This is a genomic window from Pseudomonas sp. 30_B (genome assembly GCF_017491605.1).
In the GTDB taxonomy this organism is placed as follows: domain Bacteria; phylum Pseudomonadota; class Gammaproteobacteria; order Pseudomonadales; family Pseudomonadaceae; genus Pseudomonas.
This window is the reverse complement of sequence record NZ_JAFGYY010000010.1, coordinates 111,815-223,082: the sequence shown is the minus strand read 5'-3', so window position 1 is coordinate 223,082 and position 111,268 is coordinate 111,815. Positions and strand designations below refer to the sequence as shown.

Sequence of the window (111,268 nt, the reverse complement as noted above, 5' to 3'; positions counted from 1 at the left end):
AATGGCGGCTTCAAGCTGACCTCCATCAGCGCCTACCGTTACTGGCACTTCACCCCGGCCAACGACGAGCAGCTCAACGTCTCGGCGATCAACAACACCGGGGTGGAAGTCCACGACCGCCAGTTCTCCCAGGAAATCCGCCTGGCTTCGCCCACCGGCGGTGCCTTCGACTACGTGCTCGGCGCCTACGCGTTCAACCAGAACCTGGGCAACAAGACCTTCACCGACTACGGCCCGCTGGCCGACCGCTACCTGCTGGGCACCAACCTCAACGCGCTGAACAACACCTACACCAAGGCCAACGGCAAGATCGAGACCGACAGCTTCGCGCTGTTCTCCCAGGGCACCTGGCACCTCACCGACAAGCTGGACTTCACCGCCGGCCTGCGCGGCACCTACGAGGAAAAGGCCGCCAAGGTCGAGCGCTTCGCCCCCGAGGGCGGCGCGCCGGTGACGGGCATCGGCGCGGTGGTGCGGCGCAACCAGCTGGGCGCCTACGACTCGGGCGACCTCGGCCTGTACAGCTTCGCGCCCTCGGCGCTGCTGAGCCTGAGCTACCAGTTCAGCGACGAGCTGCTGGGCTACGCCTCGCTGTCCCATGGCGAGAAGTCCGGCGGGGTGAACCTGGCCGTGGCCAGCGCGCCCACCGCCGGCGCGGACTCCCTGCTGGTCGGCCCGGAGCGCGCCAACGATGCCGAGCTGGGGATCAAGTCGACCCTGTTCGACAATCGTCTGCAGCTCAACACCAACATCTTCTGGACCGGTATCCATGGCTACCAGGCGACCACCCTGTACCAGCCGCCGGGTTCGTCCCAGCTGGTCTCGGTGCTCTCCAACGCCGGCAGCGTGCGTTCGCGCGGCCTGGAGTTCGAAGCCACGGCGCTGCCGCTGCGCGGCCTGACGATCAACTTCAACGGCTCCTACAACGACGTCACCTACCTGTCGTTCAAGGATGCCCCGTGCCCGGCGGAGGTCTCCACCAAGCCCGGCGCGCCGGCCACCTGCGACCTCACCGGGGAAAACGTGGTGGGCGCCTCGAAGTGGATCGCCAACCTCAACGGCGAATACGCCTGGAACCTCGACGACGGCATCCGCCCCTACGTGACCGGCAGCTATGCCTACCGCTCCGAGGCCGAGGGCACGCTGGACAACTCCGACCTCTCGAAGATCGACGGCTACGGCCTGGCGAACTTCTCCGTCGGCCTGCGCAAGGACGTCGGCGACGGCCAGCTGGACGCCTCGGTCTGGCTGAAGAACGCCTTCGACAAGGACTACTACCTGGCCGCCTTCGCCAGCATCAACGGCTCCTACACCGCCTCGGTGGGGCAGCCGCGCACCCTCGGCGCCTCGGTCCGTTACGACTTCTGATCCCACTCCCGCGCCGCCCGCGGCGCGGTTCATTGCCACAGTAAGAGGACTTCGACATGAGCAACGCAGCACAAGTCATTCCGCAACAGGGCATCGAACTCGACATCCATCCGGTGGCCGGCCGCATCGGCGCCGAAATCCGTGGCGTGACCCTCTCCGGCAATCTCGACGCCGCCACCGTCGAGGCGATCCAGGCCGCCCTGGTGAAGCACAAGGTGATCTTCTTCCGGGGCCAGACCCAGCTCGACGACGCCGGCCACGAAGCCTTCGCCCAACTGCTCGGCGAGCCGGTGGCGCACCCCACGGTGCCGGTGCACGAGGGCACCCATTACCTGCTGGAGCTGGACGGCGCCCAGAGCCGCCGGGCCAATTCCTGGCACACCGACGTGACCTTCGTCGACGCCTATCCCAAGGCTTCGATCCTGCGCAACCTGGAAGCGCCCGAGGCCGGCGGCGACACCGTCTGGGCCAACACCGCCACCGCCTACGACGACCTGACGCCGGAGCTGAAAGCGCTGGCCGATTCGCTCTGGGCGGTGCACAGCAACGAATACGACTACGCCGGCATCCGCCCCCACGCCGATCCGGTGCGCCTGGAGGAGTACCGCAAGGTGTTCACCTCCACCCTCTACGAGACCGAGCACCCGGTGGTGCGCGTACACCCGGTCAGCGGCGAGAAGACCCTGCTGCTCGGGCACTTCGTCAAGCGCCTGAAGGGGCTGACGCAGCATGACTCGGCGCACCTCTTCGCGGTGTTGCAAAGCCATGTCACCCGCCTGGAGAACACCGTGCGCTGGCGCTGGCAGCCGGGCGACGTGGCCATCTGGGACAACCGCGCGACCCAGCACTACGCCGTGGACGACTACGGCACCCAGCCGCGCATCGTGCGCCGCGTGACCCTGGCCGGCGACGTGCCGGTGGGTGTCGACGGGCAGCGCAGCCGGACGATCAAGAAGGTCTGACCTTTTCCCCAGAGCCCCTCACCTCCGCCCTCTCCCAGTAGATCGGTGCGACGGGATAACCCGCTGCATCGGACTGCCCCCTCTCCCTCAGGAGCGGGGCGCGTAGCCAGGGCGGGGGTGAGGGAAGCCGCCAACTCAGGATTCTCGACATGACCCAATCCACCGCCCTCAAGCAAACCACCCCCGAACCCTTCGCCATCGTCCCCCTCGACGCCCCGCTGGGCGCCGAAGTACGTGGCCTGGACGCCCGCGAGCCGCTGACCCCGGAGCAGGTCCTGGCGATCAAGCAGGCCCACCGTGACCACCACATCCTGATCTTCAAGCACCAGGACCTGGACGATGAGCAGTACCTGCGTTTCGCCACCCTGTTCGGCGCCGTATTCCAGCCGCCGGCGGATGTGCCGGTGCTGTCCTCCGGCGCCGACGGCAAGGCGCCGGACATCGTCAAGGTGGCCAATACCGGCGACGGCGAGCTGGGCAACTTCGCCCTGCCGGCCCACGTTGATCACCAGTGGACGCCGGTGCCGTCCTCCGGCTCCTTCCTCTACGCGCTGGAGGTGCCGAAGACCGGCGGCGAAACCCTGTTCACCAATCTGGCCCGCGCCTACGAAACGCTCGATGAAGCGACCCGCGCCGAGATCGATCCGCTGCGGCTGATCAACTACAACCCGTTCATCCGCCTGAAGAACGGCGGCTACAACGGCGGTTTCGTGCGCTACCGCACGCCGGACATCGAGCCGATCCAGGGCACCGAGCACCCGCTGGTGCGCACCCATCCGGAAAGCGGCAAGCGCGTGCTGTTCCTCTCCGTGCACACCGAGGTGGAAATCCCCGGCCACGATCCGCAGCTGGGCGCGGCGCTGATCGAGCGACTGCGCGAGCACCTGCAGCGGCCGGAGCTGAGCTACACGCACAAGTGGGAAGTGGGCGATATCGTCTGGTGGGATAACCAGGCCACGCTGCATGCGCGCAACGCGTTCCCGGCCAGTGAGCGTCGGCGGCTCAAGCGTATAAGCCTGGGTGGCAGCCGCCCGTTCTAAGAGAGCAATGAGGCGCGGGGGAACGGCCGGCGCCCCATCCGCCAGCCGTTCCGCCGCGCCTCACCATCTACCGCTTACAGGGTGCCGAGCAGCTTGCGCGCGGCCTGGGTGTGGTCGGCGATCAGGCGCTTGAGGTCGAGGCCTTCGACTTCGCCGTCGACGACCCGCCAGGTGCCGCCGATCATGATCCGGTCGGCCTTGTCGGCGCCGCACAGCAGCAGCGCGGAGAGCGGATCGTGGCTGCCGGAGAAGCGCAGTTCGTCGAGTTTGAACAGCGCCAGGTCGGCCTGCTTGCCCACGGCCAGTTCACCGATGTCGCTGCGGCCGATGAGCTTGGCCGAGCCCCTGGTCGCCCAGCCCAGCGCGCGTTCCGGGGTGATCTTCTCGGCACCGTAGCGCAGGCGCTGGATGTACAGGGCCTGGCGGGCTTCGAGGATCATGTTCGAGGCATCGTTGGAGGCCGAGCCGTCCACGCCGATGCCCACTGGTGCGCCGGCTTCCTCCAGGGCCACGGTCGGGCAGATGCCCGAGGCCAGGCGCATGTTCGAACTGGGGCAATGGCAGACGCCGGTGCCGGCTTCGCCCAGGCGACGGATTTCCTCGTCGTTGAAGTGGATGCCGTGGGCCAGCCAGGTGCGCGGGCCGAGCCAGCCGACGCTGTCCAGGTAATCCACGGTGCGCTGGCCGAAGCGCTGCAGGCAGAAGTCTTCCTCGTCCAGGGTTTCGGCCAGGTGGGTGTGCAGGCGCACGTCCTCGCGCTCGGCCAGTTCGGCGCTGGCGCGCATGATCTCCGGGGTGACCGAGAAGGGCGAGCAGGGCGCCAGGGCGATCTGCACCTGGGCGCCTTCGCCGCGCTGGTGATAGTCGCGGATCAGGCGCTGGCTGTCGTCGAGGATGGCTTCGGCGCTCTGCACGGTCTGCTGCGGCGGCAGGCCGCCGTCGGCTTCGCCCAGGCTCATGGAGCCACGGGTGAGCATGGCGCGCATGCCCAGCTCGTTGACCACGCCGGCCTGCACGTCGATGGCCTGCTCAAGGCCGTCGGGGAACAGGTAGTGGTGGTCGGCGGCGGTGGTGCAGCCGGAGAGCAGCAGTTCGGCCAGGGCGACCTTGGTCGCCACCGCCAGTTGGTCGGGGGTCAGGCGTGCCCACACCGGGTAGAGGGTCTTCAGCCAGGGGAACAGCGGCTGGTTCACCACCGGCGCCCAGGCGCGGGTCAGGGTCTGGTAGAAGTGGTGGTGGGTGTTGATCAGGCCGGGCGTCAGCACGTGCTGGCTGGCATCGAAGGTCTGTTCGCAGGGAGTGGAAGGCTGCTGGCCGGCAGCGACCAGTTCGACGATGCGGCCGTCCTGCACGACGATGCCGCCACGGGCGTCCTGATCGTTGGCAGTGAAGACGGCGAGGGGGTTGCGCAGCCAGAGGCGGGTGGAAGGCATGAGTGATTCCTCGTTGGGCGGAGCTGCCGCGTGAGGCGAGCCGGCTCCTGTGGTTAGGAAGCCAGCTCAGTGTTCACCCTGTCTGCTGATCCAGGTTCGTTGACCCACAGGTCAGACGTGGGCGCATGGTAACCCCGCCGGGGCGGTTCGTCACCAGTCGATCGTCGTCCCCTGGTAGTCCAGGTAGAACTGGCCGCCACGGCCGGCGTGGCTTTCGACCTGGTCGGCGAGGCCCTTCACGCTGGTCGGTACGTCCAGTGGCGCGGCTTCGCCGCCCATGTCGGTGCGCACCCAGCCTGGGTGCAGGTTGAGCACGGTGATGCCGGTTTCGCCCAGTTCGGCGACGAAGCTGCGGGTCAGCGAATTGAGCGCCGCCTTGCTCGCCCGGTACAGCGCCATGCCGCCGGATTCGTTGCCGGTGACGCTGCCCAGCTCCGAGGTCATGAAGGCCAATACGCCTTGCTCGCCATCCAGGCGCGGCAGCAGGCGCTCGGCCAGGCGCAGTGGCGCCACGGCGTTGACCATGAACAGCTGGCCGACCTCGGCCAGCGTGGCGTCGATGGCGGACTGGTGCGCCGGGCCGTAGATGCCGGCGTTGATGAACACGAGGTCGTAGTGCGCGCCGGCCAGGGTTTCGGCGAGGCGGTCCTGGGAGTGGATGTCGTCCAGCAGCAGCGATTCGATGCGCAGCGGCAGGCCGGCCAGATCGCCGGGGTGGGCGGCGTCGCGCACGGTGGCGGTGACGTCCCAGCCGCGCTCCAGCAGCTCACGCACCAGCCCCAGGCCGAGGCCGCGCGAGGCGCCGATGATCAGGGCGGATTTTGCAGTGTTCATGGCGCTCTCCGGTGGCGTTGGCGGGCCTCCAGCATAGTCTCAGTTCTCCGCGCGCAGGCGGTCGAGGCGCAGGCGGTCGCGCTCGTCGGTGAGCCGCCAGGCCGACAGCCAGACCGCGCCGAGTGCGGTAGCGAAACCGGCAGCGGCCAGCAGGAACATCAGCAGGATCTGGTAGCGCGCGGCGTCCAGCGGGTCCATGCCCGCGAGTATCTGCCCGGTCATGATGCCCGGCAGGGTGATGATGCCGGCGGCGGCCATCTGGTTCAGCGTGGGGATCAGCCCGTTGTAGAGCGCCCGCCGCATCACGCCGCCGAGGGCGGTGTAGCGGTCGGCCCCCAGCGCCAGGCGCGCCTCGATGGCGGCGCGCTCGCGGGTGACGCTGGCGAACACCTGGTTCAGCGCCAGGCTGCCGGCGTTCATCGCCGTGCCGAGGATGATGCCCACCAGGGGGATGGCGTGGCGCGCGTCGTACCAGGGCTGCGGGCGCAGGCTGCTGGAGAGGGCGAACAGGGCGATGCCGAGGGTGGCGACGCCCACCGTGCCGCCACCGATGCCCAGGTGCCAGAAACCGGCGAGGCGGCGCCGCTGCCGCGAGCCGACCTCGAAGGTGGCGGCACCGAGCATGCCCGCCACCACCAGAGCCGTCAGCCAGGGCGAGGACAGGGCGAACACCTGACGCAGGAACAACCCCACCAGCACCAACTGCACCACCAGGCGCACGGCGGAGACCAGTAGCGTGCGCTGCAGGCCCAGGCGCAACGCCCAGGACAGCACGGCGGCGGCAACGATCAGCAGGGCCGCGAGGGCCAGTTCCGGCAGGTTCAGCTGGATCGGTGTCATGCCGTCACCTCATGCAGGCCCTGCTGGTCGAGCAGAAGTCGCACATCCGCCAGGCGCCGCGCCTGCTCGCCGTCGTGGCTGACCAGCAGCAGGCCCATGCCATTGGCCAGCAGACGTCCGAGCAACTGTTCGACGCCGTCTCGGCTGGCCGGGTCGAGCGCCGCCGTGGGCTCGTCGAGCAGTAGGAAGCGCGGCTTCTGCACCACCGCGCGAAGCAACGCCAGGCGCTGGCGCTCACCGGTGGACAGTTGCATCACCTGGGCCTGTAACAGCGTCGGGTCGAGCTTCACCTGCGGCAGCAACGGACGCACGGCGTCGAGGTCGGCGAAGTGCGCGGCGACGTTGTCCTCCCACCAGCCGGACTCGGCCGCCAGGTACGTCACCAGACGCCGCCAGGTGCTGGCCGGCAGGCTCTCGCGGCTGACCCCGGCGAGGCTGACCCGGCCCTGGTTCGGGTCCAGATCGGCGAGCATGCGCAGCAGCAGACTCTTGCCGATGCCCGACGGCCCGCTCAGTACCGTGCAGCGGCCGGGCGCGAGGTCGAGATCGAAGGGGCCGCCGTGCGCGCCGCGCAGTTCGCGTGCCTGCAGCGGGCCGAGGGGAATTTGCGGAAGGTTCATGGAGGGCCTTCGCCGGGGAAGATGAAGGCGAGCATAACAAGGGCGCCTGACGGTTTCTCCGGAAGCTGATTCTACAGAAAACAGCCGAACCCTCTGCCGAGCTGGAGCTCGAAACGACAAGGCCCGGCATTGCGCCGGGCCTCGTGGATAAAACGCCCCGGAGAGTGTGCGCCGGGGCCGGGCAAGCAGCCCAATCAGTCGGTGGTGATCTTCGAGTGCTTCTGGGTGTCCTTCATGGTCGCGTAGACCAGCAGCGAGCAGGCGATGCACGCTGTGACGTACCAGTAGAAGCCGCTCTCCATGCCGATGCTCTTGAACCACAGCGCCACGTACTCGGCGGTGCCGCCGAAGATGGACACGGTCAGCGCGTAGGGCAGGCCTACGCCCAGGGCGCGGATCTCGGTGGGGAACAGCTCGGCCTTCACCACGGCGTTGATCGAGGTATAGCCGCTGACGATGACCAGCGCGGCCATGATCAGGAAGAACGCGCCCCACCAGGTGTCGATGCTGTGCAGGGTGCTGAGGATCGGGTAGGTGAAGACGGTGCCCAGCACGCCGAAGGCGATCAGGATCGGGCGACGGCCGATCTTGTCCGACAGCGCGCCGACGATGGGCTGCAGCAGCATGAACAGGAACAGGGTGGCCGCCGAGATCATGGTCGAGTCGGTCTTGCTCATCCCCACCGTGTTCACCAGGTACTTCTGCATGTAGGTGGTGTAGGTGTAGAAGGCCAGGGTGCCGCCCATGGTCAGGCCGACCACGGTGAGCACTTCCTTCGGATGGCGCAGCAGGGCGCGGATCAGGCTCTCCTTGGGCTCTTCCTTCTTCCTGGTGAAGGACTCGGTCTCTTCCATGCCGCGACGCAGGAACATGGCCACCACCGCGCACAGCGCGCCGATGAAGAAGGGCACGCGCCAGCCCCAGCTTTCCAGCTGCTCGGTGGTCAGGGTCTGCTGCAGCACGATCAGCACCGCCAGGGCGATGAGCTGGCCGGAGATCAGGGTCACGTACTGGAAGCTGGAGAAGAAGCCGCGCTGCTCCTTGTTGGCCATCTCGCTCAGGTAGGTGGCGGAGGTGCCGTATTCGCCGCCGACCGACAGGCCCTGCAGCAGGCGCGCGAGCACCAGCAGGATGGGCGCGCCGACGCCGATGGTTTCATAGCTGGGGGTGAGGGCGATGATCAGCGAGCCGAAGCACATCAGCAGGACCGAGGCCAGCAGCGCCGCCTTGCGGCCCTTGCGGTCGGCGTAGATACCCATCAGCCAGCCGCCGATCGGGCGCATCAGGAAGCCCACGGCGAAGATCGCGGCGGTGTTCAGCAGCTGGGCGGTCATGTCGCCCTGGGGGAAGAAGGCCTTGGCGAAGTACAGCGAGAAGGCGGCGTAGACATACCAGTCGTACCACTCGACCAGGTTGCCCACCGAGCCGCTGAAGATCGACTTGATGCGCTGGGAAGTCGTACGGGGTGCGGCAGAAGCGGAGACGGCGCTTGCGCTATCCATGGGTATTCCTCTTGTCGTTGTTGTCGTCAGGCATGCGGACTACGGAACGGCACGCCGGCGCGCCGCGAGGGCGGCGCAGTGCCGAGGGCGATAGCAGGCAGCGTGCCAAGGCGGGAAAGCCGCGCGGCAGAAGGGTTTCGGCGATTCATGGAGGGGTGCGGGCAGGCGAATGAGCGCCGATGAGCAGGGGTGGTGAGCGGAAATCCGCCGATTGCTGGGCAGCCTGTAGGATCGAGGGGGACGCCCAGTCCTTGCTCGCGAACAGAGTTCCCCGGTCACATCAGTGCTGGGCGGTTCGCGAGCAAGCTCGCTCCTACACCAGGGGCGGTGGTGCGGGTTGCGGCCAATCGCGGACGGAGTCCGCTCCTACGCGGGGACGGGCGTTGGGTAGGAGCGGACTCCGTCCGCGATCGACATCCGCCGGCACAGATTACCTCTGGCGGAACAAATCCCCCGGCGTAAACCCGAACAACCCCTTGAACGAGGCGATATACGCCGAGGTCGAGTCATACCCGCAATCCAGCGCCGCCGTCGTCACGCTGTCGCCGGCCTCCAGCGAACCGAGGGACGCCAGCAGGCGCTGGCGCTGGCGCCAGAGGCGGAAGGTCATCCCGGTCTCGCGCTGGAACAGCCGCGACAGGGTCTTCTCCGAGGTGCCGATGCGTTGCGCCCAGTCGCCCAGGGTCTGGTTGTCCGTGGGGTGGTCGATCAGCGTCTGGCACAGCTGCAGCAGCCGGCCTTCCTGCGGCATCGGCAGGGAGAAGGCGACTTCCGGCAGGGTGCGCAGCTGGTCCAGCAGCACCTCCACCAGCCGCGATTCGGGGCTGTCGCCCTGGGGATAATCCACCGGCAGCTCGCAGAAGCTCTTGATCAGCTCGCGGGCCAGCGGCGTCACCTCCAGCACCCGGCAGCGGTCCGGCGCCCAGGCGCAGGCGTCGTCGCGGATGTACAGGCTGCGCATCTCGGCCTGGGTCGAGGTGACCACCTCATGCTCGAGATAGGCCGGAATCCAGATCGCCCGCTGCGGCGGGGCGAAGAAGCTGCCCTCGGCGGTGTGCACCCCGAGTACCCCGGTGATGGCGTAGGACAACTGCACCCAGGCGTGGTGGTGGCGGCTGGTCCAGGAGCCGGCGCGCAGGCGCTCGGCGCGGGCGTAGACCGGCCGCGGCAGGCGTTCGAGCACCGGGATCAGGCGTTGCAGTTCGGGAGCTTGTCCTTTCATCGGTATATCTTGAGGGTATGTCGCTAGCTGACGAAGTCTGGCAGGGCTACCCTGCCGTCTCAAGCCGTATCCGGAGGACACCGATGCTCAGCTTTTCCGCCCAGGAGTACCCCTATCCCTCGCAGCGCTCGCTGGTCTTCGGCCGCCGCGGGATGGTCGCCACCTCGCAGCCGCTGGCCGCGCAGGTCGGGCTGGATATGCTCAGGCGCGGCGGCAACGCCATCGATGCGGCCATCGCCACGGCGGCGGCGCTGACCGTGGTCGAGCCCACCGGTTGCGGCATCGGCGGTGACGCCTTCGCCCTGGTCTGGGTGAAGGACCGGCTCTACGGCCTGGACGCCAGCGGCCAGGCGCCGCAGAAACTCTCCATCGAGGCGGTGCAGGGCGCCGGCCATGCGAAGATGCCGCTATACGGCTGGACTCCGGTGACTGTGCCGGGCTGCCCGGCGGCCTGGGCCGAGCTGTCGCGGCGCTTCGGCCGCCTGCCGTTCGCCGAGCTGCTGGCGCCGGCCATCGAACTGGCGCGCGACGGCTTCCCGGTATCGCCGGTGATCGCCGGCCTCTGGCAGAGCGGCCTGGACAAGTTCCGCGCGGCGCTGCCGCAGCATCCCGAGCTGCAACCCTGGTTCGACGAATTCCTCCTCGACGGCCGCGCGCCGTTCGCCGGCGAAATCTTCGCCAACCCGGCCCAGGCCGACACCCTGCAGGCCCTCGCCGAAAGCCAGTGCGAAAGCTTCTACCGCGGCGAGCTGGCGCGCACCATCGCCGCCCACGCCGAGCGCAGCGGCGGCTACCTGCGCGCCGATGACCTGGCCGGCTACCGGCCGCAGTGGGTCGAGCCGATCTCGCTGAACTACCGGGGCTACGACGTCTGGGAGATCCCGCCCGCCGGCCAGGGTCTGGTGGCGCTGATGGCGCTGAACATCCTCAAGGGCTTCGACTTTGGCGACCGTGACAGCCCGGAAACTTGGCACCGCCAGCTGGAGGCGATGAAGCTCGCCTACGCCGATGGCCGCGCCTACATCGGCCAGCCGGACTGCATGCGCGTCAGCGTGGCCGACCTGCTCAGCGACGACTACGCCGCCAGGCGCCGCGAGTTGATCGGTGCGCGGGCGCTGGAGCCGCACCCGGGCAAGCCCAGGTCCGGCGGCACCGTGTACCTGGCCTGCGCCGACGGCGAGGGCAACATGGTCTCGTTCATCCAGAGCAACTACCACGGCTTCGGCTCCGGCGTGGTGGTGCCCGGCACCGGCATCGCGTTGCAGAACCGTGGCGCCGAGTTCAGCCTCGACGCCCGCCACGTCAACGCCCTGCAACCGGGCAAGAAGACCTTCCACACCATCATCCCCGGCTTCCTCAGCAGGGACGGCGTGCCGCTCGGACCGTTCGGCGTGATGGGTGCCTACATGCAGCCGCAGGGGCACGTGCAGATGGTGATGAACCTGGTGGATTTCGGCCTGAACCCCCAGGCCGCCCTCGATGCGCCGCGCTGGCAATGGCTGGGGGACAAGCGCGTGGGCATCGAATATCACGCGCCGCGTAGCCTGGCGGCGGTGCTGACACGTCGCGGCCATCACATCGAAGTGGCCCACGACCTGACCACCTACGGCCGTGGTCAGATCGTCCTGCGCGACCCGGTGAGCGGCGTTCTCTGCGGTGGCACCGAGCCCCGCACCGACGCGCATATCGCGGTCTGGTAGCACAACCGCCCGGCGGTCCGGTGCAATCTGCAGGTGTGGGGCGCGGCTGCCTCTGGCATCATTCGCGCCCGAAAAAACGCGTGACGCTTCCCACGGGGGATTGTGTAGATTTCCCACAGAAGATTTGTATACACAATTCGAAATGATTCGATTCAACACAGAATTGTCATGTATCCAATTTTCCCCCGGGAACCGTAAAAGCCTCAGCCGAATGGCGTGATGCTGCCCTGAATTCGGTAAAAGTTGTCTGGCGGGTCAGAAAATCTGCCCATCCAGAGCCGGTCGGCGACTGTCCTCCACCGGGCCGGGGTCACGCAAAACGTACGGATCGTTCTTCGATCCGGAAGAAAAATGGAACACCTGGTCAGGTTTGGCTCCAATCTTGCTTTTCCAGGCCAGACCTGACTTTCCGGACAGGTTCCGCTGACAACTAAAAACGTAATTCGACTGCACTGATTTAGGAGCAACGCATGACTCGCACTCTCGCATCCCTGCTGTTCGCCAGCGGGCTGCTGGCGGCCGGCCAGGCCATGGCTGGCGGTGAAGACCTGACTCCGGCTCCGGCCTCCAACGACGGCCCGCTGATCTGGCACAACGAAAGCCTGTCCTACCTGTGGGGCAAGAACTACAAGGTCGATCCGCCGATCCAGCAGACCTTCACCCTCGAGAGCGCGAGCGCCTGGACCTGGGGCGACATCTGGTTCTTCGTCGACCAGATCAACTACAACGGCAAGGAAAGCCCGGTAAACGGCAAGAACAGCTACTACGGCGAGTTCAGCCCGCGTCTGTCCTTCGGCAAGATCACCGGCACCGACCTGTCCTTCGGCCCGGTCAAGGACGTGCTGCTGGCCAGCACCTACGAGTTCGGCGAAGGCGACGTCGAGTCCTACCTGCTCGGCCCGGGCTTCGACCTGGCCCTGCCCGGCTTCGACTACTTCCAGCTGAACTTCTACTACCGCAAGCCCGATGGCGACCGCGTGCCGTCCGGCGCCTGGCAGATCACCCCGGCCTGGGCCATCACCTTCCCGGTGGGCAACTCCGACATCCTGTTCGACGGCTTCATGGACTGGGTCGTGAACAACAAGGACGCCAGCTCCGGCCACCCGAACCAGTCGGACTACCACGCCAACCTGCACTTCAACCCGCAGATCAAGTACGACCTGGGCAAGGCCATGGGCTACGAGGCCAAGCACCTGTACGTGGGTATCGAGTACGACTACTGGTCCGACAAGTACGGCATCAAGGATTCCCAGTACTTCACCACCGACCAGAACACCATGAGCGCACTGGTCAAGTACCACTTCTGACGGCTCGCCGGACCCCGCCAGGCGGCGGGGTCCGCGTTCCCTCGTGGCGCATTGCCACTCATTTTCTCCGGCGAGCGCTTGAATCGCCCGCCCCGCCTGGGTTATCCATGCTGCGCCCCCCGTAGACGTGGACCCGCCACATGACTCTCCAAGTGCCCGCCCATACTGCCCAGAACGGTGAAAAGCCCGCTGGCCGCATTCGCCAGAAGAACGAAGTCGCGATCCTCGCCGCCGCCGAGGAGGAGTTCGCCCGTCACGGCTTCAAGGGCACCAGCATGAACACCATCGCCCAGCGCGTCGGCCTGCCCAAGGCCAACCTGCACTACTACTTCAGCAACAAGCTGGGGCTGTACGTGGCGGTGCTGAGCAACATCCTCGACCTGTGGGACAGCACCTTCAACCACCTCACCGTGGACGACGACCCGGCCGTCGCACTGGCCGCCTACATCCGCGCCAAGATGGAGTTCTCCCGCCGCTACCCGCAGGCCTCGCGGGTGTTCGCCATGGAGATCATCAGCGGCGGCGAATGCCTGACCGAGCACTTCAGCCAGGACTACCGCACCTGGTTCGCCGGCCGCGCCGCGGTGTTCCAGGCCTGGATCGACGCCGGCAAGATGGACCCGGTCGACCCGGTGAACCTGATCTTCCTGATCTGGAGCAGCACCCAGCACTACGCCGACTTCGCCACCCAGATCGCCTTCGTCACCGGCCGCAAGCGCATGTCCAAGCAGGACTTCGGCAACGCGAGCGACAACCTCATTCGCATCATCCTCAAGGGCTGCGGGCTGACGCCGCCGGCGACTGCATGAGTTTCACCCTCGCCGCCCCCGCCCAGTACGAGGAAGACATCCGCAAGAGTCGCTTCCATTGCGTCGCCGCGCCGATTGCCAGCGAGGCCGAGGCGCAGGCCTTCCTCGCCGCGCACCGCGACGCCAGCGCCGGGCACAACTGCTGGGCGTGGAAGCTGGGCAACCAGTACCGCTTCAGCGACGACGGCGAACCCGGCGGCACCGCCGGCCGGCCGATGCTGGTGGCCATCGAGGGGCAGGACATGGACCGCGTGGTGGTCCTGGTCAGCCGCTGGTTCGGCGGCATCAAGCTCGGTACCGGCGGCCTCGCCCGCGCCTACGGCGGCTGCGCGGCCAAATGCCTGCAGGACGCGCCGCGCGTGGAGCTGGTGCCCAGCAGCCGGCTGGCGTTCGAGTGCGGGTTCGCCGAGCACGCGCTGTTCAAGGCGCGGCTGCTGAGCCTGGGCGCCGCCATCGAGGACGAGGTCTTTGGCGCCAATGGCGTACGCCTGACGCTGAGCCTGCCCACGGCCCAGGTCACCGTGCTGCAACGGCTGCTCAGTGACCTCAGCCGTGGGCGTATCCAGGCCGAGTCCCTGGACGCCTGACGCTTCTCCCCAATCGCCGTGGAACCGCCTGTGGATAACCTGTGGTCCGACGTCGCTCGCCCCGATGAATCGTAGTGTTGCGCCTTCTGGTTGATTTTTGATCAAAAGCACCGTCGAGCGCTGCGCATTATTTGAACAAGCTGTGGAAAAGCTGTTGGCAATTTTCGCGGGCTTTTTCTGATCGGACGACCCTCGAATTATTCAGTGAGCTTATGCAGCGCCCGCAGCGCTTGGCCCCGGGCCTTTCGAGCGAATGTTCAGCGGCGGTGGAGAACCCGGTGTAAAAGCTCTGAACAATCTGTGGGTAGTCTGTGAGCGATTCGGGCCCGATCATTGCTGATCCGAGGCGATGATCGATCACCAGGGTGCACCGACAAGCGGGTTGTGCGAAACGAGAAGCCTCGCCAGCCTGTGGGTAACTTTGGGGAAAAAGGCGCCGGCGCAAAGGCCGGCGCCTCGGGCTTACAGGCGGAATTGCGCCATCTGCCGCGCCAGGTCGTCGGCCAGGGCGCGCAGTTCGCGGCACTGCTCGCTGCCGTGCTGCACTTCGCGGCGGGTGGCGTGGGCGAGGTCGGCGATGCCCTGCACGTTGCGGTTGATCTCCTCGGTCACCGCCGACTGCTCCTCGGTGGCGGTGGCGACCTGGTGGTTGATGTCGCTGATGCGCTCCACCTGGTCGGCGATGGCGCCCAGCGAGGCGCCGGCCTGTTCGCTGGCGGCCAGGCTCTGGCCGGTGGCCTGCTGGCCGGAGTGCATCGAGCGCACGGCCGTGTCGGCGCCGTTCTTCAGGCGCTGGATGATGGCGAGGATTTCGTCGGTGGAGCCCTGGGTGCGGCTGGCCAGGGTACGCACCTCGTCCGCCACCACGGCGAAACCGCGGCCCAGCTCGCCGGCCCGCGCCGCCTCGATGGCGGCGTTGAGAGCGAGCAGGTTGGTCTGCTCGGAGACGCCACGGATCACCGCCAGCACCTGGTCGATGCTCGCCACCTGGTCGGCCAGCTGGCCCACCGCGCTGGCGGCCTCGCCGATCTCCCCGGACATGCGCTGGCCGAGCTGCAACGAACCGTCGACCACCCGGCGCGCCTCGCCGGCCTCGTCCCGCGCCTGCTGCGAGGCGCTGGCCGCCTGCTCGGCGTTGCGCGCGATCTCCTGCACGGTGCTGCCCATCTCGTTCACCGCCGTGGCGACCATGTCGGTCATCTCCTGCTGGCGGCCGGCGTGCTCGGCGGTGTTCTCCACCACCCGCGCCACTTCGCCGACCGTCTGCAACAGCCGCTGGCTGGTGGCGAGCACGGCGCCGATCAGCGCGCGCTGGCCTTCGAGGAAGCGGTTGAAGCCGCGCGCCAGGTCGCCCAGTTCGTCGGCGCGGCTGTCGTCCAGGCGGCGAGTCAGGTCGCCGCCACCACCGCCGATTTCCAGCAGGGCGCCGGTGACCTGGCGGATCGGCCGGGCCAGGCTGCGCGCCATCAGCACCACCAGCGCCAGGCAAAGCAGCGCGACGATGGCGCCGGCCAGGCCGGAGAAGGCCAGCGCCTCGCGGGCGTCGGCGTAGATTTCCGCCTCGGGCACTTCGGTTACCAGGGTCCAGCCCAGGTCATGCAGTGGCAGGCTGGCGGCGAGGAAGTCTTCGCCGTCGCGCTCGAAGCGGGCGCTCTGGAAATCCTGCCGGCCCAGCAGCGCGGTCGCCGCCTGGGCACCAACCAGGTCACCCAGGGTGCGGCCCTTGGGCAACGACGCATCGGGATGGATCTGCACCTGCCCGTCGTTCTTCACCAGGTACACGCGCCCCGACTTGCCGAAACGGAAGTCGCGGATCAGCGCCGACAGCTCGCGCATCTCCAGGCCCAGCCCGGCGATGCCCAGCAGCTTGCCGTCACGCTCCACGCGCTGGTCGATGAACAGCGCGAGCTGGCCGGTGCCGCCGTCGACGTCGATGTTCCACATGCGCGGCTTGCCGCTGTCGATGAACTGGAAGTACCAGCTGTCCTTCGGTTCGCTGCGGCTCAGGGTGCGTTCCTTGCCCTTGTCGCTGTAGTAGGCGCCGCTGGCGTTGGACGCGATCAGCGCCGCGAAGGCCTTCTGCGAGGTGCGGATGCCGCCCAGGTAGCGGGTGAATTCGGCAACCCGTTCCGGGCTTTCGCCACCGGCCAGCCAGTCCTGCACGAGGGTGTTCTCGGCAATGCCGGAGGCGGCGGTGATGGGGCCGGTGAGACGTCGCTCGAAGTCGTTGGCGATCGCCTGGATGCTCGCCGGCAAGGCCTGTTCGAGCAGGTAGCGCTCGCTCAGGCGATTGACCAGCACGGCATACAGGCCGAGGACGATGAGCAGGCTGATCAGCAGGGCAGCGCCCATGCTGAGGATGAGTTGGGTCTGGATACTTCGCAGGCGCATATTCTTGTTTTCCTCCGAACGCACGGCGAACTGCACGTGACTGGTCACGGGCAAAGAGACGGGTCAGGAGGTTATCGGCGGGTGCGCGAAAAACTGTCGTCCAATCAGTCAGCTTTTCGTCGGGTCGACGCACAGCGCGGTCCAGGCGACGCCTTCGCGCGTCTGGCGCGGCGGCGCGTCCTGGTGATAGCGGGCGATGACTTGCGCTGCGATGGAGATGGCGACCTCCAGCGGCCGCTTGCCGGGCACTTCGGCCAGGCCGATGGGGCAGTGCAGCTGGGCGATCACCTCCGGCGCATAGCCGTGCTGCTCCAGGCGCATCCGGAAGCGCTGGGCTTTGGTGCGCGAGCCGATCATGCCGAGGAAACCGGCGTCGCCGCGCTTGAGCACGGCTTCGGCGAGGGCGTAGTCGAGCGGGTGGTTGTGGGTCATGACCAGGAAGTAGCTGCTGGGTGTCGCTTCGCTCACCGCATCCTCGGGGTCGTCGAGCAGCCGTATGTGCACGCCTTCAGGCACCGTCTGCGGAAACTCCGCCGCGCGGCTGTCGACCCACTCCAGGCGCAGCGGCAACCCCGCCAGGAGCGGCGCCAGGGCGCGGCCCACATGGCCGGCGCCGAACAGGATCACCTGCGGCCCGCGCGCGGCGAAACACTCGAACAGCAGGCTGGCGCGCCCGCCGCAGCACTGGCCCAGGCGCGGGCCGAGGGGGAAGTGTTCCAGCGCCTGGGCATCCTTGCCGGCCAGCAGGAGCTTGCGCGCGTGCTCGATGGCGGCGAATTCCAGGTGACCGCCGCCGATGGTGTCCACCGTGGTCTCGGCGGTGACCAGCATCTTGCTGCCGGACTCGCGTGGGGTGGAGCCCTGCACGCCGATCACGGTGACCAGCACGTAGGGCTCGGCACTGTCGCGCAGGCGGGCGATGGCGTCCATCCAGGTTCGGGTCATGCTCGGGTCTCCTTGCGCATCGCCTCACAGGCCCAGAGTACCCGTTCCGGCGTCGCCGGCGTATCGAGATCGGGGCTCACCCGGTAATCCGCCAGGCTGGCGACGGCATCGCGCAGCGCCGACCACACCGAGATCGCCAGCATGAACGGCGGTTCGCCCACGGCCTTGGACAGGTACACGCTGTCCTCCTCGTTGGGACGGTCGAACAGCGCCACGCGGAAGTCCTCGGGCATGTCGCTCACGGCCGGGATCTTGTAGGTCGCGGGTCCTACCGTGAGCAGCCGACCCTTGTCGTCCCAGTGCAGTTCCTCGGTGGTCAGCCAGCCCATGCCCTGGACGAAGCCGCCCTCGATCTGACCGATATCGATGGCCGGGTTCACGCTGCGGCCGACGTCGTGGAGGATGTCCACCCGCCGCACACGGTATTCGCCGGTCAGCGTGTCCACTTCCACCTCGGATACCGCCGCGCCATAGGCGAAGTAGAAGAACGGATGACCCTGGCCCTTTTCGCGGTCGTAGAAGATCTTCGGCGTGCGGTAGAAACCGGTGGCGGAGAGCTGGATGCGCGCGAAGTAGGCGGCCTGGATGACCTCGGCGAAGCCCAGGTGCCGGCCGCCGACCGTCACGCCGCCGTGTTCGAAGCGCACATCCTGCGGCTTCACGCCGTCGCGCTCAGCGAGGAATTCGATCAGCCGTTTCTTCAGCGTGCGCGCCGCGTCGCGGGCGGCCATGCCGTTCAGGTCGGTGCCGCTGGAGGCGGCGGTGGGCGAGGTGTTGGGCACCTTGTCGGTGCGCGTGGCGGTGATATGCACCTGCTCCAGCGGTACCTGGAATTCCTCGGCGACGATCTGCGCGACCTTGGTGTTGAGCCCCTGGCCCATCTCGGTGCCGCCGTGGTTCAGCTGGATGCTGCCGTCGGTGTACAGGTGGATCAGCGCGCCGGCCTGGTTCAGGTGCTGCGCGGTGAAGGAGATGCCGAACTTCACCGGGGTCAGCGCCAGGCCCTTCTTCAGCACCGGGCTCCGCGCGTTGAATGCATGGATCGCCGAACGGCGCGCCGCGTAGTCGCTGCTCCGCTCCAGCCGCGCGATCAGCTCGCCCAGCAGGTTGTGCTCGACCTTCTGGTGGTAGGGCGTTAGCTCGCGTCCCATTCCTCCGTAGAGGTTGAGTTTGCGCACCTCCAGCGGGTCCTTGCCCACGGCGCGGGCGATGTCGTCCATGGCGCGCTCGATGATCATCATCCCCTGCGGCCCGCCGAAGCCGCGGAAGGCGGTGTGCGAGACGATGTTGGTGAAGCTGCGGTAGCCGGAAATGGCCACGTCGGGGATGAAGTAGGCGTTGTCGGCGTGGAACATCGCGCGGTCGACGATGGCGTCGGAGAGGTCCGGCGAATGGCCGCAGTCGCCCACCACCTCCAGCTGCGCGGCGAGCAGCCGGCCTTCGTCGTCGAAGCCGATGCGGTAGCGGTTGTGGAAGGGGTGGCGCTTGCCGGTCAGGCGCATGTCGTCGGCGCGCGGCAGGCGCAGCTTCACCGCGCGGCCGGTCTTGCGCGCGAGCAAGGCGGCGAGGCAGGCGAAGGGCGCGGCCTGGGTTTCCTTGCCGCCGAAGCCGCCGCCCATGCGCCGCACTTCCACCGTGACCTTCGCCAGCGGGATCGCCAGCACCTCGGCCACCAGTTTCTGCACTTCGCTGGGGTGCTGGCTGGAGGTGTGCACCAGCATGCCGCCGTCGTCGGTGGGCAGGGCCAGCGAGGCCTGGCCTTCGAGGTAGAAGTGCTCCTGGCCGCCGACGAACTGGCGAGCTTCCAGCACATGGGGCGCACCGGCCAGCGCGGCCTCGGCATCGCCCCGGCGCATGTGGTGCGGCGGGCGTACGGAGCGCTCTTCGGCCTTGGCCTGGAGCGGGTCGAGCAGTGCGTTTTCCTCGGTGTATTCGACCTTTGCCAGGCGCACCGCGCGGCGCGCCTGGATCAGGCTTTCGGCGGCCACGGCGAACAGCGCCTGGCCGTGGTATTTCACGCGGTCGCCAGCCAGCAGCGGGTCGCCGGGGAACACCGGGCCGATGTCGGTGTGGCCGGGCACGTCGTCCAGGGTCAGCACCGCCACCACGCCGGGGGCGGCACGCACGGCGTCGAGGTCGAGGGAGCGTACGGCGCCGCAGGCGATGCTGGTCAGGCCGACGGCGGCGTGCAGCAGCTCGCGCGGCTCCTTGAGGTCGTCCACATAGCGCGCCGCGCCGCTGACGTGCAGCGCTGCGCTGTCGTGTTCGCGGGCCTGTCCCGCGCTGTGTACGGCGGCGGTTACACCGTTGCTGGCCAGCGGCGGCAGACTACGCATGGCGCACCTCCGCAGGGCTTTGGGTCCATTCCAGTAGTGCGCGCTGCAGGAGGTTCTGCGCCACCTTCAGGCGATAGGCGGCGCTGGCGCGCAGGTCGTCGATGGGCTGGAAATCCTGCGGGATTGCAGCCTGCGCGGCGTCAACCGCCGCGGCGTCGAAGGGTCTGCCGCGCAGCGCCGCTTCGGTCCAGGCGCCGCGCAACGGCGTGGCGGCCATGCCGCCGCAGGCCAGGCGCGCATCGGTGACCATGCCGGTGTCGTCGAGGTCCAGGCGCAGGGCCATGCACACGGCGGAAATGTCGTCGTCGCGGCGCTTGGAAATCTTGTCGACGCGGAAACGCTGGTGGGCCTTCAGGCGCGGAATCAGCACCGATTCGATGTACTCGCCGGGTTGCAGGATGGTACTGCGGTAGCCGGTGAAGAAGCGGTCGATGGGAACCTCGCGCACGGCTCCCGCCTTGCGCAGGTGCAGCCGCGCATCCAGTGCGAGCAACACCGGCGGCATGTCGCCGATGGGCGAGGCGTTGGCGATGTTGCCGCCGAGGGTGCCGCGCTGGCGGATCTGCAGGGAGCCCAGGCGCTCCAGCAGGGCGGCTACGCCGGGGAAGTCCTCCAGCGCTTCGAGGCAGTCGGCGTAGGGGCGGGCGGCGCCGATCAGCAGGTGGTCGGGGTGGATTTCCAGGCGCTGGAGCTCGGCCGCGCGGTCGAGGTGGATCAGCGCCGGGAAGGCTTTCAGATTCTGCGTGGCTTCCAGCGCCAGGTCGGTGCCGCCGGCGATGAGCCGGGCCTGCGGATGGCATTGCAGCAGGTCGTCCAGCTCATCCAGCGAGGTCGGCAGCCAGGCCTGCTGTTCGCCGTCTTGCAGCGTGCCTTCCGTGGGCAATTCGCGGATGCGGGCGAGGGTCAGGGCGGTGTCCCGGGAAAAACGGTCGGCGCAGGGCTGTGCGGCGATCTGCGTGGCGGCATCGAGAATCGGCCGGTAGCCGGTGCAGCGGCACAGGTTGCCGGACAGGGCGGTCAGCGCCGACTCGCGGTCGTGGGGCGGCGGCGAGTGCCGCCAGGCGAACAGCGACATGACGATCCCCGGCGTGCAGAAGCCGCATTGCGAGCCGTGGCAGTCCACCATCGCCTGCTGCACCGGGTGCAGCGCGCCGGGCTCGCCGAGGTGTTCTACGGTCAGCACCTGGCGCCCGTGCACCGCGCCGAGCAGGGTGATGCAGGCGTTCACCGCGCGGTAGCGCAGCGACTCGCCGTCGGGCTCGACCAGCACCACCGTGCAGGCGCCGCAATCGCCGGAGGCGCAGCCCTCCTTGGTGCCGGTGCGGGCCAGGTGGCTGCGCAGGTAGTCGAGCAGGCTGGTTTCCGGCGCTGCGCCGTCGGCCCGGATCAGCTCGTCGCCCAGCAGGAACTGGATCATGCGGAGTCCTCGTCGTCAGGCGCTGGCGCCCTCAAGGCAAGCATAGGCTCGCAGGGCTTTTTGACCAGACAGCCAGGAATAGCGAGGGCGCAGGACGTAGGACGCGGAAGCGGGTTTCGATAGGAGACTTCTTCCTTTTATATGTCCGCTGATAGAGACGCTCAATCTACATGATGCCCTAAATCAATGGGCCTTTCCTGTCATCAGGCGATAATCTTGCCCCTGTCGAATTTCAACCGATCGACCACTCGATTAAACGACAACTCTCTACGAGGAATTGCCTAATGAACCTGATCAACACCCAAGTTCAACCGTTCAAGGTCAACGCTTTCCACAATGGCAAGTTCATCGAAGTCACCGAACAATCCCTGAAGGGTCACTGGTCGGTTCTGATCTTCATGCCGGCAGCCTTCACCTTCAACTGCCCGACCGAGATCGAAGACGCCGCCAACAACTACGCCGAGTTCCAGAAGGCCGGTACCGAGGTCTACATCGTGACCACCGATACCCACTTCTCCCACAAGGTGTGGCACGAAACTTCCCCGGCCGTCGGCAAAGCCAAGTTCCCGCTGATCGGCGACCCGACCCACCAGCTGACCAACGCTTTCGGCGTGCACATCCCGGAAGAAGGCCTGGCCCTGCGCGGCACCTTCGTGATCAACCCGGAAGGCGTGATCAAGACCGTCGAAATCCACTCCAACGAGATCGCTCGTGACGTCGGCGAAACCCTGCGCAAGCTGAAAGCTGCCCAGTACACCGCCGCTCACCCGGGCGAAGTCTGCCCGGCCAAGTGGAAAGAAGGCGAGAAGACCCTGGCTCCGTCCCTGGACCTGGTCGGCAAGATCTAAGAACGGCCGGGAAGCGGTTGCGCGGCGGCTCCCGCCGCGCAACTTCCGGGCGCTTGCTCACGACGCTTCCCACTCCGTTTTACGCAGTACCCCGAGGATGCCTACCGGCATCCTCCCTGCCAAAGCCAAAAGCGTGCGCAGGGTGGGCTAAAAAGCCTGCCGGGGAACCCCTTTGCTCAAATTCCGAGGATTTGAATCATGTTGGACGCCACGCTTAAAACCCAGTTGAAGGCCTACCTGGAAAAGGTCCAGCAGCCGTTCGAGATCGTCGCGTCCCTCGATGACAGCGACAAATCCCGCGAGATGAGCGAGCTGCTGCATGAAATCGTCGGCCTGACCGACAAGATCACCCTGCGTGAAGATGGCCGCGACGAGCGCGTGCCGTCCTTCTCGCTGAACCGCCCGGGGGCGAACATCGGCCTGGCATTCGCCGGCATCCCCATGGGCCACGAATTCACCTCCCTGGTGCTGGCGCTGCTGCAGGTCGGCGGCCACCCGTCCAAGCTCGACGCCGACGTGATCGAGCAGATCAAGGGCATCCAGGGTTCGTTCGAGTTCGAAACCTACTTCTCGCTGTCCTGCCAGAACTGCCCGGACGTGGTCCAGGCGCTGAACCTGATGGCCGTGCTCAACCCGAACATCCGCCACGTCGCCATCGATGGCGCGCTGTTCCAGGAAGAAGTCGAGCGCCGCCAGGTGATGGCTGTCCCGAGCATCTACCTCAACGGCGAAGTGTTCGGCCAGGGCCGCATGGGCGTGGAAGAAATCCTCGCCAAGATCGACACCGGCGCCGCTGCCCGCGAAGCCGAGAAGCTGTCGGCGAAAGAAGAGTTCGACGTACTGGTGGTCGGCGGTGGCCCGGCTGGCGCCGCAGCGGCGATCTACGCCGCGCGTAAAGGCATCCGTACCGGTGTGGCGGCTGAGCGCTTCGGCGGCCAGGTGCTGGACACCATGGCCATCGAGAACTTCATCTCGGTCACCGAGACCGAAGGCCCGAAACTGGCTCGCCAGCTGGAAGAGCACGTCAAGCACTACGACGTCGACATCATGAACCTGCAGCGCGCCAGCGCGCTGATTCCGGCGAAGACCGCCGGCGGCCTGCACGAAGTGCAGTTCGAGGGCGGCGGCAGCCTGAAGGCCAAGTCCGTGATTCTGGCCACCGGCGCCCGCTGGCGCGAAATGGGCGTGCCGGGCGAGAAGGAATACAAGGCCAAGGGCGTGTGCTTCTGCCCGCACTGCGACGGTCCGCTGTTCAAGGGCAAGCGCGTGGCGGTGATCGGCGGCGGTAACTCCGGCGTCGAGGCGGCCATCGACCTGGCCGGTATCGTCAGCCACGTGACCCTGCTGGAGTTCGACAGCAAGCTGCGCGCCGATGCCGTGCTGCAACGCAAGCTGTTCAGCCTGCCGAACGTGGAAGTCATCACCAGCGCACTGACCAGCGAAGTGAAAGGCGATGGCCAGAAGGTCACCGGCCTGGTCTACAAGGACCGCAACTCGGAAGAGTTCAAGTCCATCGACCTGGAAGGCATCTTCGTGCAGATCGGCCTGCTGCCCAACAGCGAATGGCTCAAGGGCACCCTGGAGCTGACCCCGCGTGGCGAGATCATCGTCGACGCGCGCGGCGAGACTTCGCTGCCGGGTATCTTCGCCGCCGGCGATGTGACCACGGTGCCGTACAAGCAGATCGTGATCGCGGTGGGTGAAGGGGCGAAAGCGTCGCTGTCGGCCTTCGATCACCTGATCCGTAGTTCTGCGCCGGCCTGATAGGTTCGCGCTAATAAAGACGCCCGGCTCACGAGAGTGAGCCGGGCGTCTTCTTTTGGGCGGCGTTTATCGGTCGAAAATGGTGCTCGGGTTAACCCTCACCCCCGCCCTCTCCCAGAGGGAGCTGCGTGTGCCGGCTGATGCTGTGGTTTTATCCTGCGCCGGACCAGTCCCCTCTCCCTCTGGGAGAGGGTTAGGGTGAGGGGCTTCTGACCTTGTAGGAGCGGGCCATGCCCGCGATCGCGCGCATGGCGCGCTCCTACGGGGTGCACCGATCGATCAGAGAATCGGCGACACCAGCCGCGCCACCCGCATGCCCAGTTGCTGCAAGCGGTGCAGCCGCTTGCGGTCGTCCAGGGTCATCTCCACCGATTGTTCGAAGTCCGCCTCCAGCATGCGCTCCACCTCCTGGGCGAAGCCTTCGTCGACCGTCACCACCATGATCTCGAAGTTCAGCCGGAACGAGCGGTTGTCCAGGTTGGCGCTGCCCACCGCCGCCGTGTCGCGGTCGATCAGCAGCACCTTCTGGTGCAGGAAGCCGGGCTGGTAGCGGAAGATGCGCAGGCCGGCGCGCACGGCGTCCAGCGCGTACAGGCTGGAGGCGGCGTACACCGTCTTGTGGTCGGGCCGCGAGGGCAGCAGGATGCGCACGTCCACCCCGCGCAGGACCGCCAGGCGCAGCGCCGCGGCCACCGCCTCGTCGGGGACGAAATACGGTGTGGTGATCCAGATGCGTTCCATCGCCGCGTTGATCGCCTCGACGAAGAACAACGAACAGGTCTCCTGCGGGTCCGCCGGGCCGCTGGGCACCACCTGGCAGAGCATCCCCGAGTCTTCGTAGGCCTTGGGCAGGATCAGCGTCGGCAGCGTGTGGTTGGCCCAGTACCAGTCCTCGGCGAAGCACTCCTGCAGGCAGGCCACTGCCGGGCCGCGCAGTTCGATGTGGGTGTCGCGCCAGGGCGACAGCGGTGGCTTCTCCCCGAGGTATTCGACGCCGACGTTGTGCCCGCCGACGAAGCCGCGCACGCCGTCGACCACCACGATCTTGCGGTGGTTGCGGAAGTTCACCTGGAAGCGGTTGATCATCCCGCTGCCAGTGCTGAACGCATGCACCTGCACGCCGCCATTGCGCAGCTTCTCGACGTAGCGGCCGGGCAGGGCGTGGCTGCCGATGCCGTCGTAGAGCAGGAACACGTCCACGCCGTTGGCCGCGCGCTCCAGCAGCAGTTGCGCCAGGCGTTGGCCGAGGGCGTCGTCGCGGATGATGAAGAATTGCACCAGCACGACCTTTTTCGCCGCGGAGATGGCTTCGAACATCGCATCGAACGACGCCTTGCCGTTCACCAACAGGCGCACATGGTTGTTCGCCAGGGTTGGCATGCGCGCCAGCCCGACCATCGCCTTGAGCCCCTTGTAGCCGTCGTACTGGCGCGCCGCCAATGCCTCCTCGACCCAGGGCCGCCAGTCCAGCTCGGCGGCGGCCACGTGCATCTCCTCGTTGGCCTGGCGCCGGGCGCCGATGTAGGCGTCGAAGCGGCTGCGGCCGAATACCAGGTAGGGAAGCAGGGTCAGCAACGGCATGAACACCAGCGAGGTGGCCCAGGCGATGGCGCCCTGGGCGGTGCGCACGGTGAGTACGGCGTGTACTGCGGCGACGATGCCCAGGAACTGGATCAGCACCAGCAGGTGGGCGATGTAGGGGGAATACTGCATGGGCGCGCGATCGAATCCTTGTGGTCGGCGTGTGTGCTGAGCTTAGTCGGTGCCCGGAGGCTGCGGCCAGTGCGGCAGCGGGCCGCGCCAGCGTTCCCAGGCCTTGCCCAGGCGCAGCACCTCGACGTCGGCGAAGCGCGGGCCGACGATCTGCAAGCCTATGGGCATGCCCTCGGCGGTGAAACCGCAATTGATCGAAAGCGCCGGCTGCTCGGTCATGTTCCACGGCACGGTGAAGCCGATGTGCTCGAAGGGGTGTGCCGGGTCATTGGTGGGCGAGGCGAACTCGGCGGGGAAGGCGGCCACCTGGTTGGTCGGCGACAGCAGGAAGTCGATGTCCTGGAACTGCTCGGCGGCGCGCCGGCGCATCTCGAAGGTGCGGTTGAAGCCGCGCACGGCCTCGGCGCCGGAGACTGCCGCGCCGCCTTCAGCCCATTGGTAGATGTAGGGCAGCACCTTGGCCTGGCGTTCGGGCGGGAGGTTCTCCAGCTCGGCCCAGAGGCGCGCACGCCAGAATCGATCCAGGCCTTCCAGGAGTTCGCGGTCGAGGATGGGCCGTACTTCGATGATCTCCGCGCCGGCTTCGGCGAAGCGCCGGGCAGCGGCTTCGATGGCGGCACGCACCTCGGGTTCGGGTTGCAGGCCGCAGCCGGGGTCGAGCTGCAGGCCGATGCGCAGGCCGCGCACGTCGGCGGGCTGGATGTGCCAGTCGAGGTCGGCCGGCGGCAGGGCGGTGGCGTCGCGCCAGTCAGGGCGGGACAGGTGCTGCATCATCAGCGCCGCGTCGTCCAGGGTTCGGGTCATCGGCCCGGCGCAGCGCCCGGTGTAGTAAGGGTCGATGGGAATGCGCCCGAGGCTCGGCTTGAAGCCGACCAGCCCGCACCAGCCGGCGGGCAGACGCACCGAGCCGCCGATGTCGGTGCCGATGTGCAGCGGCCCATAGCCCGCGGCAGCTGCCGAGGCGGCGCCGGCGCTGGAGCCGCCCGGACTCATGCGCAGGTCCCAGGGGTTGCGCGCGAGCTTGTGGAAGCTGGAAAGCCCGGAGGAGAGCATGCCGTAGTCCGGCACCGTGGTCTTGCCCAGCAGGATGGCGCCGGCCTCGAACAGGCGCGCTGCGGGCGGCGCGTCGGCGCTGGCCGGTTGCAGCAGGGTCGCGGCGCTGCCCAGGGGAATCGGGTCGCCGCGGGTGGCGATCAGTTCCTTGATGGTCACCGGCACGCCGTCCAGTTCGCCGCAAGGGGCGCAGCGTATCCAGCGCGCCTCCGAGCGCCGCGCCTGTTCCAGCGCGCGCTGCGGGTCGAAGGCGTAGAGCGCGCAGAGCTGCGGCTCCCAGCGTTCGATGTGGGCGATCAGGTGCTTGAGGTACTCGACCGGCGAAAGCTGGTGCGAACGGTACAGGGCAAGCAGTTCGACGGCGGACAGGTCGTGCAACGGTGGCATGGCGGTCTCCGGCGGGGGCGTTGTTTCACCCTAGCCGAATCCGCGCCAGGAGGGGATAGGTACGGTGGTCACACCACACCGGAGCCGGAATCAGGCGCGCCGGCGCGACTGCTGGTCGATCAGGTACTGCAGGCGGTACAGGTGGCGGTAGCCGGCCTCCCAGGCAGCGTGCCCGGATTTCACGTTGATGTGCCCCGCCGATGGCAGGATCACCGTCTCGGCGCCCCAGGCGCGGCCCAGGATCAGCGCGCGCTGCGGACTGCAGGCGGCGTCGTTGTCCGAACCCACCAGCACGGCCGGGAAGGGCAGCGCTTCACGGGCGATGGGCGCGAAGTTGCGCAGGGCCTCGTGGCAGGTTTCCCGCTCCACGTCGGCCGGCGCCACCAGCAGGGCGCCGGAGACTTGCGCCAGCACGCGGCGGTCGGCGCGGGCAGCCCAGGCGGCTACGGTGACGCAGCCCAGGCTGTGGGCGATGAGCACCACGCGGCCCGGCTCGCGGCGAATCTCGCGGTCCAGTTCGGCGACCCAGTCGGCGCGCTGCGGATTGATCCAGTCGCACTGCTGCACCCGCGTGGCGTTGGGCAGGGCGCGTTGCCAGTGGCTTTGCCAATGGGCGTCCTCGGACCCGTGCCAGCCGGGCACGATCAGGTAGCGGATGCGTTCGTTGCGCATGGAGCGGCCCTCTCGAATCGTCATGAGAAGACATTCTAGGGAGGGTTTTAATATCCGTTAAGGAATAAGAAATTCTTTACTTATGCAATATCACGACTAAGCGAATCGCTATAAGCGCTTATTCCTGCGCCCGGCGCAGCGGGCAGCAGCGCGCCAGGATGCCTTCCAGGTTGAGGTCGGGCATGGCGTAGTCGCGCAGCGCCTTGGCGGTCTGCTCGACGTAGTCGCGGGTGGTGCCGAAGTGGCCCTGGGCGCTGTCGAGCACGTGCCGGAAGATGCTGTCGGGCAGGGAGCCGGCATAAGTGGGCAGGTGGCGTTCGAGGACGAAGCCCAGGGCGCGCACGCGGGTGCCGTCATCCAGGCGGCAGCTCAGCCATTCCGGGCGGTAGGAGGCATAGGGCATCTCCCGTTCCCAGAGCGCGTAGAGGTTGGCCTCGAGGTTTTCTTCCGGCAGGCGGAAGGCGAAGCCGGAGCAGGAGCCGCCCCGGTCGAGACCGAGCACCAGGCCCGGTGCTTCCGGCGTGCCGCGGTGGGTGAGGGACCACAGGTAGAGGCCGCGATGGTAGCCGTGCACCCGCGCGCGGCGGGCTTCGGCCACCGGGAACTCCGGCCGCCAGATCAGCGAGCCGTAGGCGAACAGCCAGACGGGACCGGCGCCGTGTTCGCCCATGGTGATGTCGAGCGAGGCGCGCAATTGCTGTGGTGTGAAGCGTTCCGGCACCCCCAGTGTCGGTGGGTAGAACGGGCCATCCAGGGCGGGAGACGATGTCATGCGGTACCCCTCAGGTCTCCAGACTGTCATCAACTTAGTTTATGCGCGCGAGGTGCGGAAGACCCTGATGTGCAAAGGGATATCGCCGGAGCGGGGATGACGACGAACGGTGGGGGATAGCGGTTGGTGGGGCAACCGTAGGAGCGGACTCCGTCCGCGATAGATTGCCGGCTGCTCCGAGCTGGCCTGTTGCACATCGCGGACGGAGTCCGCTCCTACGCGATCAACGGCTACCGGCGCGAAGCGCGGATAAAAAAAGGCCGCTCACCCCTGCCTGAGTATTGGGTGAGCGACCTTGAAGCCTGTGGCGTTGTGGAGGTCCCGTTTTACGCCCGCTCTATTTCAAGGGTTTTACAACCTCCTCAACGCGCGGTGATCACTGCCAGCTTGGTAATCCCGGCCTTCTCGATGGAGGCCATGGCCTTGGCCACCTGGCCGTAGTTCACGCCCTCGTCTGCCTGCAGCTGCACGCGTACTTCGGCATCTTTCGCCTTGGCCGCCGCCAGGTTGCTCTGCAACAGGTCCGGCTGGATCTCGTCCTTGTTGATAAACCACTTGCCGGCGCCGTCGATGCTCACCACCAGCGGGTCCTTCTGCTCCGGCGGCGCGACCGCCTCGGTCTTGGGCAGGTTGATCGGGATGGCGTTGGTCAGCAGCGGCGCGGTGACGATGAACACCACCAGCAGCACCAGCATCACGTCCACCAGCGGGGTGACGTTGATCTCGGAGAGAACCTCGTCGCTGTCCTGGGTCGAGAAGGCCATGTCAGCTCGCCTCCTTCACGCTGGCGCCGGCAGCCGGTTTGCGCACGGCGGTGGGCAGGGTGACGACGCGGAAGGCGCTCTTCTGCGCGAGGCTGTAGAAGTCGTGGGCGAAGTCGTCGAGGTCGGCCGCGGTGAGCTTCAGGCGGCGCAGGAAGTAGTTGTAGACCAGCACCGCCGGCACGGCGACGGCGATACCCACGCCGGTGGCGATCAGCGCGCTGCCGATGGGGCCGGCGACGGTTTCCAGGCTCGCGGAACCTGCGGCGCTGATGCCCTTGAGCGCTTCCATGATGCCCCACACGGTGCCGAACAGGCCGATGAAGGGCGAGGTGGAGCCGATCGAGGCGAGCACCGCCAGACCGGATTCCAGGGAGCGACGCTCGCGCTGGATCTGCTGGCGCAGGGCGCGTTCGAGACGGTCCTGATGGTTGATCGACTGGGCCAGGTCCGGCTGGCCATTGTCCTGGACCTGGATCGCGGCGAAACCGGCCTGGGCCACGCGGGCGCCGGCGCCGGGCTTGCCGGCGGCCTGGTCACCGGCCGATTCGAGGCTGGTGGCGCTCCAGAACTGCTTCTGGAAGCGCTTGTCCTGGGACTTCTGGCGGGTGAACTGGACGCCTTTCACCAGGGCCAGGGCCCAGGTGACGACGGAGAAGCCGACCAGCAGCCAGATGACTGCGCCTTCGACGGATTCCAGGGGGTTCAAGGGCAGACTCATGGTTTTCTCCTTCCGCAGCTCTTGTGCGGCTTATCGATGCGGTTCGAATCAGTGCAATTTGAAGTCGATGGGCACGCTGACCCAGCCGTCCTGGGCCACGTCGCCGCGCTTGGCAGGGACGAAGCTCCAGCGTTTCACCGCGCGCACCGCGGCATCGTCCAGAGCGTCGCGACCGCTGCTCTTCTGCACCTGGATCTCGCTCGGGCTACCGCTGGCGAGAACGTGCACACGCAGCAGTACGGTGCCTTCCCAACCACGGCGCTGGGCTAGGGGCGGGTATTCCGGCGCCGGGTTCTTCAGGTAACCGGCGCTGGCCGAGGGTGGCGTCAGCGGGGCCGGAGCCGGTGCCGCCGGGGCGGGCGGAGCCGGCGGCGGGGTTTCGGCCTTGGGCGGCGCGGGCTGCTCGACCGGCTTGGGTACGGGCTTGGGCTTGGCCACCGGTTTCGGCTTGGGTTTGGGGATCGGCTTGGGCGGCGGCGGTTTTACCGCGTTCTCGTCCACCACCGGAGGCGGCGGCTCCTGCACGACCGGTTCGGGAATCGGCTCGGGTGGCGGCGGCTCCACGACCGGTGGCGTCGGCGCGGTGAATTCGATGGTCATCGGCGGCACCTGCGGCGGTACCTCCGGCAGCTTCGGCGTGGGCTGCTGGCTCAGCCAGTAGACCACCGCGCCGTGCAGGGTCAGGGCGAACAGGCCGAGCAGCACCGCTTCGCGGCGGCTCAGTGCGCGGCTTTTCGCCGGTACATGGCGGCTCAGCTCCAGCGCGTGGCGCAGCGGGCGGCCGAGATCGACCAGGTCGCCGCCGGGCACGTGGCGCAGGAGGGCATCCGGCGCGAGGGCATGCTGGGGTTGAGCCATGAACGATCTCCTTGCTGGTCTGCGCGGCTCTGCGTCGCGCTTGAAACGGACCTGCATGATTGATGGAGCGTCTTAGCTCTTGAAGTGATTATTTTTGTTATTTAAATAACTTTTAGGACTAAATGATTCTGCCTGATCGCTGCAGACCGCGTGGCGCGTGGTGTTGCGCGAGGTCGGGAAAAACCGATGCTTTTACAGCATGAAAAATATGCGGGGAAGGTTGGTGCCAAACGTCCCAGAACTGCGGGATAGAGCCTATCTGTAGGAGCGAGCTTGCTCGCGAACCCGCCCAGCTCCGGCGCGACCGGCGAAACTCTGTTCGCGAGCAAGGACTAGGCGTCCCCCTCGGTCCTACGAAAGGCGAAAAGCCAGAAACGAAAAAGCCCGGTCATTCGACCGGGCTTTTCAGGAACCTCAGCTTCGCGGCGATCAGAACGCCGGAACCACGGCACCCTTGTACTTCTCGAGGATGAACTGCTTCACCTCCGGGCTGTGCAGGGCGGCGGCCAGCTTCTGCATGGCGGCGCTGTCCTTGTTGTCCGGACGGGCAACCAGGATGTTCACGTAGGGCGAATCGGAACCTTCGATGGCCAGCGCGTCCTTGGTGGGGTTCAGCTTGGCTTCCAGGGCGTAGTTGGTGTTGATCAGGGCGAGGTCGACCTGGGTCAGCACGCGCGGCAGGGTGGCCGCTTCCAGCTCACGCACCTTGATGTTCTTCGGGTTCTCGACGATGTCCTTCGGGGTGGCGGTGATCGAGGTGTTGTCCTTCAGCTTGATCACACCGACCTTGTCCAGCAGCAGCAGGGCGCGGCCGCCGTTGGTGGCGTCGTTGGGGATCACCACGGTGGCGCCGGCGGGCAGTTCTTCCAGCTTCTTGAACTTGGTGGAGTAAGCGCCCAGCGGCTCGATGTGCACGCCGGTGACGGCGGTCAGGCTGGTGCCCTTGGACTTGTTGAACTCGTTCAGGTACGGCTGGTGCTGGAAGAAGTTGGCGTCGAGACGCTTCTCGGCGACCTGGGTGTTGGGCTGCACGTAGTCAGTGAATTCCTTGACCTTCAGCTCCACGCCTTCTTTGGCCAGCATGGGTTTGACGAAGTTGAGGATCTCGGCGTGCGGCACCGGGGTGGCGGCGACGGTCAGGGTGTCGGCGGCCTGGGCCAGCGGGGCGGAGAGGGCTGCGGCGGCAGTGAAAGCGGCGAGCAGTTTTTTCATTGTTGGCTCCTGGAAAAAGCCCGCGTCCGGCGGGCCGTGCGGTTACTTGCGGGAGAAGTGGACCACCAGCTTGTCGCCGACGGTCTGCAGGATCTGTACGAGCACCAGCAGCATCACCACGGTGACCACCATGACGTCGGTCTGGAAGCGCTGGTAGCCGAAGCGGATGGCCAGGTCGCCCAGGCCGCCGGCACCGACCACGCCGGCCATCGCGGTGTAGGACACCAGGGTGATGGCGGTGACGGTGATGGCGGCGATGATGCCCGGACGGGCCTCGGGCAGCAGGGCATTCCAGATGATCTGGCGGGTGCTGGCACCCATCGCCTGGGTGGCTTCGATGATGCCCTTGTCCACCTCGCGCAGCGCGGTTTCCACCAGCCTCGCGAAGAACGGCGTGGCGCCCACCACCAGCGGCGGAATGGCCCCGGCGACGCCCAGCGAGGTGCCGGTGATCAGCACGGTGAAGGGGATCATCACGATCAGCAGAATGATGAACGGCAGCGAGCGCAGCACGTTCACCACGAAGGACAGCAGGGCGTAGACCGCGCGGTTCTCGAACATCTGCTTGGGCCCGGTGAGGAACAGCAGCACGCCCAGCGGCAGGCCCAGGACGATGGTGAACAGCAGCGAACCGCCGAGCATCCAGAAGGTGTCGATGCTGGCCTGGAGAATCTCGGACCAGTCGATATTGGCAAAGAACTCATTCATGCGCGCAGCACCTCGACGTGGACTTCGGCGGCGTTCAGCTGCGCCATGGCGGCCTCGATGTCACCGCCCACCAGGGACAGGGTGAGCTGGCCGTAGGGCTGGTCCTTGATGCGGTCGATACGCCCCGCGAGGATGCTGTAGTCGACGCCGGTCTGGCGCGCGACGGTGCCCAGCAGCGGCGCGTAGGTCGCCTCGCCACGGAAGGTCAGGCGCAGGATGCGGCCCGGCACGTGGGCGAAGTCGTCGTGCTGCTCGTCCTCGTCCACGCGCTCGGCCTCGAAGACGAAGCGGCGGGTGGTGTCGTGCTGCGGATGCAGGAACACGTCGGCGACGTCGCCCTGCTCGACGATGCGGCCGGCGTCCATCACCGCCACCTGGTCGCAGACGCGGCGGATCACATCCATCTCGTGGGTGATCAGGACGATGGTCAGCTTCAGCTCGCGGTTGATTTCCGCCAGCAGCTGCAGAACCTGGCCGGTGGTCTGCGGGTCGAGGGCGCTGGTGGCCTCGTCGCAGAGCAGGATGGTCGGCCGGCAGGCGAGCGCGCGGGCGATGCCGACGCGCTGCTTCTGGCCGCCGGAAAGCTGCGCCGGATACTTGCGGGCGTGGTCCTTGAGGCCGACGCGCTCCAGCAGCTCGTCTACCCGTGCGCTGATCTCGGCGGCGCTGTAGGTGCCGGCGAGCTTCATCGGCATGGCGATGTTGTCGGCGACGGTCTTGGAGGCCAGCAGGTTGAAGTGCTGGAAGATCATCCCGACGCGCTGGCGGAAGCGGCGCAGGCCGTCGGCGTCCAGGGCGGTGATGTCTTCGCCGTCGATGACGATGCGCCCGCCGCTGGGCTCTTCCAGGCGGTTGATCAGGCGCAGCAGGGTGCTTTTACCGGCGCCGGAATGGCCGATCAGGCCGAAGACCTGGCCGCCCTCGATGGTCAGGCGGGTGGGCTGCAGGGCCGGGATATCGCGTCCGGCGACGCGATAGGTCTTGTGGACGTCGTGGAATTCGATCACGTAGCAAACCTTGTGGGTACGGCGTGTGGGAACCTGTTTACGGCGTGCTGCGCGTCGGCATTACTGCGTTGAAAACAGGCGAGAAATGCTCATTTACGCGTCAGTAGACTCCGCTTTCTCGCCTGTTTTCGCCTTGTACTGCTCTAGCTCGCAAGCCCTAAACAGGTTCGGGACCTACTAAGTTGTCGAGGGATAAACGACAAACGTAGGCGGTCAGCCAAAACCGCGCATTTTAACCTGCTTTTTTATGGCTGATTAATCTTTGTTCAGATAAGGGCAGAACAAAAGAGAATAAAGGGCGCCACGAATGGGCGCCCGAGGGGTTACGGCGCGCAGTTCGGCTGGGTGGCCGGAGCAACCGGAACCGCGGGCTTCTGCAGGCCGCTGACGTCGGCGGCGACGCCGGGGGCGCGCGGCATCAGCGAGCGGGCGCGGGTCAGGTTCGCGCTGGCGCCGTTGACGTCGCCGTTCTGCAGTGCCTTGCGGCTGCGCTCCAGGTAGGCGTCGGCCAGGCGCTGGCGGCGTTCGGTGAGCTGGGTCGCGGTTTCCTGTTCGGAGCCGAGCGCAAGCTGCGCGGATTCCAGGCGGCCGGCGGCCAGTTCGGTTTCGAAGCCACTGCTGCTGGTCGGGTTGCTCGCGGTGCTCTGGCAGGCCGCGAGGGCCAGCGCCAGGGTCATCAGCGCGAACAGGCGGATGACGAACGACTTCATGCGTCAGGGTCTCTTTTGATCAAAAAATCGCCAAATTCTACACCGTCCGGCGCGGCAGGACAAAACTCAGCAGGAACAGGGCCGCCGCGCTGACCACGATGGAGGGGCCGGCGGGGGTGTCCTTGAACCAGGACAGCGACAGCCCCGCGCACACCGCTATCAATCCGATCAGACTCGCGCCGAAGGCCATTTGTTCAGGGCTGCGGGCATGCCGTTGGGCGGCGGCGGCGGGGATGATCAGCAGGGAGGTGATCAGCAGCACGCCGACGATCTTCATGGCCACGGCGATGACGATGGCGATCAGCAGCATCAGCGCCAGGCGGATGGCGGTGACCGGCAGGCCCTCGACCCGCGCCAGTTCCTCGTGCACGGTGATCGCCAGCAGCGGTCGCCACAGCCAGCAGATCAGCCCCAGCACCAGGGCGCTGCCGGCGATTATCCACAGGAGGTCGGTGTGGCTAACGGCGAGCAGGTCGCCGAACAGGTAGGCCATCAGGTCGACGCGCACTTCCTTCATGAAGCTCAGGGTCACCAGGCCCAGGGACAGCGTGCTGTGAGCGAGGATGCCGAGCAGGGTGTCGGCGGCCAGCGGCTGGCGTTGCTGCAGGGTCACCAGCAGCACGGCGAGCAGCACGCAGCCGACGGTCACCGCCAGGGTCGGGCTGACGTCCAGCAGGAAGCCGAGGGCCACACCGAGCAGCGCGGCGTGGGACAGGGTGTCGCCGAAATAGGCCATGCGCCGCCAGACGACGAACGAACCCAGGGGCCCGGCGACCAGCGCCAGGGCCAGCCCGGCGAGGAGGGCGTTGAGCAGGAAATCAGCCATGGTTGCAGTCGGGGCCGTGCTGGTGGACCGGCGTGAAGCGCGTGCCGGCGGGGAAGGCGGGTTTCACCACCTCGCCGTGCAGGTCGTGGGAATGGTCGTGGTGGTGGTGATAGACCGCGAGGCTGCGGGCGTCCTGGCCGAACAGCTCGACGAAGGCCGGGTCGCCGCTGACCTGTTCCGGGTGCCCGGAGCAGCAGACGTGGCGGTTCAGGCAGACCACCTTGTCGGTGGCGCTCATCACCAGGTGCAGGTCATGGGAGACCATCAGCACGCCGCAGCCGAGGCGGTCGCGCAGGCGGCCGATCAGGCGGTACAGCTCGGCTTGCCCGGCAACGTCGACGCCCTGCACGGGTTCGTCGAGCACCAGCAGTTCCGGCTTGCGCAGCAGGGCGCGGGCCAGCAGCACGCGTTGCAGCTCGCCGCCGGAAACACTCTGCAGCGGCTTGTCGATCACGTGGGCGGCACCGACTTCCTTCAGCGCCTCCAGCGCCTGGGAGCGTTGCACGCCGGGCACCAGGCGCAGGAAGCGCAGCACGGTGAGCGGCAGGGTCGGGTCGACGTGGAGCTTCTGCGGCATGTAGCCGATGGACAGTTTCGGCTGGCGCCAGACGCTGCCGGTGTCGGGCTTGAGCAGGCCGAGCACGCTGCGCACCAGGGTCGTCTTGCCGGCGCCGTTGGGGCCGATCAGGGTGACGATCTCGCGCGGGGCGATGGTCAGGTCGACGTTCTGCAGCACCGGCTGGCCGGCGTAGCTGACGCCGACGCCTTGCAGGCGGATCAGGGCGTCGCTCATCAGGCCTCCCGCTTGCCGGGGGCGCAGGCGCCGCAGAGGCCGACCACTTCGACGGTCTGGGTTTCCACCGCGAAACCGACGCCCTTGGCGCCGGCGACGATGGCTTCGCTGATGGCCGGCTGTTCCAGCTCGATGGCGGTCTTGCAGGCGCGGCAGATCAGGAACTGGCCTTCATGGGCGTGTTCGGGGTGGGCGCAGCCAATGAAGGCGTTGAGCGAGGCGATGCGGTGCACCAGGCCGTTTTCCAGGAGGAAGTCCAGCGCGCGGTAGACCGTCGGCGGCGCCGCCTTGCGGCCGTCTTCCTCGCTCAGCACGGCGAGGATGTCGTAGGCGCCCAGCGGCTTGTGGCTGGCCCAGACCAGCTCCAGCACGCGCCGGCGCAGCTCGGTCAGGCGCACGCCCTGGCGCGCGCACAGCGCATCGGCGTCGGCCAGGGCGCTGGCCACGCAATTGGCGTGGTCATGCGGGCGGCAGGCGAGGGGAGTCTTGGGGGCGATCTTGTACATGCGGCGGCGACGCTCGTGTGTAGAGACGTTATTATATTACTCTTTCATCATCCCCCTGTGTGAGTGCCGCCGTGTCCTTCCGTCCCGCCGCTCTGCTGATCACCTGCTGCGCCCTGCTGCTCAGCCTCCCCGCCCGCGCCGAGGTCAGCGTGCTGACCAGCATCAAGCCGCTGCAGCTGATCGCCGCCGCCATCCAGGACGGCGAAGGCACCCCGGATGTGCTGCTGCCGCCGGGTGCCTCGCCGCACAGCTACTCGCTGCGCCCATCCGATATTCGCCGGGTGCGCGACGCGCAGCTGTTCTACTGGGTCGGGCCGGACCTGGAAAACTTCCTGCCCAAGGTGCTGGAAAGCCGCAAGGGCCCAAGCGTGGCCGTGCAGGACCAGGCCGGCATGCACCTGCGCAAGTTCGCCGACTTCAGCGGGTCCAACCATCCGGACCACGATGATGACGATACGGGCCACGACCACGATCACCGCCCCGGCATGATCGACGCCCACCTCTGGCTGCTGCCGGCCAACGCCCAGGTGATCGCCGCGCGCATGGCCGAGGACCTGGCCATCGCCGATCCGGCCAACGCCAGCCGCTACCAGGCCAACCTGAAGGCCTTCGATGAGCGCATGGAGCAGCTCGATGCGCGCCTGAAGCAGCGTATCGATCCGCTCAAGGGCAAGCCGTTCTTCGTCTTCCACGAGGCGTTCGACTATTTCGAGGAAGCCTACGGGTTGCGCCACACCGGGGTATTCGCCGTGTCCGCTGATGTGCAGCCGGGCGCCCGCCACGTGGCGTCCATGCGTGCGCAACTGCAGAAGGCCGGACCTTCCTGCATCTTCAGCGAACCGCCGATCCGCCCGCGCCTGGCCGACACCCTGAGCCAGGGGCTGCCAGTGCGCCTGGCCGAGCTGGATGACCTGGGAGTGGGCGTGAAGGTGGATGCCCAGGGCTACGAGAACCTGCTGGGCAACCTGGCGGGTGAGTTTGCGGGGTGCCTGGAGAAGCTCTGATCGAGCTCATCCGCCCCGAGTCCGGGCCCATGGGTGTTCAAGCAAATGCGCCGATGCTTGGACGTAGGGCGTATAACGTTCGATGTTATACGCCGTTTGACCCTGCTATCGGGGCGCTCCGGGCTTGACCTTGACGCTGGCGATGAGCCGAGGTGTATCGGCGTACAACCGCGAACGGTTGTACGCCCTACGGTTCGAATACCCCAGTTTTCCCCGCGCCTGATCGTCGCACCCGGCCCTCAGCGAAAATCCTCTCCTCCTGTCTCCAAACCTGCCGACCGTCTGGAACTCCGGCCCCATCGCAGCGTCTGCCGTCCAACCGACTATGTTGTCTTGTTGGGAGCTTGCGGCACTACATATTGATGCCTGTCAGTTTTCGGCTCCCACATATTGGGTTTACTCGCGCTCCGTTGTGCCTGCCACCCAACTGCCAGGAGGTTATTTCCCGGATGGCCAAGACCGATGCGCGCCCCCGTGGCGCAGACCAAGGAGTCCTCGCCCTGCAACCCGCTTCGCAGGATATCTGGGACAGCAAATACCGCCTGAAGCACAAGGACGGCAAACCCATCGACGCCAGCGTCGACGAGACCTGGCAGCGGGTCGCCCGCGCCCTGGCCGGGGTCGAGGCCAACAAGGCGCTGCGCGAGCACTGGTACGAACGCTTCCTCTGGGCCCTGCGCAATGGTGCGATCCCGGCCGGGCGGATCATTTCCAACGCCGGCGCCCAGGGGCACAAGCCGGCCACCTCGACCATCAACTGCACCGTCTCGGGGATCATCCGCGACTCCATGGACGACATCCTGCAGAAGGTCCACGAGGCCGGGCTGACGCTGAAGGCCGGCTGTGGCATCGGCTACGAATTCAGCACCCTGCGCCCGCGCGGCGCCTATGTTTCCGGGGCCGGCGCGCACACCAGCGGGCCGCTGTCCTTCATGGATATCTACGACAAGATGTGCTTCACCGTCAGCTCCGCCGGGGGGCGGCGTGGCGCGCAGATGGGCACCTTCGACGTCAGCCACCCGGACGTCCGCGAGTTCATCCGCGCCAAGCGCGAGGACGGCCGCCTGCGCCAGTTCAACCTCAGCCTGCTGATCACCGATGGCTTCATGGCTGCGGTGGAGGCCGATGAGGAGTGGCCGCTGGTGTTCCCGGTGCACCAGAAGGAACGCGACGAAGTCGACCTGGAAGACGCCGAGCAGGTGGTCTGGCGCGACTGGCCGGTGCACGAGGAATACCTGGTGCGCGACGACGGCCAGGTGGCCTGCCGGGTCTACGGCCGGGTCAGGGCGCGGCACCTGTGGGACATGATCATGGTCTCCACCTACGACTATGCCGAGCCGGGCTTCATCCTCATCGACCGGGTCAACGAGCTGAACAACAACTGGTGGTGCGAGGCCATCCGCGCCACCAACCCCTGCGGCGAGCAGCCACTGCCTCCGTATGGTTCCTGCCTGCTGGGCTCGGTGAACCTCACCTGCTTCGTGAATGAGCCCTTTGGCGAGAACGCGCGCTTCGACTGGGAGCGCTTCCGCGAAGTCGTCCGCGTCTTCACCCGCATGCTCGACAACGTGGTGGAAATCAACGGCCTGCCGCTGGCGCAGCAGCGCGCGGAAATCCTCGGCAAGCGTCGTCATGGCATGGGCTTCCTCGGCCTGGGCTCGGCGCTGACCCTGCTCAAGCTGCGCTACGGCAGCCCGGAAGCCTGCGTGTTCACCGAGGAAGTGGCGCGGGAAATGGCCCTGGTGGGCTGGGAAGTGGCCCTGGAACTGTCCCGCGAGAAAGGCCCGGCGCCGGCCCTGGCGCAGGACTACGAAGTGACCGCCGAGATGCTGCGCAAGCGGCCGGAGATGGCCGACGATGGCTACAAGGTCGGCGACAAGGTAGCCGGCCGGGTACTCCACGCCAGGTACTCGCGCTACATGCAGCGGGTCGCCGAGTACGCGCCGCAGCTGGTGAACGAGTTGGCCGAGCAGGGCGCGCGCTTCACTCACCACAGCTCCATCGCGCCCACCGGAACCATCAGCCTGAGCCTGGCCAACAACGCCTCCAACGGCATCGAGCCGAGCTTCGCCCACCACTATTCGCGCAACCTGATCCGCGCCGGACGCAAGACCAAGGAGAAGATCTCGGTCTACAGCTACGAGCTGCTGGCCTACCGCGCCCAGGTGGACAGCCACGCGGTGCCGGACGCCGAGGAGGAGAAGCATCGCCTGCCGGACTACTTCATCACCGCCGACGACATCAGTCCGCAGCAGCATGTGGACATCCAGGCGGCGGCGCAGAAGTGGATCGACTCGTCGATCTCCAAGACCGCCAACGTCCCCACCGACTACCCGTTCGAGCAGTTCAAGGACATCTACCTCTACGCCTGGCGCCAGGGCCTGAAGGGCTGCACCACCTTCCGCTTCAACCCGGCGGCCTTCCAGGGCGTGCTGGTGAAGGAGGCGGACCTGGAGAAGACGGTGTACCGCTTCGAGCTGGAAGACGGCAGCGTGGTGGAGTTCAGGGGCAACGAGGAAGTGGAGTACGACGGCGAGATTCACACGGCCGCCAACCTCTTCGACGCCCTGAAAGAAGGCTATTACGGCAAGTACTGATACCCCTGGAGAGACGTGATGAGTGTCAAGATCAACCAGAAGATCAAAGGCTTCCAGGTGGTGGACGTGGCCGAGGAAAAGGCTCGCGCCGAGGCCGCCCAGGCGGCCGCCGTGGTGAAGATGGACGAGACCCTGCAGCGGCCGGAAATGCTGGTGGGCGCCACCTACAAGATCAAGTCGCCGCTGTTCGAGCACGCGTTGTACGTGACCATCAACGACGTGGTGCTCAACCCGGACACCCCCTATGAGCAGCGCCGGCCCTTCGAGATCTTCATCAACTCGAAGAACATGGACCACTTCCAGTGGATCGTCGCGCTCACCCGGATCATGTCGGCGGTGTTCCGCAAGGGCGGCGATTGCACCTTCCTGGTGGAGGAGATGAAGGCCGTGTTCGACCCGCGCGGCGGCTACCTCAAGCGCGGCGGCGTCTACATGCCTTCCATCGTCGCCGAGATCGGCGCCGTGGTGGAGCGCCACCTGGTCGCCATCGGCCTGATGGAGGGGCCGCAGCTGGACGAGGAGCAGCGCCTGTACCTGGCCGAGAAACGTGCGGCCTATGAAGCGGCGCAGGGCACCAACAAGGCCGAGCCTGGCGAAGGCTTCCCCGCTGGCGCGCAGCTATGCGGCAAGTGCAACACCATGGCGGTGGTGCAGATGGATGGGTGCGCCACCTGTCTCAACTGCGGGCATTCGAAGTGTGGGTGAGCGGGGTGAGCCGGAGTCTTTGCGACGCATGCGTCGCCCGGCGAACGACCGGCCATGGATGGCCGGGCCGGGGTTGAACTTGAGCAGAGGAGTCACGGCAGGGATGCCTGCTCCGGGTTGGATCTTCGCTCCCGCATGCGTCGCGTGGGTAAATTCTCGGTTAGCGGAGAATACGTCTAAAGATTTCAGCCCAAGATTGGGGCTGCTGGCTCTACTGCAAGGAGCAACTGCTCATGGGTCCCAAAACGACAGAGCTGCTGAATATTCTCGATGAGCTTGTCGCCTTACTCCATGCGGCTGGTGAGATGCACTGGGCTCATTGGCTGGAGAGAGATGCTTGTCGTCTGCGAGAGCGAGATTTCTACGGCGTAGAGCATTTTCTAAATGCATTCGGTGGCATGGGAAGTATCAACGACCTAATCATTCATCCGGAGAACGGGCATCGGATTTCTGCTGACGAAATCCGAAACGTTAACGAGCGATTGGATACGCTGTTGAACCGGGGCGCTACGTTGGGCAAAGAGATCGTTCGTTGTCACGAGGCTGGCTGATTCAAGCCTCCGTGCGTAGGGCATATGCCCAGGAGATCCAAACTGGATCCTGGAATTAGCGTGGGGCGCGGAATGTCGGCGTACAACCGCGAACGGTTGTACGCCCTACGGTGTGCAGAGCTCTCGTAGGAGCGGATTTATCCGCGATCCGGTCGGCAGGCCGGTGCCATGGCTATCGCGGACGGAGTCCGCTCCTACGAAGATCTGCCGCTTACAGCGCAAACGGCAAATGAATCTCCACCTTCTGCCGCTTCGCCAGGCGCCGCTCGAACTCGCTCGGGTCATGGATCAGCACATCCTGGCCGGCAAAGGCTTCGGCTGCGATCAGCCGCGACAGCCAGAAACGCACGCAGGCCACCCGCAGCATCTCCGGCCACAGCTCGGCTTCCAGCGCGGTGAACGGCCGCTTGGCCGCATAGGCCGCCAGCAGCGCGCGGGCGCGCGGGCCGTCGAGGGCGCCGTCTTCGGTGGAGCACCAGTCGTTCACGGTGATCGCCAGGTCATAGAGCATCCAGCCCGAGCAGGCGTTGTAGAAGTCGATCAGCCCGGCCAGGTGCGGGCCGTCGAACAGCACATTGTCGCGGAACAGGTCGGCGTGCAGGTTGGCGCGCGGCAGCGCCGGCTGCTCGGCGAGCAGGCGGGCGATTTCTTCCAGGGCGTCGGCCAGCAGCGTGGCGGCAGTGCCGGAAAGGTGCGACTGGAAGGCCTGGCCTTCATGCAGCATCCAGCTCAGGCCGCGATCGCTCGGACGCTCGATGATGCGTCCGCGGGTTGCCAGGTGCAGGCGGGCCAGCAGGTTGCCGACTTCCTGGCAATGGTGGTTGTTCGGTGTGCGTTCATGCCGGCCCGGCAGGCGCGGCTGCAGCAGCGCCGGCTTGCCTTCGAGCTGGCGCAGCGCCTCGCCATCCTTCGTGCGCAGCGCATAGGGCACCGGCAGGTCGGCGTCGTGCAGCACGTCGAGCAGCTCGATGAAGAACGGCATTTCCTGCACCGGACCGCGTTCGACCAGGGTCAGGACGAACTCGCCCTGCTCCATGCTGACGAAGAAGTTGCTGTTTTCCGAACCCTCGGCAATGCCACGGAAATCATGCAGGCGGCCGAGGCCATAGGGGGCGAGGAACTCTTCAAGAACGGGACGTTCCAGAGGTGTGAATACCGACATGCTCAATCCTCTGGAGCGTCGTGGGTGAATGGGTTTACCAGCTGAAGATCTGCCACTGCGGGATCAGCTTGTCCGGTTGGTCCGAGCGGATGAAGTTGCCGTCGCTGCCGTCCTGGCGCACCAGGAAGTACGGCTTGCCGTGCTTGGGGGTGACCTTGATGGCGTAGAGGAAACCGTTCACACGGTATTCCTGGATGGTCTTGTCGCCCTCCTGGCGGATGGTTACATCCGGTTCCGGCGAGGGTGCATCGTCCGCCGCCATGACGGAAGTCGCGCCAAGACCCAGCACAGCGGCGAGCAACAGGCGGTTCAACGTACGCATGATAACCTTGTCCCTTTGTCGAATTGGCTACGGACAGTTTAGCCCGAGCCCTTCTGAAAAGGTTGATTCCCCTCATGAGCCAAGCACCCCTCGTCCTCGTGGACGGCTCTTCCTACCTGTATCGCGCCTTCCATGCCCTGCCGCCGCTGACCACCTCCACCGGCATGCCGACCGGCGCGGTGAAGGGCGTGCTGAACATGCTCAAGAGTCTGCGCAAGCAGTACCCCGACAGCCCCTTCGCGGTGGTGTTCGACGCCAAGGGCCCGACCTTCCGCGACGCGCTCTTCGCCGAGTACAAGGCCAATCGCCCGTCGATGCCGGACGAGCTGCGCGTGCAGGTCGAGCCGCTGCACGCCAGTGTGCGGGCGCTGGGCCTGCCGCTGTTGTGCGTGGAAGGCGTGGAGGCGGACGACGTGATCGGCACCCTGGCCCGGCGCAGCGCCGCGGCGGGGCGGGCGGTGGTGATCTCCACCGGTGACAAGGACATGGCGCAGTTGGTCGATGGGCACATTACGTTGGTCAACACCATGACCGGAAGCGTGCTCGACCCCGATGGCGTAAAAGAGAAATTCGGTGTCGGTCCTGAGCTGATCATCGATTACCTCGCACTGATGGGCGACAAGGTGGACAACATTCCGGGCGTGCCCGGCGTGGGCGAGAAAACCGCGCTGGGCCTGCTGGTCGGCGTCGGTGGCGGCCTGGATGTGCTCTACGCCAGCCTGGACAAGGTGCCCGAGCTGCCGATCCGCGGCGCCAAGAGCCTGCCGGCCAAGCTGGAAGAGCATCGCGAGATGGCGTTCCTCTCCTACGAGCTGGCGACCATCAAGACCGACGTCGAACTGGACGTCGAAGTCGATGCGCTGCATCCGGGCGAGCCGCAGCGCGAGGCGCTGATCGGCCTGTACCGCGAGCTGGAATTCAAGAACTGGCTGGACGACCTGCTGCGCGAGGCCAAGGACGAGGGCGGCGGCGACGCCGAGGCCGTGTCGATCCAGGCCACCGCCCAGTACGACACCGTGCTGGAGCAGGCCGAGTTCGACGCCTGGCTGAAGAAGCTGGAAGCCGCCGACCTGATCGCCTTCGACACCGAGACCACCAGCATCGACCCGCAGCAGGCGCAGGTGGTGGGCGTGTCCTTCGCGGTCAAGGAAGGCGAGGCCGCCTACGTGCCGCTGGCCCACAGTTATATGGGCGTGCCGGCGCAGCTGGACCGCGACGCCGTGCTCCGCGCGCTCAAGCCGCTGCTGGAAGACCCGAAGAAGCGCAAGGTCGGCCAGCACGCCAAGTACGACATGAACGTCCTGGCCAACGCCTCGACGCCCATCGCCGTGCAGGGCATCGCCTACGACACCATGCTCGAATCCTACGTGCTGGACTCCACCGCGACCCGCCACGACATGGACAGCCTGGCGCTCAAGTACCTGGGCCACAGCACCATCCGCTTCGAGGACATCGCCGGCAAGGGCGCCAAGCAGCTGACCTTCGACCAGATCGCCATCGAGCAGGCCGGCCCCTACGCGGCCGAGGATGCCGACGTGACCCTGCGCCTGCACCAGACCCTGTGGGCCAGGCTGCAGGCCATCCCGTCGCTGGAGAAGGTCCTGACCGAGATCGAGATGCCGCTGGTGCCGGTGCTGGCGCGCATCGAGCGCAACGGCGCGCTGGTCGACGCCAACCTGCTGGGCAGGCAGAGCGTCGAACTGGGCGAGAAGATGGTCGAGCTGGAACGCAAGGCCTATGACCTGGCCGGGCAGGAGTTCAACCTCGGCTCGCCCAAGCAGCTGGGCGCCATCCTTTATGAAAAGCTCGGCCTGCCGGTGCTGGCCAAGACCGCCACCGGCCAGCCGTCCACCGCCGAGAATGTCCTCGCCGACCTAGCCGAGCAGGACTACGAGCTGCCCAAGGTGATCATGCAGTACCGCTCCCTGAGCAAGCTCAAGAGCACCTACACCGACAAGCTGCCGGAGCAGATCAACCCGCGTACCGGACGTATCCACACCAGCTACCATCAGGCGGTGGCGGCGACCGGCCGGCTGTCCTCCAGCGACCCGAACCTGCAGAACATCCCGATCCGCACCGCCGAGGGCCGGCGTATCCGCCAGGCCTTCGTCGCGCCCAAGGGCTACAATCTGCTGGCGGCGGACTACTCGCAGATCGAACTGCGCATCATGGCCCACCTGGCCAAGGACGAAGGCCTGCTGGACGCCTTCCGCCACGACCGCGACGTGCACCGCGCCACCGCCGCCGAAGTCTTCGGCGTGCCGCTGGATGAGGTCACCTCCGACCAGCGCCGCAGCGCCAAGGCGATCAACTTCGGCCTGATCTACGGCATGAGCGCCTTCGGCCTGGCCAAGCAGATCGGCGTCGAGCGCAAGGAGGCCCAGGCCTACATCGACCGCTATTTCGCCCGCTATCCCGGCGTGCTCGCCTACATGGAGCGCACCCGCGCCCAGGCCGCCGAGCAGGGCTTCGTCGAGACGCTGTTCGGCCGCCGCCTGTACCTGCCGGAAATCGCCTCGAAGAACGCCGCCATGCGCAAGGCCGCCGAACGCACCGCGATCAACGCGCCCATGCAGGGAACCGCCGCGGACATCATGAAACGCGCCATGGTGGCTGTGGATAACTGGCTGCAGGACAGCGGGATCGACGCCCGCGTGATTCTCCAGGTGCACGACGAACTGGTGCTGGAGGTGCGCGAGGACCTGGTACAGCAGGTCAGCGACACCATCCGCCCGCTGATGAGCGGCGCGGCGGAGCTGGACGTGCCGCTGGTGGTCGAGGCCGGCGTGGGGGCGAACTGGGACGAGGCACACTGACGAACGGTCGAGAGGCCCGGGTGGCGGGCCTCTCACTCGGCCGATGAGCGGTAGTTCAGGGGCTTGCGGAAAATATTTTCGTGGCCTGCTGAACTTTCCCGCAAAGGCCCCAGTCAGAACACGTGAATGGCTGGTGAAGCCCTTCGATGCTCCTTTGCAGTGTTTAGTGTTGGCAGATTACTGGACCCCGCCCTAGCGGTCCGGACTTAAACCCCGAACTTCCCCCTCCCCATACGAAGCTCGGGGTTTTTTTTGCCTGCGATTTGCCCTCAGGCTTCCTCGCCGGCCTCCTCTTCCTCGTCATCCAGCAGCCCCAGCCAGCCGGCCAGGACCATCTGTGCCTCTTCCACGCCCTGGCGCTTGGGCGCGGAGAACAGCTGCAGGGTGGCGACATCGCCCCAGCCCTGCTGGATTTCCTTGCGCACCTTGAGCAGCGCGTTCTTCGCCGCGCCGAAGGCGAGCTTGTCGGCCTTGGTCAGCAGCACGTGGATCGGCAGCCGGCTGGCCTGGGCCCAGTCCAGCATCAGGCGGTCGAAATCGGTCAGCGGGTGGCGGATATCCATCAGCAGCACCACGCCGGCGAGGGCGTTGCGGCTGCTCAGGTAGGCCTCCAGGTGCTGCTGCCAGTGCAGCTTCAGCGGGATCGGCACCTTGGCGTAGCCGTAGCCGGGCAGGTCGACCAGGCGGCGTTCGTCATCCAGGCGGAAGAAGTTCAGCAGCTGGGTGCGGCCCGGGGTTTTGGAGGTGCGCGCCAGGTTCGCATGGGTCAGGGCGTTCAGCGCGCTGGACTTGCCTGCGTTGGAGCGGCCGGCGAAGGCGACTTCCAGGCCGGTGTCTTCCGGGCATTGGTTCACCTTGGCGGCGCTGATGAGGAAAGTGGCCTGTTGGCACAGGCCGAGAATCGGGTTTTTCGCAGGGTTCATCGAGGACATTGGCATCTTCGCAGAGGGGTGCGACCAGGTGTCGCGGGGAGCGGGCTCGTTTCCGTTTCGGCATTGGAAGTATATAATGCCGCGGATTTTGTGTGCGCTTTATCCCCCAGGGTCGGGCGCCACGGGGACCCCATTAGCCCGCGCATCAGAACGCGGACGTTCCCAGACGATGAGGATAATCATGAAGAAACTGCTGTTCGCAGCCATCGTTGCCGCGCTGGCCACCAGCGCTCAGGCCGCTCAGGATCCGGAAGCCGTGTTCAACCGAGCCTGTGGCGCCTGCCACAGTGGCCAGTTGCCGATGGCGCCGAAGAAGGGCGACGCCGCAGCGTGGAAGCCGCGCCTGGAAAAGGGCATGGACACGCTGGTGCAACATGTGACCAACGGTTTCAACGCGATGCCTCCTCGCGGCCTGTGCACCGACTGCAGCGCCGAGGATTACCAGGCCATCATCCAGTGGATGTCCAAGTAATCCCGGAAGCCCTACTCTTTCACCCTTAGCCGTTATTGGATTAGCTGATGAACAAATTGATCGTGAGTCTGCTGTTGACCCTGGGCCTTACCGGCGTTGCGCACGCCGCTGGCGATGCCAAGGCCGGTCAGGCGAAAGCTGCTGTGTGCGGCGCCTGCCATGGCGCCGATGGCAACAGCATGGCGCCGAACTTCCCGAAACTGGCCGGCCAGGGTGAGCGTTACCTGCTCAAGCAGATGCACGACATCAAGGAAGGTCGCCGCACCGTGCTGGAAATGACCGGCATTCTGACCAACGTCAGCGATCAGGACATGGCCGACATCGCTGCCTACTTCTCCAGCCAGAACACCAGCATCGGCATGGCCGATCCGAAACTTGTCGCCCAGGGCGAAGCCCTGTTCCGTGGCGGCAAGCTGTCCGAAGGCATGCCGGCCTGCACCGGTTGCCACAACCCCAGCGGCCTGGGCAACGCCGCTGCCGGCTTCCCGCACCTGGGTGGCCAGCACTCGGCCTACACCGCCAAGCAGCTGACCGCCTTCCGCGAAGGCGAGCGCACCAACGACGGCGACGCCATGATCATGCGCAGCATCGCCGCCAAGCTGTCCAACAAGGACATCGCCGCGATCTCCAGCTACATCGAAGGCCTGCACTAAGCGGCGCGCCGGGCGGAAATCGCCGGGATGAAAAAAGGGTGGCTTCGGCCGCCCTTTTTCGCATCCGCCGCCACTACAATGCTGGAACCGTGCCTGGCGCCCCAGGTCAAATCCGCTTCATCCCGCCGCGCCCGAGCGAGGCGGATCCGCTCAGCCAAGGAGTGAACCATGCGTAACCTGATTTTCACCGCCGCGCTTGCCTTTGCCGGCCTGTTCGCCCTCAACGCGAATGCCACCGAGTTCGAAGCTGGCAAGAGCTACACCGAGCTGAGCCAGGCCGTGCCTGTGTCCCAGCCGGGCAAGATCGAGGTGGTGGAGTTGTTCTGGTACGGTTGCCCGCATTGCTACGCCTTCGAGCCGACCATCAATCCGTGGATCGAGAAGCTGCCGGCCGATGTGCACTTCGTGCGCATCCCCGCCATGTTCGGCGGCCTGTGGAACATCCACGGCCAGCTGTACCTGACCCTGGAATCCATGGGCGTGGAGCAGAAGGTTCACCATGCGATCTTCGAAAAGCTGCACAACAACCCCAAGAGCCTGACCACCCCGGAAGAAATGGCCGCCTTCGTGGCTGAGCAGGGCCTGGACAAGGACAAGTTCCTCAGCACCTACAACTCCTTCGCCATCAAGGGCCAGATCGAGAAGGCCAAGAAACTGGCAATGGCCTACCAGATCAGCGGCGTACCGACCATGGTCGTCAACGGCAAGTACCGCTTCGACATCGGTTCGGCCGGCAGCCCGGACGCCGCGCTGGAGCTGGCTGACCAGCTGATCGCCAAGGAACGCGCCGCCGCCAAGGCCGCTCAGTAAGGAGCTGGCGATGCTGCGCCGGCGGACTCGCGATCGTGTCGCAGGGGCCTGCGTCCCGAAGGTGAATCCCGTCCAGGGGAGCGCCTCCGGCTTGCCCGACGACGGCCGGCTCCGCCTGCTCAGCTTCAATATCCAGGTCGGTATCAGCACCGAGCGGTACCGGCATTACCTGACTCGCGGCTGGCAGCACCTGCTGCCGACCGCGGGGCGGGCCAGCAACCTGCAGCGCATTGGCGAGCTGCTCGCCGACTACGACGTGGTCGCACTGCAGGAGGCCGACGGCGGCAGCATCCGCTCCGGCAACATCAACCAGGTCGAGCACCTGGCCCAGCTCGGTGCCTTCCCCTACTGGTACCAGCAGCTCAACCGCAATCTCGGGCGTATCGCCCAGCACAGCAACGGCCTGCTCAGCCGCCTGCAGCCCACCGCCCTGGAAGACCATCCGCTGCCCGGCCCGCCCGGACGCGGTGCGATCCTCATGCGCTTCGGCGAAGGCGAGGATGCCCTCGCGGTGGTGATGATGCACCTGGCCCTGGGTGCGCGAACCCGCACCCGCCAGCTCGCCTACATCCGCGAACTGCTGCAGGGCTACCGCCACCAGGTGCTGATGGGCGACATGAACACCCACGCCGCCGATCTGCTGGAAAGCTCGCCCCTGCGCGATCTCGGGCTGATCGCGCCGCAAGTGGAAGCCACCTTCCCCAGCTGGCGCCCGCAGCGCTGCCTGGACCATATCCTGCTCAGTTCCGAGCTGGCGCTGGAGCGCGTCAGCGTCCTGCCGCAACCGATTTCCGATCACCTTCCGGTGGCTGTGGAAATCCGTTTGCCGGATGCCTTGCGCACCTCCTCGTCGCTTGCGTTGCGCGGCGAGGCCCCTGAATGAGTCGCGAAGCCGAGCCACGCTGGAAACAGAAGTATCTCGATAACCTCGAACAGCAGGAAAAGCTCGAACGGCGCTGGAACGCCCGCGTCGACCTGCTGCGCCGCGGCCTGGTGCGCAGCAGCCTCGCAGCCGAAGGCAGCGACAAGGCGGTGGACGCCTGCATGAAGGAGCTGCGCGAGGTCCTGCGCCGCGACGAGATGGACGCCGGCCTTGCCCGCCTGATTCCGCAACTGGAACGTGCGGTGCTCGACTCCGAACAGCGCCGCCAGCAGCGTATCGAACAGAACATCGCGGCACTCTCCCAGCTCGCCCAGCAACTGCTGGCGCTGGAGCTGCCGGGAGAGGTGCGCAAGCCGCTGAAGAGCTTCGCCCGGGACATCGCCGCGCGAGCCAGCAGCTCCCGCGAGTTGCCGGCGCTGCTGTCTGAGCTGAGTGGTTTGCAACGTCGGGTACTGGAGCACTTCTACGGCGCTGGCGGCGAGCAGCGCCCCGGCCTGCTGCAACGCCTGTTCGGTGGTCGTGAAGCGGCCGCCGATGCGCCGGAAGAGCCGCTGGCGGCGACTGTCGCCGTGGCCGAGGCGACGGTGCTGGGCGAAGCAGTGGCGCACCAGGCCGAATCCCTGGCACCTGCACCGGTCGAGCCCGTTGCCGAACAGGCCAATGTGGCGACCAGCCCGGTGATTGCCGAAGTGCCGGCCGTATCTCCCGGCGTAACGTCCGCTCCGGCCCTGCTCGACAGCCTGCCATTGCCCCCCGGCCTTTTCGGTGAACCCGCCGAGGCAGCCGACCCCTACGCCCTGCCGGCGCGCCCGGAGCCGGGCTACAGCGCAGTCGCTCCGCATATCGAAGCCAGCCTGCTGCACCTGCTGGACGAAATGCACCTGCCGATGACCCATCAGCCCCAGGCCGATGCCCTGCGCACGCGCATTCACGGCAGCCTCAACTGGTACGAACTGGTGCCGGTGCTGGATGACCTGGCGGCGCTGGTGCTGTCGCTCAACGACAGCGGGCAGCGCGAGTTCGAAGGCTACCTGCACCAGCTCAACGAGCGCCTGGGCGCCTTCCTCGACGGACTGCAGGCCGTACATGACAACCACGCCGGCGCCAGCTCCAGCGCCCGCAGCCTGGACGACACGCTGCGCGAGCACGTCAGCGGGCTGAAGGACAGCGTGCTGGAGGCCACTGACCTCGAGAGCCTCAAGCGCCATGTGGAAAGCCGCCTGCAAGGGCTGGTCGGGACCATGGACCAGTTCCGCGAGGAGCGTGAAGCCCGTGAGCGCGAAGTGGGCGAGCGTATCCAGTCGCTGATGACGCGGGTGGCGAGCATGGAAGCCGAAGCCCAGACCTTCAAGGCCAACATCGAGGACCAGCGCCAGAAGGCCATGACCGACGCGCTCACCGGCCTGCCCAACCGCGCCGCGCTGATCGAGCGCCTGGAGCAGGAAGTGGCGCGCTGGGAGCGCTCCGGCGGCGATCTGCTGCTGGCGATCATGGATGTGGACCACTTCAAGCGCATCAACGACGACTTCGGCCACCTGGCCGGCGACAAGGTACTGAAGATCATTGCCACGGAGCTTTCCAAGCGCCTGCGCAAGACCGACTTCATCGCCCGCTTCGGCGGCGAGGAGTTCGTCGTGCTGCTGCCCGCAACGCCCCTGGAAGGCGGCCAGCGGCTGCTCGACCTGCTGCGTGGCGCGGTGGAAGCCTGCCCGTTCCACTTCAAGGGCGAGCGTCTGGTGATCACCTGCTCGGCCGGCTTGACGGCCTTCCGAGCCGGCGAGCGTGGTGATGTGGCCTTCGAGCGCGCCGACCAGGCGCTGTACCGCGCCAAGCGGGGCGGGCGCAATCGGCTGGAAGTGGACTGAGCCCCGCTCGGTGTTCCCGTAGGGCGTACAACCGCGAACGGTTGTATGCCCTACAGAAAAACTTTCCATTCACGCCATCAAATCTTGACGAACGAAAGTTCTTGGGTTTTGATTCGCACACTTATCTTTCGAATCGAAACTTAATCGTTCATGTCGAAACGCAACACGCCGCAACGCCGCCACGACATCCTGGCGCTGCTCGCCGAACAGGGCGAGGTCAGCGTGGACGACCTCGCGCACCGTTTCGCCACCTCCGAGGTCACCATCCGCAAGGACTTGGCCGCCCTCGAAGGCAATGGCCTGCTGCTGCGCCGCTATGGTGGCGCGGTACCGATGCCGCATGAGCTGATCGGCGAGCCGAGCCAGCCGCTGTCGCGCTACAAGCAGGCCATCGCCCGGGCCGCGGCGAGCTGCATCCGCGAGCATGCGCGGATCATCATCGACAGCGGCAGCACCACCGCGGCGTTGATTCCCGAGCTGGGGCGCAAGCCGGGCCTGGTGGTGATGACCAACTCCCTGAGTGTCGCCAACGCCCTGCGCGAGCTGGAGCGCGAGCCGGTGCTGCTGATGACGGGCGGAACCTGGGACCCGCACTCCGAGTCCTTCCAGGGCCAGGTCGCCGAGCAGGTGCTGCGTTCCTACGACTTCGACCAGCTGTTCATCGGCGCCACCGGCCTGGACATCGAGCGCGGCACCACCACCTTCAATGAGTTGCTGGGGCTCAGCCGGGTCATGGCCGAGGTCGCCCGCGAAGTGATCGTGATGGCCGAGGCGGACAAGCTGGGTCGCCGTATCCCCAACCTGGAACTGCCCTGGAGCAGCGTCCAGATCCTGATTACCGACGAACGCCTGAGTGACGAGGCGTTCGAACTGATCCAGGCGCGTGGCGTGAAAGTGATCCGCGCGCGCTGCGAAGACTGAAAAGGAGAGCCAATCCATGTGTGGAATCGTAGGCGCCATCGCCGAACGTAATGTGACCCCGATCCTCGTCGAAGGCCTCAAGCGCCTCGAGTACCGTGGCTATGACAGTGCCGGGGTGGCGGTAGTCGAAGGTTCCGGCGCGCTGGAACGCCGCCGCCGCGCCGGCAAGGTGTCCAGCCTGGAGCAGGCCATCGAGGAGCAGCCGCTGCTCGGCCGCCTGGGCATTGCCCATACCCGCTGGGCCACCCATGGCGCGCCCACCGAGGACAACGCCCACCCGCACTTCTCCCATGGCGAGCTGGCGGTGGTGCACAACGGCATCATCGAGAACCACGATGCGCTGCGCGAAATGCTCAAGGCGCGTGGCTACGTGTTCACGTCGCAGACCGACACCGAAGTCATCGTCCACCTGCTGCACCTGCGCCTGAGCGAGATGGGCGATCTCACCGTCGCGCTCAAGGCCGCGGTCAGCGAACTGCACGGTGCCTATGGCCTGGCGGTGATCAGCGCCAGGCAGCCGGATCGAATCCTCGCCGCCCGCAGCGGCAGCCCGCTGGTGATCGGCCTGGGCCTGGGTGAAAACTTCCTGGCATCCGACCAGTTGGCCCTGCGCCAGGTCACCGACCGCTTCATTTATCTGGAAGAAGGCGACATCGCCGAGATTCGCCGCGACAGCATCCAGCTGTGGGACGTGAAGGGCAATCCGGTGCAGCGCGAGGCCGTGCGTTATCACGAAGGCGCCGAGGCCGCCGACAAGGGCGAGTACCGCCACTTCATGCTCAAGGAGATCCATGAGCAGCCCTCCGTGGTGCAGCGCACCCTGGAAGGTCGCCTGGGCACCGAGCAGGTGCTGGTGGACAATTTCGGCCCCCAGGCCCGCGAACTGCTGGCCAAGGTGCGCAATGTGCAGATCGTCGCCTGCGGCACCAGCTACCACGCCGGCATGGTGGCCCGGTACTGGCTGGAAAGCCTGGTTGGCATTCCCTGCCAGGTCGAAGTGGCCAGTGAGTTCCGTTACCGCAAGGTCGCGGTCCATCCGGATTCGCTGTTCGTCACCATTTCCCAGTCCGGCGAAACCGCCGACACCCTGGCCGCCCTGCGCTATGCCAAGGAACTGGGCTTCCTCTCCAGCCTGGCCATCTGCAACGTCGCCACCAGTTCGCTGGTGCGCGAGTCGGAAATGACTCTGCTGACCAATGCCGGCCCGGAAATCGGCGTGGCCTCGACCAAGGCCTTCACCACCCAACTGGTCGCCCTGCTGCTGCTGACCCTGGGCATCGGCCAGGTGCAGAAGCGCCTGAACGACGGCGTTGAGGCTGAACTGGTGGCCGAGCTGCGCCGCCTGCCGACCCGCCTGGAAGAAGCCCTGGCAATGGATAAGGTGGTGGAGAAGATCAGCGAGCTGTTCGCCGAGAAGCACCACACCCTGTTCCTCGGCCGTGGCGCGCAATACCCGGTGGCGATGGAAGGTGCGCTGAAGCTCAAGGAAATCTCCTACATCCACGCCGAGGCCTATCCGGCCGGCGAACTCAAGCACGGCCCTCTGGCCCTGGTGGACGCCGACATGCCGGTGGTCACCGTGGCGCCGAACAACGAACTGCTGGAGAAGCTCAAATCCAACCTGCAGGAAGTGCGCGCCCGTGGCGGTGAACTGGTGGTCTTCGCCGAAGGCGGCAGCGGTATCGCCAATGGCGAAGGCACCCACGTGGTGGGCATGCCGGCGATCCACGATTGCCTGGCGCCGATCCTCTACACTGTGCCGCTGCAGCTGCTGTCCTACTACGTCGCGGTGCTCAAGGGCACTGACGTCGACCAGCCGCGTAACCTCGCCAAGTCCGTGACCGTGGAGTAAACCGTTCGCCGTCGCGATCCCCGCGGTGTCGGCGCCTTGCGCCGTCACCGCGGTCCTTCCTTTGCCCGCTTCTGATGTGTAGGCGTTTTCGTCGTAATGCCGTCACACTTTCTCTACTAATCTTTCACAAATTCTTCTCACGCCTGCCAAGACGATGAGTCAGCCTTTGCGCGGCGTCCTAGACGGATGCCGTGCGTAGCCGAGCCCCTTGCGGCCCGGACCATCAAGACCAGGGATCGGCCCTTGCCGGTCACCACAACAACACTCTGGCTCGGGCGACCCATGACGATCACAGCGTTCGTGCAGACAAGGGATATTCCTGCCCCCGGCTCCAGCTGGGGACTGTATCCATGAAGTTCCTGGTCACCGGCGCCGCCGGTTTCATCGGCTTCCACACCGCGCAGCGGCTGTGCCGCGACGGCCACGACGTGGTCGGCATCGACAACCTCAACGATTACTACAGCGTCGAGCTCAAGCAGGCTCGGTTGGCGTTGCTGCGCCAGGAGCGCAACTTCCGCTTCGAGCAGCTGGACATCGCCAATGGCCCGGCCCTGGCCCAACTGTTCCAGCGTGAGCGCTTCGAGCGGGTGATCCACCTGGCCGCCCAGGCCGGGGTGCGCTACTCGCTGGAAAACCCCCAGGCCTACGCCGACGCCAACCTCACCGGCTTCGTCAACCTGCTCGAAGGTTGCCGCCATGGGCAGGTCGGCCATCTGGTGTATGCCTCCAGCAGCTCGGTGTATGGCATGAGCCGCGACATGCCGTTCAGCACCGACATGGCAGTGGACCAGCCGGTGTCGCTGTACGCCGCGACCAAGCGCGCCAACGAGCTGATGGCGCACACCTACGCACACCTCTACCGCCTGCCGGTCACCGGCCTGCGCTTCTTCACCGTCTACGGCCCCTGGGGCCGTCCGGACATGGCGCTGTTCAAGTTCACCCGGGAGATCCTCGAAGGCCGCCCCATCGATATCTACAACAACGGCGAGATGTCCCGCGACTTCACCTACATCGACGATGTGGTGGAAGGCGTGGTGCGCATCCAGGACTGCCCGGCCGAGTCGGGCGAGCACGGCGAGGCGCCGGTGGCGCTCTACAACATCGGTCGCGGCGAGCCGGTGCGCCTGCTCGACATGGTCGAGTGCGTGGAGAACGCGCTGGGTCGCCGGGCCGTTCGCAACTATCTGCCGCTGCAGCCGGGTGACGTGCTGCAGACCTGGGCCGACGTCGAGGCGCTGGCACGGCGCACCGGTTTCCGTCCGGCGACTTCGCTGCAGAGCGGCGTCGAGCGTTTCGTTCATTGGTACCGCGAGTTCTACGCGATTGAAGAGCCCTGCGCCGGCGCGGCGTGAGGGTCATGGAGCAAGATCCGAGCATGTCCAACAGCCCTTATGTGTCGGTGCTGATTCCGGCGAAGAATGAAGCCGAGAACCTTCCCGGGCTCCTCGAGGAAGTCCGCCAGGCCCTGGCCGGCGAGGTGTTCGAAGTCATAGTGGTCGACGATGGCAGCACCGACGCGACCCGCGCCGAGCTGCAGAAGCTGCAGCAGGGCGGCTACGCCGAGCTGCGGGTGCTGACCCACGAGCGTTCGCTGGGCCAGAGCACCTCCATCTATCACGCCGCCGAGGCCGCCCGTGGCCGTTGGTTGGCGACCCTGGACGGCGACGGACAGAACGATCCGGCGGACATCCCCGGGATGCTCGCCATGGTCCGCGCCGCCGACTGCCCGGCCGACCTCAAGCTGATCGCCGGGCACCGGGTGAAACGCCAGGACAGCGCCAGCAAGCGCTGGGCCTCGCGTTTCGCCAACCGCCTGCGCGGCCGCCTGCTCAACGACCACACGCCCGATACCGGTTGCGGGCTCAAGCTGATCGAGCGCGAAGCCTTCCTGCGCCTGCCGTATTTCGATCACATGCATCGCTTCATTCCGGCGCTGATCCAGCGCCACCAGGGCCGCATGCGCGTGCACCCGGTGAACCACCGGCCGCGCAATGCCGGGGTGTCCAAGTACGGCAACCTGGACCGGGCGCTGGTGGGCATCCTGGACCTGTTCGGCGTCTGGTGGCTGATCCGTCGCACACGCCTGGATGCGGTTCCCCGCGAACTGGGGCGCTGACCCATGGCCAACCAGGGCGAGCCAGGCAATTCCCTTCCCCGCCTGACGCCCCTGCGTGTCGGGACCGGTGCGCAGTTTTCCTGGTTCTGGCGTTGCGCCGAGCGGCCCTGGTTGCTGCTGGTACCGGCGGCCCTGCTGCTGGGGGCCGGCCTGGGACTTCGCCAGCCGAGCAACGTCGACGAAGAGCGCTTCCTCGGCGTGGCCCTGGAGATGCTGCAGAGCGGCGACTGGCTGATTCCCCACCGCGCCGCGGAAATCTATCCGGACAAGCCGCCGCTGTTCATGTGGCTGGTGGCGCTGCTGGTGCGCCTGGGGCTGGCGCCGAACCTGGCGCTGTTCCTGCCGGCCTTCGGCTCGGGCCTGGTAGCGACCGCCTGCCTCTACGACCTCGGCCGCCGCCTGTGGAACCGCCGCATCGGCCTCGTCGCCGGGTTGTTGTTCCTGGCTACCTACCAGACCTATTCGGTGCTGCGCGATGGCAGCATCGACGGTTTCCTCTGCCTGTGGATAAGCCTGGCCGTCTATGGCCTGTGCCGGCACCTGTTGCTCGGCCCCGCGTGGCGCTGGTTCTACCTGGCGTGCGCGGTGATGGGCCTGGGTGTCATCAGCAAGGGCGTGGGCTTCCTGCCGGCACTGATGCTGATTCCCTACGCCTATGCGGCGCGCAAGGGCTGGTCCGGCGTGGCGCGCATGCCCGGCCAGGCGCGCGCCTGGTGGCTGGGGCTGCTGGTGGCCCTGGGGGCTATCGCACTATGGCTGGTGCCAGTGGTGCTGCACGTGCTCCTGAGCGGCAGCGCCGATGGCCGCGCCTACCTCGACGACATCCTCCTGCACCAGACCGCCAAGCGCTATGCCAGCGCCTGGCAGCATCAGGAGCCGTTCTGGTACTTCTTCGCCAAGGTCATCCCGCAGTACTGGCTGCCCCTGGTGCTGACCCTGCCGTGGATGGTGCCCGCCTGGCGCCGCCAGCTGGCCCGGCATGACGGCCGCCTGCTGGTGCTGCTCGGCTGGGTGGCGCTGGTGCTGCTGTTCTTCAGCCTGAGCTCCGGCAAGCGCAAGCTCTACATCTTCCCCGCGCTGCCTGGCCTGGTGCTGGCCATGGCGCCGCTGGTGCCCTGGCTGCTGCGCCGCTGGTTCGCCGAGCGGCCGAGGGCGCGCAAGGTGTTCCTGGTCATCGCGGTGGTCTGGTTCACCGCCTGGTTCGCCCGTGGCTTCATCGAGCCGCTGCGCGACCCCGGCGATGACCGTCGCCCGCTGATGGCCGAGGTGGCGCGCCTGAGCGGCGGCGCCGAGCTGGTGCTGACCAACTGGCGCGAGGGGCATTGGCTCTACGCCCGTCAGCCGCTGGTGCACTTCGGCCTGGATACCCCCGACCCGCTGGGCAAGACGCTGACCTGGTTGCGCGGTCATCCGCAGGCGGTGGCCATGGTTTCCGCCGAAGGCCTCGAGCGTTGCTTCCACCGCGAGCGTGCCCGCGAAGTGAAGGGCGACTACGAGGAGCAGTGGTTCCTGGTCGGCGCCGATGCCGACAACGGCCAGTGCGCCGACGACGCTTCCGCCCCGGCCTACCGCTTCGCCTGGAAGCCGCCGCTTTTCTGAGTTTCCACTTTCCTGGGAGTCCGAACGTGAACAGAGCTGCCGACAGCGTGGACGTCATGCAACTGCATCCCCTGCGTCGCCGCTTCGACCGGCGCACCTTGCTGTGGCTGCTCCTGGCCCTGGTGCTGGTCGTACCGGGCGTGACCTTGCTGCTCATGAAGCTCTTGCCGCAACAGGCCTACTTCTACTTCAGCAGCCAGCTGCACGCGTCCGAGTGGGCCGGGCGCAGCGTCTGGCTGCCGGACTACAAGGTGGTGATCGACGCAAAGCCGGTGAAGGGCATCGAATCCGACCTGTCCGCCCTGAGCTACGACTTCGATCACGACCGCCTGCTCGCCGTGACCAATGCCGGTGCCATGAAGCTGACGGTGTTGAGCAAGACTGGCGAGCTGCTGGCGCAGTACCCCATGACCGGTTTCGAGGACGTCGAAGGCGTGGCCTACCTGGGCGGCGGCCTGGTGGCGGTATCCGACGAGAACCTGCAGCAGATCGATTTCTTTGCGCTGCCGGATCAGCCCGGCCGGACGATCGACGCCCGCGAGGCGCAGTCGTTCGCCCTGGAGATCAAACCGAGCATCCACAACAAGGGCTTCGAAGGGCTCACCTACGACCCTGACCACGACCGCCTGTTCATCGGCAAGGAGCGCGGCCCGCGGCAGATCTACGAAGTCACCGGCATTCGCGCGAGCCTGGCCGGCAAGCTGCAGCTCAAGGTGATCGACCACACCGACTGGGTGAAGCGCAGCGTGTTCGGCACCGACATCTCCGACCTCCACTACGACCGCAAGAGCGGCCACCTGTTGGTGCTCAGTGAGGAGTCGAAGCTGATCATCGAGCTGGACGGGCAGGGCAAGCTGGTCAGCTTCCGTTCGCTCGGCGGTTTTGGCGACCTGAAACACGCGGCGCCCCAGGCCGAGGGGCTGACCATGGATGCCGACGGCAACCTCTACGTGGGCAGCGAGCCGAACCTCTTCTACCGCTTCGAGAAGCAGCGCTGAGGGGTTCGTTTCAAGGTGCGCTGAAGGCTGTAGCCGAGGCCCGCGGACGGCTCTTCTCCAGAGTCGCGTGGGCCTTTGTCATGCAGCGCTGAAGGAGTTCATCAGGAGCCGCCGAAGGCTCACTGGCTCTGCTGCGCGCTGGCGCCTTCGGCCTGGGCCTGGCGCCGGATCAGCGCCAGGTTGCGAAGGTAGACCACGATGCCGAAGGACTGGCCGAGGATGATGACCGGGTCGCGCTGCGCCACGGCGTAGCTGAACAGCAGCACGCTGCCGGCCATCGACAGGTACCAGAAGTAGATGGGGTTGACCGGGCGTCCGGCGCGCTCGGAGTACCACAGCTGCAGCACGAAGCGCCCGGTGAAGAGCACCTGGCCGACCATGCCGATCACGGTCCACAGCGGGTCGGCGCCGGTGATGACCTTGAGGATCGGCTCAGGTTTCGACATCCAGCCCAAGGCGATCGCCACCGCCGCCCAGGTCAGCCAGGGCCAGGCGAAGAACAGCGGCCGGCCGCCGCTGTGGCGACGATCCAGTTCGAGATTGCGCAGGTAGATGGCGAGGCCGGCGAGCTGCCCCAGGCAGATCACCAGGTCGCGCTGGTGGGTGGCGTAGGCCAGCAGCAGCACGGCGCCGGCGCAGCTGAAATACCAGAAGTGCACCGGCATCAGGCTCTTGCGAGCGCGCTCGGAAAGCACCCATTGAACCAGGAAGCGAGCAGAGAAAGCCGCCTGTGCGGCCAGTCCGATGGCAAACCACAATGGATTGGCTGCGTTCAAGCAGAGCCCCCCGGTCGAATCGTCGAGCGCCGCGCATTTCGCGGCCTGTAGCGCTGCCCCGCAGTATACACGGGACGCATCTCTCTTTAATGGCGTCGACGAGTGGTCGGGCGGGATGACCGGGCGGGGCAGGGGCGGTCAACATTCCCCCGGTGCCTGCACGTCCGGGGGTGTGGACGGGGCACCGAGGCCAGGCGGCAGGAGCCGCAACACGAGGGGAATGGAAATCGACCTTGTCTTGTGGACAAGGTCGGACCCCGACCCTCCGAGGGGTACCTGACAAGTCTCCCGAAGGGTGCAAGGCGGGCCAACGATAGAAGCTGGCTACTGGCCGGTCAATCGAAAACGACAAACGCCCGTTGGGCCTGTCCGATATTCGAACCAAAAAGCGCGGAGGAACGCCGCGGACTTCGTTAGCCGGCTATCGGAGCTGTCTATACTGTTTCCAGTTGTGTCAGCGGCAGATCGCCCGGACCAGGCGGCGATTGGGCTGATACGGGGCGGCCAGGGACCTCCGCCCAAAGATCCGGGACGCTGTTCAACCCAATCTAAGAGAAGCCCCATGAACGCACCTGCCTCCGCGCCGCAGTACTCTGCCCATGAGCGCCGCACGCGCATCCTCGCCATCGTCGGCGCCTCCTCGGGCAACCTGGTGGAGTGGTTCGACTTCTACGTCTACGCCTTCACCGCCCTGTACTTTGCCCACGCCTTCTTCCCCTCGGACAACCCGACGGTGCAGTTGCTCAACACCGCCGGGGTGTTCGCCGCCGGCTTCCTCATGCGCCCCATCGGCGGCTGGATGTTCGGCCGCATCGCCGACAAGAAGGGCCGCAAGACCGCGATGATGATCTCGGTGCTGATGATGTGCGGCGGCTCGCTGGCGATTGCCGTGATGCCGACCTACGCCAGCATCGGCGTCGCCGCGCCCGCCCTGCTGCTGCTTGCGCGGCTGTTCCAGGGCCTTTCGGTGGGCGGCGAGTACGGCACCAGCGCCACCTACATGAGCGAGGTGGCGCTCAAGGGCCAGCGTGGCTTCTTCGCCTCCTTCCAGTACGTGACCCTGATCGGCGGCCAGTTGCTGGCGGTGCTGGTGGTGGTAGTCCTGCAGCAGTTGCTGACCACCGACCAGCTCAAGGAGTGGGGCTGGCGGATTCCCTTCGGGGTCGGCGCCATCACCGCGGTGATCGCCTTCTACCTGCGCCGCTCCCTGAGCGAGACGGCCAAGGCCTCCACCCTGCAGCGCAAGGAGTCGGGCACCCTCACCGAGCTGTTCGCCCACCACAAGCGCGCCTTCTTCACCGTGCTCGGCTTCACCGCCGGCGGTTCGCTGATCTTCTACACCTTCACCACCTACATGCAGAAATACCTGGTGAACACCGCTGGGATGGACGCCAAGGTGGCCAGCGGCGTGATGACCTTCGCCCTGTTCGTCTACATGTGCATGCAGCCCTTGTTCGGCGCGCTGTCCGACCGCATCGGGCGCAAGACCTCGATGCTCTGGTTCGGCATCCTGGGGATGATCTTCACCTGGCCGATCCTCTCCGCGCTCAAGGCGGTGAGCAGCCCCTACATGGCCTTCGTGCTGATCATCGGGGCGCTGGCCATCGTCAGCCTGTACACCTCCATCAGCGGCCTGATCAAGGCGGAGATGTTCCCGCCGCAAATCCGTGCCCTGGGCGTGGGCCTGTCCTATGCGGTGGGCAACGCCATCTTCGGCGGTTCGGCGGAGTACGTCGCTCTGGGCCTGAAGAGCATGGGCGTGGAGGAGTACTTCTACGTCTACGTCTCGATCATGTGCGGCGTGGCGCTGGTGGTCTGCCTGCTGCTGCCGGACCTGCGCAAGGTCAGCTACCTCAACGACGAGGACTGACCTTGCCCTGTACCTGGCGCGTCAGTCGCTGGCCCGGCCGCGCAACGCGTGGTCGGGCAGCGCCAGGGCGATCAGCAGCGTCAGCACGCCGAAGCCGGCGTTGATCAGGAACAGGCGGCTGAACACCTGGTCCAGGGCCTGCCGATGGGCCTCGTGGCCCGCGCCGCTCAGGCTGTCCAGCAGGGCGCTGGCCGACAGGCCGTGGCCGGCATCGCCCGCCAGCGGTTGCAGCATGGCCAGCAGCAGGGCCGACATCAGCGCGATGCCCACCGCGCCGCCCAGGGAGCGGAACAGCGTGATGTTGCTGGTGGCCACGCCCAGGTAGCGGGTGTCCACCGCGCTCTGCGCCGCCACCAGGCTGGTGGGGAACTGGGTCCCGGCGGCGGTGCCGGTCAGCAGCATGCACAGGCCCGAGAGCAGGTAGGCGTCCGGCGAAGCCAGTGCGAGCCCCGCGATGGCGCAGGGCGTCAGCAGTGCGCCGGCGACGATCTGCGGCTTGTAGCGGCCGAGGATTGCCGTCAGCCGCCCGCAGCAGTAAGCGCCCAGCGGCACACCCATGGCCAGTGGCAGCAGGTGCAGCGCCGCGCTGTCCGCGCCGGCGCCGGTCACCGACTGGAAGCGCAGCGGCACCAGCACCGACAACGAGATCACCTGGAAGCTGGCGAAGAAGCTGATCAGCCAGCTCAGCGTCGCCGCGCGGATGCGGAACAGGTGCATCGGCACCAGCGGTTCCGGCGCCCGGCGTTCCTGCAGCACGAACAGCAGGATCAGCACTAGCGCGGCGGCGAACAGCCCGAGCATCTGTGGATCGTTCCAGCGCGCACCCTGGCCGACCTCGGTGATCGCCAGCAGCAGGCTGCCCAGGCCCGCGATCATCAGCGCGGTGCCCAGGTAATCGATCACCGGCTGCCGCCCTGGCACCGGCAGGCCGCGCAGGGTGCGGCGCGAGACGGCGAGGGCGACCAGGCCCACCGGCAGGTTGATCAGGAATACCCAGCGCCAGGACAGGTGCTCCGTCAGCAGGCCGCCGAGCACGGGGCCTGCGATGCTGGCGATGGCGTACATGCTGCTGAAATAGCCCTGGTAGCGGCCGCGCTCGCGCGGCGGGACGATGTCACCAATGATCGCCTGGCTCACCGACATCATGCCGCCCGCGCCGATGCCCTGCAGCACGCGGGCGAGCACCAGCTGCTCCATGCTCTGCGCGGCACCGCAGAGGGCCGAGGCGGCGGTGAACAGGGCGATGGCGAACAGCATCAGCACGCGGCGCCCGTAGAGGTCGCCGAGCTTGCCGTAGATCGGCATGGAGATGGTCATCGCCACCATGTAGCCGGAGATGACCCAGGCGAGCAGGTCGAAGTCGCCGAAGCCGGCGGAGATCGCCGGTAGCGACACGGCGACGATGGTCTGGTCCAGCGCACCGAGGAAGATCGCCAGCATCAGCCCCACCAGTACGGTGCGGACCGCCGGGCGCGGCGCGGAGAAGCTGTTCAAGGTGGCCCCCTTTACTGCAGAGGTCCTCCGGTCGGAAAGCGCGCGGAGGGGGCTACAGTGTAGTGCAATGGGCGTATGGGCTGTCATGCCGAGGACGTCGTTGCCAGGTAGTAAAGGCTCTATCTCAGGCCTGGTAACGATACCGCGCGAATCGGCTGCTACGCTTGCGTAGCGAACTATCGTTCCGCGCATTTCTTTTGGAACGCTGCCCGCCGAGGCGCACTCCACTGCAAGGAATCGGCAGGCTCACCGCCGTGGTCGGTGCCCGATAGTTTTTCGCGGGCCAGGCCATAGCCGAAGACTATGGGCGCGCTGGTCTATAGTTCTTCAGCCCTGTGACCAGGAGGTATGCATGAAAGCCAATCTGCCCTCTGAGTTGCTGTCCCTGCAGTTGCCGTTGCGTATCCGCATCGGCGAGGCCCAGGCCTTCGATCTGGGGCCGGACCCGCAGGTAACTCTCGTCGTGCGTGACCCGACGCTGCTGACCGAGATCACCCAGCCCAGCCTCGACGTGCTGGGCCGCGCCTACGTCGAGAAGCGCATGGACATCGAAGGCCCGATCGGCGAAGTGATCGCCATGGGCGATGCCCTGAGCGCAGCCCTGGGTGACGACGACGACGCAGGTGACTACGTGCGCAAGAGCCACGACAAGGCCACCGACGCCGAGGCGATCCACTACCACTACGACCTCTCCAACGCGTTCTACCAGCTCTGGCTGGACCCGGAGATGGTGTACTCCTGCGCCTACTACGAAACTGGCCACGAGGACCTGGCCACGGCCCAGCTGGCCAAGCTGCGCCACCTGTGCCGCAAGTTGCGCCTGAAGCCCGGCGAGAAGCTGCTCGACGTCGGCTGCGGCTGGGGCGGGCTGGCGCGCCTGGCGGCGAAGGAATTCGGCGCCCTGGTGCACGGCATCACCCTCAGCGAGGAGCAGCTCAAGCTCGGCCGCGAGCGGGTCAAGGCCGAGGGCCTGGAAGACCAGGTGACCCTGGAACTGCGGGATTACCGCGACCTGCCGCGCGACGGCCGTTACGACAAGGTGGTCAGCGTCGGCATGTTCGAGCACGTCGGTCACGCCAACCTGGGCATCTACTTCCAGCACCTGTTCGACGCGGTACGGCCGGGCGGGCTGGTGATGAACCACGGCATCACCTCCAGCAACACCGATGGGCGTCCGGTGGGCCGTGGCGCCGGTGATTTCATCGACCGCTACGTCTTCCCCCACGGCGAGCTGCCGCACCTGTCGCTGGCCGTTGCCCGCATGAGCGAGGCCGGGCTGGAGGTGGTCGATGTCGAAGGCCTGCGCCTGCACTATGCGCGCACCCTGGACTTCTGGAGCGCCAACCTCGAGGCGAAGCTCGCCGAAGCGGCAAAACTGGTGCCCGACCAGGCCCTGCGCATCTGGCGCCTGTACCTGGCCGGCTGCGCCTACGGCTTCAAGAAGGGCTGGATCAACCTGCACCAGATCCTTGCCAGCAGGCCCCACGTCGATGGCTCCCACGAAGTGCCGTGGAGCCGGGGCGATATCTACGCCTGATGTTCAGTAACGGTCGGCGGCCAGCCAGCCTTCCGGGCTGGTCGCCGGCGGTACGCCCCGCTCCCGCAGTCCCGCTTCGAAGGCCTTCTTCCAGAGATGCTCGGCGCAGTAGTGGCTGTAGTCGATCGCCAGCCTGTCCACCCGTGCGTACGCCGAGTCGGTCGCCACGCCGGCGGGTGGCTTCGGGCCGAGGCGCTCCAGTGCCTGGCGCGCTTCCAGCGTATCGCGGGAGATCTCCAGGCAGTGGGTGAAGTGCGCGTCGGACATGCCCGGATAGGGCGAATCATGATGGCGCAGGTAATTGGCCAGTTGCATGAGCACGATGACGATCCCCAGCCCTGCCGCGAAGGCCAGGCCGAAGAACCCCAGGATCAGCACCGGCAGGGCGTCCATCAGGTCGCGCTGCAGATAGCCGGGGATTTGCTTCCAGATGTAGAGCCATTGCCTGGGCGACATGACCATCCCTGTCATGAAAGTGGGCACAATGGCGCCGACTTTATGGATTTGCGGTGGACTGCGCCATGACGGCTTCGCTATTTCTGCGTGAACTCGACTTTGACCAGGCTCCCTGGCCTCTGCTGCTGCTCGCCGACCCCAGTCGTGAGCAAGTGGACCGCTACCTGCGACAGTCGTGCCTGCTGGCGCTGTCGGACGGTGAGCACACGCTGGGCGTGGTGGTGATTACGCCACGCGGCGAGGGTACGGCGGAGATCACCAACCTGGCCGTGGATGAAGCCTGGCAAGGGCGTGGCGTTGGTCGTCGGCTGCTCGAATCGGCCATTGGGCATGCCAGGGCGGGAGGTCTGTGCCGGCTGACCATCGCCACCGGAAATTCCAGCCTGGCGCAGCTGGGCTTGTACCAGCGCGTGGGGTTCCGCATCGTTGGGATCGAGCCGGATTATTTCGTCCGCCATTATCCCGAACCGATCTTCGAGAACGGCATTCACTGCCGTGACCAGATTCGCCTGGCGCTGGAGCTCAAGCCCTAGCCGCGCGCCCAGCGGCTGACCGCCACCGCGTCGTGGGCATGCAGGCTTTCCGCGTGCACCACACGCACCTCGAAACCAATCAGTTCCTGCCGCGCCGTCAGTGCCCGGTGCAGCCGGCGCGCCGCATCCTCGCAGAACATCAGGTTCTGCCCGTTGGCCAGGGCGAAGGCCTGCTCGTCGGCACGCTTCACGGCGGTCTGCACGGCGGTGCCGAGGGCGGCTTCGGCGTGATCGATCAGTTCGTTGAACGGCAAGGCCCTGGCCGCCGGGTCGAGCCGCAGGCGCAATTGCGCCTCGCTGCGCTGGCTGTGGGGCGTGGCGACCATGCCCTGCGGGCTGCCGAGCCAGGCGCGGACCTCTTCGGCCTGCAGCGCCCGGCCGGCGAAGTCGGCGTCGAAGCGCTGCTGGATCAACTGACGGGCGAGCGCCGCGGAGCAGGGGCAGGTGGAGGAGTAGGGCAGCGACAGGTGCAGCTCCAGCGTCAGCTCATCGCCCTCCCGTCGCGCGTGGATTTCGCAGGCATAGCGCTTCCAGCCGCGCAACGGACTGACCAGGGCGGGACGGTGCAGCATCAGCTCGAAGCGCAGCGCCAGGCTGGCCCGCCGGGAAAGCTGCGCATGGCTTGCGAGGAATTGCTCCAGCGTTTCGCGCAGCAGGGCCGGCGAGAGTTCGGCTTCGGCCAGCGCCCCCAGCGCCAGGTACAGACGCGACATGTGAATGCCGCGCGCCTCGGCGTCATCGAGGCTGACGCCCGCGTCGGCGAAGGCGGCGACGCGCTCGCTGGCGATCTTGAGCGGAACGGCGATGCCCTGCATGCCGACCCAGTCGAGCGGAACGTGCAGGTGGGTGGACTGGCTGGCGATGTCGGGGAGGAAGGCGGTCATGGGGCGGGCAGTGGTTGGCGATTGTTATAATATAACGTATTTGCCTGGCCGCGATTGCGCAATGGGTTTCTTCAGCGCGCCTGCTGCTTGCAGCCGCTCACCCGCCCGCAGGTCAGGCGGGTGCTGTCGCCGGAGGAGCTGCTGAAGCGGCTGATGTTGGTCCAGCCGATGCCCCGGCTGGTGCCGACCCACACCTGCCCGTCGCTGGTGACGCCGCTGAAGAAGGTCAGGCTGCCGTAGCGCGTGCCGGTCTGTGCCCAGCGCCTGCCGCTGGCCGCCTCGAAGCCGTGCAGGTAGGTGTCGTGGCCCTGGGTGGCGACGCTGTAGAGATCGCCCGCGTCGGTCATGCAGGCCAGAACCTGCGCCGACCAGGCACAGCGTGCCGGCGTCTCGCCGGGGAACGGAAGTGGCGCCTGGCCGCTGGCGTGGGCGAGCGGGGCGAACAGGCAGAGCAGCAGGGCGCGGCGCAGCATCGGGTATCCGGAGCGGCAGGGAAGCGGGACATCGGTATCGCACGTCGGCGGACGGTTGTCGATTCTCGATTGTCGAGATTGCATTGTTATAATATAACATAAAAAGATCACCTCCGCCCCGGAGACGGCCATGACCGAACAGGAACTGCTCGCCCAGCCCGGCGAGGCCTACATGAGCGAGGCACAACAGGGCTACTTCCGCGATCTGCTGCTGACCCAGCGCGGCGAGTTGCAGGTGCGCATCGACGAGGAGTTCCAAGCCCTGCAGGACGGCGAACGCCCCAGCGACGACGCCGACATTGCCAGCCGCGAGGAGGCGCGCCAGTGGCAGCTGCGCGTGCTCGAACGCGAGAAGAAGCTGCTGGACAAGATCGACCAGGCGCTGGAGCGCCTGGCCCGGGGCGACTACGGCTGGTGCGAGGAAACCGGCGAGCCGATCGGCCTGCGCCGCCTGCTGCTGCGTCCCACCGCCTCGCTCTGCGTCGAGGCCAAGGAGCGCCAGGAACGGCGCGAACTGCACGTCCGCGAAGCCTGATTTCTGGAGCCCCCATGAACAAGCCACTCCCCGTCACCGTGCTGTCCGGCTTCCTCGGCGCCGGCAAGAGCACCCTGCTCAACCATGTGCTGAAGAACCGCGAGCAGCTCAAGGTCGCGGTGATCGTCAACGACATGAGCGAGATCAACATCGACGGCCGCGAGGTCCAGCGCGATGTCAGCCTCAACCGCGGCCAGGAGCGCCTGGTGGAGATGAGCAACGGCTGCATCTGCTGCACCCTGCGCGAGGACCTGCTGGAAGAAATCAGTCGCCTCGCCCGCGAGGGCCGCTTCGACTACCTGCTGATCGAATCCACCGGCATCTCCGAACCGCTGCCGGTGGCCGAAACCTTCACCTTCCGCGACGAGCAGGGCCGCAGCCTGTCCGACCTGGCGCGCCTGGATACGTTGGTTACTGTGGTCGACGGGCTGAACTTCCTCGCCGACTACCAGGGCGCCGAGAGCCTGGCCGAGCGTGGCGAAATCCTCGGCGCGGACGACGAGCGCACGCTCAGCGACCTGCTGGTGGAACAGGTGGAGTTCGCCGACGTGATCCTGGTGAGCAAGATTGACCTGATCGGCAACGCCGAACGCGACGAGCTGCTGGCCATCCTGCGCAAGCTCAACCCGGACGCCTATATCCAGCCCATGGTGATGGGCCAGGTGCCGCTGGCGCGCATCCTCGACACCGGCCGCTTCGACTTCCAGCGTGCCGCCCGCGCGCCCGGCTGGCTCAAGGAGCTGCGCGGCGAGCATCTGCCGGAGACCGAGGCCTACGGCATCGCCTCCATCGTCTACCGCGCACGGCGGCCCTTCCACCCACAACGCTTCCATGACTTCCTGGCGCAGCCTTGGAGCAATGGCCGCCTGCTGCGCTCCAAGGGCTTCTTCTGGCTGGCCAGCCGCTACCGCGAGGCGGGCAGCTGGTCCCAGGCCGGCGGCCTGATGCGCCACGGGCTGGCCGGGCGCTGGTGGCGCTTCGTGCCGCGCGAGGCCTGGCCGCAGGACACCACCGAGCTGCAGGCCGTGCTCAAGCAGTGGGATGGCGACAGCGGCGATTGCCGCCAGGAACTGGTGTTCATCGGCCAGGACCTGGACTTCCCCCGCCTGTTCGCCGAGCTGGACCGCTGCCTGCTGGACGATGCCGAAATGGCTGCCGGTATGTCTGCCTGGCAGCGCCTGCCCGATCCCTTCGAGCCCTGGGTGGCGGAGGCCTGAGGCTCCGGCAGACAGGCAAAAAAATGGGCCGCCAGGGGATGGCGACCCAATTCACCAAGATCATGTTCGGCGTGGGGTGCCGAGTGGGTGTGAGGTACCCAGCGACAGTAAGCCTTATGCGTATGACAGGGCGATGACCGGACTTCAGGGCTTGCGCCACTGGCCGTGGCTCTGGCCCTCGCAGAACGGCTGGAGGATGCGCGCATCGCTGGCCACCCCGTAGTAATGGATGTCCTGGCGGTAGGGCATGCCCTGCACCTGGGCGTTCTCGCAGACACCGAAGGCGCCGCTCGGGCAGCTGTCGGCGTAGGTGACCTGGACCTTCTGGTCCTTGAGCTGCGGCTGGCAGAACCCTTCGCGGAACAGCTTTTCCGGAATGCTGCGGTTCTGCTGGCAGACCTTCACGTCGAGATTCGCGCCCTGGCTGTGCACCACGCAGGCTTCGCCGTGGGCGAACAGCGGCAGGCAGGCGAGGGCAAGGGGCAGGAGCTTACGCATGGTCGGTCCGGGGGTGCGATAAGAAGCCGCGACTCTAGCGCTTTTCCCGGCGAGCGTCAGGCGGCACCATGGGCGAATGTTGAAGCAGATCCCGACTCATCTCATCGCCGGCCCCCTCGGGGCGGGCAAGACCAGCCTGCTGCGCGACCTGCTGGCCCAGCGTCCGGCCCACGAGCGCTGGGCGGTGCTGGTCAACGAATTCGGCCAGGTCGGCCTGGACGCCGCGCTGCTCAGCCGCGACGAGGACGGCGTCGCCCTCGGCGAGGTCGCCGGTGGCTGCCTGTGCTGTGTGAACGGCGCGCCCTTCCAGGTCGGCCTGGGCCGGCTGCTGCGCAAGGCCAGGCCGCAGCGGCTGTTCATCGAACCCTCCGGGCTCGGTCATCCCTCGCAGCTGCTGGCGCAACTGCGCGCCGCGCCCTGGCAGGGCGTGCTGGCGGTCCAGCCGCTGGTCATGGTGCTGGATGCCGCGGCGCTGGCGGCCGGCCAACCGCTGCCCGAGGCCCAGCAGAGTGCCTTGGCGCAGGCCGGGCTGTTGCTGCTGAACAAGAGCGAAGACTTCGACGACGCGGCCCGTGCCGTCCTCCTGGCCAGCCTGCCGGCGCTGCCGACGCGCTGGACCACCCAGGGCCGGCTGGCGCTCCCCGAGTTGCCTTCCACGCCCCTGACGGGGCCCGCGGCCGAATTGCCGACCCTGCCCAAGGGCGTGGAAGGCGCCGTGCTGCTGCGCCGCGACCAGCCCTTGCGGCAGGAGCGCATCGAGGAGGGGCGGCAGGCGATCGGCTGGCGCTTCCATCCCGACTGGCGCTTCCGCATCGGCGAACTGGATGGGTGGCTGGCCACGCTGCCTGGCTTGCTGAGGGCCAAGGCGGTCCTGCATGGCGAGACCGGATGGACGGCGTGCAACCGCACCGACCGGCCAGTGGCCTGGACGGAAAGCGCGTGGCGTCGCGATAGTCGAATCGAGTTGATCCTGGCCACGGAAATCGACACGCAGCTGCTTCAGGATGCGCTCCTGCGTTGTGCCATCGCGCCGGACTGACGGACTAGGTTGCCCTTGCGGGGCTGGTGAATGATAATAATTATCAGAAGATAGTGCTTCCTGAACTCTTTCCGCAGGAATTCTCATGTCCTTACCCCAACTGCGCGAAGCGGCGGATAGCGATCTTGCCGTGTCCGCCGAGGCCCCGATGTTTCCCGCCGCCACGGCGGAAGACAGTGCCGTGCTGCCCAGCGTGAACGCCCAGCGCGTCAACGAGGCCAACCTGCGCCTGGTCAGTTGCGAGGGGGAGCGCCGGGATGCGGAAGTGATCCCCGAAGAAGTACTGATTCCCTACGCCGTTCCCGTGGAAGGCGTGGAGGAGGGCGAAGAGCCGCCGCTCCGTGGTGGCTGGTGGAAGCCCTCGGGCCTGGCGATCGGCATGCATGCCGCGATAGTCGCCGCGCTGTTCTGGGTCGTGCCTACGCCGGCGGAGCTGAACCTGGGCCAGGGCGAGCTGCCCAAGGCGATGCAGGTCAGCATCGTCACCCTGCCGCCCAAGCCCGAACCGGTGCAGCAGCCGCCTGCCGCCGCGCCGGTTCCGACGCCGCCTGAACCGCCCAAGCCGGTCGAGCCGCCCAAGCCGGTGGAAAAGCCCAAGCCGAAACCCAAGCCGGTGGAAAAGGCCATTCCCAAGGTCGCGCCCAAGCCCAAGCCGAAACCCAAGCCCGAGCCTGAGGCGGAATCGGCGCCGGAAACCACCGCGCCGCCGACCCCGGCCGCCCCACCGCCGCCCGCCGCACCGACCGTTGGCCAGTCCACCCCGGGCGCGCAGTCGGCGCCGACCGGCTCCCAGGGCCCCGCCGGCCTGCCGACCGGCAGCCTCAACGACAGCGACATCAAGCCGCTGCGCATGGACCCGCCGGTCTATCCGCGGATTGCCCAGGCGAAGCAGATCCAGGGACACGTGAAAGTGCTCTTCACCATCACCAGCGATGGTCGGATCACCGACATCCAGTTCCTCGAATCGACCCCGCCGCGCGTCTTCGAGCGCAGCGTGCGCGACGCCATGGAGAAGTGGCGTTTCGAGCCCCGCACGCTGGGCGGACGGATCGTGGCGCGCCAGGCGACCAAGGTGTTCAACTTCGAGTTGAAGAAGGCTCGCTGAGGTGTTTCCGCACTCAACAAAAAACGCGCCCAGGGGCGCGTTTTTTGTTGCCACGATTCGCCCCGCATGGCTCTTCGTAGGAGCGAGCTTGCTCGCGAACAGGATTAGTCGGCTCGATTGAAGTCGGGCGGTTCGCGAGCAAGCTCGCTCCTACAAGGGCAGCAGCTCCGCACGCAACAACTCCAGCGCCTCCCGTGCGCCCCCAACGGCGACTTGCGCCGGCACGCCAAGCATCAGGTTCAGCGGCAGGCCGAAGGCTTCCACCTGGTTGCCCTCGCGGTCGCGGTCCGGCTCATCGCCCCTCCACTCGCACGGCAGGCGTTCGGCGCAACTGCCGCCCTCCTGGATGTAGCCATACAGCGGCTTGCCTAGGGCGGCGGCGTAGCCCAGTTCGAAGGCCGTGCCGCTGTCCGGCTCGGCGCCACGGAAGGGGTTGAGGTTGGCGACCACCGCGTCGGCTTCGGCGATCAGCGCGAGGTTCGCCTGGTAGATCCACAGCGCCTGCTCCCGCGGCTGGTCAATCCCCTCGGGCACCGAGTGATCCAGCGGATACAGCCCCTGCACGCCGAACTCGGCGCACAGGGCCTTGAGCCGTTCGCCCTGCTCGAAGGCATCGGGGCGGAACACGTCGGGGCCGGCGAGGTAGATCTTGAGCATGGTCAGAGTCCCATCAGCGACAACATCAGGAAGGTGGCGAACAGCACGAAGTGGGTCATGCCTTCGATGGCGTTGGTCTTGCCGTCATGCAGGTTGAAGCCGGCCACCATCAGGGTGATGAACATCATGCCGGTCTGCAGCGGGGTCATCGCCATCTGGATCGGCTGGCCCTTGAACAGCGCCAGGGCCTCGATCACCGGGACGGTGAGGATCACGGTGGACAGCGAGGCGCCCAGGGCGATGTTGACCACCGGCTGCATGCGGTTGGCCAGGGCGGCGCGCAAAGCGGTGAGGATTTCCGGGCTGGCGGAGATCGCCGCCACCAGCAGCGCCGGAACGATAGGCGGCACGCCGCTGCCTTGCAGGCTGACGTCCAGGGCCTTGGACATCACCTCGGCCAGCGCGCCGATCAGCACCACGCCGACCACCAGCAGTCCCATGGACTGCTTGCTGCTGCCCGCTGCCTCGTGGTCTTCGCCGTGCTCGCCGTGGGCCGCGTAGTTGTAGCTGAAGAAGTAGCTGTGCTGGCCGGTCTGCATGCGCAGGAACAGCGCATAGAGCATGACCATGCAGCCGATGGTGAAGAAGGAGTAGAGCTTCCACTGCTCTGCCGGGATCAGCTCCGGCACCACCATGGAGATTCCCACGGCGGTGAGGATCATGGTCACGTAGGTCTTGCCCGAGTCGTCGTTGTACGACTGCTCGCCGTGCTTGAGGCCACCCAGCAGCGCGGCGAGGCCGAGGATGCCGTTCATGTCCAGCATCACCGCGGCGTAGATGGTGTCGCGGGCCAGGGTCGGCGAATGGTTGTGGCCCATCATGATCGCCAGGATCACCACCTCCACCAGCACCGCCGCCAGGGTCAGGATCATGGTGCCGTAGGGCTCGCCGACCTTCTCCGCGAGGATTTCGGCGTGGTGTGCCACCCGCAGCGAGACGCCGATGATCACGGCCAGCAGGGCCGTGGCGGTGATCCCGGCGAGCAGCTTGCCGCCGCCCAGCAGTCCATGTTCCAGCGGGTACACCGCGATCGCCACCAGCAGGGCGAGGAGGAGGAATTTTTCGTCTTTGAGCGCGCGTAGCATCGAGGGCTATCCATTTCCGGTAAAAGCGAGTGCGCCATCTTAGGCAATGCCCGGAAGGCGCACCAGCCGCAGACAGCCCCTCTCGAAGGGCGTGCGCAGCCCTCGGGTCGTCAGCGTTCGGCAGTCAGCTCAGCTTGTACCTTGCGCAGTTGCTTCGTGATTTCGGTCACCTCTGCCTGCTTTTCCTGCAGCTTGTTCTGGGCCTTGGCGATTTTCCCGGGGTCGCCTTTGGCTTGGGCCTCGCGCAGGTCTGCCTGGGCCTCTCGCACGTCCTGCTGTTTGTCGCTGAGCTTGCTCTGGAGCTTTGCCACTTTCTGCTCCGGGGTCTTGCTCAACTGGGCGGAGCTGTTCTGATCGACGCAGTGGGCATTCGTTTCGCTCAGCGCCCTTTTCAGGCCGGCTATGCGGTGGGAATTGCCGTACTGCTGCGCTTTCTGGAGTTGGTACTCGAGCGCGGCACGCTTGTGCGCGCAATCCGCGGAGGCATGGGTGGTGAATCCTGCCGTCAGGGCGAATACGAGAGGAAGCACAGAAGATTTCAGCTTTTTCATAGTGGAAATCCTAGATAAAGTTTCACAAGACAGTAAAATTTTCTGTCATGGCTCAATATAGGACTTCCGTTCCATCCTCCGGTACCGCTCGAAGCCCAAGTTGCCACCGGAAACCATCTCGATACTTGTAGGCTTATTCGCGGGGCACTCGACAATCGCCCTGCGTCCTTGGTGGGCCGTGCGATAATTTCCCCGACCGCCTGATAACGAGACCTCATCATGTACGACTGGCTCAATGCCCTGCCCAAGGCCGAACTGCACCTGCACCTGGAGGGTTCGCTGGAGCCCGAGCTGCTCTTCGCCCTGGCCGAGCGCAACAAGATCGTCCTGCCCTGGGGCGACGTCGAGAGCCTGCGCAAGGCCTATGCCTTCAACAACCTGCAGGAATTCCTCGACCTCTATTACGCTGGCGCCGACGTGCTGCGCACCGAGCAGGACTTCTACGACCTGACCTGGGCCTACCTGCAGAAGTGCAAGGCGCAGAACGTCATCCACGTCGAACCCTTCTTCGATCCGCAGACCCACACCGACCGCGGCATCCCCTTCGAAGTGGTGCTGCGTGGCATCCAGGGCGCGCTCAAGGACGGCGAGAAGCAGCTGGGCATCCGCCACGGGTTGATCCTGAGTTTCCTGCGCCACCTGTCCGAGGAGGAGGCGTTCAAGACCCTGGAACAGGCCCTGCCGTTCCGCGACGCCTTCATCGCCGTCGGCCTGGACAGCTCCGAAGTGGGCCATCCGCCGAGCAAGTTCCAGCGCGTGTTCGACCGCGCCCGCGCCGAAGGCTTCCTCACCGTGGCCCATGCGGGCGAAGAGGGTCCGCCGGAATACATCTGGGAAGCCCTGGACCTGCTCAAGATCGAGCGCATCGACCACGGCGTGCGCGCCATCGAGGACGAGCGGCTGATGCAGCGCATCATCGACGAGCAGATCCCGCTGACCGTCTGCCCGCTGTCCAACACCAAGCTCTGCGTGTTCGACCACATGCGCGAGCACAACATCCTCGACATGCTCGAACGCGGGGTGAAGGTGACGGTGAACTCGGACGACCCGGCCTACTTCGGCGGCTACGTCACCGAGAACTTCCAGGCGCTGCACGAGCACCTGGGCATGACCCAGGAGCAGGCGCAGCGGCTGGCGCAGAACAGCCTGGATGCGCGGCTGGTGAAATGACGCGTGGCGCCCTCCCCCTTCAGGGGAGGGCGATGGTATCGGCCGCCGCCGTCGAGGCCGTCAGCGCGGCGGGGAAGTCCGGGTGATAGATGGCCGCCCTCGGCGCATCGAGTATCCCGGTCTTGCGCAGCTTGCCCAGCACCCGTGCGTTGGCCTCGCACAGGCGCACCTCGATGCCGCGCCGCTGGAGGTCCTCGATCACTTCCTGCAGCGTCTGCAGGCCGGTGATGTCCATGAAGGGCACGCGGCGCAGGCGGATGATCAGCACCTTCGGGTCGGTGTGGGTGGTGACCAGGGCACGCTCGAAGGTCTCCACCGCGCCAAAGAACAGCGGTCCCTCGATGCTGTACACCAGCACCCCTGGCGGCAGTTCGGCCAGGCCGCGGCCGCGCAGCTCCACCTCCAGCTCCGGACCTTCGTTGGCGTGCACTTCCACCGACGATGCCATGCGCCGCATGAAGTGCAGCATGGCGAGGATCACGCCGATGTTCACCGCGATCACCAGGTCGCTGAACACCGTGAGCAGGAAGGTGATCAGCAGGATCGCCACGTCGGCCCGCGGCGCGCGCTTGACCATGAACACGAAGTGCCGCATTTCGCTCATGTTCCAGGCGACCACGAAGAGGATCGCCGCCAGCGCGCAGAGCGGGATGTTCGAGGCCAGCGGGGCGAGGAACAGCAGGATCAGCACCAGGGTCGCGGCGTGGGTGACGCCGGCCAGCGGACTATTGCCGCCGTTGCGGATGTTGGTGGCGGTGCGGGCGATGGCGCCGGTGGCGGCGAAGCCACCGAACAGAGGGGTGACCAGGTTGGCGATGCCCTGGCCGATCAGCTCCTGGTTGGAATCGTGGCGGGTGCCGGCCATGCCGTCGGCGACCACCGCCGAAAGCAGCGACTCGATGGCGCCGAGCATGGCGATGGCGAAGGCCGGGCCGATCAGTTCCAGCACGCGCGGCAGGGTCACCTCCGGCAGGCTGAAGCTCGGCAGACCCTGGGGAATGCCGCCGAAGGCGCTACCGATGGTGGCCACGCCGTCGAAGTGGAACAGCGACTGGATGGCCGTCACCACCACCATCGCCACCAGCGGGCCGGGCACCCGCTGCAGCGCCTTGACGCGCGGCGTGAAGAGCACCAGTGCCAGGCTCAGCAGCGCCAGCAGGGTGGTCGCGATGTGCAGTTGCGGCAGCGCCTGCAGCAGGTGCCAGAGCTTCTGGTGGAAGTGTTCGCCGCTGACGGCGGGCAGGCCGAAGAAGTCCTTCCACTGGCCGACCCAGATGATCACTCCGATGCCGGCGGTGAAGCCGACGATCACCGGCGCCGGGATGAAGCGGATGATCACGCCCAGGCGGCTCATGCCCAGCAGCACGAGGATGGCGCCGGCCATCAGCGTGGCGATCTGCAGGCCGTCGACGCCGTACTTGGCGGTGATCCCGGCGAGGATGACGATGAAGGCGCCGGTGGGCCCGGCGATCTGCACCCGGCTGCCGCCCAGCACAGAGACCAGCGCGCCGGCCAGGATCGCCGTATAGATGCCCTGTTCCGGCTTCACCCCGCTGGCGATGGCGAAAGCCATGGCCAGCGGCAGTGCCACCACCCCGACTATCACCCCGGCCACCAGATTGCGTGTCCAGTGCTCACGGCCGAACAGGCCGGCCTTCCAGGCGTCTCGCAGAGCGATCATCGCAGTCTCCGACGGTGTACTGGCTGTGGATACTAACAGGGCGGCGGATGGCCGGGCGCTGGCGCAGGTCACGGCCGCGGCGTGCTGTCGCAGGTTGAACGGTGTGAACAAAATATTGCACAACCCTGATGGCGCCTGCTGTCCGGCGTGCTCTTCAGGCGCCTATATATGGGCGTTCATACCCATGATCGACGGCGTCGATTTGCCTGATGACCCGAAAATCGGCATAATGTGTTCATTATGTTGAACATCAAGGCTCTACCTCTCCCCACTTCCCGCCTGGTTTCGCGCGAGCGTTACTGGACCGGCGACCTCTAGCCCCTCCCTTCGGTAGCCACCTGAGCGTGGCGCCAAGCGCGGCGGAACCTCCGTCGCCCGAGTCGGCGCCACCGAACCCGAACCGAAAACCGCCGCAAGGATGCTTTCAGAGCCTTTTTACGATCCAGCGAGCTAGAGCTGGAGTAGGCGGAAAGTAGCCGAAGAGCGGAGTTTGCGACTGCAAATGAGCATCTGAGGGTAGTTTCCAACGCCCTCCAGCCGACGCGCAGCAGATCGTAAACAGGCTCTTAGATTGCGCGCGGCCGCCCATGGAGGGCTTGTACCATGCGTTCCTGGATCTATCTGTTTGCCGCCATCGGCTTTGAAGTCGTTGGCACCACTTCGATGAAACTGACCCATGCGCTGTACCCGGTCGCGGGTCTGCTGCTGATGTACCTGATGGTCGGCCTGTCGTACTTCTTCCTGTCCCTGGCCATCAAGCATGTGCCGGTGGGCGTGGCCTACGCCCTGTGGGAAGGCATCGGCATCGTGCTGATCTCCCTGGTCAGCGCCGCCTGGCTGGGCGAGGACCTGACCCTGGAGAAGGCTCTTGGCCTGGTCGTGATGATCGCCGGCATCCTGCTGGTGAAATCCGGCACCCGCAAGAACGAGCGTGAGACCGACATGGAGGCCGTAGCATGCTGAACCATGACCTGATTCCGATGGCCTGGCTGGGCCTGGCCATCGTCCTGGAAGTGATCGCCAACCTGCTGCTGAAGTATTCCGACGGCTTCCGCAAACGCCTCCTCGGCGTCACCTCGATTCTCTTCGTACTGGGTGCCTTCACCGCGTTGTCCCAGGCGGTCCGTGGCATCGAACTGTCGGTGGCCTATGCGGTGTGGGGCGGCTTCGGCATCCTCGCCACCGTGGCCATGGGCTGGGCCCTGTTCGGCCAGCGCCTGTCCTGGCGCGGCTGGCTGGGCCTGGCGATGCTGATCCTGGGCATGGGCCTGCTGAAGCTGGCCTGATCACCCTGCATCGGCCAGAAGGCGGAGTCTCCGAAAGGGGCTCCGCCTTTTTCATGGGCGCTGCCTGTCGGCGGTTTGTGCCTCGGCATACGGTATCGTTCATCTATTGTGTTGAGACGCTTCCTACAGCTCTGCTTCCACCGTGAGGCTATGCTCGATGGGTCCACAGGGCTGTGGATTGTTCGTTCCGATCGATGAGAAGGACCTTCATGATCTCCGTCTACCAACTCAAGTCGCGCTTCCAGAACCTCCTGCGTCCCCAGGTGACGCGCCTGCACCAGCGTGGCGTGACCGCCAACCAGGTGACGCTCGCCGCGTGCGGCGCCTCGCTGCTGGTCGCGCTGGTCGTCGCGCTGCTCAGTGCCCATCTCTGGATTTTTCTGCTGATTCCACTGTGGATGTTCGTGCGCATGGCGCTCAACGCCATGGACGGGATGCTCGCCCGCGAGTTCGGCCAGCAGTCGAAGCTCGGCGCCTACCTCAACGAACTCACCGACGTGATCGCCGACAGCGCCCTGTACCTGCCGTTCGCCCTGCTGCCGGGCGTCGCGCCGGGGCTGGTGGTGTTGGTCGTGCTGCTGGCGATCATCAGCGAGTACGCTGGCGTGCTGGGCGTGATGATCGGCGCCTCGCGCCGCTATGACGGCCCGATGGGCAAGAGCGACCGCGCGCTGTGCTTCGGCATTTTCGGCGCGGGGCTGGCGACGGGAATCCTGCCGCTGGGCTGGCTGAACGACCTGCTGGTGGTGGTGGCGGTGCTGCTGCTGCTGACCATCGTCAATCGCGTGCGCCATGGCCTCTCCGAGCAGCGGGAGAAGTCCGCCGCCTGAGTACGCACCAAGACCTGAACGGCGGGGACGGGATCGTCCCCCAAGCCATCGAACAGAGGAAGTTATGCGCGAATCTTCGAATCACCACTTCGTGACCCACGACGGCGTCGAACTGTTCTACCGCCACTGGCCGGCGCTATCCGCCGCAGAGGAACCGCGCCGGGCGGTGCTGCTGTTCCATCGCGGCCACGAGCACTCCGGACGCATCGCCCACCTGGCTGACGAGCTGGACATGCCCGGCTTCGACATCTTCGCCTGGGATGCCCGTGGCCACGGCCAGTCCCCCGGCGCGCGCGGCGACAGCCCGAGCTTCGGCACCAGCGTTCGCGACGTGCAGACCTTCGTCGAGCACATCGCCGCCACTCATGGCATCGCCGTCAGCGACATGGCGGTGGTGGCGCAGAGCGTCGGCGCGGTGCTGGTTTCCACCTGGGTGCATGACTACGCGCCACCGATCCGCAGCCTTGTGCTCGCCTCGCCGGCCTTCAAGGTCAAGCTCTACGTGCCTTTCGCCCGACCTGGGCTGAAGCTGGCCCGCTGGTGGCGCGGCAATTTCTTCGTCAACAGCTACGTCAAATCCAACTTCCTCACCCACGACCCGGAGCGCATCGCCTCCTTCGACAGCGACCCGCTGATCGCCCGCGCCATTTCGGTGAACGTGCTGCTCGGCCTCTACGCCGCTGCCGAGCGCGTGGTGGCCGATGCCCAGGCGATCCAGGTGCCGACCCAGCTGCTCATCTCCGGTTCCGACGTCGTGGTGCACCGCAAGCCGCAGCAGCGCTTCTTCGACAACCTCGGCACGGCGCGCAAGGAGTTGCACGTCCTGCCCGGCTTCTTCCACGACACCCTCGGCGAGCTGCACCGCGAGCAGGCGGTGAGCCGCGCCCGGCGCTTCATGCTCGAATGCTTTGTCCGGGCGCCGGAGCGCCCCGACCTGCGCGCTGCCGATCGCTTCGGCTACACCTGCGCCGAAGCCGAGGCGCTGGCCACGCCGCTGCCGGCCTGGTCGATCCGCGACCTCTTCTGGCGCGCGACGCGGGCCAACATGCGCCTGGGCCGCCTGCTCTCGGACGGCATCAACCTGGGCTTCCAGACCGGTTTCGATTCCGGCAGCACCCTGGATTACGTCTACCGCAACCAGCCCGCCGGCGCCGGGCCGGTGGGCCGGATGATCGACCGCACTTACCTGGAATCCGCCGGCTGGCGCGGCATCCGCCAGCGCAAGGTGAACATCGAGGAGCTGTTGCGCCAGGCCATGGCCAGCCTGCGCGAGCAGGGCCGTGAAGTGCGCATCCTCGACATCGCCGCCGGGCACGGCCGTTACATCCTCGAAGCGTTGCAGGGCGTCGAGCCGCTGCCGGAGAGCGTGCTGCTGCGCGACTACAGCGAACTGAACGTGCGTGAAGGCTCAGCGCTGATCGAGCGCCTTGGCCTCAAGGAGCGCGCCCGCTTCGTCCAGGGCGATGCCTTCGACGGCGCGGACCTCGCCACCGTCGAACCGAAACCGACGCTGGCGGTGGTCTCCGGCCTCTATGAGCTGTTCGCCGACAACGCCATGGTCAGCGGCTCTTTGGGCGGCCTGGGCGAGGCGGTCGAGGAAGGCGGCTACCTGATCTACACCGGCCAACCCTGGCACCCGCAACTGGAACTGATCGCCCGCGCCCTGACCAGCCACCGTGCCGGCCAGGCCTGGGTGATGCGCCGGCGCACGCAGCTGGAGATGGACCAACTGGTGGAGGCCGCCGGCTTCCGCAAGCTGGCCCAGCGTATCGACGAGGACGGCATCTTCACCGTGTCCCTGGCTCGCCGGGAGCGCGGCTGATGGCGCCGCGCGAGCCCGGCGTGCTGCGCCGGGCGGTGATCTGGCTGGTGTTCCTCGGGCCGTTCTTTTTCCTGAGCTACGGCTTTGCCAACTGGACGGCGGCGCAGCGCGAGTCGGTCGGCGTGCTGGCGTTCGACTGGGAACGCGGCATGCCGCTGTGGCCCTGGACGATCATCCCGTACTGGTCCATCGACCTGCTCTACGGCTTGTCCTTCCTGCTGCCGCGCACGCGCCGCGAGCTGGACGGTCACGCCCTGCGCCTGCTCAGCGCCCAGGTGATCGCGGTGAGCTGCTTCCTGCTCTTCCCGCTGCGCTTCAGCTTCGAGCGGCCGGCGCTGGACGGCCTGTTCGGCTGGCTGTTCGACCTGCTGATGGGCTTCGACAAGCCGTTCAACCAGGCGCCTTCGCTGCACATCGCGCTGCTGGTGATTCTCTGGGTCGCCTACGGGCGCTACGCCAGTGGGCTGTGGCGCTGGCTGCTGCACGGCTGGTTCGCGCTGATCGGCCTGTCGGTGCTGACCACCTGGCAGCACCATTTCATCGACGTGCCGACCGGCGCGCTGGCCGGCTTCCTGTGCGTCTGGCTGTGGCCGCGCGAAGGGCGCTCGCCCGTCGCCGCCTGGGCCCTGAGCGGCGATCCGCGCCGGCTGCGGCTGGCGGCGTCCTACGCCATCGGATCGGCCGTGTGCGCGACGCTGGCGCTGGTCGGCGGTGGTGGGTGGCTGTGGTTGTTCTGGCCGGCGGTGTCGCTGGCGCTGGTTGCGCTCTGTTACCTGGGCATCGGCGCGGAGGGCTTCCAGAAGCGTGCGGACGGTGGGCAGTCGCTGGCGGTGTCCTGGCTGCTGGCGCCCTATCTGCTCGGCGCCTGGATCAATTCCCGCGCCTGGACGCGCCGCCATCCGCAGCCGGACGAAGTGCTGCCTGGCCTCTGGCTGGGCCGCTTGCCTGGCGCTGCCGATCTTGAAGCAAGGCCCGACCTCGCCGTGCTGGATCTGTGCGCCGAGTTGCCCTGCATGGCACGGGCTCGCCGTTACGCATGCCTGCCGCTGCTCGACCTGGTGGCGCCCAGCGTCGAGCAGTGCCGGCGTGGCGCCGCGCTGATCGACGAGTTGCGTGCCTCCGGGCCGCTGCTGGTCTGTTGCGCCCTGGGCTATTCGCGCAGCGCCACGCTGGTCGCGGCGTGGCTGCTGGTTTCCGGCCATGCCCGCTCGGTCGAGGAAGCCGTGGTGCAGCTTCGGCGTGCACGACCGCAGGTGGTGCTCAAGGTCGAACAACGGGCGGTGCTGGCGCAGATCGCCGGCCAGCCGAGCCTGTCGCAGGAGGTGATCCATGTCGGTTGATCCGGGCCTGACCCTCGTCGCCAGCCTGTTGCGCCGTGGCAGCAGCCTCAATGGCCTGTCCTCCGCGCTGACCGTGCTGGCCCTGGCGCTCGGCTTCTATGGCGTGCTGATGGCCAGCGCCACGCTGGCATTCAGCCTGAGCATGGCGTTGCTGGTGCTGCTGGGCCTGGTGCAGAAGTTCTACGCCATGCGTGTGGCGCTGGATGCCGATCTGTTCGAGGCCATGGCCAACGCCGGCGATGCGCTGCCGGAGAAGACCCGGCAGCTGGACGACGCGCTGGCCATCTACGCCGGAGTACCGGCGGACAAGGCCGGCCGTCCCTGGAGCGAGCGCAGTCGAGGCGCGCTCGCGCTGTTGCGCAGGCAGGTTCTGCTCTGCGCGGTGCAGTGGCTCGTCGCGCTGCTGTGCCTGATCACCCTGACCTTCCAATCCTGAGGAACGTACCCGGAATGCTGGAACGACTCTTCGCCTACGCCATCATCGCCGGTGCCCGCGCGGTGACCGGCCTGCGCAGCCTGTGGCTGGGCACCACGCCCATTCCCGCGCAGCGCATCTACTACGCCAACCACAGCAGCCACGGCGATTTCGTCCTGCTCTGGGCCTCGTTGCCGCCCGAGCTGCGCGCCCGCACGCGGCCGGTGGCGGGCATGGACTACTGGGGCAAGGGCGGCCTGCGCGGCTTCATCATCAACCGCGTGTTCCACGGCGTGCTGATCGACCGCCAGGGCAGTGCGGAGGGCCGCAATCCGCTGGAGCCGGTGGAGCAGGCGCTGGCCGACGGCGACTCGCTGATCCTGTTCCCCGAGGGCACGCGCAACCTCGACGAGGAAGTGCGCCTGCTGCCGTTCAAGAGCGGTATCTACCACCTGTCGAGGAAGCATCCGCAGGTGGAGCTGGTGCCCGTATGGCTGGACAACCTCAACCGCGTGATGCCCAAGGGCCGCGCGCTGCCGCTGCCGCTGCTGTGCACCCTGAGCTTCGGTGCGCCGCTGACGGTAGAGGAGGGCGAGGGCAAGGAAGCCTTCCTCGAACGAGCCCGCGAGGCGCTGCTCAAGCTCGCCGCGCCGGAGGGCCATTGAGATGAACCAGACCTGGCTGCTCTTCGGTGGCATCGGTGCCATCCTCGTCCTCGCCTCGCTGGTCGGCGCGGTGCTGCGCTGGAAGGCGCCGCCCGGACCGAACGCGGTAATCGACAACCTCAACGCGCGGATCAACGCCTGGTGGGTGATGGTCGCGGTGATCGGCGGCGCCTTCGCGCTGGGCCAGTGGGCGGTGATCCTGCTGTTCTACGGCGTGTCCTTCTACGCCCTGCGCGAGTTCCTCACGCTGATGCCGACCCGGCGCAGCGACTACCCGGCGCTGGTGGCGGCCTTCTACTTCGTGCTGCCGATGCAGTACCTGCTGATCGGCATAAAGTGGTATGGGCTGTTCTCCATCTTCATCCCGGTCTACATGTTCCTGCTGCTGCCGATCCTCGCTTCGCTGGGCGGCGACTCCAAGCATTTCCTCGAACGCGCCTCGAAGGTGCAGTGGGGGCTGATGCTGGCGGTGTTCTGCATCTCCTTCGTGCCGGCGTTGCTGACCCTGGACATCGCCGGCTACGAGGGGCGCAACCTGCTGCTGATCGCCTTCCTGGTGATTGTCGTGCAGCTTTCTGACGTGCTGCAGTACGTCTGCGGCAAGCTCTTCGGCAAGCGCAGGATCGCGCCGAACCTGTCGCCGTCCAAGACCGTGGAAGGCTTCGTCGGCGGTGTGGCGCTGGCCACCCTGATCGGCGGGTCGCTGTGGTGGATCACCCCCTTCAAGCCCTGGCAGGCGCTGCTGATCGCGCTGATGATCAACATCCTCGGCTTCTTCGGCGGGCTGGTGATGTCGGCGATCAAGCGCGACCGTGGGGTCAAGGACTGGGGCCACATGATCGAAGGCCACGGCGGCATGCTCGACCGCCTGGACTCGGTGTGCTTCGCCGCGCCGGTGTTCTTCCACTTCGTGCGCTATTGGTGGACCTGACGAGCGGCGGGCCAGAGACGGCGAGGCCCGGGCCGGTTTTTCCGCCCTGGCCGGGGCCCGCGCCTTCCGGCCGGCCGGTTCGCGGCTACGCTTGAGTTTGCCGCTGGTCGATTCTTGTACGGCCAGCGGGGCGCCAGGGGGCAGCAGCACGATTGCGTACTAGGCCGTCAGGCAATGGGAACTCACTTTCCGGTTGAGCTGTTCCGGCGTGTTGCCAGCGGGGTTTGTGCATGAGCACGCTATTTGGCGGCATTTCCTCCCCCACCTGCCTGATCACCGCCACCGGCGCGTTCTGCGCCGAGGCGGTGATCGATTCACTGCGCCGCCATTCCAATGCGCGGCTGCTGGGCACCAACTACCGGCCGCCGGAGTGGTGCGCCACCTCGGCCTTGCTGGATGCCGCGTTCCAGGTGCCGCCCGCGCGGGAGGTGGACGCCTATGTCCGCCGCATACTGGAGATCTGCGATGCCGAGCGGGTGACCCACGTCCTGCCGATGATCGATCCCGAGGTCGATGCCTTCGCGCTGCACCATGAAGCCTTCGCCGCCCGCGGCATCACCCTGTGCATGCCGCCGCTGGAGAGCATCCGCGTCGCCCGCGACAAGTGGCTGGTCCACCAGGCGTTCCAGGACGTCCCGGGCATACGCACCATTCCCACCTGGCGCCTGCGGGACGTGCCGGTGCCGGGCCTGGAGCTGCCGCTGATCGCCAAGCCCTGCGACGGCCGCAACTGCGAGGGGCTGGTGCGTATCCAGGACCCGGACTACCTGCGCTACATCCAGGACAAGTGCCGGGATCGCGACTACATCGTGCAGCCGCTGCTGCCCGGCGAGGTGTGCGTCGTCGACGTGGTGCGGCAGGCCGGCACGGGGCAGTGGGCAGGCATGGCCCGGCAGGAGCTGATTCGCACGCCCACCGGCGCCGGCCTGACCGTACAGATGCTGCCCGATGCGTCGCTGGTCGAGGCGGCGGGCCGGGTTGCCGAAGTGCTGGGGGTGAATGGCTGCATCAACATGGAATTCCTCGTCCATGACGGCGAGGCGCTGCTGATGGACGTCAACCCGAGGTTCTCCGGTGGCATTGCCTTCAGCTACCTGTCCGGCTACGACATGGTGCTCAACCACTTCCGCTGCTTCTCGGGGGGCGAGCTGGATGCGCCGGTGATGCCGGCGCCGGCCATCCATGCGCGGCATTACGTGGAGGTCACCACCGTCAGCGGGACGTGAAGCAGCGCTTTGCATTGGGGTGGATACCCCACCCGCACGGCTCCATCACCTTCCATCGCTCCGCACGCCGCTGCACCGATGCAACGGTTACTCTGCCCGTTGCGCTGCGCGAATGCACAACATGCTGCGATTTTGCACACGGTCTCTCGCGCCACCCCGCAGGGCATGGGCGCTGCACGCTGGCATGCAACATGCCTTGTTCTCCAGGCGAGCCGCCAGACGGCTGCATTGTCGTGTTGGGAAATTGCATTGGAGAGGGAAATGGACCCGCTAAAACTGCTGCTGGACAGGGGCCTGCTGCTGTCCGACAGCCTGACGTCCCAGGGGCGCTTCATCGAGGTTTCCGCCGAGCAGACCGACCAGCTCGGCTATCCGCCCGGTTCGCTGGACGGGCAGGGCATCGAGCAGGTCTATACCGCCGAGTCGGTCAATGCGCTGCACCAGTTGTTCGCCAACCCGCCGGCGGACGAGCGCGTGCAGGACCTGGAGCTGACCCTGATCCGCCATAATGGCGGCCTGCTGCCGGTGCTCGCCAGCGGCGTGCTGCAGTGGCGCGATGGCGAGCCGGCGCGCCTGCACCTGGTGAAGATGCCGCTGGGGCCGATCAGCCGTCGCCTGGGCGAGCTGCAGAGCGCCAACGAGGTGATGAGCCAGATGCTCTTCAGCGCGCGAGTCGCCTACTGGTGCATCGAGTTCGCCGAATCGGTGGACGTGCGCGAGACGCCCGACGAGATCGTCCGCCAGGTGTTCGAGAACCGCTCCTACTGGCGCATGTGCAACCGCGCCATGGCGAACATCTACGAGATGCCCGCCGATGTCGATTTCAGCGAGCAGCCGGTGCGCCTGTACTGGCCGCGCAGCCCGGCCAACGAGGAGTTCGTGCGGCGCCTGATCGAGGCGGACTTCCACGTCGACGGCGCGCTGTCGGTGGACCGCCGCCACGACGGCTCGCCCGCCTACGTGGAGAACGACGTGCGCGCCAGCATCCACAACGGCCGCATGCTGCGCATGTGGGGCAGCCTGCGCGACGTCAGCCAGGAGCTGCGCATGCAGCACGACGCCGAGCAGCGCATCGAGGCGCTGCGCCGGGTGTTCGACGCGGTGCCCGACGCCGTGCTGGTGATCGACGAACAGGCCCAGCCGCAATGGCGCAACGCGGCCTTCGAGCAGACCTTCGGCATCACCCGCGCCGCCGGGCTGGCCTCGACCCTGAACCGCCTGCCGCTGCCCGAGCGTACCTGGCAGCTGCTCGACCTGCCGGACCAGTTCGGCAACTACCTGTCCTTCAACAGCCACTGCTCGCGCATCCTCATCCGCGAGGGCGTGGCCTGGCGCGTCTTCGTGCTGCGCCAGGCGAGCGAGGCGACGGAACTGCATCCATGAATGAAGAAGGCTTCTTCGCGTCCCCGCGCATGGGCATGCGCTCCTCGGTCAGCGCCTCCGGGGAGATGCTTTCCGCGCTGCTGGAAACGCCGGCGCTGCACGCGCTGCTGGACAGCTTCGGCGAGGCGGTGATCGTCTGCGACGGCGACTCGCGGGTGCGCTTTATCAACCTCGCGGCCGAGCGGGTCAACCGCGTCACCCGCGCGGATGTGCTGGGGTTGTCGGATGCGGACTTCTTCCAGCGTTCGGCCTTGCAGTTCGACGACTTCCTGCAGGTCCTGCGGCGTGGCGGCAAGAGCGCGCTGACCCGCTCGCGCGATGGCCGGGTGTTCCTCACCCGCGCCCAGGCCGTGCCCACGGGGGCCTACGAGAAGCCTTACACCCTGCTGGTCCAGCGCGAATACGAGCCAGGCACCGCCGGCAGCCTGCGCAGCCCGTCCGGGCGCGCCTCGACTACTGACCTGCAGGGCCTCGGCGACCCGCAGGACAACGCGCTGCACATGTCGCCGCTGCTCTCCTCCATCGCCGACATGGGCGTGCGCGCCTTCCGCCGCCGCGCGCGCCTGCTGCTGCTCGGCGAGCCCGGTGTGGGCAAGACCGCCATCGCCCGGCATATCCACCGTGCCGCCGGCTGGGGAGACCGGCCCTTCATCGACGTGAACTGCGCGAGCATCCCGGAAACCCTGTTCGAGTCGGAGATGTTCGGCTACGAGCGTGGCGCCTTCACTGGCGCGCTGCAGTCGGGCAAGCGCGGCTATATCGAGAGTGCCTCGGGCGGCACGCTGTTCCTCGACGAGATCGGCGAAATCCCGCTGCAGGTGCAGGCCAAGCTGCTCAAGTTCCTGGAGGACGGCACCATCCAGCCGGTGGGTTCGCCGTTGTCCAAGCAGGTGCAGGTACAGGTGATCGCCGCCACCAACAAGGACCTGCGCGCCCAGGTGGCGGCCGGCGAGTTCCGCGCCGACCTTTATTACCGCCTGGCCGTGCTGCCGGTGGAAATCCCGCCGCTGCGCGCCCACCGCGACGACCTGCCGGTGCTGATGGACATCCTCCTGGCGCGCATCAACCGCGACCGCCAGCCGCCGCTGCGGTTGGCCTCCGGCTGCCGCGAGCGCCTGCTGGACTATGACTACCCCGGCAACATCCGCGAGTTGGTGAACATCTTCGAGCGCCTCGCCGTGCTGGCCGACGACGTGGCAGAAGAACTGCACCTGCCGCCGGAACTGCTCGGCGCACCGCCGGCCGGCAGCCCGGTGGCCCCCGATGAGCCGGCTACCGCCATCGACGACCAGCCGCTCAAGGCCCAGGTGCAGCGCTACGAGCGCCAGGTGATCCTGCGCGCGGTGCGCCTGTGCGGCAGCAAGCGCAAGGCGGCGATCCACCTGGGCATCGACGTTGGCACGCTGATTCGCAAGTTGCAGCGGGACGAATGAGCGCTGCCCCTTCACGCCATCCTTCCCGGCGCGCGTAGGAGCGGACTCTGTCCGCGATAGGTTCGCATCGCGCCGGAGACCATCGCGGACGAAGTCCGCTCCTACGCAAATCCCACCCATGGCATGCATCCGCGCGACCGTCCGGTCACGTCGCATTGCCACGTTCGGCGGAACTGCCCCTGCGACAATCCACCGCTGCAAGCCTGCTTACAGGCGTTGTCATTTCTGCTTATACCTTCATCCCCGCTTTTTATTTTTATCCTTAAATTTCAATAAGTTACCGATTTGGCACGGCCTGTGCTCTGTGACTCCCCGACCCGTGACCGTGCACGGGTCCTCGAATCGCGCCGGCGCTCCTGACCGAGAGCGCCGGCAGTTCTGGAGGCACAAGAACAATGCTCATCACAGGTATCAAGAGCCGGCCGGTCTATGACCAGTTGCGCCCGCTCGCCGGTGGCCACCACCACATCATCGCCGGCCAGGGCAGCGGCGGCGCCGCCATGCTCCGCCTGCTCGGCGAGATGCCGCGCACTGCGCCGATCCGCGTGCTGTATTCCACCGAATCCTTCTCTGGCCAGGATCACCTCGCCGCGCTGCGCGACATCACCGACGTCGAGCTTTCGATCTACCCGAGCAACCGTGCGCTGGTCGATGACCTGCACGCGCTGCTGGGCCAGTCGCGTATGGGCACCCGCCTGTACCTGGCTGGCTCCGAGAGCTTCATCGGTACCGCCATGCAGGCCGCCGACGCGATCAACCTGAACAAGGACGAAGTGCTGCGCGAGCACGCTGGCTCCTTCGTGCGCCGCGTCTGGTGCGTGCACTGCGACGGCTACACCGAGAACGTCACCCAGCGCGTCTTCGACTGCCCGCACTGTGCCCGCACCCTGGTGGTCCGCGACCACTACTCCCGCCGCCTGGCCGCCTTCCAGGCGGTGAAGGCCGACGCCGAAGTCCCCGGCGAACTGCCCGAAGCCGAGGAGCTCGACACATGAGCCAATCCAACGGAACCCTGAATGTCCGCGTCACCCGCATCGAGCAGGTGACCCCGGAGATCAAGCGCTTCACCCTGGCCTCCACCGACGGCGCGCACCTGACGCCGTTCTCCGGCGGCAGCAACGTCGTGGTGCTGATGCCCCACGCCGGCGGCACCTACCGCAACGCCTACTCGCTGATGAGTTCGCCCTACGACGCCAGCGCCTACCAGATCGCCGTGCGCCGCGTGGAAGACGGCCGTGGCGGTTCGAAGCACATGCATGACGTGGTGAAGGAAGGCGACGAGCTGGAAATCCTCCGCCCGGTGAACCTGTTCCCGCTGAGCAAGCACGCACGCCTGCACCTGTTCATCGCCGGCGGCGTGGGCATCACCCCGGTGTGCTCGCAACTGGCCGAGCTGCGCCTGCGCGGCACGCCCTTCGAAGTGCACCTGGCGGTGCGCGGCGACGCCCATGCGCGCCTGGGTGAAGAGCTGCTGCAGGAATATGGCGATGCCGTGCGCCTGTACCGCGACGACCGCGGCGAGCGCCTGGATATTTCCGCCGTGCTGGCCGACCGGCCGCTGGGCAGCGACGTCTACGTCTGCGGTCCCGAGGGCATGATCCAGGCGACGATCGACGCCGCCCACGCCCACGGCTGGACCGACAGCCACATCCACTACGAGCGCTTCCTCGAACAGGGCAGCGTCGGCGAGGCGTTCCAGGTCACCCTGGCGCGCAGCGGCGCGACTATCGACGTGTCGCCCGACCAGAGCCTGCTGGAGGCCGCCGAGGCCGCCGGCCACGAAATCCCCTACCTGTGCCGCGGCGGTGCCTGCGGCATGTGCGAGACCAACGTCCTGGAGCTGGACGGAGAAATCCTCCACACCGACGACTGGCTGTCCGACGAGGACAAGGCCGCCAACACCAAGATCATGCCCTGCGTGTCGCGCGCCAAGTGCTCGCGGCTGGTCATCGACTGCTGAGCCGGAGAACGACCATGACCATCCAATTCCGCCCCGACGAAACCTACCGCGACGACTACACCTACGCGAACAGCCAGGCCTGCATCGACCGCGCGCCCTGGCCCTTCCCGGATGACGAGTACATGTACTCGATGAACCTGGAGCCGCACGTCAGCGTGGGCGACGGCGCCTTCCGCGCGGTGTTCGACATCGACGAGCACTACATCAGCGAGTGCCGCGACCGTGCGATCACCCTGGAGAAGGACCCGGGCATGCACTACGTCTCCGCGCCGCACATGATGGAGGCGCAGTGGGACCTGCTCGAACTGATCATGGAGTCCTACGCCAAGGACTACCCGGAGTACTTCTCCCTGGAGAAGGACGGCACCCGCTGGCACTGGACCAACAAGCTGCTGAACATCGACGACACCTTCACCTTCGGTGATCCGTCGACCCTGCCCTTTGAACCGATGGAGTACGTCACCCGCCAGGCCCAGGGCGACTGGGTCCTGCAGGAAGAGCGCGACGGCACCCTGTACTGGGGCGCGGGCATCGCCACCCAGCGCGCCGATTACTCGCTGCGCTTCAACCTGGGCATGGCCTGGCACGAGTTCCACGGCCCGGTGCCGCTGGTGAAGGAAACCGGCATGCTCGACCGCGCGCTGAAGTTCCTCCTACGCCTGCGCAACGGCCACCCGGTGCGCCGCCTGAACTGGTCGCTGACCGTCAACCCGCGCCTGGACGTGTCCGCCGAGTCCCTGCCTGAGTGGGCGCCGGACCGCACCACGGTGACCGCCAAGAACGCCGGTCAAAAGGTCTACTTGCGCATCGAGCTGCAACCGCTGCACCGTTTGCCGCGCAGCAACGCCATCGTGTTCCCGATCCGCACCTACCTGCTGAGCCTGGAAGACATCGCCACCAACCCGGCGTGGGCCAAGCGCATGCACCGCGTGCTCAAGAGCCTCAACCAGGAACTGGTCGACTACAAGGGCTTCACCCGCTACCGCGACCAGGCAGTGGAGTGGCTCTCGCAGTTCGACGACGGCCAGTAACGCTCCACCAGGAGCAAAGCCGCGCAGTACACACAACTACAAACCCGAAAAGGGAACCGGCGGGCGTCGTGAGGCCCGCCGGCCGATTGCCTTCTGCCCATCAACCCCTGAGAGGAAACAACGATGAGTGGGTCTCCTGCCAAGCGTGCCGCTGGCGTAACCGATTCCGATGCCGAGCAGCTCGCCGCGCTCGGCTACAGCTCCAACTTCGAACGCAGCATGAGCCTGTGGGAGAACTTCTCCCTGGGCTTCACCTACCTGTCGCCGGTGGTCGGCGTCTACACCCTGTTCGGCCTGTGCCTGGCCGCCGGGGGGCCGCCGATGTTCTGGACCTACCTGCTGATCGGCCTGGGCCAGATGCTGGTGTGCCTGGTGTTCTGCGAAGTGGTCTCGCAATTCCCGATCTCTGGCGGCGTCTATCCCTGGGCGCGCCGCCTGGTGGGCAAGCGCTGGGCGTGGATGGTGGGCTGGGTGTACGCCTGGGCGCTGTGCACCTCCATCGCCGGCATCGCCGTGGGCGCCAGCCCGTACATGGCCGCCATGCTCGGCTTCGAGATGCACGGCAACGCCGCCATCGGCATCGCCCTGGCGCTGATCGCGCTGTCCACCGTGCTCAACCTGTCCGGCACCAAGCTGCTGGCCCGTGTCGCCATGTTCGGCTTCCTCTGCGAGCTGGGTGGTGCGCTGCTGGTGGGCGGCTACCTGCTGATCTTCGAGCGCCACAACGACTTCAGCGTGCTGTTCAACACCTTCGACATCAAGATCGACGGCAGCTACTGGCCGGCCTTCCTCGCCGCGTCCCTGGCGGGCCTGTTCCAGTACTACGGCTTCGAGGCCTGCGGTGACGTCGCCGAGGAAACTCCGAACCCCGGCAAGATGATCCCCAAGACCATGCGCATGACCATCTACATCGGCGGCGCCGCTGCGATGTTCGCGTGCCTGGCGCTGATCCTCTCGGTGCCGGACATCCAGCGCGTGATCAACGGTGAAGACACCGATCCGGTGACCACCATCCTCGCCAACGCCTTCGGCCCGGTGGGCTCGAAGCTGGTGATGGCGGTGGTGATGGTGTCGTTCGTGTCCTGCGTGCTGAGCCTGCAGGCCGCCGCCAGCCGCCTGCTGTTCGCCTATGCCCGCGACGAGATGATCGTCGGCAGCAAGGCCCTGTCCAAGCTCAACACCAACCACGTCCCGGCCGTTGCACTGGTGGTGGCGGGCGTGATGCCGGCGGCCATCGTCTGCCTGGGCCTGTTCATGGGCGACGCCGTGGCCACCATCGTCGGCTTCGCCGCGATCGGCATCTACGTGTCGTTCCAGCTGATCGTCATCGCCTCGCTGATCGCCCGCGCCAAGGGCTGGGTGCCCGGCGGGCAGTTCACCCTCGGCAAGTGGGGCGTGCCGGTGAACGTTGCAGCGCTGATCTACGGCGTGGCGGCGATCACCAACATGGTCTGGCCGCGCACCCCGGACGCGCCCTGGTACATGAACTACTCGATGATCCTCACCAGCGTCGTGGTGATCGGCGCGGGCCTGGCCTACATGCTGCTGGCCAAGCCTTACGACAAGGGCACCGCACCGGCGGGCGACGCCCATCGGATCTCCGGCCGCCAACTACCCGCGCGCGCTGCGGGCGCGCTGACCGAACCGGCTTGATCGCAACGTTGACGCAATTCGGGCCATACGCCTGAGGGGCTGCGTCTGGTCCGTCATCATCTTCCCCCGTGACGGACCCCTGCGTTTGCGCAACGGACCACCATCCCCGCGATGGCTGGTCCGTTTTTTTATTCCCAGCTTTTGTAGGAGCGAGCTTGCTCGCGAACGGAATCCCCGGCGGCTCCGGCGCTGGGCGGTTCGCGAGCAATAACGACGGTGTCCCCCTCGCTCCTACAGGGAAATTTCTGTGCTCGAATCAGCCCTCACCCCAGCCCTCTCCCAGAGGGAGAGGGAGCTGCTCGTGCCGGCTGACGTTGCGCTGCCATCCTGCTCCAGACGGTCCCCTCTCCCTCCGGGAGAGGGTTAGGGTGAGGGGAAGCACAGGTACAGGTTTACCCAAGAAAAGACAGCCTTAACGAGCGATCCACAGCAGGCACAGCGACAGGGTCACCAGCGACCCCAGTGTCGACACCAGAATGCTCCGCGACACCACCGCCGCCTCGCGCTGGTAATACTCGGCGAGCATGAAGGGCCCGGTGCCGGTGGGCAGCGCACTGAGCAGCAGCGCCGAGTCCGCCCACAGCGGCGGCAGGTCGAAGACCTGGTAGGCGAGAAAACCGGTGAGCAGCGGCTGGCCAATCAATTTGATCGCCACCAGCGGCCAGGCGCCGGCCTGCGCATCCTGCGGCTCCTGCTTCTGCGCCAGGAACAGGCCGAGCGAGACCAGCGCGCAGGGCGTGGTAGCGGCAGCGAGCATATCGAGAAAATGCAGCAGCGGCTCCGGCAGGCCGATGCCGGACGCTGCCCACAGGCCGCCGACGATGGGCGACACCACCAGCGGATTCTTGCCCAGCGCCTTGAGCACCACGGCAACCGCGCGACCGATGTGCTTCTCGCTCTGCAAGCCGACTTCGATGCACACCACGGCGATGGCGAACAGCACGCAGACCACCAGCAGCGAGGCGATCAGCGCCGGCTCCAGGCCGTCCTGGCCGAACACCAGCAGGCACAGCGGGATGCCCATGTAGCCGGTGTTGGCGTAGGACGCGCTGAGCCCGTCGATGCTCGCCGCCGGCAAGGTGCGGCCCTGCATCAGGCGCCAGGCGAGGGTGGCGAAGAACACCAGCAGGCAACCGCCGGTGAAGGCGGCGAGGAAGCCCGGCTGCCAGATTTCCGCCCAGGTTGCGGTGGCGGTGACCTTGAACAGCAGCGCCGGCAGGCACAGCCAGACCACCAGCCTGTTGATCTCCGAGGCGGCCTGCGGGCCGAGGCGATTAGTGCGCCGGCACAGCCAGCCGACCAGGATCAGCGCGAAGATCGGCAGGACGACGGACAGGACGTGGGACATGGCAACGCAACCGGACAGCGAAACGGTTGGCGAGCATAGGGGCCGAGGTCGCTGCCGTCCAATGCGACCTCGGTCCGAAGTCAGACCCGCCCGGTGACCGGGATGCAGGCGCCGGTGATCGCCGCCGCGCTGTCCGAGGCGAGGAACAGCAGGGTCGCCGCCAGTTGTTCCGGGCGCACCCAGTGGTCGAAGTCGGCGTCGGGCATGTCGGCGCGGTTCTGCGGGGTGTCGATGATGCTCGGCATCAGCGCGTTGACTGTGATGCGCGCGTCCTTCAGCTCCTCGGCCAACGCCTCGGTCAGGCGCATCACCCCGGCCTTGGACGCGGCGTAGGCGCCGGTCCCCAGTGCCGCGCGGGTGGCGGCCGCCGCCGCGATATTGAGGATGCGCCCGTGCCCGCGCGCCTTCAGGTGCGCCAGCGCGGCCTGGCTGGAGACCACGGCGGTGCGCAGGTTGATGCGGTACATCAGGTCCCAGGTGTCGACGTCGCCGTCGGCCAGGGTTTCCCAGTGGAAGCCGCCGGCCACGTTGATCAGCGCATCGAGTCCGCCGAAATGTTCGCTGGCGCGGTCGATGGCGGCGCGGGCGGCGGCCGCGTCGGTCAGGTCGACGCCGCCCAGGGACAGCGCACCGGCCTGTGGATAACGCGGACTCACGGCCCGGTCGAGCAGCGCGACCTGCCAGCCGGCGTCGGCGAACGCCTGGCCGACCACGCTGCCGAGGTGGCCGAAGCCGCCGGTGATGGCGACGATCCTGTTCATGAAGTGCACCCTCAAGGCGTTGGAAGAGCGGCCCTTATAGGGTTAGCACGGCGCGCGGAGAAAGGTCGCCGACGACAGATATTCGGACGGATCGGGACGCCCCGGTCTAGCCGTGCATCAGCTCGCCCAGCAGTTCGTCCTTGAGCCGTTGCAGCAAGGGCTCGGCGCGCTGGCGCGGGTGCGGCAGGTCGACCCGCACCTCATGGCGAATCCGCCCCGGCCGCGCATCCATGACGATCACCCGGTCACCCAGGTACAGCGCCTCTTCCACGTCGTGGGTGACCATGATCATGGTGCTGCGCTGCTGCACCCAGATGCGCTGCAGTTCGTGCTGCAGGCGCACGCGGGTGAGGGCGTCGAGGGCGCCGAAGGGTTCGTCCAGCAGCAGCACCTTGGGCCGGGTGATCAGCGCGCGGGCGATGGCGGCGCGCTGCGCCATGCCGCCGGAGAGCTGGTGCGGGTAGGCGTGCTCGAAGCCGGTCAGGCCCACCAGCTCCAGGTGATCGGCCACCCACTCGCGCTTTTCGGCGCGGCTGAGCTTCTGGTTCTTCAGCGCCAGGGCGACGTTCTCTTCGACGGTCTTCCAGGGGAACAGGCGGTGGTCCTGGAACACGATGCCGCGTTCCAGGCTGGTGCCGGTCACCAGCTGGCCGTCGAGCAGGATGCGCCCGCTGTAGTCGTTCTCCAGGCCGACGATCAGCCGCAGCAGCGAGGATTTGCCGCAGCCGCTGGCGCCGACGATGCTGACGAACTCGCCGGGGCGTACCGCCAGGTCGATGTTCTCCAGCACCGGCAGGCTGCGGCCGTCGATGGAATAGGCCTTGCTCAGGCCCTGGATGGCCAGCGCGCCGTGTTGCGCCTGCTGGGCCGGAAGGAGGGCGGGGTCGAGGATCGCGTTCATGGTCTGGGCACTCATGGCAAAAGGGTCAGCGCAGGTTGCGCCAGCGCAGCAGGTGGCGCGCGGCACGGGCGAACAGCTGGTTCATGGCGTAGCCGAGCAGGCCGATGCTGAGCACGCCGATCACCACGATCTCCATGCGCGAGCCGGTCTCGGCGTTCATCATCAGGTTGCCCAGGCCCATGCCGGTGGAGAGGAACAGCTCGCAGCCCACCGAGCTGACCCAGGCGAAGGCCAGCGCGTGCAGCACGCCGTTGCTCAGGCTGGGCAGGGCGCCGGGCAGCAGCACTTCGCGGAACTGCTGCCAGGGGCCGAAGGCATACAGGCGGCCGACTTCGCGGTAGCGCTTCTCCACGTCGCGGAAGCCCTCGAAGGCGTTCAGCGTCATCGGGTAGAAGGCGGCGAGGCTGACGATCAGCACCTTGGACGCCTCGCCGCTGCCGAACCACAGGGCGATCAGCGGGATCAGGCCGAGGATCGGCACCTGGCGGATGGTGTGGTAGAGCGGCGCGAACAGCCGCTCCAGTGGCCGCGACAGCGCCATGCCGGCGCCCAGGGCGAAGCCGGCGAGCACGCCCAGCAGCAGGCCGAGGCAGGTGCGCTTGAGACTGGCGGCGACGCTCAACCAAAGCTCGCCGGTGTCGATCAGCTCGGCGAAGCCGGCGCCGATGCGCTCCAGCGGCACGAAGGCATAGGCGGTGCTGGCACCCTGTTGCGATTGCCAGTGCCAGGCGGCGATCAGCAGGGCCGGCAGGACCAGCCCGCGAAGACTCTTGAGCAATCGGATCATGGCGTCGGTCTCCAGCGCAGCAGGCGCTTCTCCAGCAGGCGGAAGGCGAAGTCGAGGATGAAGCCGATGGCCCCGGTGACCACCACGCCGACCATCACGATGTCGATGCGCAGCATCTGCCGGCTCAGCTCGATCATCTGCCCCAGGCCGCTGTCGGCGGCGAGCAGTTCGGCGGCCACCAGCACCATCCAGGCGCGGCTCAGGCTGATACGCAGGCCGGTGACGATGGGCGGCGCGGCGGCGGGGAAGGCGACGTCGCGCAGCAGGCTCCAGAGCGGCAGGCGGTAGACGCTGGCGACCTCGAAATAGCCGCGCGGAATGCCCTTCACGCCTTCGCTGGCGGCCAGCGCCACGGGGAAGAAGGCGGCCTTGGTGACGATCAGGACCTTGAAGGTTTCTTCCACGCCGAAGAACAGGATGAACATCGGGATCAGCGCGATGGACGGCACCTGGCGCAGGGTATGGAACAGCGGCGCGCAGTAGGCTTCCACGGTCTTCGACAGGGCCATGGCGGTGCCGAACAGCAGCCCGCCGACGGCGCCGATGGAGAAGCCGATGGCCAGGCGCGACAGGCTGTTGACCACGTGCTCGCGCAGCTCGCCGCTGGCCAGCAGGTCCTGGAAGCTCGCCCATACCTCCGCCGGCGGCACCAGCAGTTGCGGCGGGAACCAGCCGGCGCGGGCGGTGACGAACCAGGCCAGCAGCAGGAGCAGCGGCGAGGCGAACCAGCTCAGGCGATCAAGGGTGCGGTTGAGCATTCAGCCCTCCTGCCCGAGCAATGGCCCGGCACTGTGGCGGCGCAGCTTGCGTTGCCAGCAGAACAGCGCGGCCAGCAGCACCAGGGGAATCCAGCAGAGGAACAGGTTGCCCAGCCCGACGAAGTGGCTGATCGCCCCGCCCAGCAGCGCGCCGGAAAAGCTGCCGGACATGGAGGCGAGGTTGAACAGCCCGGAAATCTTGCTCTTGTCCATGGCGTGCTCGCCCAGCTGGGCCATGTTCACCAGGTGGATGAGCGCCGCCGCCGCGCTGAGCAGCACGCCGCCCAGGGCCAGCAGCCAGTAGTCGCGGGCAACCCCGAGCAGCAGCAGGGCGGCCAGCGCCGCCGTGAGGCTGCCGATGTAGGCCAGGCGCCGGCCGCTGCGTTCGATCAGGTAGCCGAAGCCGAACAGCCCGAGCACCGAGGCCAGGCCCTGGATCATCACCAGGCTTACTGCCTGGCCCTGGGACAGGCCAACGACTTCCATCGCCAGCAGCAGGATGAAGGTGCCGAACAGCGCGCTGGTGGCGGCGCTGAGCAGCTCGATCAGGCAGCTCTCGGCGATCTCGACGTTGGCCAGCATGGCGCCGACCTGTTGCAGCAGGCCGCCGGTGGCGGCGGCTACGGGCACATCTTCGGTCGGCGCTTCGCCTTCCCAGAAGCCGAGGCTGTAGAAGGCCATCAGGCCGAAGCACAGGCCGATGGCGGCAAAACCCCAGGTGAAGCTCGCCGCGCCGCTCAGCCAGTTGCCCAGCAGCGGGCCGAGCAGGCCCATGCCCAGGGTCAGCGAACCGCGGTACCAGCCGGCCTTGTCGTTGCCGATGCGCTTGAGCTGGCGCAGGAAGGCGCTGTTCATGGCGACGATGCGGAAGGGGATGCACAGGCCTATCAGCAGCCGCGCGAAGGCCAGCCACAGCCAACCGCCGAACAGCGGGATGGCCAGGTTCAGCAGCATCGGCCCGAGGCTGGCGAGGAAGTACACCCGGCGCGCGCCGAAGCGGGCGATGACGAAGCCGGCCGGCAGGGTGAGGATCACCATGCCCAGGGCTTCCATGGCCGAGATGATGCCGATCTGCATGGCGTTGGCGCCGATGCTGATGGCGTAGAGCGTGGTGACGATCTTCGCCATGCCGATGGTGGCGCCGCTGAACGCCGCCAGCAGCATGAAGTTGAGCAGGAAGGCGGCGGGCCGCGCCGGGCTAGATGGCGACATCGATCTTCCCCAGCAGGGCTTCCAGCGGACGCGGGTCGATCCAGTCGTCGACGCTGACGTCGGCGCCGATGAAGTCCCAGCGCTGCAGGAAGGCGGTGAGGTCGCGCAGGGCGTTGACCGAGCGTTCCGCCAGGTTGGTCTGCAGGCGCAGATGGGCGTCCTCGCCGTAGGCACTGGCGACCCAGAACTCGCTGGTGTTCAGTTCGCGGGCGAGGAAGCGGCGGGTTTCCTCCGGGTGCGCCCAGGCCCATTGCTCGGAGCGCAATACGGTGTCGAGCACCAGGACGGCGGCATCGAAGTGCTCATCCAGCAGTTGCTGGTCGACGGTCAGGGTGCGCGGCGTGCCGATGTTCGAGCGTACCAGCGGCTCGGGGTGCGAGCCGACGTCCAGCACCACGTGCAGGCCGAATTCGTGGGCCAGCTGCAGGCCGTGGGCGCCCTTGAGGAAGATGGCGTCGATGTCGCCGCGCAGCAGGCCGATCAATTCGTTGTTGCGCTGCACCACGCGGTTGCCCTTGAGCGCCACCTGGGCGCCGAACACGTGGCGCACCGGGTCGTCGCTGTAGGTGCCGCCGTAGGGGTAGTCCACCAGCTCCACGTCGCGCACTTCCAGGCCTTCCAGGCGCAAGGCGTTTTCCAGGCCGCGCAGCGACTGGGCGCGGGTGAAGTCGATCTGCACGTTGGCCCACTTCGGCAGGCCGAAGCGCCGGTGGCGCAGGTCGCGGATGCTGCGCACGCCGCTGTCCGGGGCGCTGACGATGAGCTGCACTTCGTCGCTCCACGACAGGCCGATCACCCGCGTGGACGCGCCGCTGGCACGGGCCCAGATAGCGGGGATGTTGCCGCCGTGGCGCACGGAGTAAGGCAGGTGATGGTCGAAGTGCGCCTCGCGCACCTCGCGTTCGGACGACTCGCGCAGCGACTGAATGCGCGTGCCGAAGGGACGGAAGGCCTGGGCCAGGCGCCCGGATTCGACAGCGATGCCGAGGCCCGTGGGAACGGGGCTGTGGGTGTACCAGAGGGTTTCCAGCGGTGTGCTCATGGGTGTCCGTCAGGGATGAAAGCCCCCGCGCCGTCGCGCGGGGGCCGGGTCGGAAAACAGAGGGATTCGCCCTCGTGACGTTGGTCAGCCAGCTTTTTGCGCCAGAAGGCTGCGCAGGGTTTCCAGCGGGCGCGGGTCGATCCACTGGCGCACGTCGACGCTTGCCGGGATGAAGTTCCAGCGCTGCAGGAAGTCGGTGAAGTCCTGCAGGGCGAGGATCGAACCTTCGTCCAGGTTGGTGCGCAGGCGCAGGTGGGCGTCCTCGCCATAGGCGGTGGCGACCCAGAACTCGCTGCTGTTGGTTTCCCGCGCCAGGTAGCGGCGGGTGTCGTCCGGGTGCTGGTGCGCCCAGTCCTCGGCGCGCAGTACCGAGGCGAGGATCGCGGTGGCGGCGTCGGGGTGGTTCTCCAGCAGGTTGAGGTCGACGCTGAGGGTGCGCGGCGTGCCGTTGTTGGCGCGGATCAGCGGCTCCGGGTGTGCGCCGGTGTCGATCACCGTGTGCAGGCCGAACTGCTGTGCCAGCTGCACGGCGTGGGCGCCCTTGAGGAAGATCGCGTCCACTTCGCCGCGCAGCAGGCCGACCAGCTCCGGGTTCTGCCCGCCGCGACGGCGGCCGCCGTGACCGGTGATGCCGACGATGTTGCCCGGCGCCTCGTCGCTGAAGGTGCCCTTCAGGCCGAAGTCCACAAGCTCGACGTCGCGCACTTCCAGGCCTTCCAGGCGCAGGGCGTTTTCCAGGCCGCGGATGGCCTGGGCGCGGGTGAAGTCGATCTGCGCGCCGCTCCAGTCCGGCAGGCCGAAGCGCCGGCCCTTGAGGTCGCGTACGGTGCGGATGCCGCTCTGTTCGGTGGTCAGGATCAGTTGCGCCTCATCGGCCCAGGACAGGCCGATCACGCGGGTCTCGCGGCCGCTGGCGCGGGCCCAGATGGCCGGGATGTTGCCACCGTGACGCACCGAGTTCTGCAGCGTGTGGTCGAAGTGCGACTCGCGCACCGCCTGGTCGGCGGACTCGCGCAGCGACTTGATCTGCGTACCTTGCTCGGCGAGGGCTTCTTCCAGCCAGCCTTTCTGCACGGCGATGCCGAGGCCGGTGGGGACGGGGCAGCGGGTGTACCAGAGGGTATCGAGGGGACGGGACATGTTCAGCTCCTTGTGGCTCAGGCGCGGGCCTTGAGTTCGTGGATGTCGGCGCGTTTGCCCTGCACCAGCGGCAGGACTTCCTGGCCGATGCGCAGGGCTTCTTCCAGGTGCGGGTTGCCGGCGAGGATGAAGGTGGAGAAACCGGCGTCGCGGTATTCGGCGAGGCGCTCGGCGACGTTCTCGTGGCTGCCAACGAGACCTACGGTCGGTCCCGGCTTGGCCTTGCCGAAGCCGGCCCAGAGGTTGGGACCGATGATCAGGTCGTCGAAGCGCTCGACGTTCTGGTGGTAGGCGGTCTGCCGCGCGGCGCCGACGGAATCCGAGCCGGTGGCGAAGTTCTTGATGAAGGCGCTGGTGTGCGCGTCGATGCGCTCGTACTGGCGGCGCAGTTCGCTCCAGGCGGCTTCTTCGGTCTCGCGGGCGAACAGGTCGATGCGGATGCCGAAGCGGATCTCGCGGCCCTGCTTGTCGGCCAGCTCGCGCACGCGTTCCAGGTGCGGCTTGAGCTTGTCGATGGGCTCGGCCCAGTTCAGGTAGACGTCGGCGTGCTTGGCCGCGACGTCCAGCGCCGGATCGGAGAAGCCGGAGAAGTACACGCCGGGCTTGCGCACGTTCTTCAGGGCGATGGGCAGCGAGCCGTTCTCCAACTGGTAGATGTCGCCCTGGTAGGAGAACTGCTCGTTCTTCCACAGGCCGTCGATGATGTCGAGGAACTCGCCGGTGCGCTGGTAGCGCTTGTCGTGTTCGAGGAAGTCGCCGTTGGCGCGCTGGCTGGCGGGGTTGCCGCCGGTGATGATGTTCCACTCCAGGCGCCCATGGGACAGGCTCTGCAGGATCGCCGCCTGCTGCGCGGCGTAGGCCGGCAGGGTCCAGGCGGCCTGGAAGGCGATCAGGAACTTGATCCGGCGGGTCTCGCGGGCCAGGGCGGCGGCGGCGATCCACGGCTCCGGCCCGGTGGGCAGCAGCGCGCCCTCGAAGCCGGCGATCTCGGCGGCCTTGGCCACCTGGGCGATGTAGTCGATGTAGGTGAAGCCGTCCGGCTCGCCGTTGGGCAGGCGGCCCGGGGCGATGTTGCCGGGACGCTCGATGTGGCTGCCACGGTTGTTCTTGTCCGAGGCGAGATAGGGACCGTCGCTGCCCAGCGGCAGTCGCCAGAAGAATTCGGTGCTCATGGCCTTGCTCCTTTGCTTTGCGGGGGCAGCGTCGTGCTGCTCGTGCAGGGTCTTGAGCAAGGGCTGTGCCCAAAGCCTGCAGGCCAGGCGGGGCGGGGCTTTCAGGGTGGTGTGCTGCTGTGGCAGCAGGGCGTTTGTCTGTACAGCAGCAATAGGGCAGCAGGGGATGCTGGGCGGGCAGCAATTTCCGCCCTGTTCGGGGCTCTGGTGGCTTCCTGTCTGCTTGTGTGATTCGTAACTGGCTGATTTGTATTGGTATTTCTGAGTGGCACAAGTCCTGCTCAGTCAGTGGAACACCGCCATGCGGTTCATCCATCCTCGACTGCCAGGAGACATTCCATGTCCACTCTCGACCCGCAACTCGCCAGCCAGCTCGAACAGGTCCGCCGCGATTTCGCCAAGGCCTTCCGCGTGCTCAAGGAAAGCCGCACCCTCACCGCCACCAACACCTACCAGGCCTACGTGCGCGTGCCGGACAGCGACAAGGTCATCGCCGTCCACGCGCCCAGCCCCTGGGCGGACGACCAGGAAATCCGCGCGGTCATCGCCACCTGGGACGGCGAAGTGATCCTCGACGAAAGCATCCCCGGCGCGACCCCGCTCAGCGGCCGTGGCGCGGGCGGCAACGGCAAGCGCTACGCACCGATCTTCCAGGTGCGCCCGGAGGTGAACGTGGTGATCCACGTGCACACGCCCTACCTCGGCGGCTGGGCCAGCGCCCACCGCGTGCTGCCGATCCGCTACGCCGCCTCCCAGCGCGTGACCCTGGCCCGCGAGCTGCCCATCTACATCGACCGCCGCCAGCCCGAGCCGCTGTTCATCCTCGACAAGCTCGCCGAGAACCCCAACACCCCGGCCATCCTCGAAGCCAACGGCGGCGCGACCTTCTGGGGCGAGGACCTGATCAAGGCGTCCAAGCTGATCCTGCTGATCGAGGAGGGCGCCTACTTCCAGGGTCTCGCCGAAGGCCTCGGCGGCTCCCGGGAATTCGGCCCCGGCGTGCTGGAGCAGCAGTGGAAGATGACCGGGCTGTGGGAGCAGGGGCAGAAGCTGCTGGAAGTGGCGGCCTGAGTTTCCTGCCGGTATGAAAAAGCCCTCTTGCGAGGGCTTTTTTGTGGGTGCGGACTGCGCTTTTCGTAGGGCCGAGGGGGACGTCCAGTCCTTGCTCGCGAACCGCCTCCGCAGCGGGGTTTGTTCGCGAGCAAGCTCGCTCCTACAGGCCTGCTCCGCTCCTACAGGTTTAGGCTCAACCGCCGCTGCGTCTGCGCGTGGCGCGCTCGAAGACATTCTCTGCCCATTGATTCAGGCTTTTGCCAGAGGCCTTTGCAGCGATGGCCGCTGCCGCATGAACTTCCGGCCGGATGCGCAGCATGATCTTCCCGGACGCTGGCTTCTCCGGCTCCACGCCGCGTTCGGCACAATCGGCGAGGTAGTCCTCGACCGCTTCCTGCAGGGCGGCGTGCAAACCGCCGACACTGTCGGCATGGAAGCTAATGATGTCGTGCACCCCCAGCAGGCGGCCGACGAAGAGGTCGTCGCGGTCGTCGAATTCGATACGGGCGGTGTAGCCCTTGTAGGTCATGCGGCTCATGCTTCCACTCCAGCCCGGCGCAGGAAATCGCGGGCTTCCTCGACCTGGTAGCGCTTGGCTTCCTTGCCCGGATGCGGGCGATGGCAGCGCCAGGTCTGGCCATGCAGCACCAGCTTCACTCTTGATCCTTCGCGCTCTTCCACGATTCCGCCCAGATGCAGGATCAGGGCCTCGATATCGGCAAAGACGATGCCCGCACTGGTCGGCGTGCGGAAGATCATGGCGAGGGTCTTTCGGTGGCGGTTCTGCATCTCGAAATGCTATCTCTGGATGATAGCATCCGGCGTCGGGATTCCGCGCTAATCCGGCCGGAAGTGTCGAGTCTTTCTGTAGGAGCGGGCCACGCCCGCAATTGCGGACGAGGTTCGATTGCGACGATGCCTCCCTGTGGCTGTGGTGCGTGGGCTTACCCCTCACCCCAGCCCTCTCCCCAAGGAGAGGGAGCCGTCCGTGCCGGCTGACGCCTGGATTACTCCCTGCTCCGAACCGTCCCCTCTCCCGCGTGCGGGAGAGGGCTAGGGTGAGGGGCTCTTGATCTTGCAGGAGCGGATTCATCCTCGATCCGGCCGAGCGGTCGGCAAGGAGCATCGCGGACGGAGTCCGCTCCTACGGTTTACATCACGGCTTGGCGGCAATGGCCGGCCCGGCGCTGCCCTGCCAGAAACTCTCCAGCTGCAGATCCTTCAACCCCTGCTCGACGAACTTCGGTTCCAGCAGGTCCTCCACTTTCACCTCGCCCCGGATCAACTTGGCCTTCTGGCTGTAGGCAATCCCATCGCTGTAATGCTGGCGCAGGGCCTCGTCGTAGAGCGGCGAAAAATGCGCCGACCACGGCTCGCCGGCCACTTCGCGCTGCAATACGTTGAGCGGCACGCCGGAGCGGGCCTGCGCCTCCTGGTAGGCCGCCTGGTTGGCGTCCTGGGACACCCACCAGGCGGCTTTCAGGTAGGCGTCCACCACCAGCTGGGTGAGGTCCGGATGCACCTTGACGAAGTCCCGCGCGCCCCAGAGTTCGGCGCGCATCTTCCAGTCGGCCGGGGCCTGCTTGCTCGACCAGATGATCCGGCCGACCTGCTTGTCCTCCAGCAGGAAGGCATCGCTCAGGGTGAAGAAGGCGTCTACCCGCCCGGCGCTCAATGCAGCCGCGCCGGCCTGGGGATTGAGGTTGAAGATGCGGAAGTCCTCGAAGCTCAGGTGGTTGGCCTCCAGCAGCTTGGCGAACGACAGCTCCCACGGCCGGCCACGGTGCAGGGCGATGCGCTTGCCCTTGAGGTCGGCGATGGATTTCGCCGTGGAGCCGGGCGGCACCACCAGGTAGACGTTGTTGCCGATGCCGCCGGGTGCGATCAGCTGGGTCTGCACACCGGAGGCATTGGCGATGATCGACGGCAGGTCGCCGTAGAAGGCGAAGTCGATACGCTGGTTGGCGAACTCCTCGTTGACGAAGGTACCCACCGAGGCGGTGGCGGCGGGCACCCATTCCAGCTTGATGCCGCGCTGGGCCAGTTGCTGCTCCAGCCACTTGTCGCGCTCGATGACGTAGGCCGGGCCATTGAAGGTGACTTGCCCGGCATTGGCGTAGGCCACGGTGGCGATGCGCAGGGTGGTCGGCTGCTCGGCGGCCAGGGCACCACCTGCGAGCAGCAGGGCGGCGGCCGGCAGCAGCCGGCGCAGCGTGCGATGGATCAGGGACATGCGGTTTACCTCGCTTAGAAGTCGGTGGTGACCGAGACGCCGAAGGTGCGCGGGTCGCCGAACATCAGGGCGGCGGTCTGGTAGCCGCCGGGCAGGGTGTGGTTGCGGTATTCCTTGTCGGTCAGGTTGTTCACATAGGCGGTGACGCGGGTGGTTTCGCCCGGCAGTTCGTAGGTCACCTGCGCGTTGCCCAGGGTGTATCCGCCGCTGCGCATGTTGGCGCTCTGGTCGTTGCTGAAGAAGTACTGGCGGCTGCGGGTGTTCCAGTCGGTGCCGAGGATCACCGCGCCGCCGACGTTCAGCGGAATGCGGTAGTCGGCGCCAAGCACGGCCGAGACGTTGGGCGCGCGGACGAAGTTGTTGCCCGAGTAGTCGTTGGGGCCGGAGGTGTAGTCGGTGAACTCGGTGTGCAGCAGGCCCAGGCCGAAGTTGACGTGCAGGTTCTCCACGGGGATGGCTTCGAGCTCGAACTCGGCGCCGTAGGCCTCGCCCTGGGCGCCGTTGGCCAGGCGCGAGACGGTCTGGTTGTTCACCGCGGTGACGATGTTGAGCTGGATGTCCTTGTAGTCGTAGTAGAAGACGCTGGTGTTGGCGTTCAGGCGGCCGTCCAGCCATTCCGACTTCAGGCCCAGTTCGTAGGAGGTGAGGTATTCCGGGTCCACCGTGGCGACGGTGGCCTGGCTGGTCACGCCGGTGTTGTAGCCGCCGGAACGGAAACCGCGGGCGTAGCGGAAGTAGGCGCGGGCGTTGTCGGAGATGCGGTACTCCGGGGTCAGATCCCAGCTGTAATCGCTCCAGGTGTTGCTCGCGTCCTGGGTGGCGTTGGGCACCAGGGGCGAGAGGACGTTGTCTTCCTTCCACCAGTCGCCATTGCCGAACACCGCGGGGCCGCGGTTCTGCAGGCGCAGCAGGTCGATATCCTTGGTCTCGCGGGTCCAGCGCAGGCCGGCGGTGAGGCTGAAGTCGTCGGTGAAGTTGTAGGTGGTGCTGCCGAAGATGGCGTAGCTCTCGGTCTGCTGGTCGTAGCTGACGTTGTTGTAGTAGCGCGGGATGTAGGGGTTGGTCAGCGCCGCGTTGGCGTTTTCCGCCTGCAGGTCCTCGTTGAAGTAGTGGAAGCCCAGTACCCAGTTCAGCCGGTCGGTGCGCGGCGAGGCCAGGCGGAACTCCTGGGAGTACTGCTGGCTGTCGGCATAGCCGTAGCTGCGTTGCAATTCCAGCGGGGTGTTGTCGCTGTCGCTCCAGCCGTCGCGGGTGAAGTGCTCGAAGGCGGTGATGGAGGTCAGTTCCAGCTCGCCCAATTGCCAGACCAGGTTGAGGTTGCTGCCCAGCTGGTCGATCTCGGCCTGGTACTTGGCGTTGAAGTTGGCCTTGCCCAGTTTCGGGTCGATGGAGTAGCCGAACTGGTTGGTGCCGTTGGGCCGGGTGCCGTAGCTGACGGTGTTGTAGCTGGCGGTGTCGTGGTAGCTGCGGGCGTGCAGGTTGAGGTTGGCGTCGAGGTCGTCATTGATCCGCGCGGCGAACTGCAGGCGCACGGCGTCGTCTTCCAGTGCGCCCTGGTCGTCGTTGTCGTTGATGTTCTCGGTGTAGCCGTCGCGACCCTGGTGGTGGAAGGACAGGCGCCCGGCCAGCTTGTCGTCCACCAGCGCGTCGCTCACCGCGCCTTCGACGATGCGATTGTCGTAGTTGCCCATGTCGACCTTGAAGTAGCCCTCGGGGCTGAAGGTCGGCTTGCGCGAGATGAAGTTGATCGCGCCACCCGTGGTGTTCTTGCCCCACAGGGTGCCCTGCGGGCCGCGCAGCACTTCCACGCGCTCCTGGTCGAACAGCGGGAAGCCGGTGGCACTGATGTTGGCGATGTACACGTCGTCGACATAGATGCCGATCGGGCTGACCGTGTTGGCGCCCTGGTCGCCGGTGCCCAGGCCGCGAATCCACCAGCGCGGACGGCCGTGGCCGTCGGTGGTGCCGGCGGAGGCGTTGGGCGTGTAGCGGGTCACTTCGTTGGCCGATTGCAGGGAGGCGTCGCGGATCTTCTCGCCGCTGATCACGGTGATCGGCGCCGGCACTTCCTGCACCGACTCCTCACGCTTCTGCGCGGTGACCACCACCTTGCCCAGGGTGGTGGGCGCGGCGCTGGTGTCGTTGTTCTGCTGGGTGTCGTTGTCGTCCGCCACGGCGTGCTGGCTGGCGAGTCCCCCCAGACTCAGGACGATGGCGAGGGAAAGGGTACTGCGTTTGAACATGGTGTCCCCAAGGGGCGGCGAAAGGACGGCCGGCTCTGTGGTGCTCGGTCGTCGCCGCAAGGCATCAAGCTGTTGTTGCGTTGCTCTTGTGCTGGCTCACGCGTGATAAGGCCGGTTGGCTTGATGGGGACATCGCAACATCCGTACCGCTTTGCGATTTTATTGCAAGACATTGATATAAAAGAAATTTTAATTTCTGCTGCGTGAGCGTTGCTGCTGGGGAAGCAGTCCATGCTGGCCTGTCGCTGCGTGGGCAACAGCACGCCAGCAGGTCATCCCGCTTTCGTCGAAAGGCCTCGGGATCGCCATCTGCCGCTGTTAAGCTGGAGCCTTGCCAGACCAGGAGATGGTGATGAATACCCTGTTGCCGGAACGCCCCCTGCAACGTTTCCCGCGCAACCTGCGTGGCCGCGATTTCGTGGTCGGGGATGTGCATGGCCATTTCGAACTGCTCGAACGCCTGCTGCAGCGGGTAGCGTTCGATACCGCCGCCGACCGCCTGTTTGCCGCCGGTGACCTGGTGGATCGCGGCCCCTATTCGCCGCGCGTGCTGGAGTGGCTGGAGCACCCCTGGTTCGCCTCGGTGCGCGGCAACCATGAGCAACTGGTGATCGATTCGGTACTGGCCGGCGATGACCGCGACCTGCACTTCCGCAACGGCGGCGCCTGGCTCTATCTACTGGAGCAGGCGGAGCGCGAGCGCATCGCCCGGCGGCTGCAGCACCTGCCCCTGGCCATCGAGATTGAGATTGGCGAGGGCCGCCGTGTCGGCATCGTCCACGCCGAAGCGCCGATCTCGTCGGCCTTCCCGGACTGGGACAGCGGCATGGCGGCACTGGCGGGAGGGCTGGGCGCCGCCGCCCGGCGCAACGCGGCAGCGCTGGCGATGTGGGCGCGCACCCGCATCGAGGGCGAGGACGAGACGCGGGTGCCCGGCGTCGAGCGCCTGTATGTCGGCCACACGGCACAGACCCGCGTGCGTCGGCTGGGCAATACGCACTACATCGACACCGGCAGCGGCTACGCCGACGGTGCCCTGAGCCTGGTGGACCTGCACAGCGGGAAGGTGGAAACGGCGACCGCGCATTGAGCGGCCGTCCGCGTCCGTTTACTCGCCGCGGATGTATTGCTCCAGCTGGCGGATCAGGTCGGCCTGCTCGGCGATGGCCGCCTTCACCAGGTCGCCGATGGACAGCAGGCCCAGCAGCTCGCCGTTCTCCACCACCGGCAGGTGGCGCAGGTGACGCTCGGTCATGATGCTCATGCAGGCGTCGATGTTCAGGTGGGTGTCCACGGTGATCACCGGTGCGGTCATCACCGCGCTGATCGGCGTGTCCTCCGAGTTGCGACCCTTGAGCGCCAGGCGCCGGGCGTAGTCGCGTTCGCTGAAGAAGCCGACCACCTGGTTGGCCTCTACCACCGGCAGGCCGCCGAGATTCTTCTCCGCCATCAGGCGCAAGGCGTCGATCACCAGCGCGTCCGGGCTGATGGTGTAAACCTGCTGGTCCGCCTTGGCGTTCAACAGCTGAGCCACATTCTTCATTCCTGACCCCTTTCGTCGATTCACGGCGCGATGCCCGAGGTTCATAGAGAATCGTGGACAGATGACAATCCGGCAAGATTGGAAAGCGCCGCTGACACCCTTGAAAGCGTCATCCCCGGTGTTGCGATTTATACTGTCCCTCCACTCCTGCCTTGCCGATCGACCATGACTGACGACGACCGCGACCTCCCCGAGCCCGAACACGACCACCTGCTCGACCTCGACGACGACCTCGACAGCCTGCTGGACGCGGACGCAGCGTATTTCGACGACCAGCCGGATGACGACGAGGAGCCGGAGGAGTATCACTCGGGTCTGGACGACGACTGGCTGGAAGACTGATTCCAGACAGCTTCTTTGCGTCACGAAGTGCTGGCAGAATGCCCCGCAGCATAAGAGGGATCACCATGCGCTACCTCCCCATCGTCCTGAGCCTGGCCCTGCTGGGCGGCTGCTCCTCCTCGGTCCGCACCGACGAGCGCGGCGCGCCCATTTCCCTGTACCGCGATACCCGCCACAACCTGGTGGTGAACTTCCAGCCCGACGCCCAGGTGGCCGCCAACCCGCGCTGGAGTGTGCTGATGAACAGCTGGCGCGAGTCCCTGCGCGAAGAAGCGGATTCGGCGGACTATCAGCTCTCGGTACAGGATGGCCAGCCGCGCGCCACGGACACCCTGTCCACCCTGGTGGTGATCGAAGTGGGCGCCGGCCACAGTGCCAACAACCGCCCGCGCGCCGAAGAGGGCGAGTGGGTCACCTCCACCGTGCGTTACCACGACGGCCTCACCGGCCAACTACTCGCCTCGCGCCGTTACGACAGCGAGGTGCAAGCGTCCGGCGACCTGTTCGCCGCGATGGGCCCCGCGCAGCTCGATGCGGTGTCCGAGCAGATCGTCGAGGAAATCACCGGCGCCTTGCTGGTGGCCCGGCCGTCCCGTCCATTGCCGTCGCCCACGACGCCTGCCGCTCCGGTAGCGCCGCAGCGGAACGTGCCGGCTCCCGCCGCGCCTACGGCGATCGAAACCGTCGCCCACGCCGCCCCGCCGCCGCGCAGCCAGGAGCAACAGATCCTCGATCTGCAGCAGCGCAACCTGCCGTACGAGCAGTATCGGGACGAGTACCGGCGGATCATGGGGCGCTGAGCGCCCCTACGCGAGGTCGAACGGTCGGGGGTTACCAGAACCAGCCGCCGTTCGACAGCTCCTGTTCGCAACTCTTGTACTGGGCGCTGTACAGCGAGGCGCGGGCCTGGACCTTCTGCGACACCTTCTTCAGCCAGGGCTTGGCGTCGTAACTGCGCTGGCGATAACCGCCCCAGCCCTCGTGGTAGTTCAGGTACTGAGCGTAGGCGTCCCACTTGGAAACACGGTTCACGCTGTAGGTCTTGTTCATGTACCAGCCCATGAAGTCCAGCGCGTCGGCGAAGTCGTCGCGGTCGGCGCCCCAGTCCCCGGCGTCTTTCTTGTAGTCCGCCCATGTCTCGTCCTTGGCCTGGGCGTAGCCGTAGGCGGAACTGACCCGACCCCAGGGGATAAAACCGAGGAAGTAATAACGGGGCGGCAGCGCGTCGTGCTTGAAGGATGACTCCTGGTACATCATCGCCATCGGCACCTGGATTGGCGCTCCCCAGCGCTTCTGCATCTTCAGCGCGGCTTCGTGCCATTCCGGCTTTTCGCGGAAGATCTCGCAGAGGTTTTCGGGGTTCGCGGGAGGCTTGGTGGCGCACCCGGCAAGGGCCAGGAGCAAGGCCGGCAACGAGAGCCGAAGCATTGGCGGTATATCCTTTTCGCGCGCGATGGCAGCAGGCTTATACAGCCTTTGATGGCGAAGTGGAATCGTAGGGCGTCGAGGCCTGGCGCGGCGGCAGGCCCGCCAAGCGGTACGCATAAGGCAAAAACAGGAAAGCCCGCACAAGGCGGGCTTTTCAGGTGGTTCCGCAGACTGCCGGGGGCAGCTCGAAACAGGTAGATGGCGCATCCGGCGGGATTCGAACCCACGACCCCTGCCTTCGGAGGGCAGTACTCTATCCAGCTGAGCTACGGATGCGTATGCCGCGCCTGGCGCGGCAGGCGGCAATCATACGCATCTCGGGCTTGGGCGTCCAATAGCAGTACGCTCGTTCATGATATCGAACGAAAAGCGCCGTCTGTCGGTAGAAATGCTCCGAAAAGGCTCTGCATTCTGATACCTTCGTTGGTTTTGTCGAACAAGCTCTTGCCCTTTGCAGTCAAGGGCCCTAGGATTCGTTTGAGATTTCAAACGCCTCCCCATCACAACAACAGGAGACCGGAGAATTGGCATCACACCAGCCGGCCAACCGCCTGCGGGATGACATTCTTCCGTTGTGCCAACCGCTTGTCTTCAATGACAGCAGGTCCCTGTGCGGCTTCCGTCGATCAGCGTACCGGAAGGTTGTAGGGCAGACGTCTTCTTGGATTCAATCCAGGAATCCGTGCGTGAGCGAACTGGACCAGACCGGGCAATGACCCCGGCCTGAGTTTTTTCGTGTCCGCATGCCGAGCGAACTAAGAGCCGTTCGCCTGGCGTCGCCCCTTGCAGTGGCGACCTTCGCCTCTGGCGCCGATGGTGATCGGCCGGGGCGAATGAACGGCAGAGACTGCGGTCTCTCCATTCCAGACAACAGACGGGCGGGGCTC

General features: G+C 66.8%; 104 protein-coding genes, 1 tRNA gene and 1 pseudogene (1 of these 106 only partly in view). 52 read left to right on the top strand and 54 right to left on the bottom strand.

The window, feature by feature from the left end; genetic code table 11:
• The 3 genes from J5M67_RS13745 to J5M67_RS13735 form a co-directional block, all read left to right on the top strand.
• Window positions 1–1,368: the 3' portion of a TonB-dependent receptor gene (locus J5M67_RS13745; protein ID WP_207885882.1), read on the top strand. The gene continues 1,041 nt to the left of window position 1, outside the view; the window shows 1,368 of its 2,409 coding nt (coding positions 1,042–2,409); its start codon lies beyond the left edge, outside the window; the stop codon is at window positions 1,366–1,368.
• A gap of 56 nt (window positions 1,369–1,424) precedes the next feature.
• A complete protein-coding gene (locus J5M67_RS13740; RefSeq protein WP_207885881.1) occupies window positions 1,425–2,330 on the top strand; it encodes a TauD/TfdA family dioxygenase in 906 nt (301 codons plus the stop codon).
• Window positions 2,331–2,479: 149 nt separating this feature from the next.
• Complete coding sequence (locus tag J5M67_RS13735; protein WP_207885880.1) at window positions 2,480–3,370, top strand: TauD/TfdA family dioxygenase; 891 nt, start codon at window positions 2,480–2,482, stop codon at window positions 3,368–3,370.
• A gap of 74 nt (window positions 3,371–3,444) precedes the next feature.
• On the opposite strand, the gene J5M67_RS13730 is transcribed toward J5M67_RS13735, so the two are convergent.
• From J5M67_RS13730 to J5M67_RS13705, 6 genes are all read right to left on the bottom strand, one after another.
• The gene (locus J5M67_RS13730) at window positions 3,445–4,803 is read right to left on the bottom strand and encodes an 8-oxoguanine deaminase (protein WP_207885879.1); all 1,359 of its coding nucleotides are present in this window, start codon (window positions 4,801–4,803) and stop codon (window positions 3,445–3,447) included.
• Window positions 4,804–4,953: 150 nt separating this feature from the next.
• A complete protein-coding gene (locus tag J5M67_RS13725) occupies window positions 4,954–5,637 on the bottom strand; it encodes an SDR family oxidoreductase (RefSeq protein ID WP_207885878.1) in 684 nt (227 codons plus the stop codon).
• 39 nt (window positions 5,638–5,676) lie between these two features.
• Window positions 5,677–6,477: an ABC transporter permease gene (locus J5M67_RS13720; RefSeq protein WP_207885877.1), complete on the bottom strand. Its 801-nt coding sequence runs from the start codon at window positions 6,475–6,477 to the stop codon at window positions 5,677–5,679.
• On the bottom strand, window positions 6,474–7,097 hold the full coding sequence (locus tag J5M67_RS13715) for an ATP-binding cassette domain-containing protein (protein WP_207885876.1): 624 nt from the start codon (window positions 7,095–7,097) through the stop codon (window positions 6,474–6,476). Before J5M67_RS13715 ends, J5M67_RS13720 begins: the two co-directional genes overlap by 4 nt.
• Window positions 7,098–7,291: 194 nt before the next feature.
• Window positions 7,292–8,599, bottom strand: a complete 1,308-nt coding sequence (locus J5M67_RS13710; RefSeq protein ID WP_207885875.1) for an MFS transporter — start codon at window positions 8,597–8,599, stop codon at window positions 7,292–7,294.
• 430 nt (window positions 8,600–9,029) lie between these two features.
• The gene (locus J5M67_RS13705; RefSeq protein ID WP_207885892.1) at window positions 9,030–9,827 is read right to left on the bottom strand and encodes a helix-turn-helix domain-containing protein; all 798 of its coding nucleotides are present in this window, start codon (window positions 9,825–9,827) and stop codon (window positions 9,030–9,032) included.
• A 77-nt stretch (window positions 9,828–9,904) separates the two neighbouring features.
• On the opposite strand from J5M67_RS13705, the gene J5M67_RS13700 reads away from it, so the two are divergent.
• The 4 genes from J5M67_RS13700 (at window position 9,905) to J5M67_RS13685 (ending at window position 14,224) form a co-directional block, all read left to right on the top strand.
• Window positions 9,905–11,521, top strand: a complete 1,617-nt coding sequence (locus J5M67_RS13700) for a gamma-glutamyltransferase family protein (protein ID WP_207885874.1) — start codon at window positions 9,905–9,907, stop codon at window positions 11,519–11,521.
• Window positions 11,522–11,991: 470 nt separating this feature from the next.
• Window positions 11,992–12,828, top strand: coding sequence for an outer membrane protein OmpK (locus J5M67_RS13695; protein ID WP_207885873.1), 837 nt, complete (start codon window positions 11,992–11,994; stop codon window positions 12,826–12,828).
• A 140-nt stretch (window positions 12,829–12,968) separates the two neighbouring features.
• Window positions 12,969–13,637: a TetR/AcrR family transcriptional regulator gene (locus J5M67_RS13690; protein ID WP_207885872.1), complete on the top strand. Its 669-nt coding sequence runs from the start codon at window positions 12,969–12,971 to the stop codon at window positions 13,635–13,637.
• Complete coding sequence (locus tag J5M67_RS13685; protein WP_207885871.1) at window positions 13,634–14,224, top strand: YigZ family protein; 591 nt, start codon at window positions 13,634–13,636, stop codon at window positions 14,222–14,224. Before J5M67_RS13690 ends, J5M67_RS13685 begins: the two co-directional genes overlap by 4 nt.
• Window positions 14,225–14,686: 462 nt before the next feature.
• Here the strand turns inward: J5M67_RS13685 and J5M67_RS13680 are convergent, their stop codons facing one another.
• From J5M67_RS13680 to xdhA, 4 genes are all read right to left on the bottom strand, one after another.
• Entirely contained in the window at window positions 14,687–16,615 is a 1,929-nt protein-coding gene (locus J5M67_RS13680) for a methyl-accepting chemotaxis protein (RefSeq protein ID WP_207885870.1), read from the bottom strand.
• A gap of 108 nt (window positions 16,616–16,723) precedes the next feature.
• Window positions 16,724–17,560 (bottom strand): xanthine dehydrogenase accessory protein XdhC, encoded by an 837-nt coding sequence (xdhC, locus tag J5M67_RS13675; protein WP_207885869.1) that lies wholly within the window; start codon window positions 17,558–17,560, stop codon window positions 16,724–16,726.
• Window positions 17,557–19,896, bottom strand: a complete 2,340-nt coding sequence (xdhB, locus tag J5M67_RS13670) for a xanthine dehydrogenase molybdopterin binding subunit (RefSeq protein ID WP_207885868.1) — start codon at window positions 19,894–19,896, stop codon at window positions 17,557–17,559. Before xdhB ends, xdhC begins: the two co-directional genes overlap by 4 nt.
• Window positions 19,889–21,313 (bottom strand): xanthine dehydrogenase small subunit, encoded by a 1,425-nt coding sequence (gene xdhA / locus J5M67_RS13665; RefSeq protein WP_207885867.1) that lies wholly within the window; start codon window positions 21,311–21,313, stop codon window positions 19,889–19,891. Before xdhA ends, xdhB begins: the two co-directional genes overlap by 8 nt.
• Before the next feature lie 284 nt (window positions 21,314–21,597).
• Between xdhA and ahpC the strand changes: the two genes are divergently transcribed.
• Both ahpC and ahpF read left to right on the top strand, forming a co-directional pair.
• Window positions 21,598–22,161: an alkyl hydroperoxide reductase subunit C gene (gene ahpC / locus J5M67_RS13660; protein ID WP_207885866.1), complete on the top strand. Its 564-nt coding sequence runs from the start codon at window positions 21,598–21,600 to the stop codon at window positions 22,159–22,161.
• Between the two features lie 198 nt (window positions 22,162–22,359).
• A complete protein-coding gene (ahpF, locus tag J5M67_RS13655) occupies window positions 22,360–23,925 on the top strand; it encodes an alkyl hydroperoxide reductase subunit F (protein WP_207885865.1) in 1,566 nt (521 codons plus the stop codon).
• 279 nt (window positions 23,926–24,204) lie between these two features.
• Here ahpF and cls read toward each other — a convergent pair whose 3' ends face one another.
• The 14 genes from cls to zur all read right to left on the bottom strand — a co-directional run bounded on the left by cls (window position 24,205) and on the right by zur (window position 36,624).
• A complete protein-coding gene (gene cls / locus J5M67_RS13650) occupies window positions 24,205–25,638 on the bottom strand; it encodes a cardiolipin synthase (protein WP_207885864.1) in 1,434 nt (477 codons plus the stop codon).
• A gap of 42 nt (window positions 25,639–25,680) precedes the next feature.
• Window positions 25,681–27,078, bottom strand: coding sequence for an amidase (locus J5M67_RS13645; RefSeq protein WP_207885863.1), 1,398 nt, complete (start codon window positions 27,076–27,078; stop codon window positions 25,681–25,683).
• A 90-nt stretch (window positions 27,079–27,168) separates the two neighbouring features.
• Window positions 27,169–27,750, bottom strand: a complete 582-nt coding sequence (locus tag J5M67_RS13640; RefSeq protein WP_207885862.1) for an alpha/beta hydrolase — start codon at window positions 27,748–27,750, stop codon at window positions 27,169–27,171.
• 118 nt (window positions 27,751–27,868) lie between these two features.
• Window positions 27,869–28,522 (bottom strand): gamma-glutamylcyclotransferase, encoded by a 654-nt coding sequence (locus J5M67_RS13635; RefSeq protein ID WP_207885861.1) that lies wholly within the window; start codon window positions 28,520–28,522, stop codon window positions 27,869–27,871.
• A 362-nt stretch (window positions 28,523–28,884) separates the two neighbouring features.
• Entirely contained in the window at window positions 28,885–29,286 is a 402-nt protein-coding gene (locus J5M67_RS13630; protein ID WP_207885860.1) for a biopolymer transporter ExbD, read from the bottom strand.
• Between the two features lies 1 nt (window position 29,287).
• Window positions 29,288–30,004: a MotA/TolQ/ExbB proton channel family protein gene (locus J5M67_RS13625; protein ID WP_207885859.1), complete on the bottom strand. Its 717-nt coding sequence runs from the start codon at window positions 30,002–30,004 to the stop codon at window positions 29,288–29,290.
• Window positions 30,005–30,052: 48 nt separating this feature from the next.
• Window positions 30,053–30,862 carry an energy transducer TonB gene (locus J5M67_RS13620; protein ID WP_207885858.1) on the bottom strand — a complete coding sequence of 270 codons (810 nt, stop codon included), beginning with the start codon at window positions 30,860–30,862 and terminating at the stop codon, window positions 30,053–30,055.
• 429 nt (window positions 30,863–31,291) lie between these two features.
• A complete protein-coding gene (locus J5M67_RS13615; protein WP_207885857.1) occupies window positions 31,292–32,074 on the bottom strand; it encodes a MetQ/NlpA family ABC transporter substrate-binding protein in 783 nt (260 codons plus the stop codon).
• 42 nt (window positions 32,075–32,116) lie between these two features.
• Window positions 32,117–32,782 carry a methionine ABC transporter permease gene (locus J5M67_RS13610; RefSeq protein ID WP_207885856.1) on the bottom strand — a complete coding sequence of 222 codons (666 nt, stop codon included), beginning with the start codon at window positions 32,780–32,782 and terminating at the stop codon, window positions 32,117–32,119.
• Entirely contained in the window at window positions 32,779–33,789 is a 1,011-nt protein-coding gene (locus tag J5M67_RS13605) for a methionine ABC transporter ATP-binding protein (protein WP_207885855.1), read from the bottom strand. The genes J5M67_RS13610 and J5M67_RS13605 overlap by 4 nt, the downstream gene beginning before the upstream one ends.
• 323 nt (window positions 33,790–34,112) lie before the next feature.
• Window positions 34,113–34,499 carry a hypothetical protein gene (locus J5M67_RS13600; RefSeq protein ID WP_207885854.1) on the bottom strand — a complete coding sequence of 129 codons (387 nt, stop codon included), beginning with the start codon at window positions 34,497–34,499 and terminating at the stop codon, window positions 34,113–34,115.
• A gap of 37 nt (window positions 34,500–34,536) precedes the next feature.
• Window positions 34,537–35,325, bottom strand: a complete 789-nt coding sequence (znuB, locus tag J5M67_RS13595) for a zinc ABC transporter permease subunit ZnuB (RefSeq protein ID WP_207885853.1) — start codon at window positions 35,323–35,325, stop codon at window positions 34,537–34,539.
• The gene (gene znuC / locus J5M67_RS13590) at window positions 35,318–36,118 is read right to left on the bottom strand and encodes a zinc ABC transporter ATP-binding protein ZnuC (protein ID WP_207885852.1); all 801 of its coding nucleotides are present in this window, start codon (window positions 36,116–36,118) and stop codon (window positions 35,318–35,320) included. The genes znuB and znuC overlap by 8 nt, the downstream gene beginning before the upstream one ends.
• On the bottom strand, window positions 36,118–36,624 hold the full coding sequence (zur, locus tag J5M67_RS13585) for a zinc uptake transcriptional repressor Zur (RefSeq protein ID WP_207885851.1): 507 nt from the start codon (window positions 36,622–36,624) through the stop codon (window positions 36,118–36,120). Before zur ends, znuC begins: the two co-directional genes overlap by 1 nt.
• Window positions 36,625–36,695: 71 nt before the next feature.
• On the opposite strand from zur, the gene J5M67_RS13580 reads away from it, so the two are divergent.
• The 4 genes from J5M67_RS13580 (at window position 36,696) to J5M67_RS13565 (ending at window position 41,481) form a co-directional block, all read left to right on the top strand.
• A complete protein-coding gene (locus J5M67_RS13580) occupies window positions 36,696–37,628 on the top strand; it encodes a metal ABC transporter solute-binding protein, Zn/Mn family (protein ID WP_207885850.1) in 933 nt (310 codons plus the stop codon).
• Window positions 37,629–37,990: 362 nt separating this feature from the next.
• Window positions 37,991–40,225: an adenosylcobalamin-dependent ribonucleoside-diphosphate reductase gene (locus J5M67_RS13575; protein WP_207885849.1), complete on the top strand. Its 2,235-nt coding sequence runs from the start codon at window positions 37,991–37,993 to the stop codon at window positions 40,223–40,225.
• Window positions 40,226–40,240: 15 nt separating this feature from the next.
• The gene (locus J5M67_RS13570) at window positions 40,241–40,930 is read left to right on the top strand and encodes an NrdJb (RefSeq protein ID WP_207885848.1); all 690 of its coding nucleotides are present in this window, start codon (window positions 40,241–40,243) and stop codon (window positions 40,928–40,930) included.
• A gap of 233 nt (window positions 40,931–41,163) precedes the next feature.
• Entirely contained in the window at window positions 41,164–41,481 is a 318-nt protein-coding gene (locus J5M67_RS13565; protein WP_207885847.1) for a hypothetical protein, read from the top strand.
• A 211-nt stretch (window positions 41,482–41,692) separates the two neighbouring features.
• On the opposite strand, the gene J5M67_RS13560 is transcribed toward J5M67_RS13565, so the two are convergent.
• Window positions 41,693–42,643 (bottom strand): homoserine kinase, encoded by a 951-nt coding sequence (locus J5M67_RS13560; RefSeq protein WP_207885846.1) that lies wholly within the window; start codon window positions 42,641–42,643, stop codon window positions 41,693–41,695.
• A 34-nt stretch (window positions 42,644–42,677) separates the two neighbouring features.
• Complete coding sequence (locus J5M67_RS13555; RefSeq protein ID WP_207885845.1) at window positions 42,678–42,965, bottom strand: DUF2782 domain-containing protein; 288 nt, start codon at window positions 42,963–42,965, stop codon at window positions 42,678–42,680.
• 74 nt (window positions 42,966–43,039) lie between these two features.
• On the opposite strand from J5M67_RS13555, the gene polA reads away from it, so the two are divergent.
• Complete coding sequence (gene polA, locus J5M67_RS13550; protein ID WP_207885844.1) at window positions 43,040–45,781, top strand: DNA polymerase I; 2,742 nt, start codon at window positions 43,040–43,042, stop codon at window positions 45,779–45,781.
• A gap of 269 nt (window positions 45,782–46,050) precedes the next feature.
• Here polA and yihA read toward each other — a convergent pair whose 3' ends face one another.
• Window positions 46,051–46,704, bottom strand: a complete 654-nt coding sequence (gene yihA / locus J5M67_RS13545) for a ribosome biogenesis GTP-binding protein YihA/YsxC (protein ID WP_207885843.1) — start codon at window positions 46,702–46,704, stop codon at window positions 46,051–46,053.
• 190 nt (window positions 46,705–46,894) lie between these two features.
• Here yihA and J5M67_RS13540 point away from each other — a divergent pair, with 190 nt between their 5' ends.
• The 11 genes from J5M67_RS13540 to J5M67_RS13490 all read left to right on the top strand — a co-directional run bounded on the left by J5M67_RS13540 (window position 46,895) and on the right by J5M67_RS13490 (window position 58,882).
• The gene (locus J5M67_RS13540; RefSeq protein ID WP_207885842.1) at window positions 46,895–47,185 is read left to right on the top strand and encodes a cytochrome c5 family protein; all 291 of its coding nucleotides are present in this window, start codon (window positions 46,895–46,897) and stop codon (window positions 47,183–47,185) included.
• 47 nt (window positions 47,186–47,232) lie between these two features.
• Complete coding sequence (locus tag J5M67_RS13535; RefSeq protein ID WP_207885841.1) at window positions 47,233–47,838, top strand: cytochrome c; 606 nt, start codon at window positions 47,233–47,235, stop codon at window positions 47,836–47,838.
• 168 nt (window positions 47,839–48,006) lie between these two features.
• Window positions 48,007–48,648, top strand: coding sequence for a thiol:disulfide interchange protein DsbA/DsbL (locus J5M67_RS13530; RefSeq protein WP_207885840.1), 642 nt, complete (start codon window positions 48,007–48,009; stop codon window positions 48,646–48,648).
• A gap of 10 nt (window positions 48,649–48,658) precedes the next feature.
• On the top strand, window positions 48,659–49,531 hold the full coding sequence (locus J5M67_RS13525) for an endonuclease/exonuclease/phosphatase family protein (RefSeq protein WP_207885839.1): 873 nt from the start codon (window positions 48,659–48,661) through the stop codon (window positions 49,529–49,531).
• Window positions 49,528–51,396 carry a GGDEF domain-containing protein gene (locus tag J5M67_RS13520; protein ID WP_207885838.1) on the top strand — a complete coding sequence of 623 codons (1,869 nt, stop codon included), beginning with the start codon at window positions 49,528–49,530 and terminating at the stop codon, window positions 51,394–51,396. Before J5M67_RS13525 ends, J5M67_RS13520 begins: the two co-directional genes overlap by 4 nt.
• A 150-nt stretch (window positions 51,397–51,546) precedes the next feature.
• Complete coding sequence (locus J5M67_RS13515; protein WP_207885837.1) at window positions 51,547–52,317, top strand: DeoR/GlpR family DNA-binding transcription regulator; 771 nt, start codon at window positions 51,547–51,549, stop codon at window positions 52,315–52,317.
• A gap of 16 nt (window positions 52,318–52,333) precedes the next feature.
• The gene (glmS, locus tag J5M67_RS13510) at window positions 52,334–54,169 is read left to right on the top strand and encodes a glutamine--fructose-6-phosphate transaminase (isomerizing) (protein ID WP_207885836.1); all 1,836 of its coding nucleotides are present in this window, start codon (window positions 52,334–52,336) and stop codon (window positions 54,167–54,169) included.
• Window positions 54,170–54,519: 350 nt separating this feature from the next.
• Window positions 54,520–55,521, top strand: a complete 1,002-nt coding sequence (locus J5M67_RS13505; RefSeq protein ID WP_207885835.1) for an NAD-dependent epimerase — start codon at window positions 54,520–54,522, stop codon at window positions 55,519–55,521.
• A 23-nt stretch (window positions 55,522–55,544) separates the two neighbouring features.
• Complete coding sequence (locus tag J5M67_RS13500; RefSeq protein WP_207885834.1) at window positions 55,545–56,285, top strand: glycosyltransferase family 2 protein; 741 nt, start codon at window positions 55,545–55,547, stop codon at window positions 56,283–56,285.
• A 3-nt stretch (window positions 56,286–56,288) separates the two neighbouring features.
• A complete protein-coding gene (locus J5M67_RS13495; RefSeq protein ID WP_207885833.1) occupies window positions 56,289–57,884 on the top strand; it encodes a glycosyltransferase family 39 protein in 1,596 nt (531 codons plus the stop codon).
• A 26-nt stretch (window positions 57,885–57,910) separates the two neighbouring features.
• Complete coding sequence (locus J5M67_RS13490; protein ID WP_207885832.1) at window positions 57,911–58,882, top strand: SdiA-regulated domain-containing protein; 972 nt, start codon at window positions 57,911–57,913, stop codon at window positions 58,880–58,882.
• A gap of 119 nt (window positions 58,883–59,001) precedes the next feature.
• On the opposite strand, the gene J5M67_RS13485 is transcribed toward J5M67_RS13490, so the two are convergent.
• Together J5M67_RS13485 and J5M67_RS13480 are read right to left on the bottom strand one after the other, a co-directional pair.
• Window positions 59,002–59,328: a lipid-A-disaccharide synthase N-terminal domain-containing protein gene (locus J5M67_RS13485; RefSeq protein ID WP_207885891.1), complete on the bottom strand. Its 327-nt coding sequence runs from the start codon at window positions 59,326–59,328 to the stop codon at window positions 59,002–59,004.
• Window positions 59,329–59,430: 102 nt separating this feature from the next.
• Window positions 59,431–59,640 (bottom strand): annotated as a pseudogene (locus J5M67_RS13480) (lipid-A-disaccharide synthase N-terminal domain-containing protein); the annotation flags it as partial.
• Between the two features lie 580 nt (window positions 59,641–60,220).
• On the opposite strand from J5M67_RS13480, the gene J5M67_RS13475 reads away from it, so the two are divergent.
• On the top strand, window positions 60,221–61,528 hold the full coding sequence (locus J5M67_RS13475; protein ID WP_207885831.1) for an MFS family transporter: 1,308 nt from the start codon (window positions 60,221–60,223) through the stop codon (window positions 61,526–61,528).
• A gap of 21 nt (window positions 61,529–61,549) precedes the next feature.
• On the opposite strand, the gene J5M67_RS13470 is transcribed toward J5M67_RS13475, so the two are convergent.
• Window positions 61,550–63,022 carry an MDR family MFS transporter gene (locus tag J5M67_RS13470; protein ID WP_279381569.1) on the bottom strand — a complete coding sequence of 491 codons (1,473 nt, stop codon included), beginning with the start codon at window positions 63,020–63,022 and terminating at the stop codon, window positions 61,550–61,552.
• A gap of 352 nt (window positions 63,023–63,374) precedes the next feature.
• Between J5M67_RS13470 and cfaB the strand changes: the two genes are divergently transcribed.
• Entirely contained in the window at window positions 63,375–64,559 is a 1,185-nt protein-coding gene (cfaB, locus tag J5M67_RS13465) for a C17 cyclopropane fatty acid synthase CfaB (RefSeq protein WP_207885830.1), read from the top strand.
• Between the two features lie 3 nt (window positions 64,560–64,562).
• On the opposite strand, the gene J5M67_RS13460 is transcribed toward cfaB, so the two are convergent.
• Window positions 64,563–65,015, bottom strand: coding sequence for a hypothetical protein (locus tag J5M67_RS13460; protein ID WP_207885829.1), 453 nt, complete (start codon window positions 65,013–65,015; stop codon window positions 64,563–64,565).
• A gap of 65 nt (window positions 65,016–65,080) precedes the next feature.
• On the opposite strand from J5M67_RS13460, the gene J5M67_RS13455 reads away from it, so the two are divergent.
• Window positions 65,081–65,548: an N-acetyltransferase gene (locus tag J5M67_RS13455; protein WP_207885828.1), complete on the top strand. Its 468-nt coding sequence runs from the start codon at window positions 65,081–65,083 to the stop codon at window positions 65,546–65,548.
• Here the strand turns inward: J5M67_RS13455 and folE2 are convergent.
• Both folE2 and J5M67_RS13445 read right to left on the bottom strand, forming a co-directional pair.
• Complete coding sequence (gene folE2 / locus J5M67_RS13450) at window positions 65,545–66,432, bottom strand: GTP cyclohydrolase FolE2 (protein ID WP_207885827.1); 888 nt, start codon at window positions 66,430–66,432, stop codon at window positions 65,545–65,547. The two genes, J5M67_RS13455 and folE2, sit on opposite strands and share 4 nt — an antisense overlap.
• A 71-nt stretch (window positions 66,433–66,503) precedes the next feature.
• Window positions 66,504–66,905, bottom strand: a complete 402-nt coding sequence (locus J5M67_RS13445; protein WP_207885826.1) for a hypothetical protein — start codon at window positions 66,903–66,905, stop codon at window positions 66,504–66,506.
• Between the two features lie 130 nt (window positions 66,906–67,035).
• On the opposite strand from J5M67_RS13445, the gene dksA reads away from it, so the two are divergent.
• Both dksA and zigA read left to right on the top strand, forming a co-directional pair.
• Window positions 67,036–67,440: an RNA polymerase-binding protein DksA gene (gene dksA / locus J5M67_RS13440; RefSeq protein WP_207885825.1), complete on the top strand. Its 405-nt coding sequence runs from the start codon at window positions 67,036–67,038 to the stop codon at window positions 67,438–67,440.
• A gap of 14 nt (window positions 67,441–67,454) precedes the next feature.
• Window positions 67,455–68,657, top strand: coding sequence for a zinc metallochaperone GTPase ZigA (gene zigA, locus J5M67_RS13435; protein WP_207885824.1), 1,203 nt, complete (start codon window positions 67,455–67,457; stop codon window positions 68,655–68,657).
• A gap of 144 nt (window positions 68,658–68,801) precedes the next feature.
• Here the strand turns inward: zigA and J5M67_RS13430 are convergent, their stop codons facing one another.
• Window positions 68,802–69,155: an NADH:ubiquinone oxidoreductase gene (locus tag J5M67_RS13430; RefSeq protein ID WP_207885823.1), complete on the bottom strand. Its 354-nt coding sequence runs from the start codon at window positions 69,153–69,155 to the stop codon at window positions 68,802–68,804.
• A 76-nt stretch (window positions 69,156–69,231) separates the two neighbouring features.
• Here J5M67_RS13430 and J5M67_RS13425 point away from each other — a divergent pair, with 76 nt between their 5' ends.
• Window positions 69,232–70,194, top strand: a complete 963-nt coding sequence (locus tag J5M67_RS13425; protein ID WP_207885822.1) for a GTP-binding protein — start codon at window positions 69,232–69,234, stop codon at window positions 70,192–70,194.
• A 148-nt stretch (window positions 70,195–70,342) separates the two neighbouring features.
• The gene (locus J5M67_RS13420; RefSeq protein ID WP_243434660.1) at window positions 70,343–71,299 is read left to right on the top strand and encodes an energy transducer TonB; all 957 of its coding nucleotides are present in this window, start codon (window positions 70,343–70,345) and stop codon (window positions 71,297–71,299) included.
• A 150-nt stretch (window positions 71,300–71,449) separates the two neighbouring features.
• On the opposite strand, the gene J5M67_RS13415 is transcribed toward J5M67_RS13420, so the two are convergent.
• From J5M67_RS13415 to J5M67_RS13405, 3 genes are all read right to left on the bottom strand, one after another.
• On the bottom strand, window positions 71,450–71,956 hold the full coding sequence (locus J5M67_RS13415) for a nucleoside 2-deoxyribosyltransferase (RefSeq protein WP_207885821.1): 507 nt from the start codon (window positions 71,954–71,956) through the stop codon (window positions 71,450–71,452).
• A 2-nt stretch (window positions 71,957–71,958) separates the two neighbouring features.
• Window positions 71,959–73,041: a calcium:proton antiporter gene (locus tag J5M67_RS13410; protein ID WP_207885820.1), complete on the bottom strand. Its 1,083-nt coding sequence runs from the start codon at window positions 73,039–73,041 to the stop codon at window positions 71,959–71,961.
• Between the two features lie 110 nt (window positions 73,042–73,151).
• Window positions 73,152–73,592, bottom strand: coding sequence for a DUF1090 domain-containing protein (locus tag J5M67_RS13405; RefSeq protein WP_207885819.1), 441 nt, complete (start codon window positions 73,590–73,592; stop codon window positions 73,152–73,154).
• A 219-nt stretch (window positions 73,593–73,811) separates the two neighbouring features.
• Here J5M67_RS13405 and J5M67_RS13400 point away from each other — a divergent pair, with 219 nt between their 5' ends.
• Window positions 73,812–74,762: an adenosine deaminase gene (locus tag J5M67_RS13400; RefSeq protein ID WP_207885818.1), complete on the top strand. Its 951-nt coding sequence runs from the start codon at window positions 73,812–73,814 to the stop codon at window positions 74,760–74,762.
• Window positions 74,763–74,781: 19 nt separating this feature from the next.
• Here the strand turns inward: J5M67_RS13400 and J5M67_RS13395 are convergent, their stop codons facing one another.
• Window positions 74,782–76,443 (bottom strand): SulP family inorganic anion transporter, encoded by a 1,662-nt coding sequence (locus tag J5M67_RS13395; RefSeq protein WP_207885817.1) that lies wholly within the window; start codon window positions 76,441–76,443, stop codon window positions 74,782–74,784.
• Between the two features lie 570 nt (window positions 76,444–77,013).
• On the opposite strand from J5M67_RS13395, the gene J5M67_RS13390 reads away from it, so the two are divergent.
• The 15 genes from J5M67_RS13390 (at window position 77,014) to J5M67_RS13320 (ending at window position 92,418) form a co-directional block, all read left to right on the top strand.
• Window positions 77,014–77,406, top strand: a complete 393-nt coding sequence (locus tag J5M67_RS13390; protein WP_368735929.1) for an SMR family transporter — start codon at window positions 77,014–77,016, stop codon at window positions 77,404–77,406.
• Window positions 77,400–77,729, top strand: coding sequence for a multidrug/spermidine efflux SMR transporter subunit MdtI (gene mdtI, locus J5M67_RS13385; protein WP_207885815.1), 330 nt, complete (start codon window positions 77,400–77,402; stop codon window positions 77,727–77,729). Before J5M67_RS13390 ends, mdtI begins: the two co-directional genes overlap by 7 nt.
• A gap of 209 nt (window positions 77,730–77,938) precedes the next feature.
• On the top strand, window positions 77,939–78,559 hold the full coding sequence (locus tag J5M67_RS13380) for a CDP-alcohol phosphatidyltransferase family protein (protein ID WP_207885814.1): 621 nt from the start codon (window positions 77,939–77,941) through the stop codon (window positions 78,557–78,559).
• Window positions 78,560–78,623: 64 nt separating this feature from the next.
• Window positions 78,624–80,381, top strand: coding sequence for a bifunctional alpha/beta hydrolase/class I SAM-dependent methyltransferase (locus tag J5M67_RS13375; protein ID WP_207885813.1), 1,758 nt, complete (start codon window positions 78,624–78,626; stop codon window positions 80,379–80,381).
• Complete coding sequence (locus J5M67_RS13370) at window positions 80,381–81,721, top strand: phosphatase PAP2/dual specificity phosphatase family protein (protein WP_207885812.1); 1,341 nt, start codon at window positions 80,381–80,383, stop codon at window positions 81,719–81,721. Before J5M67_RS13375 ends, J5M67_RS13370 begins: the two co-directional genes overlap by 1 nt.
• Window positions 81,711–82,157, top strand: coding sequence for a hypothetical protein (locus J5M67_RS13365; protein WP_207885811.1), 447 nt, complete (start codon window positions 81,711–81,713; stop codon window positions 82,155–82,157). Before J5M67_RS13370 ends, J5M67_RS13365 begins: the two co-directional genes overlap by 11 nt.
• A gap of 14 nt (window positions 82,158–82,171) precedes the next feature.
• Window positions 82,172–82,801, top strand: coding sequence for a 1-acyl-sn-glycerol-3-phosphate acyltransferase (locus J5M67_RS13360; protein ID WP_207885810.1), 630 nt, complete (start codon window positions 82,172–82,174; stop codon window positions 82,799–82,801).
• A 1-nt stretch (window position 82,802) separates the two neighbouring features.
• The gene (locus tag J5M67_RS13355; RefSeq protein ID WP_207885809.1) at window positions 82,803–83,732 is read left to right on the top strand and encodes a phosphatidate cytidylyltransferase; all 930 of its coding nucleotides are present in this window, start codon (window positions 82,803–82,805) and stop codon (window positions 83,730–83,732) included.
• 230 nt (window positions 83,733–83,962) lie between these two features.
• Window positions 83,963–84,958: an ATP-grasp domain-containing protein gene (locus tag J5M67_RS13350; RefSeq protein ID WP_207885808.1), complete on the top strand. Its 996-nt coding sequence runs from the start codon at window positions 83,963–83,965 to the stop codon at window positions 84,956–84,958.
• Window positions 84,959–85,219: 261 nt separating this feature from the next.
• Window positions 85,220–86,341 (top strand): PAS domain-containing protein, encoded by a 1,122-nt coding sequence (locus J5M67_RS13345; protein WP_207885807.1) that lies wholly within the window; start codon window positions 85,220–85,222, stop codon window positions 86,339–86,341.
• Window positions 86,338–87,774, top strand: a complete 1,437-nt coding sequence (locus J5M67_RS13340) for a sigma-54-dependent Fis family transcriptional regulator (protein ID WP_207885806.1) — start codon at window positions 86,338–86,340, stop codon at window positions 87,772–87,774. The genes J5M67_RS13345 and J5M67_RS13340 overlap by 4 nt, the downstream gene beginning before the upstream one ends.
• Before the next feature lie 395 nt (window positions 87,775–88,169).
• Window positions 88,170–88,769 (top strand): dimethylamine monooxygenase subunit DmmA family protein, encoded by a 600-nt coding sequence (locus tag J5M67_RS13335; protein WP_207885805.1) that lies wholly within the window; start codon window positions 88,170–88,172, stop codon window positions 88,767–88,769.
• Window positions 88,766–89,734, top strand: a complete 969-nt coding sequence (locus J5M67_RS13330; protein ID WP_207885804.1) for a PDR/VanB family oxidoreductase — start codon at window positions 88,766–88,768, stop codon at window positions 89,732–89,734. Before J5M67_RS13335 ends, J5M67_RS13330 begins: the two co-directional genes overlap by 4 nt.
• A gap of 14 nt (window positions 89,735–89,748) precedes the next feature.
• The gene (locus tag J5M67_RS13325) at window positions 89,749–90,765 is read left to right on the top strand and encodes a DUF3445 domain-containing protein (protein ID WP_207885803.1); all 1,017 of its coding nucleotides are present in this window, start codon (window positions 89,749–89,751) and stop codon (window positions 90,763–90,765) included.
• Between the two features lie 123 nt (window positions 90,766–90,888).
• Window positions 90,889–92,418, top strand: coding sequence for an APC family permease (locus tag J5M67_RS13320; protein ID WP_207885802.1), 1,530 nt, complete (start codon window positions 90,889–90,891; stop codon window positions 92,416–92,418).
• A 412-nt stretch (window positions 92,419–92,830) separates the two neighbouring features.
• Here the strand turns inward: J5M67_RS13320 and J5M67_RS13315 are convergent, their stop codons facing one another.
• The 9 genes from J5M67_RS13315 to J5M67_RS13275 all read right to left on the bottom strand — a co-directional run bounded on the left by J5M67_RS13315 (window position 92,831) and on the right by J5M67_RS13275 (window position 101,539).
• Window positions 92,831–93,766, bottom strand: coding sequence for an AEC family transporter (locus J5M67_RS13315; RefSeq protein WP_207885801.1), 936 nt, complete (start codon window positions 93,764–93,766; stop codon window positions 92,831–92,833).
• 80 nt (window positions 93,767–93,846) lie between these two features.
• On the bottom strand, window positions 93,847–94,527 hold the full coding sequence (locus J5M67_RS13310; RefSeq protein ID WP_207885800.1) for an SDR family NAD(P)-dependent oxidoreductase: 681 nt from the start codon (window positions 94,525–94,527) through the stop codon (window positions 93,847–93,849).
• Window positions 94,528–94,633: 106 nt separating this feature from the next.
• Window positions 94,634–95,428: an ABC transporter ATP-binding protein gene (locus J5M67_RS13305; protein ID WP_207885888.1), complete on the bottom strand. Its 795-nt coding sequence runs from the start codon at window positions 95,426–95,428 to the stop codon at window positions 94,634–94,636.
• A gap of 25 nt (window positions 95,429–95,453) precedes the next feature.
• Window positions 95,454–96,215 carry an ABC transporter permease gene (locus J5M67_RS13300; RefSeq protein ID WP_207885799.1) on the bottom strand — a complete coding sequence of 254 codons (762 nt, stop codon included), beginning with the start codon at window positions 96,213–96,215 and terminating at the stop codon, window positions 95,454–95,456.
• Window positions 96,212–96,973 (bottom strand): ABC transporter permease, encoded by a 762-nt coding sequence (locus J5M67_RS13295; RefSeq protein ID WP_207885798.1) that lies wholly within the window; start codon window positions 96,971–96,973, stop codon window positions 96,212–96,214. The genes J5M67_RS13300 and J5M67_RS13295 overlap by 4 nt, the downstream gene beginning before the upstream one ends.
• Complete coding sequence (locus J5M67_RS13290; protein ID WP_207885797.1) at window positions 96,974–98,185, bottom strand: MFS transporter; 1,212 nt, start codon at window positions 98,183–98,185, stop codon at window positions 96,974–96,976. It abuts the gene before it with no gap.
• Complete coding sequence (locus J5M67_RS13285) at window positions 98,172–99,227, bottom strand: ABC transporter substrate-binding protein (RefSeq protein ID WP_207885796.1); 1,056 nt, start codon at window positions 99,225–99,227, stop codon at window positions 98,172–98,174. Before J5M67_RS13285 ends, J5M67_RS13290 begins: the two co-directional genes overlap by 14 nt.
• Window positions 99,228–99,311: 84 nt before the next feature.
• Window positions 99,312–100,367 carry an ABC transporter substrate-binding protein gene (locus J5M67_RS13280; RefSeq protein WP_207885795.1) on the bottom strand — a complete coding sequence of 352 codons (1,056 nt, stop codon included), beginning with the start codon at window positions 100,365–100,367 and terminating at the stop codon, window positions 99,312–99,314.
• Window positions 100,368–100,384: 17 nt separating this feature from the next.
• Window positions 100,385–101,539: an LLM class flavin-dependent oxidoreductase gene (locus tag J5M67_RS13275; protein WP_207885794.1), complete on the bottom strand. Its 1,155-nt coding sequence runs from the start codon at window positions 101,537–101,539 to the stop codon at window positions 100,385–100,387.
• A gap of 339 nt (window positions 101,540–101,878) precedes the next feature.
• On the opposite strand from J5M67_RS13275, the gene J5M67_RS13270 reads away from it, so the two are divergent.
• Complete coding sequence (locus tag J5M67_RS13270) at window positions 101,879–102,610, top strand: class II aldolase/adducin family protein (RefSeq protein ID WP_207885793.1); 732 nt, start codon at window positions 101,879–101,881, stop codon at window positions 102,608–102,610.
• A 175-nt stretch (window positions 102,611–102,785) separates the two neighbouring features.
• Here the strand turns inward: J5M67_RS13270 and J5M67_RS13265 are convergent, their stop codons facing one another.
• From J5M67_RS13265 to J5M67_RS13250, 4 genes are all read right to left on the bottom strand, one after another.
• A complete protein-coding gene (locus J5M67_RS13265; protein WP_207885792.1) occupies window positions 102,786–103,130 on the bottom strand; it encodes a type II toxin-antitoxin system HicB family antitoxin in 345 nt (114 codons plus the stop codon).
• Complete coding sequence (locus J5M67_RS13260; RefSeq protein ID WP_207885791.1) at window positions 103,127–103,381, bottom strand: type II toxin-antitoxin system HicA family toxin; 255 nt, start codon at window positions 103,379–103,381, stop codon at window positions 103,127–103,129. Before J5M67_RS13260 ends, J5M67_RS13265 begins: the two co-directional genes overlap by 4 nt.
• A 367-nt stretch (window positions 103,382–103,748) precedes the next feature.
• On the bottom strand, window positions 103,749–104,825 hold the full coding sequence (locus tag J5M67_RS13255) for an ABC transporter substrate-binding protein (protein ID WP_207885790.1): 1,077 nt from the start codon (window positions 104,823–104,825) through the stop codon (window positions 103,749–103,751).
• A gap of 14 nt (window positions 104,826–104,839) precedes the next feature.
• Window positions 104,840–107,068, bottom strand: coding sequence for a TonB-dependent receptor (locus J5M67_RS13250; RefSeq protein ID WP_207885789.1), 2,229 nt, complete (start codon window positions 107,066–107,068; stop codon window positions 104,840–104,842).
• Window positions 107,069–107,420: 352 nt separating this feature from the next.
• Here J5M67_RS13250 and J5M67_RS13245 point away from each other — a divergent pair, with 352 nt between their 5' ends.
• Window positions 107,421–108,158 (top strand): metallophosphoesterase, encoded by a 738-nt coding sequence (locus J5M67_RS13245; RefSeq protein WP_207885788.1) that lies wholly within the window; start codon window positions 107,421–107,423, stop codon window positions 108,156–108,158.
• Window positions 108,159–108,176: 18 nt separating this feature from the next.
• On the opposite strand, the gene J5M67_RS13240 is transcribed toward J5M67_RS13245, so the two are convergent.
• A complete protein-coding gene (locus J5M67_RS13240; protein ID WP_207885787.1) occupies window positions 108,177–108,611 on the bottom strand; it encodes a CBS domain-containing protein in 435 nt (144 codons plus the stop codon).
• A gap of 165 nt (window positions 108,612–108,776) precedes the next feature.
• On the opposite strand from J5M67_RS13240, the gene J5M67_RS13235 reads away from it, so the two are divergent.
• Window positions 108,777–108,953: a hypothetical protein gene (locus tag J5M67_RS13235; RefSeq protein WP_207885786.1), complete on the top strand. Its 177-nt coding sequence runs from the start codon at window positions 108,777–108,779 to the stop codon at window positions 108,951–108,953.
• Between the two features lie 65 nt (window positions 108,954–109,018).
• On the top strand, window positions 109,019–109,753 hold the full coding sequence (locus J5M67_RS13230; RefSeq protein WP_207885785.1) for a hypothetical protein: 735 nt from the start codon (window positions 109,019–109,021) through the stop codon (window positions 109,751–109,753).
• A 31-nt stretch (window positions 109,754–109,784) separates the two neighbouring features.
• Here the strand turns inward: J5M67_RS13230 and J5M67_RS13225 are convergent, their stop codons facing one another.
• Window positions 109,785–110,381: a hypothetical protein gene (locus J5M67_RS13225; RefSeq protein WP_243808685.1), complete on the bottom strand. Its 597-nt coding sequence runs from the start codon at window positions 110,379–110,381 to the stop codon at window positions 109,785–109,787.
• A 199-nt stretch (window positions 110,382–110,580) separates the two neighbouring features.
• A tRNA-Arg gene (locus J5M67_RS13220) sits at window positions 110,581–110,657 on the bottom strand.
• Window positions 110,658–111,268: the final 611 nt, after the last annotated feature.

Excerpts from the sequence above, each read along its gene's own strand:
- J5M67_RS13740 (WP_207885881.1), top strand. The coding sequence starts at position 1,425 with ATGAGCAACGCAGCACAAGTCATTCCGCAACAGGGCATCGAACTCGAC.
- J5M67_RS13735 (WP_207885880.1), top strand. The coding sequence starts at position 2,480 with ATGACCCAATCCACCGCCCTCAAGCAAACCACCCCCGAACCCTTCGCC.
- J5M67_RS13730 (WP_207885879.1), bottom strand. The coding sequence starts at position 4,803 with ATGCCTTCCACCCGCCTCTGGCTGCGCAACCCCCTCGCCGTCTTCACT.
- J5M67_RS13725 (WP_207885878.1), bottom strand. The coding sequence starts at position 5,637 with ATGAACACTGCAAAATCCGCCCTGATCATCGGCGCCTCGCGCGGCCTC.
- J5M67_RS13720 (WP_207885877.1), bottom strand. The coding sequence starts at position 6,477 with ATGACACCGATCCAGCTGAACCTGCCGGAACTGGCCCTCGCGGCCCTG.
- J5M67_RS13715 (WP_207885876.1), bottom strand. The coding sequence starts at position 7,097 with ATGAACCTTCCGCAAATTCCCCTCGGCCCGCTGCAGGCACGCGAACTG.
- J5M67_RS13710 (WP_207885875.1), bottom strand. The coding sequence starts at position 8,599 with ATGGATAGCGCAAGCGCCGTCTCCGCTTCTGCCGCACCCCGTACGACT.
- J5M67_RS13700 (WP_207885874.1), top strand. The coding sequence starts at position 9,905 with ATGCTCAGCTTTTCCGCCCAGGAGTACCCCTATCCCTCGCAGCGCTCG.
- J5M67_RS13695 (WP_207885873.1), top strand. The coding sequence starts at position 11,992 with ATGACTCGCACTCTCGCATCCCTGCTGTTCGCCAGCGGGCTGCTGGCG.
- J5M67_RS13690 (WP_207885872.1), top strand. The coding sequence starts at position 12,969 with ATGACTCTCCAAGTGCCCGCCCATACTGCCCAGAACGGTGAAAAGCCC.
- J5M67_RS13685 (WP_207885871.1), top strand. The coding sequence starts at position 13,634 with ATGAGTTTCACCCTCGCCGCCCCCGCCCAGTACGAGGAAGACATCCGC.
- J5M67_RS13680 (WP_207885870.1), bottom strand. The coding sequence starts at position 16,615 with ATGCGCCTGCGAAGTATCCAGACCCAACTCATCCTCAGCATGGGCGCT.
- xdhC (WP_207885869.1), bottom strand. The coding sequence starts at position 17,560 with ATGACCCGAACCTGGATGGACGCCATCGCCCGCCTGCGCGACAGTGCC.
- xdhB (WP_207885868.1), bottom strand. The coding sequence starts at position 19,896 with ATGCGTAGTCTGCCGCCGCTGGCCAGCAACGGTGTAACCGCCGCCGTA.
- xdhA (WP_207885867.1), bottom strand. The coding sequence starts at position 21,313 with ATGATCCAGTTCCTGCTGGGCGACGAGCTGATCCGGGCCGACGGCGCA.
- ahpC (WP_207885866.1), top strand. The coding sequence starts at position 21,598 with ATGAACCTGATCAACACCCAAGTTCAACCGTTCAAGGTCAACGCTTTC.
- ahpF (WP_207885865.1), top strand. The coding sequence starts at position 22,360 with ATGTTGGACGCCACGCTTAAAACCCAGTTGAAGGCCTACCTGGAAAAG.
- cls (WP_207885864.1), bottom strand. The coding sequence starts at position 25,638 with ATGCAGTATTCCCCCTACATCGCCCACCTGCTGGTGCTGATCCAGTTC.
- J5M67_RS13645 (WP_207885863.1), bottom strand. The coding sequence starts at position 27,078 with ATGCCACCGTTGCACGACCTGTCCGCCGTCGAACTGCTTGCCCTGTAC.
- J5M67_RS13640 (WP_207885862.1), bottom strand. The coding sequence starts at position 27,750 with ATGCGCAACGAACGCATCCGCTACCTGATCGTGCCCGGCTGGCACGGG.
- J5M67_RS13635 (WP_207885861.1), bottom strand. The coding sequence starts at position 28,522 with ATGACATCGTCTCCCGCCCTGGATGGCCCGTTCTACCCACCGACACTG.
- J5M67_RS13630 (WP_207885860.1), bottom strand. The coding sequence starts at position 29,286 with ATGGCCTTCTCGACCCAGGACAGCGACGAGGTTCTCTCCGAGATCAAC.
- J5M67_RS13625 (WP_207885859.1), bottom strand. The coding sequence starts at position 30,004 with ATGAGTCTGCCCTTGAACCCCCTGGAATCCGTCGAAGGCGCAGTCATC.
- J5M67_RS13620 (WP_207885858.1), bottom strand. The coding sequence starts at position 30,862 with ATGGCTCAACCCCAGCATGCCCTCGCGCCGGATGCCCTCCTGCGCCAC.
- J5M67_RS13615 (WP_207885857.1), bottom strand. The coding sequence starts at position 32,074 with ATGAAAAAACTGCTCGCCGCTTTCACTGCCGCCGCAGCCCTCTCCGCC.
- J5M67_RS13610 (WP_207885856.1), bottom strand. The coding sequence starts at position 32,782 with ATGAATGAGTTCTTTGCCAATATCGACTGGTCCGAGATTCTCCAGGCC.
- J5M67_RS13600 (WP_207885854.1), bottom strand. The coding sequence starts at position 34,499 with ATGAAGTCGTTCGTCATCCGCCTGTTCGCGCTGATGACCCTGGCGCTG.
- znuB (WP_207885853.1), bottom strand. The coding sequence starts at position 35,325 with ATGGCTGATTTCCTGCTCAACGCCCTCCTCGCCGGGCTGGCCCTGGCG.
- znuC (WP_207885852.1), bottom strand. The coding sequence starts at position 36,118 with ATGAGCGACGCCCTGATCCGCCTGCAAGGCGTCGGCGTCAGCTACGCC.
- zur (WP_207885851.1), bottom strand. The coding sequence starts at position 36,624 with ATGTACAAGATCGCCCCCAAGACTCCCCTCGCCTGCCGCCCGCATGAC.
- J5M67_RS13575 (WP_207885849.1), top strand. The coding sequence starts at position 37,991 with ATGCCTGTCAGTTTTCGGCTCCCACATATTGGGTTTACTCGCGCTCCG.
- J5M67_RS13565 (WP_207885847.1), top strand. The coding sequence starts at position 41,164 with ATGGGTCCCAAAACGACAGAGCTGCTGAATATTCTCGATGAGCTTGTC.
- J5M67_RS13560 (WP_207885846.1), bottom strand. The coding sequence starts at position 42,643 with ATGTCGGTATTCACACCTCTGGAACGTCCCGTTCTTGAAGAGTTCCTC.
- J5M67_RS13555 (WP_207885845.1), bottom strand. The coding sequence starts at position 42,965 with ATGCGTACGTTGAACCGCCTGTTGCTCGCCGCTGTGCTGGGTCTTGGC.
- polA (WP_207885844.1), top strand. The coding sequence starts at position 43,040 with ATGAGCCAAGCACCCCTCGTCCTCGTGGACGGCTCTTCCTACCTGTAT.
- yihA (WP_207885843.1), bottom strand. The coding sequence starts at position 46,704 with ATGAACCCTGCGAAAAACCCGATTCTCGGCCTGTGCCAACAGGCCACT.
- J5M67_RS13540 (WP_207885842.1), top strand. The coding sequence starts at position 46,895 with ATGAAGAAACTGCTGTTCGCAGCCATCGTTGCCGCGCTGGCCACCAGC.
- J5M67_RS13535 (WP_207885841.1), top strand. The coding sequence starts at position 47,233 with ATGAACAAATTGATCGTGAGTCTGCTGTTGACCCTGGGCCTTACCGGC.
- J5M67_RS13530 (WP_207885840.1), top strand. The coding sequence starts at position 48,007 with ATGCGTAACCTGATTTTCACCGCCGCGCTTGCCTTTGCCGGCCTGTTC.
- J5M67_RS13525 (WP_207885839.1), top strand. The coding sequence starts at position 48,659 with ATGCTGCGCCGGCGGACTCGCGATCGTGTCGCAGGGGCCTGCGTCCCG.
- J5M67_RS13520 (WP_207885838.1), top strand. The coding sequence starts at position 49,528 with ATGAGTCGCGAAGCCGAGCCACGCTGGAAACAGAAGTATCTCGATAAC.
- J5M67_RS13515 (WP_207885837.1), top strand. The coding sequence starts at position 51,547 with ATGTCGAAACGCAACACGCCGCAACGCCGCCACGACATCCTGGCGCTG.
- glmS (WP_207885836.1), top strand. The coding sequence starts at position 52,334 with ATGTGTGGAATCGTAGGCGCCATCGCCGAACGTAATGTGACCCCGATC.
- J5M67_RS13505 (WP_207885835.1), top strand. The coding sequence starts at position 54,520 with ATGAAGTTCCTGGTCACCGGCGCCGCCGGTTTCATCGGCTTCCACACC.
- J5M67_RS13500 (WP_207885834.1), top strand. The coding sequence starts at position 55,545 with ATGTCCAACAGCCCTTATGTGTCGGTGCTGATTCCGGCGAAGAATGAA.
- J5M67_RS13495 (WP_207885833.1), top strand. The coding sequence starts at position 56,289 with ATGGCCAACCAGGGCGAGCCAGGCAATTCCCTTCCCCGCCTGACGCCC.
- J5M67_RS13485 (WP_207885891.1), bottom strand. The coding sequence starts at position 59,328 with ATGTCGAAACCTGAGCCGATCCTCAAGGTCATCACCGGCGCCGACCCG.
- J5M67_RS13475 (WP_207885831.1), top strand. The coding sequence starts at position 60,221 with ATGAACGCACCTGCCTCCGCGCCGCAGTACTCTGCCCATGAGCGCCGC.
- cfaB (WP_207885830.1), top strand. The coding sequence starts at position 63,375 with ATGAAAGCCAATCTGCCCTCTGAGTTGCTGTCCCTGCAGTTGCCGTTG.
- J5M67_RS13460 (WP_207885829.1), bottom strand. The coding sequence starts at position 65,015 with ATGTCGCCCAGGCAATGGCTCTACATCTGGAAGCAAATCCCCGGCTAT.
- J5M67_RS13455 (WP_207885828.1), top strand. The coding sequence starts at position 65,081 with ATGACGGCTTCGCTATTTCTGCGTGAACTCGACTTTGACCAGGCTCCC.
- folE2 (WP_207885827.1), bottom strand. The coding sequence starts at position 66,432 with ATGACCGCCTTCCTCCCCGACATCGCCAGCCAGTCCACCCACCTGCAC.
- J5M67_RS13445 (WP_207885826.1), bottom strand. The coding sequence starts at position 66,905 with ATGCTGCGCCGCGCCCTGCTGCTCTGCCTGTTCGCCCCGCTCGCCCAC.
- dksA (WP_207885825.1), top strand. The coding sequence starts at position 67,036 with ATGACCGAACAGGAACTGCTCGCCCAGCCCGGCGAGGCCTACATGAGC.
- zigA (WP_207885824.1), top strand. The coding sequence starts at position 67,455 with ATGAACAAGCCACTCCCCGTCACCGTGCTGTCCGGCTTCCTCGGCGCC.
- J5M67_RS13430 (WP_207885823.1), bottom strand. The coding sequence starts at position 69,155 with ATGCGTAAGCTCCTGCCCCTTGCCCTCGCCTGCCTGCCGCTGTTCGCC.
- J5M67_RS13425 (WP_207885822.1), top strand. The coding sequence starts at position 69,232 with ATGTTGAAGCAGATCCCGACTCATCTCATCGCCGGCCCCCTCGGGGCG.
- J5M67_RS13420 (WP_243434660.1), top strand. The coding sequence starts at position 70,343 with ATGTTTCCCGCCGCCACGGCGGAAGACAGTGCCGTGCTGCCCAGCGTG.
- J5M67_RS13415 (WP_207885821.1), bottom strand. The coding sequence starts at position 71,956 with ATGCTCAAGATCTACCTCGCCGGCCCCGACGTGTTCCGCCCCGATGCC.
- J5M67_RS13410 (WP_207885820.1), bottom strand. The coding sequence starts at position 73,041 with ATGCTACGCGCGCTCAAAGACGAAAAATTCCTCCTCCTCGCCCTGCTG.
- J5M67_RS13405 (WP_207885819.1), bottom strand. The coding sequence starts at position 73,592 with ATGAAAAAGCTGAAATCTTCTGTGCTTCCTCTCGTATTCGCCCTGACG.
- J5M67_RS13400 (WP_207885818.1), top strand. The coding sequence starts at position 73,812 with ATGTACGACTGGCTCAATGCCCTGCCCAAGGCCGAACTGCACCTGCAC.
- J5M67_RS13395 (WP_207885817.1), bottom strand. The coding sequence starts at position 76,443 with ATGATCGCTCTGCGAGACGCCTGGAAGGCCGGCCTGTTCGGCCGTGAG.
- mdtI (WP_207885815.1), top strand. The coding sequence starts at position 77,400 with ATGCTGAACCATGACCTGATTCCGATGGCCTGGCTGGGCCTGGCCATC.
- J5M67_RS13380 (WP_207885814.1), top strand. The coding sequence starts at position 77,939 with ATGATCTCCGTCTACCAACTCAAGTCGCGCTTCCAGAACCTCCTGCGT.
- J5M67_RS13375 (WP_207885813.1), top strand. The coding sequence starts at position 78,624 with ATGCGCGAATCTTCGAATCACCACTTCGTGACCCACGACGGCGTCGAA.
- J5M67_RS13370 (WP_207885812.1), top strand. The coding sequence starts at position 80,381 with ATGGCGCCGCGCGAGCCCGGCGTGCTGCGCCGGGCGGTGATCTGGCTG.
- J5M67_RS13365 (WP_207885811.1), top strand. The coding sequence starts at position 81,711 with ATGTCGGTTGATCCGGGCCTGACCCTCGTCGCCAGCCTGTTGCGCCGT.
- J5M67_RS13360 (WP_207885810.1), top strand. The coding sequence starts at position 82,172 with ATGCTGGAACGACTCTTCGCCTACGCCATCATCGCCGGTGCCCGCGCG.
- J5M67_RS13355 (WP_207885809.1), top strand. The coding sequence starts at position 82,803 with ATGAACCAGACCTGGCTGCTCTTCGGTGGCATCGGTGCCATCCTCGTC.
- J5M67_RS13350 (WP_207885808.1), top strand. The coding sequence starts at position 83,963 with ATGAGCACGCTATTTGGCGGCATTTCCTCCCCCACCTGCCTGATCACC.
- J5M67_RS13345 (WP_207885807.1), top strand. The coding sequence starts at position 85,220 with ATGGACCCGCTAAAACTGCTGCTGGACAGGGGCCTGCTGCTGTCCGAC.
- J5M67_RS13340 (WP_207885806.1), top strand. The coding sequence starts at position 86,338 with ATGAATGAAGAAGGCTTCTTCGCGTCCCCGCGCATGGGCATGCGCTCC.
- J5M67_RS13335 (WP_207885805.1), top strand. The coding sequence starts at position 88,170 with ATGCTCATCACAGGTATCAAGAGCCGGCCGGTCTATGACCAGTTGCGC.
- J5M67_RS13330 (WP_207885804.1), top strand. The coding sequence starts at position 88,766 with ATGAGCCAATCCAACGGAACCCTGAATGTCCGCGTCACCCGCATCGAG.
- J5M67_RS13325 (WP_207885803.1), top strand. The coding sequence starts at position 89,749 with ATGACCATCCAATTCCGCCCCGACGAAACCTACCGCGACGACTACACC.
- J5M67_RS13320 (WP_207885802.1), top strand. The coding sequence starts at position 90,889 with ATGAGTGGGTCTCCTGCCAAGCGTGCCGCTGGCGTAACCGATTCCGAT.
- J5M67_RS13315 (WP_207885801.1), bottom strand. The coding sequence starts at position 93,766 with ATGTCCCACGTCCTGTCCGTCGTCCTGCCGATCTTCGCGCTGATCCTG.
- J5M67_RS13310 (WP_207885800.1), bottom strand. The coding sequence starts at position 94,527 with ATGAACAGGATCGTCGCCATCACCGGCGGCTTCGGCCACCTCGGCAGC.
- J5M67_RS13305 (WP_207885888.1), bottom strand. The coding sequence starts at position 95,428 with ATGAACGCGATCCTCGACCCCGCCCTCCTTCCGGCCCAGCAGGCGCAA.
- J5M67_RS13300 (WP_207885799.1), bottom strand. The coding sequence starts at position 96,215 with ATGATCCGATTGCTCAAGAGTCTTCGCGGGCTGGTCCTGCCGGCCCTG.
- J5M67_RS13295 (WP_207885798.1), bottom strand. The coding sequence starts at position 96,973 with ATGCTCAACCGCACCCTTGATCGCCTGAGCTGGTTCGCCTCGCCGCTG.
- J5M67_RS13290 (WP_207885797.1), bottom strand. The coding sequence starts at position 98,185 with ATGTCGCCATCTAGCCCGGCGCGGCCCGCCGCCTTCCTGCTCAACTTC.
- J5M67_RS13285 (WP_207885796.1), bottom strand. The coding sequence starts at position 99,227 with ATGAGCACACCGCTGGAAACCCTCTGGTACACCCACAGCCCCGTTCCC.
- J5M67_RS13280 (WP_207885795.1), bottom strand. The coding sequence starts at position 100,367 with ATGTCCCGTCCCCTCGATACCCTCTGGTACACCCGCTGCCCCGTCCCC.
- J5M67_RS13275 (WP_207885794.1), bottom strand. The coding sequence starts at position 101,539 with ATGAGCACCGAATTCTTCTGGCGACTGCCGCTGGGCAGCGACGGTCCC.
- J5M67_RS13270 (WP_207885793.1), top strand. The coding sequence starts at position 101,879 with ATGTCCACTCTCGACCCGCAACTCGCCAGCCAGCTCGAACAGGTCCGC.
- J5M67_RS13265 (WP_207885792.1), bottom strand. The coding sequence starts at position 103,130 with ATGAGCCGCATGACCTACAAGGGCTACACCGCCCGTATCGAATTCGAC.
- J5M67_RS13260 (WP_207885791.1), bottom strand. The coding sequence starts at position 103,381 with ATGCAGAACCGCCACCGAAAGACCCTCGCCATGATCTTCCGCACGCCG.
- J5M67_RS13255 (WP_207885790.1), bottom strand. The coding sequence starts at position 104,825 with ATGTCCCTGATCCATCGCACGCTGCGCCGGCTGCTGCCGGCCGCCGCC.
- J5M67_RS13250 (WP_207885789.1), bottom strand. The coding sequence starts at position 107,068 with ATGTTCAAACGCAGTACCCTTTCCCTCGCCATCGTCCTGAGTCTGGGG.
- J5M67_RS13245 (WP_207885788.1), top strand. The coding sequence starts at position 107,421 with ATGAATACCCTGTTGCCGGAACGCCCCCTGCAACGTTTCCCGCGCAAC.
- J5M67_RS13240 (WP_207885787.1), bottom strand. The coding sequence starts at position 108,611 with ATGAAGAATGTGGCTCAGCTGTTGAACGCCAAGGCGGACCAGCAGGTT.
- J5M67_RS13235 (WP_207885786.1), top strand. The coding sequence starts at position 108,777 with ATGACTGACGACGACCGCGACCTCCCCGAGCCCGAACACGACCACCTG.
- J5M67_RS13230 (WP_207885785.1), top strand. The coding sequence starts at position 109,019 with ATGCGCTACCTCCCCATCGTCCTGAGCCTGGCCCTGCTGGGCGGCTGC.
- J5M67_RS13225 (WP_243808685.1), bottom strand. The coding sequence starts at position 110,381 with ATGCTTCGGCTCTCGTTGCCGGCCTTGCTCCTGGCCCTTGCCGGGTGC.